The sequence below is a fragment of the Xanthomonas sp. LF02-5 genome, assembly GCF_034105325.1.
GTDB classification, from domain to species: domain Bacteria; phylum Pseudomonadota; class Gammaproteobacteria; order Xanthomonadales; family Xanthomonadaceae; genus Xanthomonas_A; species Xanthomonas_A sontii.
Window position 1 is genome coordinate 458,537 of record NZ_JAXGGF010000003.1, and the last position, 105,541, is coordinate 564,077.

Genomic DNA, 105,541 nt, shown 5'->3' on the forward strand with positions numbered 1-105,541 from the left:
GCCGAAACCGGCCGGATGCTGCTCGGCACCGGGCACCGGCTCGAACTCGGTGTACACCGAGCCCTTCTCGCCGTACTGGTCGACCAGATACAGCATGCAGTCGCCGATGCCCTTGACCACCGGTGCCGGCACCGCGCGGGTGTCGGCCTTGTCGGCGATCGCTTCGCCGCCGTTCTCCAGCACCTTGGCGAACACGTCGTCGGCCGGGTGCCGGAAGCGGATCGCGAAGCCGCAGGCGCAGGGACCATGTGCGGCCGCGAAATCGGCGGCGAAGGAATCCGGTTCCTCGTTGACCAGGAAGTTGACCCCGCCCTGGCGATACACGGTGATCGCGCGCTGGCGATGGCGCAGCACCGCGGTGAAGCCCATGCTGCGGAAGTACGCGTGCAACTGCTCGCCCTGCCCGGCCGGCGCGGCGAATTCCACGAACTCGAAACCGTCGATGCCCATCGGGTTCTCGAAGGTGGTGACCTGCATGCCGAGGTTGGTCGGCTGCGACGGATGCTGCGCTTGTGCATTCATGACGCGTCTCCTGGAGGGGGGAGTCGCGGCGGCCGGGCCGAAATTTCGGATGCGGACGGGCGCCAGACTCGCGAGAATGGACCGTAGTATCCTCCGTTATAGTTACAAGTGAAACCACCAGCAAGGTGCAATGCAGCATGACGATCGCCACGCCCGCTCCCACGCCCGACTCGCCCTCCCTGGATCTGGAACGGTTCCTGCCGTACCGGATCAGCGTGCTGTCCAACCGCATCAGCAGCAACATCGCCCGCGTCTACGGCGAGCGCTACGGCATGGCGGTGACCGAGTGGCGGGTGATGGCGGTGCTGGCGCTGTATCCGGGGCTGTCGGCCGGCGAGGTCTCCGAGCGCACCGCGATGGACAAGGTGGCGGTGAGCCGGGCGGTGGCGCGGCAGCTGGAGCGTGGCTTCATCCAGCGCGAGACCCACGGCGACGACCGCCGCCGCTCGGTGCTGCACCTGACCGCGGCCGGGGTGGAGGTGTACCAGGTGGTGGCGCCGATGGTGCTGGAATGCGAGCGGCGCCTGCTGGCGCCCTTCAGCGAGGACGAGCAGCGGCTGCTGAACCGGCTGATCGACCGCCTGGCGGCCGAGGGCCTGCCGAGCATGACCGGGCGCTGAGGCGCCGGGGCCCGTGACACCGGGGCCTCGAACACCGCAGGAGCGGCTTCAGCCGCGACCGCGCTTCCCTGGAATGCCCGGTCGCGGCTGATCCCACAAAAGGGGACAAGACCCGCTCCTACGAGAACTGCGCTTCGCGACCGCTCAGGCCTTGGGCGGCGCCCATTCCTTGAGGAAGTCCGAGAACTTCCTGCGATCGTAGTCCTTGCCCTTCTGCAGGTCGGCGAGCACCTGCGAGTGCAGCAGCTTGCCGTCGGCGTCGAGCACCAGCAGGTGCGGGAAGTCGACGATCTTCGGGTACTGCGCCATGAACGCCTCGTTCTTGTTGGCGTCGCTGACGTTGACCTTGACCCAGACGAAGTTGGCATCGCGGAAGCTGCGCAGTTCCGCATCGCCCTCGATGAAGGTGTCCAGGGTGTGGCACCAGTCGCACGCCTCGTTGCCCACGTCGAGCAGGATGCGCTTGCCGCCGCGCTTGGCCTCGACCATGGCGGTGTCCAGGTCGTCGGCCGGATTGCGCTGCGGATCGAACTGCGCGCCCAGGGCCTTGGCCGCGGCCACGTCGGCGGCGGCCGGGGTATTGCCCGAGGCCACCGGCTGGTTGGGGTCGGCCACCGGCGGCTTCTGCACCGAGGTGTCCAGCGGCTTGGCCGGCGCCTGCGCGTCGGGCGGCGCCGCGGTCTGCCCGCACGCGCTCAGCGCCAGCATCGCCGCCAGGGCAGCGCAGATCGTCTTGTTCATCGCCATTGCGTCGTCCTCAGGTTACTTCACACCGTGCATCAGCTTGCTGATCAGCGGCGCGATCAGGAACAGCACCACGCCGGCGCCCAGCAGCGCCCAGAAGCCGAAGGTATACCCGCCCAGCGCGGACGACACGGTCATGCCGCCTTCGCCGCTGACATGGCTGGCGAAGATGCCGGACAGGTTGTTGCCGATGCCGGTGGACAGGAACCAGCCGCCCATGCCGAAGCCGACCAGCCGCACCGGCGCCAGCTTGGTCACCATCGACAGCCCGATCGGCGACAGGCACAACTCGCCCACCGACTGGATGACGTAGACCATGAACAGGGTCCAGAACGGGATCTTGCCGGCGTCGTTGACCAGGCTCGACAGCGCGAACATCAGCAGCAGGAAGGCCAGGCCGTTGAACGCCAGGCCGAGCGCGAACTTGCGCGAGATCGACGGATTGAAGCGGCCGGCCTTGACCCAGATCCAGGCGATGACCGGCGCCAGGGTGATGATCGCCAGCGAGTTGACCGACTGGAACCACGCGGTCGGGAAGGTCCAGTCGCCGAACTGGCGGTTGACGATCTCGTCGGCGAGGAAGGTGAAGGAACTGCCGGCCTGCTCGAAGAACATCCAGAACAGCACGTTGAAGGCGAAGATGATCAGCATCGCGATGACCTTGTCGCGCGCCACCTTGCCGTTGCGGATGCCTTCCACCAGCAACATGATCGCCAGGGCCACGAACATGGTGCTGAGGATCCACTGCAGCACTTCGGCGCCGGCGGCCAGCGCCAGGTACACCGCCGGGACCGCCACCAGCATGCCCAGCAGCACGTAGACCACGCGCATGCCGCCGGCACCGCCCGGCAACGGCGCACCGATGCCCTTGAGCTGGCGGCGGCCGAACCAGAACCACACCAGGCTGATCAGCATGCCGATGCCCGAGGCGATGAACACCATCTTGTAGGACGGCATCGCTTCGGTGCCGAACACCTTCTCGGCCAGTTGCTGGGTCAGCCACGGCGCGATCATCGCGCCCAGGTTGATGCCCATGTAGAAGATGGTGAAGCCGCTGTCGCGGCGCGGATCGGCGGCGCTGTACAGCTTGCCGACCATGGTCGAAATGTTGGGTTTGAACAGGCCGTTGCCGACCACGACGGTGGCCAGGCCCAGTTCGAAGATCTGCGGGTTGGGCACGGAGATCAGGAACAGGCCGGTGGACATCACCGCCGCACCGACCAGGATGGAGCGCTGGTAGCCGAGCACCCGGTCGGCGATGTAGCCGCCGAAGATCGCCGCCGCGTACACCAGTGCCAGGTAGGCGCCGTAGGTGGCGCTGGCGGAGGCCTGGCCCGAACCCTGGCCGCCATGGAACTGCGCCACGATGTACAGCACCAGCGCCCAGCGAATGCCGTAGAACGCGAAGCGCTCCCAGAACTCGGTCATGAACAGCATCCACAGCGGACGCGGATGCCCCAGCAGGGTCTTGAATTCGGGCGGTTGCGCTGACGGCGGCTGCGGTGAGGCGGGGTGGTTCGACGCGACGACGTCAACGCTCATGCGGTGTTCCCTTGCGTATTCAGGATGGGCTGGGGCGGTGCGTCCGGCCAGGCCGGGCAACGGGCGAGGATCACCGAGCGACGGCGTGGCGTCAAATGCGCGGACGGGCCGGGACTCGGGACCCGGAGCCCGGGACCCGGAAAGGCGGGCCCTCGAAGGCCAGGGATTCCGGGCGAGAAGGCGATGTGCGCATGCGGTACGCCCGGGTCCACGCGGCACGCCCCACGGAAAGACCAACGCCTCCGACCACGACGCAGCGCAGCAAGGCCGAGCGGCGCCTGCCAGCGCGCTCCACTACGGCGCTTGCGACGCCCCATCCGGGTCCCGGGTCCCGAGTTCCGGGTCCCGGCTTTCCAGCCCCACCGACGTCCGCACCTCGAACAACTCCGGAAAGAAGGTCAGCGCCAGCGCCTGCTGCAGGAAGCCGACGCCGCTGGAGCCGCCGGTGCCGCGCTTGAAGCCGATCACCCGCATCACCGTGCGCATGTGGCGGAAGCGCCACAGCTGGAACTGGGTCTCCAGGTCCACCAGGTCCTCGCACAGCGCGTACTCGCGCCAGTAGCGGTCGGTGTTCTCGTAGATGCGCTCGAACACCGGGCGCAGCAGCGGGTCGCTGACGTGCGGCTGGCGCCAGTCGCGGGCGTGGTACGGAGCCGGCACCGCGTGGCCGAAGCGGGCCAGGTAGCGCAGGAACTCCTCGTACAGGCTGGGCGCCTCCAGCACCGCCTGCAGCGCCGCCTGGCCCTGCGGGTCGTGGTCGAACACCGGCAGCATCTGCGCGTTCTTGTTGCCGAGCATGAATTCGATGGTGCGGTACTGCAGCGACTGGAAGCCGGAGGACGGACCCAGCACGTCGCGGAAGCCCATGTACTCGGACGGGGTCAGGGTCTCCAGCACCGACCACTGCTCGGTCAGCAGGCGCAGCACCTGCTTGCTGCGCGCCAGCACCTTGCGGCACTGCCACACCTGGTCGCGCTGCAGGTGCGCGATCGCCGCGCCCAGCTCGTGCGCCAGCAGCTTCAGCCACAGTTCCGAGGTCTGGTGCTGGACGATGAACAGCAGTTCGTCGTGGTGCGGCGGGCTCGACAACGGCTGCTGCGCCGACAGCAGCCGGTCCAGGCGCAGGTAGCCGCCGTAGGTCAGGCGGCCTTCCAGGTCGGTGTGGATGCCGGCTTCGAGCGGGCGCTGGTTCTGTTCGACGGGCATGGGCGGCGTGGGCGTTCCGGGCCGGCAAGGGTACCGCAGCGACGAATGTCACACATTCGTCAGCACCGGCTGACAAACTCCGGCACAATCGTCGGCGGCGCCTGGGGGGTGCCGTCGGTTCATCTGCGTAAGAGCGGCTAACGAAACTACTGCGCAGCCACCAAGCGGGCGCGGACGGTGCTCGGAATCCTCATGTACCACTCGTACACTGCGGTTCCTCCGCGCCGTCCGCACCCACCTGGCGACTGCTCGCTACGTTTCGTTCGCCACTCTTCGTCCACGTCTTCAAGGATTGGGGAGATCTTGTTCATGCGAACCATGCTGCTTCGAGCTGCAGTGTTGTCGTGCGCGCTGGGTGGTGCCGGGTACGCCCAGGCCCAGGTGGTCATCAGCCAGGTCTATGGCGGTGGCGGCAACAGCGGCGCCACCTACAAAAGCGATTTCGTCGAATTGCACAACAACGGCAGCGAGGCGGTGAGCCTGGCCGGCTGGTCGGTGCAGTACGCCTCGGCCGCCGGCAGCAGCTGGCAGGTCACCACGCTCAGCGGCAGCATCGCGCCGGGCGGCTACTACCTGGTCAAGCAGGCCGACGGCAGCGGCGGCAGCACCGCGCTGCCCACGCCCGACGCCACCGGCACCATCGCCATGAGCGGCAGCGCCGGCAAGATCGCGCTGAGCAAGAGCAGCGCCGCGCTGAGCGGCGCCTGCCCGGCCGGCAACGCCGACTTCGTCGGCTACGGCAGCAGCGCCAGCTGCGCCGAGGGCAGCGCCCCGACCGCCGCGCCCAGCAACACCCTGGCGGTGCTGCGCGGCAACGGCGGCTGCAGCGACAGCGACAACAACAACGCCGACTTCGCCACCGGCGCGCCGACCCCGCGCAACAGCGCCGCGCCGGTCAGCCTGTGCGGCGGCGGCAACCAGCCGGTGGCCAGCGTGGCCAACGTCAGCCGCGCCGAAGGCGACAGCGGAAGCAGCGCATTCGTGTTCACGGTGACGCTGAGCCAGCCGGCCGGTAGCGCCGGTGTGACTTTCACCGTCGCCACCCGCGACGGCACCGCCACTGCCGGCAGCGACTACCAGGCACTGGCCGCGACCCAGGTGACCATCCCGGCCGGCGAAAGCAGCGCCGAGGTGCGCGTGCTGGTCAACGGCGACACCAGCAACGAACCCGACGAGACCTTCTACCTCGACATCACCGGCGTCAGCGGTGCGCTGCCGTCCACGCTGACCGCCAGTGGAGTGATCCTCAACGACGACTTCAACCTGGTGCCGATCCACAGCATCCAGGGCAGCGGCGCGCGCTCGCCGCTGGTCGGCCAGGTGGTCGCCACCAGCGGCATCGTCACCGCGCGGCGCAGCGCCGGCTTCTTCCTGCAGACGCCCGACGCCCAGGCCGACGCCGACCCGCTCACCTCCGAGGGCATCTATGTCTACACCGGCAGCGCGCCGCCGGCCGAGGCCGCGGTGGGCAATTCGGTGCGGGTGCAGGCCACGGTGGTCGAATACGTGCCCAGCACCGACCCCAGCCAGCCGCCGCTGACCGAACTGACCTCGCCGACGGTGCTGCTGCAGTCCACCGGCAATCCGCTGCCGGCCGCGGTCGAGCTGACCACCCGCTTCCCCGACCCGAACGGCGCCTACGACCAGCTCGAGCGCCTGGAAGGCATGCGCGTCACCGTGCCCAGCCTGACCGTCAACACGCCGACCCTGGGCAACGTCAACGAGACCAACGCCAGCGCCACCAGCAATGGCGTGTTTCATGCCGTGGTCACCGGCCTGCCGCGCGCCTGGCGCACCGCCGGCGTGCAGCAGCCCGACGCGCTGCCGGCCGGCTCGCCGGCCGATGTGCCGCGCTGGAACACCAGCCCGCAGGTGATCGCGGTCGGCAGCGCCGGCCTTGGCGGCCAGCGCATCGACGTGGCCGCCGGCTGCACCGTGCTCGGCGTCAGCGGCCCGCTGGACTACAGCTTCCGCCGCTACACCATCTACCCGGAAACCGCGCCCACCGTGCAGTGCGACGGCGCCGACCAGCCCAAGGCCGCCCCCGCGCCGCAGGCCGACGACGTCAACATCGCCACCTACAACATGGAGCGCTTCTTCGACGACCAGAACGATCCGGCGATCGGCGAACCGGTGCTGACCGCGGCCGCCTACCAGGCGCGCCTCAACAAGGCCTCGCTGGCGATCCGCAACTACCTCAACACCCCCGACATCCTCGGCACGGTGGAGATCGAGAACCTGAGCGTGCTGCAGACCCTGGCCGACCGCGTCAACCGCGACGCGGTCGCCGCCGGCCAGCCCGATCCGCAGTACGTGGCCTACCTGCAGGAAGGCAACGACGTGGGCGGCATCGACGTCGGCTTCCTGGTCAAGACCGCGCAGGTCGGCGCCGGCATCGCCCGCGTCGAGGTGGTCTCGGTGAGCCAGGAAGGCAAGGCCGCCACCTGGACCGAGCCGAGCGGCACCGTCAGCCTGCTCAACGACCGTCCGCCGCTGCTGCTGAAGGCGGTGGTGCATTTCGCCGACGGCCGCGCGCTGCCGCTGACCGTGGTCGAGGTGCACCAGCGTTCGCTCAACGGCGCCGAGACCGACGACGCCAGCGGCCAGCGCATCCGCGCCAAGCGCCAGGCGCAGGCGGTGTTCCTGGCCAACCTGCTGCAGGCGCGCCAGACCGCCGATCCGACCGAGCAGTTGCTGGTGATGGGCGACTTCAACGCCTTCGAGTTCAACGACGGCTACGTCGATGCGATGGGCACCATCACCGGCCTGCCGGCGCCCGACGCGCAGACCGTGGTCGGCGGCGACGGCGCCACCCTGGTCGATCCGGCGCTGTACAACCTGACCCTGCTGTCGACGCCGGACCAGAGCTACTCCTACGCCTACGACGGCAACGTGCAGTCGCTGGACCACATCCTGGCCAACCGTGCGCTGATGCGCTCGGCGCAGATCGCCGGTCTCAGCGAAGCCCATGCGCGGCTCAACGCCGACTTCCCGGCCGTGGCCCGCAACGACGCCAACTCGCCGGCGCGGCTGTCCGACCACGACCCGGCGGTGGTGCTGATCAAGCTCAAGCCGCTGGAGCGCGCCGACCTGAGCCTGCGCGTGAGCGCCGCCAACGCGTCGGTCTATGCAGGCGACACCATCCGCTACAGCGTCACCTTGGCCAACGCCGGTCCGGACGCGGCGCGTGCGGCGGCAGTCGCCTTCGCCCTGGACGCGGCGGTGGCCCCGAGCGTGACCGCCGCCCCGGGCTGGGACTGCGCCGCGCCGGAGGTGGCTGCGCAGACCGTGGTCACCTGCAGCACCGCGCAGTTCGCCGCCGGCACCACGCCGCGCTTCGAGGTGGCGGTGCCGGCCGGCACCGCCCTGGTCGGGCGCAGCCTGAGCCTGGCCGCGTCGGTGACCTCGCAGACCGAGGACCCCAACCCCGGCGACAACGGTGGCGGCGCCACCGTGGCGGTGCAGGCGCGTCCGGCCGGCGACCTGGCGGTGTCGATCGACGGCCCGGCCACCCTGCCGTTCTTCGCCTTCTTCGCCGACTACCGCATCGACGTGCGCAACCACGGCAATGCGCCGGTGCAGGGCGCCAGCCTGGAGATCGACGGCAGCACCCTGTCGGCGCTCACTGCGCTGGTGCCGCCGCGCGGCTGGCAGTGCGTGCGGCAGAACCACGGCCTGCGCAGCGCGCGCTTCCAGTGCCGCAGCGGCGCCGACCTGGCGCCGGGCGCCAGCGCCGCATTCCGCCTGAGCCTGGCGACACGGCCGCTGCCGGCCGACCGCCAGATCGTGATCGGCGCCAGCGCCGGCTCGACCTCGGCCGATGCCGACCCGAGCGACAACAGCGCGCGCTTGAGCACCCGCGTGGAGGGGCTGCGCCTGTTCGGCCGCTGATCGCGGCAAGCGGTGCAGACGAAAGGGCGTGGCCGCAAGGCCACGCCCTTTTTGCTTGGGGCAACGCCACCCGGCGCCGATCACGTGCTGCCGAAAGCGCTATCGCGCAGGAGCGGCGTCAGCCGCGATGGGGGATTCCCGGTAACGCCCGTCGCGGCTGAAGCCGCTGTTACAAGGCGACGTCCATGCGGCTTGAGGGTGCGTAGCGGGCGATGCGCGATGCCCTTCCGCTGCTGCTGCACGTGTACGCCTTCTGTCCTTGTCCGACACCCTCGCCTTCAGCGCGCGCACCGCACCGCTGGCATGTACCACCGCCACCGGTGGACACCCACGCACACATGAACGGCATGCATCGCAGTGCAACATCGGCGATACCCAACGCCATCAATCGGCAACGCGGCGCGACCACGCTTTTCTTGTGCGATACGGCATCGCCGCGTGCTGCGGTGCACGACGGCTTTTGTGCACGGCTTCCTTAACATGCCGACTCATATCATTTGAAACTTGTTGTCGAGAGCGCCATCGCCATGAGCATCGCCGCCCAGTTCGAAATTGAGTTCCTGCAGTACCTCGACGCGGGCGGCCAGCCGGTCCGCGACGCGCTTCCGGCCGACTCGGCCAACCCGCAGACGCTGCTGGCGCTGTTCAAGCAGATGCTCTACGTGCGCACCTTCGACAGCAAGGCGGTGGCCCTGCAGCGCACCGGCAAGCTGGGCACCTACGCCTCCTGCCTGGGCCACGAGGCCACCCACATCGGCATCGGCGCGTCGATGCGCCGCGGCGACGTGCTGGCGCCCAGCTACCGCGAGTACGGCGCCATGTTCATGCGCGGCGTGCGCCCGCGCGAGATCCTGCTGTACTGGGGCGGCGACGAGCGCGGCAGCGACTTCCAGCGCGATTCCGACGCCGCCCGCGACTTCCCGATCTGCGTGCCGATCTCCACCCAGTGCCTGCACGCCGCCGGCGCCGCGCTGGCGTTCAAGCTGCGCGGCGAACCTCAGGTGGCAGTGGCCACCTGCGGCGACGGCGGCTCGTCCAAGACCGACTTCTATGCCGCGCTCAACTCCGCCGGCGCCTACCAGCTGCCGCTGATCCTGTGCGTGATCAACAACGGCTGGGCGATCTCGGTGCCGCGCAACGCGCAGACCGGTGCGCAGACGCTGGCGCAGAAGGGCCTGGCCGGCGGCCTGCACTGCCTGCAGGTGGACGGCAACGACCTGATCGCCGTGCTCGAAGCGATGCGCCAGGCGCGCGAGCGCGCGCTGGCCGGCCAGGGCGGCACGGTGATCGAGTTCATGACCTACCGCCTGTCCGACCACACCACCGCCGACGACGCGCGCCGCTACCGCGACGATGCCGAGGTCAAGCAGGCCTGGGAACGCGAGCCGCTGCTGCGCCTGCGCACCTGGCTGAGCGCACAGGGCCTGTGGAGCGAGGAAGAGGAAGCCGCGTGGAAGCAGGAATGCGCGCGCCTGGCCGACATCGAACTCAACGCCTACCTGGAAACCCCGGTGCAGCCGGTGGAGGCCATGTTCGACTACCTGTACGCCGACCCGCCGCCGGACCTGCTCGCGCAGCGCGCCGAGGCCATCGCCCTGGAGCAGCGCCATGGATGAGTTGAGCCCCCGCCTCGCCGATCACACGGCCGCGCCTGCGGCCGGCACCGCCCACAGCGCCGCCACCGCGCGCGGAGACAGCCCGATGACCAGCACGCCCATTACCCTGATCGAAGCGGTGACCCAGGCGCTGGCCTGGGAACTGCAGCACGACCCGTCGGTGCTGGTGCTGGGCGAGGACGTGGGCGTCAACGGCGGCGTGTTCCGCGCCACCGCCGGCCTGCAGCAGCGCTTCGGCGCGCAGCGCGTGCTCGACACCCCGCTGGACGAGACCACCATCGCCGGGCTCAGCGTCGGCCTCGCCGCGCAGGGCATGAAGCCGGTGGCCGAGGCGCAGTTCGACGGCTTCGTCTATCCGATGGTCGATCACCTGATCTGCCACGCCGCGCGCCTGCGTACCCGTACGCGTGGCCGCCTGCACTGCCCGATGGTGCTGCGCGTGCCGTGGGGCGGCGGCATCCGCGCGCCGGAGCACCACAGCGAAGCCAACGAATCCATCTTCACCAACGTGCCGGGCCTGCGCGTGGTGCTGCCGTCCTCGCCGCAGCGCGCCTACGGCCTGCTGCTGGCGGCGATCCGCGAGCCGGATCCGGTGATCTACATGGAACCCAAGCGCATCTACCGGCAGTACAAGGAAGTGGTCGCCGACGATGGCGAGGCGCTGCCGCTGGACGTGTGCTTCGTGCTGCGCGACGGCACCGACGTGACCCTGGTCGCCTGGGGCGCGCAGGTCAAGGAAGCGCTGGAGGCCGCCGACCGGCTCGCCGCCGACGGCATCAGCGCCGAAGTGATCGACGTGGCCACGCTGCGCCCGCTGGACTTCGACACCATCGCCGAATCGGTGGCGCGCACCGGCCGCTGCGTGATCGTGCAGGAGGCCCCGCGCAGCGCCGGCTTCGGCGCCGAGATCGCCGCGCGCCTGGCCGAGCAGTCGATGTACGACCTGCTCGCGCCGGTGCAGCGCGTGACCGGCTACGACACCCACATCCCGCTGTTCCGGCTGGAAATGAAGTACCTGCCGAGCACCGACAAGATCGTCGCCGCGGCCAAGCGGGCGATGGCCGCGGGTTGATATGCAGGCACGTTTGATCAGCGATTACCGCGCCGCCTATCCGCATCCGATCCGCATCGCCGCCGGCGAGCGGGTCGCGCTGGGCGTGCGCGACGAGGAGTGGCCGGCGTTCGTCTGGATCACCGGCGCCGCCGGCAGCGCCGGCTGGGCGCCGCTGGCCTGGCTGCAGCCGACCGGCGACGGCCATGCCGTGGCGATGCGCGACTACGACGCGCGCGAACTCGATGCCGCGCAGGGCGACACCGTCGTCCTGCATCACGAATACGGCGACTGGTGGTGGGCCGAGCGCGCCGACGGCACGCAGGGCTGGCTGCCGGCACGCGACCTGGAACTGCTGGAAGAGACCACATGAGCCAAACCAAGAATTTCAATCTGCCCGACCTGGGCGAAGGCCTGCCCGACGCCACCATCGTCGAGTGGTTCGTCAAGGAAGGCGACACCATCCGGCTGGACGAGCCGCTGGTGTCGATGGAAACCGCCAAGGCGGTGGTCGAAGTGCCGTCGCCGGTCTCCGGCAAGGTGCTGAAGCTGGCCGGCGCGCCGGGCGACATCGTCGTCACCGGCAGCATGCTGGCGCAGTTCGCACCCGACCCGAACCTGCCGCAACGCGCCGAAGGCCAGGACACCGGCCATCACCACGGCGGCGCGGCACCAGCCGCGTCCGGCAAGGGTGCCGGCGCGGACACCGCTGCGGCCGATGACCGCGTGGTCGCCTCCGACGACGGCGGCGAACTGCACGACGCCGACAACGCGCAGTCCGCAGGCGAGCGCGACGATGCCGGCACCGTGGTCGGCGCGATGCAGAGCTCCAACACCGTGCACAGCGAGCAGGCCGTGTCGGTAGGCGGCGTACGCGCGATGCCGGCGGTACGCGCCCTGGCCAAGAAGCTGGGCGTGGACCTGGGCCGGGTGCGTGCCAGCGGCGCCGACGGCGCAGTCACCCTGGCCGACGTCAAGCAGGCCGCGGCCGATGGTTCGGCGAAAGCCGGCGCCGCTGCAGGAACGGCTTCGGCCGCGACTGCACGGAGCCCTGCCGTCGCGGCTGAAGCCGCTCCTGCGCCGGCCCGCACATCCCAAGCCGCACCCGCGCGCACGCCGCTCTCCGCCGCCGGCAAGCCGATGCGCACCCAGCCGCCGGGCGTGGCCGTGCAGGGCCAGCCCGAGCCGCTGAAGGGCGTGCGCCGCAACATGGCGCGGGTGATGGCCGAGGCGCAGCGCCAGGTGGTGCTGACCACGCTCAACGACGATGCCGACCTGCACGCATGGACGCCGGGCAACGACACCACCGGGCGCCTGGTGCGCGCGATCGTCGCCGCCTGCCAGGCGGTGCCGGCGCTCAACGCCTGGTTCGACGGCGAGGCGCTGACCCGCACCCTGCACGCGCACGTGGACATCGGCATCGCCGTGGACACCGACGACGGCCTGTTCGTGCCGGCCTTGCGCAACGCCGACATGCTCGATGCGCGCGGCGTGCGCGAAGGCATCAACCGCCTGCGCCAGCAGGTGGAGGCGCGCAGCATTCCGGCCTCGGAGCTGAGCGGCTACACCATCTCGCTGTCCAACTTCGGCATGTTCGCCGGCCGCTACGCCACCCCGATCGTGGTGCCGCCGTGCGTGGCCATCGTCGCCGCAGGCCGCGCCCGCCACCAGCTGGTGCCGGTGATGGGCGGCGTGGAGACGCACAAGATCCTGCCGCTGTCGCTGAGCTTCGACCACCGCGCCTGCACCGGCGGCGAAGCGGCGCGCTTCCTGCGCGCGATGATCGACGACCTGGCGCTGCCGGGCTGAGCGCCGGCCGTCTTGCAGATCAGCCGACCTGCCTGACGCCAGACGGTGCATCTGCTGCGCTGATGCAGTAGATGCACCGCCATGGTGGTATGCACCCCCATTGCGGGAGGGACTTCAGTCCCGACGCGACGAACTAAAGGCATTGGGATTGAGCCCGTTCTGCAGCGCAGGCCTCAACGGCGACATAGAGGGGCGCGTGTTCTCTACGGTCTTCTACACACTTCGGGATGCTCTCCCGAGCAATTCCAGCACAGCGCGTCGGGGCTGAAGCCCCTCCCACAGGGAAGTGACCAAGCGCTACCGGCGGTCCGGGATTGGTGCTGCCGATCACTCCGCATGCATTCGGTGCACATCAGCCGATCTGCATAGAACCAGACGGTGCATCTGCGCACCAGGTACAGCAGATGCGTCCCGTGTGGGAGGGACTTCAGTCCCGACGCGACGAACTAAAAGCACCGCGATTGAGGCCGTTCTGCATTGGATGCCTCGGAGGCCACGCAGAGGCGCGCGTGGTCTCTGCAGTCTTCTACACACTACGGGATGCTCTCCCGAGCAATTCCTGCACAGCGCGTCGGGGCTGAAGCCCCTCCCACAGTGCAGGGACCAAGTGCTACCGGCGGTCCAGCATTGGTGCTGCGATCGCTTCGCATGCATTCGGTGCACATCCGCCGACCTGCATGCATCGTGATGGCGAACCGCTTGGCTCGATTGCGCGTCACACGTCGCAGCTACGGCGATACCGCATCTGCTCGATGCAAAAATCCTGAACGCAACCTGTCTACCACGCGACGCGACGCCGCCGTTATGGTCGCTGCACAGGGGGAGGCAGTGCGCCGATCGGCCGCACTGCCCTGAACGTCATGCCACGCATCGCGCCACGGCCGCTCCGCTGCCGCGACGGCGCGCCCTTCCTTCTTGCGTTCGAGGATTCCGCTCATGACTCTGCCACGTCATCATCGTCCGTCGGTGCTGCTGCCCTCCCTGCTGATTGCGCTCGCCGCCACCTCCGCCAGCGCCGCGCAACGCGTGGATCTGCACGCCAAGAACCCGGACACGCTCGGTACCCAGTACCGCAGCGCCGCCGCGCGCGTGGGCGGCATCCCGGCCGCGGCCGCGGTGCGCCATGCCGAACTGATCGGGCTGGACGCCGAGTCCGCGCTGACCCTGCTCGGCAGCAGCGAAGATGCCGACGGCACCGTGCACCGCCGCTACCAGCAGACTTTCCGCGGCATTCCGGTATGGGGCGAGCAAGTGATCGTCAGCGAGCGCGCCGACGGCAGCGTGCGCAGCCTGTTCGGCCGCTCGGTGGCCGGGCTGGCCAGCGAACTGCCGGCCACCGCCGCCAACGCCGCCAGTGCCTCGCTGAGCGCCGATGCCGCGCTGCGTGTGGCCCAGCGCGTCGCGCTGGGCGCCGCGCAGGCCGAGCGCCGCATCGAACGCGCGCAGGCGCCGCAGATGATCTATCTCGACGACAGCGACCGCGCGCACCTGGCCTACGTGGTGTCGTTCTTCGCCGATGCGCCGAACGGCGGCGCGCCGAGCCGACCGTTCGTGATCGTGGATGCGCGCAGCGGCGCCATCCTCAAGCAGTGGGACGCGCTGACCACGCGCGACGCCACCGGCCCCGGCGGCAACGCCAAGACCGGCCAGTACGAGTACGGCAGCGACAGCATCCACGGCTTCCTGGAGGTGGACGACAACTGCCGCATGCAGAACAGCAACGTCAAGTCGGTGAACCTCAACGGCGGCAGTTCCGGCACCACCGCGTACCAGTTCACCTGCCCGCGCAACACCTACAAGGCCATCAACGGCGCCTACTCGCCGATCAACGACGCGCACTACTTCGGCGGCGTGATCGAGAAGATGTACCGCAGCTACGTCGGCGTGGCGCCGCTGACCTTCCAGCTGGTGATGCGCGTGCATTACGGCACGCGCTACGAGAACGCGTTCTGGAACGGTTCGACGATGAACTTCGGCGACGGCAATACGCGCTTCTATCCGCTGGTGAGCGCCGACGTCGCCGGCCACGAGGTCTCGCACGGCTTCACCGAGCAGCATTCCAACCTCACCTATTCCGGCCAGTCCGGCGGCATCAACGAGGCGTTCTCGGACATGGCCGGCGAGGCCACCGAGTACTACCTCAAGAGCACGAACGACTTCAAGGTCGGCACCGAGATCTTCAAGGCCAACGGTGCGCTGCGCTACATGGCCAACCCGACCCAGGACGGCAGCTCGATCGACAACGCCGCCAACTACCGCAGCGGCCTGGACGTGCATTACTCCTCGGGCGTCTACAACAAGGCCTTCTACACCCTGGCCACCACCTCCGGCTGGAACACGCGCAGCGCGTTCGAGGTGTTCGCCCGCGCCAACCAGCTGTACTGGACGCCCAGCACCAGCTTCAACAGCGGCGCCTGCGGCGTGCAGACCGCCGCGAGCGACCTGAGCCGCTCGGTGACCGCGGTGCGCAATGCCTTCGCCGCCGTTGGCGTGAGCTGCCCGCAGTAAGGCCTGCAAGGACGCGCACGGCCATCCGCGTGGATGGCCGTGCGTTGCGGCTTTGGATTGGGGAGTGGGAGTGGCAACAGCTGTTCGCGCCGATCGCCTCTCGTAGGAGCGGCTCTTGTCCCCTTCTCGGGATCAGCCGCGACGAGCAACGTGGCGTGCGTTCCGATGGCGCAATGCGTCGGGACTGAAGTCCCTCCCACAGTGCACCGGGGAGCTCGCCGCACGCCCTTGTCGGAGCGGCTTCAGCCGCGACGCGATCGTCCAAAGCGTCACGACGGAAAGCACTCCTGCGCCGGGTCGGCGATACTGTGCGGTCTCTCCCGCGCCCTGCCCGCCCCCGATGCCGTTCGCCTCCCTCGGCCTGTCGCCCGCGCTGTATCCCGCCTTCGCCGCCGCGCTCGCGCGCGCCGGCTGGCAGACGCCCACGCCGATCCAGCAGCAGGCGGTGCCGCTGATCGTCGCCGGCCACGACCTGCTGGCCATGGCGCAGACCGGTTCCGGCAAGACCGCGGCGTTCGCGTTGCCGTTGCTGCAGGCCTGCGCACAGGCGGACAGGCCGGCGCGCTCGACCCGCGTGCTGGTGCTGGTGCCGACCCGCGAACTGGCGGTGCAGGTCGCCGATACCTTCGTCGCGCTGGGCCTGGAATTGCCGCGGCGGCCGCGGGTGGTGGTGGCGGTCGGCGGCGTCTCGATCAATCCGCAGATGCTGGCGCTGCGCGGCGGCGCCGACGTGGTGGTGGCCACGCCCGGGCGCCTGCTCGACCTGCTGGCGCAGCGCGCGCTGCAGTTGGACGCGGTGGCGCACCTGGTGCTGGACGAGGCCGACCGCCTGCTCGACCTCGGCTTCGGCGCCGAACTGGAGCGGCTACTGCAACTGCTGCCGCCGACGCGGCAGACCCTGTTGTTCTCGGCCACCCTGCCAGCCCCGATCGCGGCGCTGGCCACGCGCCTGCTGCGCGCGCCGCGACGCATCGGCGACGCCGCCGACGCCGCACCGATCCCGGCGACGCTGCGCCAGCGCGCGATCGAGGTCGACGACGGGCGTCGCCTGGCGTTGCTGCAGCATTTGCTGGAACAGGAAGCATGGCCACGCGCACTGGTGTTCGTCGCCAGTCGGCGTAGCGCCGAGCAGGTCGCCACGGCGCTGGCCAAGGCCGGCATCGCCGCGCAGCCACTGCACGGCGACCTCGCACAAGGGCGGCGCCTGCGCACCCTGGAGGCGTTCCGCCAGCAGCAGGTGCGGGTGCTGGTGACCACCGACCTGGCCGCGCGCGGCATCGACATCGCCGCGCTGCCGGTGGTGGTGAACTACGACCTGCCGCGTTCCACCGCGGACTACACCCATCGCATCGGCCGCAGCGCGCGCGCCGGTGCCGAGGGCCAGGCGCTGAGCTTCGTCGACGCGGCCAGTGCGGCGCATCTGCGCCTGATCGAAAAGCGGCAAGGCGTGCGCGCGCCGCGCGAACGCATTCCCGGTTTCGAGCCGAAGCAAGCGCAACCCCCGGCCGCCGCGCCGGCCACAGAGGCGGCCGCCTCCGCCGGCGGCATCAAGGGCAAGCGACCGAGCAAGAAGGACCGGCTGCGCGCGGCGCGTGCGCACAACGGGGAGCCGCCCGCGAGCGGCTGAGCGGCACCGCGTGGGCTGTACCACGCTTTATTGCGGCATCCGTCGCCACACAGACGCGTGCCGAGATCAGGCACGCTTCCGGCCAGAACATCAGAACGACCGCGTCGCCATGCTACGCGGGCTTGTCGGACGGATCCGACCAAGGACGCCAGGAGCGTCCGCGCCAACGCGTGCCGCAGTCGGCCATCCGGCCAGAAACGCCTGGAAGGCCTGGCGCACCGCGGCAAGCGCTGCGGCAATGCGAAAGGGCGCGGGCACTGGCGTGGCGTCGCACGTCGCAGCCACGGCGGCGCCCCCGGCGCGACAGGCGCGCCGGATCGCGCTCAGTCCTCGAAGGGATCGTGCTCGCTTTCGTCCTGGCCACCCTTGGCCCGCGGCGGCCGCGTGCACGCGCGGCTGCGGATTTCCACGTAGAACTGCTCGCCGCCGGCGGCGACCAGCGCGTCGACCGCACGCAGCAGTTCGGCCGGCGGCAGCACCGCGGCGGTGGCTTCCTCGGTGCCGAACAGGGTGTCGAAATCCCAGTAGTCCGCACCGGCCGGCAAGGTCTTGCGGCGCTCGCGGCGGATGTACTTGCGGATGTCGTGCTTGGCGGCGTCGAGCAGGCGGTCGGGATGCTTGCCTTCGATGCGGAGCCGGTAGGTCTTCTTCACTGCGGGAAATCCTGGAAAGGGAATGCGGCGGTCATCGCAGGGCGACGGCGCGGCGGGCGCACCGACGGACGGCGCGTACGACGGCCGCCATGGTGCCAGAAGCGGCCGCACGCTGCGGATTGCGCGGATAATCGGGGCACGCCCCATGGCACGCAGGAGCCACCGATGACCGATCCGTCCGCTTTCGCGGGATACCGCGTGCTCGTCGCCGGCGCCAGCCGCGGGATCGGCCTGGCGATCGCCGATGCCTTCGCTCGCCATGGCGCCGCAGTGGCGATCTGCGCGCGCAGTCCCGCGCCGCTGGCCGACGCCACCGCGCAGTTGCAGCGCCACGGCCACCCGGTCGCGGCGCAGTGCTGCGATCTGGCCGACGCCGCGCAGATCCAGACCTGGGTGACCCAGGCCGCGGACGCACTGGGTGGCATCGACGTGATGATCAACAACGCCTCCGGCTACGGCCATGGCGACGACGATGCGAGCTGGCAGGCCGGCTTCGACATCGACCTGATGGCCGCGGTGCGCTGCAACCGCGCCGCGTTGCCGCATCTGCGCGGCAGTGGTCGCGGCTGCATCCTCAACATCAGCTCGATCAACGGCCTGCGGCCGACGCCGCGGGTGCCGGCGTACTCGGCGGCGAAGGCGGCGCTGAACTACTACACGACCACCCTGGCGACGCAGCTGGCGCGCGAGCGGATCCGGGTCAATGCGATCGCGCCCGGTTCCATTGAGTTCCCCGGCGGCCTGTGGGAGCAGCGTCGCCAGCAGCAGCCCGAGCTGTACCGGCAGATCCGCGCCAGCATTCCGTTCGGCGCCTTCGGCGCGATCGACGACGTCGCCAACGCGGCACTCTTCCTGGCCTCGCCGCAGGCACGCTGGATCACCGGCCAGGTGCTGGCGGTGGACGGCGGGCAGTCGCTGGGCGCCTGAGGAGGCTCGGTGTGCGGCCGCGTGCAGTGCGCGCGAGCGCGCTGCGGCGAGTGTGGGCTGCACGCGATGCCGTGGTGATGTGGCCTGGCGCCGGCGTCACACCGCGGACGACCCACAGAGAAGTCGCCCAAACGTGCGTTGGCGGGCAATGCTGCGGACTCGCGCACGACGCTCCAATCCCGAATCCCCACTCCCCAATCCCGGCCCCTAAACCAACTGCGCCGCGTCGATCACCCGCACGCCCGGGCGCGGCCGCAGCGCGGCATCGACCAGTGCCGCGGCGATATGTTCGGCCGGGTTGATCCGGTAGCGCCGCGGCAGCAGCGGTCCGAGTGCGCGCAGCACCAGGCTGGCGGCATGCTCGCCGCGGCGCCGTTGCGCACGCTCGCCGCCGATCAGGCCCGGCCGTACCAGGGTCAGCGACGGAAAGCCGAGCGCGCGCAGGTCGTGTTCCAACTCGCCCTTGACCCGGTTGTAGAAGGCCCATGACTGCGGATCCGCTCCCAGCGCCGAGTTGAGCGCGAACGCCGCTGCGCCATGCTCGTGCAGCAGCCGTGCGATCGCCAGCGGATAGTCGTGATCGACCCGGCGGAACGCCGCGCGCGAGCCGGCCTGGCGCATCGTGGTGCCGAGCGCGCAGATCGCCCCCTGCACTTGCCACCACGGCGCCTGCACCGGCAGCGCGTCGAAGTCGAGCACCGGGTTGAGCAGCTTGGGATGGACCAGCTCCAGCGCGCGCCGGGTCGGCGCGATCACCGCGCTGCAGGCCGGCTCGGCCAGCAACTGGGTCAGCGCGTGGCCGCCGACCAGGCCGGTGGCGCCGGCGAGCAGGATTTTCATGTGAACGGCCTTGGTGTTGGCTGGGAGGGGCGACTATCGCAGGGGTGGTGGCAAGGTGCTGTCTGGGATGTTTGCGGCGGGCGGTGGGCTATGAGGCGCTGCGCGCTCGTACCCTCACCCCAACCCCTCTCCCGGGGGGAGAGGGGCTATGGCCGCACGGCTGTTCCCTTCTCCCCTCGGGACCATGGCCCCCTTTTCGGGGGAAGGTGCCCCGCAGGGGCGGATGAGGGTTCGGGGCGCCAGCCAGCCTGGTCCTCGCATGCTCCTGCCTGCCCCACACACGGTCGCCGCGCCGCAGCAGGTACGCCACAATAGCCGCCCCATCGCGCCGGCCGGCGCGCTGCAACCTATGAGGAGCGGTTCGATGTTCGTGGTGTGCGGAGAGGCCTTGTACGACATCTTCATCGACGGCTACGCCGGCACCTCGGTCGGGATGACCGCGCGCCAGGGCGGTTCGCCATTCAACGTGGCGATCGGCCTGGCCCGTCTGGGTGCGCCGTCGGCGCTGTTCACCGGCCTGTCCACCGATCCGCTGGGCCGCCAGCTGCGTGCCACCCTCGAAGGCGAAGGCGTGGCCCTGGACTACTGCATCGACAAGCGCGAGGCCACCACCCTGGTGATGGTCGCGCTCGACGCCGGCGGCGTGCCCAACTACGCCTTCTACGGCACCGGCTGCGCCGATCGCGCGCTGACCGAGGCCGACCTGCCGGCGCTGGACGCGCGCGTCGGCGGCCTGCATTTCGGTTCCTACACCCTGGTCGCCGAGACCACCGCCAGCACCTTCCAGGCGCTGGCCGAGCGCGAGCGCGGGCAACGGCTGATCTCGCTGGACCCGAACGTGCGGCCGACGGTGGAGCCGGACATGGCGGTATGGCGCGCGCGGCTGGCGCGCTGGATCGCGCTGGCGCACGTGGTCAAGGTCAGCCAGGAGGACATCGAGCTGCTGTATCCGCAGCAGGATCCGTTCGCCATCGCCCGCAGCTGGCTACAGCAGGGGCCGTCGCTGGTGGTGATGACCCTGGGCGGCGACGGCGCGGTGGCCTGGCGCGGCGACAGCGAAGCGCGTGTGCCCGGCCGCGTGGTGCAGGTGGCCGACACCGTCGGCGCCGGCGACAGCTTCCAGGCCGCGCTGCTGCAGCAGTTGCCCGATCCGGCCGCGCTGGCGGCGCTGGGCAGCGAGCCCGCCGCGCTGGAGCGCCTGCTGCAGTTCTGCGTGGCCGCCGCGGCGATCAACTGCACCCGTGCCGGCGCCAACCCGCCCAGCCTGGACGACGTCCGCGCCGCGCTCTGACGTCGGCCGACGGCATGCACGCGGCGCCCGCGGCCGGCTTGCCTATGATGGGCCGGCCGCCCGCGGCGACACATCCACCGGGAGACCTGCCTTGACCGACCTGTCCGAGATCGCCGTGCGCCTGGGGATCGCCGCCCTCGCCGGCGCGGCGATCGGGTTGAACCGCGACCTGCACGGCAAGCCGATCGGCATCCGCACGCTGGGCCTGGTCGGCCTGGCCACCGCGATGGTGGTGCTGCTGGCCGACCCGCTCGGCAAGGGCGGCTTCACCGATGCCGGCAGCCGCGTCATCCAGGGCATCCTCACCGGCATCGGTTTCCTCGGCGCCGGCGTCATCTATCACACCCAGAAACATGTGCGGGTGCATGGCCTGACCAGCGCCGCCTGTGTCTGGCTCACCGCCTGCGTCGGCATCATGTGCGGCGCCGGCCAGTGGCAGATCGTGGCCGTGTCGCTGGCCATCGCCTTCGTCATCCTGCTGTTCGGCGGCCGCGTCGAACGCGCCCTGCACGCACTCCTGGGCGGCAGGCCGGCGCATGACGCCCCGCCGGATCAGTCGTCGGACAGCGGCCCGCACCAGCCCGGCAAGTAGCTCGCGTCCCGGCTCTTGGCGAGCGCGAGCGCGGTCTCCATGGCGCGGGCGAAATCCTCCTTGATGTCGCGGCGCCGCAGCCGGCGGCGGAACAGGTCGGCCCACAGGAATTCGCTGAAGGGCGTGGTGTCCTTGGCGTAGCCGCCGGCGCGGCGGACCTCGCCGGCGAGGCTGCGGTAGGGATCGTCCTTCAGGTCGGCGATGGAGGTGGGCATGTCCTTGAACGGGCGGCGCTCGCCCTTGGCGTCGTAGGGATAGGCCCAGCGGCGATGATCCAGCACGCTCCACAGCGCGGCCTTGTCGACCATGCTGAGGTCGGCGATCACCGTGACCAGGATGTCCTTCACCCCTTCGTCTAGCAGCGCCCGCGCCAGATGGTGGTGATCGACCACGTAGTAGCGGCCATCCGGTCCCAGCACCACCGGGATCATGTGCGTGCCGAGCAGCTCTGCCTGCTTGTGCTTGGACGCGTGCGCGCGCCAGCGCTTGCGCTTCTCCTTCACCTCGCGCATGCCCACGGTCATCTGCGTGGGACGCAGGGACAGGATCGGAACGGGATGCAGCAGCGGTTCGCGGGGATCGGCCATGCTCAGTCTCCGTGGAAGTGTGCGCGCCGGCACCAGGCGCGGCCGCCAGAGTGCCAGCGTCGTGCGCGTCTTGCACGGCGCCGCGGCACACGCTCCCCTCTCCCTCCGGGAGAGGGGCTGGGGGTGAGGGTGCGACGGCCAGGGAACCTCTTCCCCCGGACACCTCCCTAGCGAACCGCCCCCTCATCCGCCCCTCCGGGGCACCTTCCCCCGAAAAGGGGGCCATGGTCCCGAAGGGAGAAGGAAGCAAGGGGCCGGGGGTAAGGGTACGGCCGCCATGGAGTCCTCTTCACAGACACGGCGCCCGCCGGCTCAAGCGCGCGCCGCCAGCGCCGATATCCAGTTCCTGAGCGCCAGCATGGGCGGCGCATTGACCTGGGGAGGAGCCGGCTGGCATGTCGGATCAACGCGACGAGCCGCCGATCAGCGGACTGCGCAAGCTGCTGTCGCCACGTCGGCGCGATCCCGCGCCGACGACGGCCGCGGGGCTGCCGGCGCGCGCGCAGGGCCACAGCCATGCGCACAAGCACGGCCCTGCGGCGCGGCCCGCGGAGGCGGCCACCGATCCGGCTGCCGCCACCGCCGCGCTGATCCGCCTGTTCCAGCAGGCGCACGAGCCGCAAGGCCTGCTCGGCGCCTTCGCCGACGGCATGGCCTCGCTGCACGGCGAATTGGGCGACATGGGTCGGCGCCTGCAGTCGGCGGCGAGCAGCGGCGACTGGCCCAGCTACGGCCGCGCACTGCGCCAGCTGATCGACAAGTACATCCGCACCATCGACGTCGACGACCCGCTGGCCGGGCCCAGCGACAGCGAACGCCTGCGCGACCTGCTGCGACAGACCGTGGCCGGCGCGCTGGCGGCGCTGCTGCACACCCTGCCCGAGCTCGCCGGCGAGGCCGAGGCCAGCGGCGAGGCGCTGCGCCAGTGGCGTCCCGGGCAGCCGCTGGAACCGGTGGCGCAACAGGTGCGTGAGCTGTGCCACCAGATCGCGTTGCGCGCCAGCGACGGCCAGGAGCAACAGGCGCTGTTGCTGAGCCTGTTCGACCTGTTGCTGGAGAACGTCGGCGAACTGCTCGACGACACCAGCTGGCTGCAGGGCCAGATCGCGGTGGTGCGCGACCTGATCGCCGGGCCGCTGGACCGCTACTCGATCGAGGAGGCGCGCGGCAGCCTGCGCGAGGTGATCTACAAACAGGGCCTGCTCAAGCAGGGCATCGCCGAATCCAAGGAGGCGATGAAGGAGCTGATGCTGAGCTTCGTCGCGGACCTGGACGGCATGGCCGCCAGCACCGGCGAATTCCACGACCGCATCGCCGACTACTCGCAGACCATCCGCGACGCGCGCAGCATCGCCGACCTCAACCGCCTGCTGCAGGAAGTGCTGCAGGACACCAGCCACGTGCAGGAGCAGGCGCTGCGCGCGCGCGATCACCTGATCGCCGCACGCCAGGAGGTGGAGGCGGCCGAGCAGCGCATCCTGCGCCTGGAGCAGGAACTGCAGGACGTCAGCGGCCTGGTGCGGGTCGACCAGCTCACCGGCGCACTCAACCGCCGCGGCCTGGACGACCTGTTCGTGCGCGAACTGGTGCGCACCGAGCGCAGCGCGCAGCCACTGTGCGTGGCGATGCTGGACCTGGACGATTTCCGCAAGCTCAACGAGACCTACGGCCACCCCGGCGGCGACAGCGCGCTGCGCCACGTGGTGGAGGTGGCGCGCACCACGTTGCGCGCCAGCGATGCCATCGCCCGCTTCGGTGGCGAGGAGTTCGTGCTGCTGATGCCAGACTGCACGATCTTCGAGGCCAGTGCGGCGGTGACCCGCGTGCAGCGCGCGCTGGCCCAGCGCGCGGTGGTGCACGAAGACCAGCGCGTGTTCGTCAGCTTCAGCGCCGGCGTGGCGCTGCGCCAGCCCGGCGAAGCGCAGGACGCGCTGATCCGCCGCGCCGACCGTGCGCTGTACGAGGCCAAGAAGGCCGGCAAGAACCGGGTGGTGTCGGCAGACTAGCTGGCGCCGGCGTGGCCGGCGCGGGATTGGGGAGTCGGGATTGGGGATTGGCAAAAGCGGGAATGCGCGCCGCTGTTACGAATCTCGAATCTCCAATCCCGAATCCCTATTCCCGCACCTTCTTGATCCCCAGCACCACCGCCAGCACCAAGGCGCCGGCCACGATTCCCACCAAGGCGTTGCCCAGCGCAAGCACCAGGCTGCCCAGGCCGCCGGTCGGGGCGATCGCCTGGATGGCATGGTGCAGCGGGCCGATGCTGTGCACCAGGATGCCACCGCCGACCAGGAACATCGCCGCGGTGCCGGCGACCGACAGCGTGCGCATCAGCCACGGCGCCAGCCACAGGATGCCGCGGCCGATCGCCGCGGCGGCGGCGCCCTTGCGGCTCAGGTACAGCCCCAGGTCGTCGAGCTTGACGATGCCCGCGACCAGCCCGTAGACGCCGGCGGTCATCGCCAGCGCGATCGCCACCAGCACCGTGAGCTGCTGCAGGAGCGGCACGCCGGCGACCACGCCCAGCGACAGCACGATGATCTCCGCCGAGAGGATGAAGTCGGTGCGGATCGCGCCCTTGACCTTGTCCTTTTCCAGCGCGACCACGTCCACCTGCTGGTCGGCCAGCGCCTGCACGTGCTGCGCGTGACGTGCCGCGTCCTCTTCCTTCGAATGCAGGAAACGGTGCGCCAGCTTCTCCACGCCCTCGAAGCACAGGAACGCGCCGCCGATCATCATCAGCGGGGTGATCGCCCACGGCAGCCAGGCGCTGATCGCCAGCGCCGCCGGCACCAGGATCGCCTTGTTGAGCAGCGAGCCCTTGGCCACCGCCCACACCACCGGCAGTTCGCGGTCGGCGTTCACCCCGGTCACCTGCTGCGCGTTCAGCGCCAGGTCGTCGCCGAGCACGCCGGCGGTCTTCTTGGCCGCGACCTTGGTCAGGATCGACACGTCGTCGAGCAGGGTGGCGATGTCGTCGAGCAGGGTGAACAGGCTGGCGCCGGCCATGCGGGGATTCCATTCGGGATGAGCGGCGATTCTCGCCGATTCCGCCGACCAGGTGCGTGAGCAGGCCGGCCTCAACCGCGCGTAACGCCGGCCCGGCTATCGTGCGCCACACCGCCGCACGGCCTGCACAGGACACCCGCATGGACCAGTTCCTCACCGCCCCCCGCGCCATCGTCGACGACGTCCTCGCGGCCGCGGCCATGCTGCAACCGCTGCTGCTGTCGGAAACCGGCAGCGGCACCCGCATCGTGCTGCAGGCCGAGCGCGATCCGCGCCAGGTCGCGGTGCTGTCCGGCGGTGGCGCCGGGCACGAACCGGCGCATGCCGGCTTCGTCGGCCCGGGCATGCTCAGCGGCGCCATCGCCGGCGACCTGTTCGCCTCGCCCGGGGTGGAGGCGGTGCTGGCGGCGATCCGCGCCTGCGCCGACGCGCCCGGCGTACTGCTGGTGATCAAGAACTACACCGGCGACCGGCTCAACTTCGGCCTGGCCGCCGAGCGCGCCCGTGCCGAGGGCATCGACGTGGCCAGCGTACTGGTCGCCGACGACATCACCCTGCCCGACGCGGCGCAGCCGCGCGGCATCGCCGGCACGGTGCTGGTGCACAAGTACGTGGGCCACCTGGCACGCGAGGGCGTGCCGCTGGCCGAACTGGCGCAGCGCGGCCAGGCCTTCGCCGACCGCCTGCTGTCGCTGGGCATGGCGCTGTCCAGTTGCAGCGTACCCGGCCAGCAGGTCGGCCGCCGCGCGCCGGAACTGGGGCTGGGCATCCACAACGAGCCCGGTGCGCGGCCGGTGCAGCCCGGCACGGTGGAAGAGGCCTTGGCGCTGGTGCTGGACCCGCTGCTGGCGCAGGCCGATGCGCGCCTGGGCGCCGACGCGCCGCTGGTGCTGATGCTCAACGATCTCGGCGGCTGCTCGACGCAGGAACTGGGCGTGCTGACGCGGCTGGCGCTGCAGCGCATCGGTGTCGCGCGGGTCGCGCTGATGCCGGTGCCGGCAGCGCTGATGACCTCGATGGACATGCACGGCTTCTCGATCACCCTCGCCCCGGCCGATGCCGACGTGCTCGCCGCACTGCAGGCACCGGTGCAGACCCTGGGCTGGCCCGGCGTGCGTGTGCCGCATGCAGTGCAGACCTTTGCGCCGGCACTGAAGCGCGACGACAGCCACCGCGATGGCGCGCGCGATGCGCAGTGCGCAGCGGCCCTGGGCCGGGTGGCGCAAGCCCTAATCGCCGCGCAGGCCGAGCTGGACGCGCTGGATGCGCGCAGCGGCGATGGCGACGCCGGCAGCACCTTCGCCGCCGGCGCGCGCGCCCTGCGGCAGGCGCTGGACACCGATGCGCTGGCCACCGGCGACGCTGCCGCACTGGCGCGCGGCCTGGCGGCGACGATCGAACACAGCATGGGCGGCTCCAGCGGCGTGCTGCTGTCGATCCTGTTCACCACCGCTGCCGGTGCGCTGGCGGACGACCGCGACTGGGTGCAGGCGCTGCAGGCCGGCGTGGCGCGGATGCAGCACTACGGCGGCGCGCAACGCGGCGACCGCACCCTGCTCGATGCGCTGCTGCCGGCACTGGACGCCCTGGCACAGGACGCCGACGTGGAGGCCGCCGCACGCGCCGCCCGCGCAGGCGCCGATGCCACCGCCCAGCTCACCCGTGCCGGTGCCGGCCGCGCCGCGGCGGTGCCGGCGGACGCACTGCGCGGCGTGATCGACCCCGGCGCCGAAGCGGTGGCGCGGGCGTTCGCAGCGTGGCGGTGAAGCGGCCGGTCGGGTCGGCCGATGCGGTGCGAGGCAGGTATGGGTCAATCGGGGCTGCAGGCGTGTTCGGGAACGCCCGTCGCGGCTGAAGCCGCTCGTACAAGGCTTGCGGCGAACTGTCCGAGCGCACTGTGGGAGGGACTTCAGTCCCGACGCGCGCAAGCCGGAATCGCCAGCATCCTGGGAGCAACGCCCCGTCGCCCCCCCTACTCCGCCGACGCCGCGTCCAGCACCTGCGCCACCGCCTGCAACGAGCCATGCACCGAACCGGACTGCAGCGCCAGCGGCTGGGTCTTGCCGCGCACCACCAGCTCCATGCGCTGCGGCACGCCCTGCGCGTTGCCGACGATGCGGTAGGTGGTGTCGCCACGCGCGAAGCTGAGCAGATGGCGGTCGGCGTCGTAGTCCATCGCCTCGCCCTGCGCGTCCGGATACAGCAGGTCCACCCGCTGCTGCGCGCCGATCGCCGCATAGAACGGCTTGCTGCTGCCGCCGTCGCCAACATTGGCGAACACCACGATGCGCTTGCCAGCCGGCGCCAGGCGGAACTCGAGCAGGATCTTGCGCTGACCCACCGCCGTCTCGCCTTCCTCGTCCCACAGGTAGTGCATGTCGGCCACGCGCTTGCCGGCACGGTCGCGGTACACCGTCTCCTGCGCCAGGCCCGGCCCCTCGCTGCGCGCATCCTCCACCACCTCGCGCTCCAGCAGCGGCGCGCCGTCGCGTACCGAATACGTCGCGTACTGGTGCCAGCAACAGCCATCCTTGGTCATGGTGTGGATCTCGCGGGCCTTGGCATCCACCTGGAACAGGCCGCAGTTGCTCTGCGCCAGTTCGGTGAAGCCGGGGCTGGCCTCGAAGCCGTCGGCGGTGCCCAGGTACACCTGGTAGGACGGGCCGTGATAGCAGCTGTTCTGCCCGTCCATCACCGCCAGGTCTTTGATCCCGTCGAAATTGAAATCGTCGTAGATCAGCACGCTCTGCTCGCCGTACGGCAGTTCGTGCACGTTGGCCTTGACCTTGCCGCTCTTCGCATCGGTGTCCACCACCAGCTCCGGCGAGGCCACCTCGAGCAGCGGCGTGGCATTGCCGCGGGCGAACACGCGCACGATGCCGGGACGGAACACCTCGCCGCTGTCCTCGATCTCCAAGGTGGCGCGGTAGCGATCGGAGAAGTCCTGCAGGTCGTAACGGCGGTGCGTGCTGGCGGCGAAGGCCTTGGCGTCGAAGTCGTCGCCGGCATACCGCTGGGTCTGCGTCGCGGCGGTCGCGGTCGCGGTCGACGACAACAGCACAAGCAGCAAGGCCAGGCGTGTACGCGCCGACAGCACACGGGCATGGCCAACGGCATGCGAGACGATGAAGGACATGGTGGCGTTCCTGGCGACGGGCAACGGAGGCCAAGGGTAAGGCCGGCCGCGGTGCCCGAAAAGGGGAGGCAGGACGCCTGACCTCGGCGCGTCAGAACAGCGCGCGTGCCAGCGCCCGCAGCGCCGTGCGCGCCTCGGTGGCGATGCCGCCGCCGTCCTCGCCCAGCCAGGCCGCCACGAGCAGCACCACGACCGCCCCAGCCGCCAGGAGCGCGAGCCGACGCCACCTCATCGGTCGAGAGCCCTGCCGAACAGGCAAGGTGCCGGTGCAGCACGTCGCGTGGCTGGCGTCATCTGCCATCGGTCGACGCACCACGACCGTCCGTTGCATCCCTGCCCACTCACCGCCATCGCCACTCACCCTGCTGCACTGCGCGCCGTTCTCTGGCTCTCGTTGCGGGGCAGGATACGCCGTGGGTGCATCGTCCCAGCAACGGCCGCCGCCGGGCTGGCCGACAGCGCCGTCGCCGACCTTGCCGCCGGCACCACGCCCGAGCACCTGCGATCCACGACGCGCAGCGGGATTCACCACGCGACGACCCGGCCGTCGCCACACTCGATCGCGCCCATCCTTGCCCGGAGCCCACCTTGAGCGCGACGCCCGACGCTGCGGCCACACCGCACGTGGTCGGCGGCCTCAGCCGCCGTACCCAGATCCTGCGCCTGCTGCTGCGCTACCGCAGCTCCGGGGTGTTTTCCGGCATGGACATGGAGACAGCCCAGGGCGAGCACGAGCTGCCGCCGGAAGGTACGCCCGAACAGTTCGTCACCGACCTGGAGGCGCTCGGCCCGACCTTCGTCAAGCTCGGGCAGATGCTGTCCACGCGCCCGGACGTGGTGCCGCCGGAGTTCGCCACTGCCCTGGAGCGGATGCAGGAGAACACCACGCCGATTCCGAGCGAACGCATCCGCGAGATCGTCGAGGCCGAGCTGGGCGTCGGCATCAACAAGGCCTTCTCCGCCTTCGACGATACCCCGCTGGGCAGCGCCTCGCTGGCGCAGGTGCACCGCGCCGCGCTGCGCGACGGCACCCCGGTGGCGATCAAGGTGCAGAAGCCCGAGGTCGCCGCGCAGGTGCGCGCGGACCTGGAGGTGCTGCGCAGCTTCGCCAGCGCCGCCGACAAGCTGACCGGGCTGGGCCGGCGCATCCGCTTCGCCGACTGGCTGGCCGAGTTCGGCAAGGCGCTGCTGGCCGAACTGAACTACGAGGCCGAGGCCGAGAACCTGGCGCGCTTCGGCGAGCACCTGCGCCCGTTCCCGCAGCTGTGGGTGCCGCAGCCGGTGTGGGACCTGAGCAGCCGCCGCGTGCTGACCATGCAGCTGGCCGAAGGCGTGCGCGTGGACAAGATCTCCGGGCTGCGCCGCACCGAGCAGCCGATGGACGACCTGGCCGCGGCGCTGGTGCGCGGCTACCTGGACCAGATGTTCGTGCACGGCGAGATCCACGCCGATCCGCACCCGGGCAACCTGCGCGTGCTCGCCGACGGGCGCCTGGCGATCTTCGACCTGGGCATGGTCGCGCACGTGCCGCCGAAGCTGCGCGAGCGCCTGCTCAAGCTGCTGTTCGCCGCGGTCGACGGCCGCGGCGAGGAAGTGGCCGAGGAAACCATCGCGCTGAGCACGCGCCTGGAGGACTTCGACGAGGAGCGCTACCAGCGCGAGACCGGGCAGATGATCGCCCGCTACGCGGCGCACGATGCGATGTCCGAAGGCCGGGTGGTGCTGGACCTGGTCCGCATCGCCACCGCCTACGGCCTGCGCACGCCGCCGGAGCTGAGCCTGCTCGGCAAGACCCTGCTCAACCTGGAAGCGGTGTGCCGGGCGCTGTCGCCGCACCTGGACACGCGCGTGGTGGTCGAGGACCAGTTGCAGCACGTGATGCGCGCGCGCCTGAAGAAGTCGCTGTCGGCGGCCAACCTGGCCAGCGAGGCGATGGAGCTGCAGGCGCTGCTGCGCGAAGGCCCGCGCCGCATCTCCGACATCCTCACCCTGGCCGCGGAGAACCGCCTGCAGGTGCGCGTGGCCGGGCTGGAGGAATCGCGGCTGATGGAGAGCCTGCAGAAGATCGCCAACCGCGTCGCCGCCGGCATCGTCACCGCCGCGCTGATCCTGGCCTCCACGCAGATGATGCGCATCGACACCGGCAGCAAGCTGTTCGGCTACCCGGCCATCGCGATGGTGCTGTTCCTGCTCGGCGTGATCCTGGGCCTGGGCATCGTGGTCAGCGCCGTGCTGTTCGACCGACGCATCCGCGCGCGCGAGGAACGCGGGAGGCGCTAGAAGCAGGGAGTGGGGAATCGGGAATGGGGAATCGCAGGAGCGGCTTCAGCTGCGACCTGCGGCGCCGACAGCTGGCGGCCGAAGCCGCTTCGCGCTCCACCACTCCCCGATCCGGCTACTCCCGCGGATCGCGTAAAAGCTTCACTTCCTGCGGCGACTCCAGGGCGATGCCCTCCTCGGCCAGGCGCTGCAGCAGGGCGAAGAACAGTTCGCTGCGGGTGCCGTAGGTCAGCCGCGGCGAGGCCACGTAGGCGAAGCTGTTGAGGGTGACGTGGCCGTTGGCGATGGAGTCGATGAACACCGAAGGCGCCGGGTCGTCCAGCACGCCCGGGTGCGCCGCGTACAGCTCCAGCAGCAACGCGCGCAGCTTGACCACGTCGGTACTCAGCGACACCGCGAACTGGATCTGCACCCGGCCCAGCGGCCCGGCCAGGGTCATGTTGCGCAGGGTCTTGGTGATCAGTTCGGAGTTGGGCACGATCAGGGTGGAGCGGTCGCCGACCTGGATTTCGGTGGCGCGCACGCTGATCCGGCGCACGTCGCCCTCCTGGTCGCCGATCTTGATCCAGTCGCCGATCTTGACCGGGCGCTCGGCGAGCAGGATCAGGCCGGACACGAAGTTCTGGGTGATCGACTGCAGGCCGAAACCGATACCGACCGACAGCGCGCTGACCACCAGCGCGATCCGCTCCAGGCCGATGCCCAGCGCGGCAAGCGCCCACAACGCCGCCAGGATGATGCCGACGTAGCGCGCCACCGTGCTGATCGAGTTGCGCGAGCCGTCGTCCAGTTCGGTCTTGGGCAGGTAGGTCTGGGTCAGCCAGCGATGCAGGTACTGCATGACGCCCAGACCGAGCAGCAGCACCAGCACCGCGCGGGCGATCGCGCCCGGATACAGCACCACCTTGTCGCTGAGGCGGATGCCATCGGACAGCAGCGAGAACCAGTCCGAGACGATCGAGACGTTGGTGCCGAACGGCATCAACAGCGCGCCGACACCGATCAGCAACAGCACCACCCGTATCAGTGCCGAGGTCAGCACCCCGGCCTGCTCCAGGCTGCTCGAACGCACCCCGAACGCGCCATTGGCGGCGCGGCCGATGCGGCCTTCGCTGGCGAACAGCCACAACGCGAAGTCGTCGGCGAAGGTCATCAGCAGGCGGATCGCGCCGACGATCATGGTGATCCAGATGATCTGCCGGGTGATGAACAGGCCCAGGTGCAGATAGCCCAGCAGCGCCGCCAGCAGCGCCACCACCACCGCGACTTTGACCAGCACGCCGATCAACGCCAGCGCACCGCCGTGCTGCCCGGGCGGCGGCGGTTGCGCATTGGCCAGGGCCTGCGCCGCCGCTTCGGCGTACTGGCGCCGGCGCAGCCGCGACAGGCTGGTCAGGGTGGCCAGGATCAGCACGCCGTAGACCAGCGCGATCACCCCGTCGGCGGCGACGGTGGCCGAGTCGCTGGTGCGCGCGGCCTGGTTGATCACCAGCAGCATGCTGCTGAGCCAGGCCAGCGCCGCGGTGGCCCAGGTGTACTTGCGCAGGCGTCGCACGGTGGCGTCGTCGATCGGGAACAGCCGCCAGCTCGGCTGGTTCGGCAGCAGCACGCTGGCGCCGAGCGAGCCCATGAAGGCCGCGGCGAAGCTGACCACCACGAAGCCGTTGAGTACCGCGTCCAGGCGCTCCGGCACCGCATCGATGCTGCGCAGCGCCTCGGCCAGGGCCAGCGCGGCCAGGCCCGGGGTCAACGTGCCCAGCAGCAGGAACCAGATCGCCAGACCCGACCGGCGCAGGCGGCTGCCCGGCGCGCGCGACACCGCATAGCGCTTGCCCAGCCAGCGCAGCAGGTAGCGCAGCGGGAACAGCAGGATCAGCGCGATGGCGATGCCGACGCCAAGCGCACCGCTGCCATGCTCGGCGATCGCGTCCTGCAGCGACTGCATGCCGAGCGTGTACAGCGCCAGCAGCTTGGCCTGGTCGTCGGGGAAATCGGCGGCGATCTGCTTCCACAGCGCCGGCGACAGCGGCGACGGCGAGCGCAGCGACAGCTCCTGGCTGAAATGCTCGGCGCGCGCGCGTTCGATCTCGTCGGCCAGCTGCCGCGCCTCCACCACCATCAGCTTGCCGCGCTTGACCCCCGAGTCCAGGCTGTCGCGCTGCTTGGTCAGCGCCCTGCGCTGCGCGGCGATGTCGGGGGAGTCGCCGGTGGCGGCGGGGCCGAGCTGCTGCAGGCGTGCCTCCACCTGGGCCAGCTGCGGCGCCAGGGCGTCGACCGCGGTCTGCGCATCGTTGGAGGCGTCGGAGACCTGCGTGACCAGGTCCTGGAAGGCGGCCTGGTTGCCGGCATCCACTTCCTTGCCGCGCGCGTCCTTCAGCGACTTTGCGGCGTTGTCCAGCAGGGTCTGCGGGTCCGGCGGTGCGTCGGCGGCGTCCTGCGGCTGGGCCGACGCCACCGCCGCGCACAGCCACAACAGCAGCAGGGCGTAACGCAACAGGAAAGAGGACGACGCGGAACGGGGCAGCAGGCGCACGCAGGGACCGGCACGGGCAAGCGCGGACCACCGCGCGTGCGGCGCACTATACGGCGCGGCGCTTGAACCAGGCCAGCGGCGGGCGCGGGCACGCGTGCCGTGTGGGCGCGCCGGTGCCTGCGCCGGCTGCCTGTCGCGACCGAAGCGCGCCGCTCCTACGACGGCGGGCGGGTCGCCACGACCGATACCCGGTTCACCGCGCGTCCGTCACCAGCACGATCTTGCCGATATGCGCGCTGGATTCCATCAGCGCATGCGCCTGCGCCGCCTCCTGCAGCGGGAAGCAGCGGTCCACCTGCGGCTTGATGCGACCCTCTGCCAGCAACGGCCAAACCCGCTCCTCCAGTTCCCGCGCGATCGCCGCCTTTTCCATCACCGAGCGCGGACGCAGGGTCGAGCCGGTATGGGTCAGCCGCTTGGCCAGCAGCGGCATCAGGTCCAGTTCGCGCACCTTGCCCTGCTGGATGCCGATCTGCACGATGCGCCCGTCCAGCGCCGCGGCCTGGTAGTTGCGCGCCAGGTAGTCGCCGCCGATCAGGTCCACGATCACGTCCGCGCCGCGACCCTCGGTCAGGCGCTTGGTCTCGGCGACGAAGTCTTCCTCGCGATACAGGATCGCCGCCTCCGCGCCCAGCGCCAGGCTGGCCGCGCGCTTGTCGGCCGAGCCGACGGTACTGATCACCCGCGCGCCAAAGGCCCGTCCGAGCAGGGTGGCCACGCTGCCGATGCCGGAGGTACCGCCGTGCACCAGCAGGGTCTCGCCGGACTGCAGGCGGCCGCGCTGGAACACGTTGGTCCACACGGTGAAGAAGGTTTCCGGCACCGCCGCGGCCTCGGTCAGGCTCAGCGCCGCCGGCACCGGCAGGGCGTTGCGCTCGTGCACCACCGCGTATTCGGCATAGCCGCCGCCGGCGACCAGCGCGCAGACCTGGTCGCCCAACCGGTAGCGCTCCACGCCCTCGCCCAGGCCGACCACCTCGCCGGCGAACTCCAGCCCCGGCAGCGGCGAGGCGCCCGGCGGCGGCGGATAGCTGCCCTGGCGCTGCATCACGTCGGGCCGGTTGACGCCGGCCGCGGCCACCCGCACCAGCAGTTCGCCGCGCCCGGGGTGCGGCAGCGGCACGCGCACCGGCACCAGCACCTCGGGCGCACCGGGCTGGCGGATCTCGATCGCGGTCATGGTGTCGGGCAACGCGGCGGCGTGGGTCGGGGACATGGCGGGGTCCTGGCAAGGAGCGCGGCGCACGCAAGCGCAGGCGCGTGGGGGAACCGCGATGATCGACCTTCCGCGCTGAGGGGTCCGTGACGGCGGGCGATGTTCGCGATGAAGTGCACGAAAGACCTGCCTGGTCCTCTCAGGCCGTCTGCAGTCGGGACTGAAGTCCCTCCCGCAGTGCATCCGGCGGGCTCGCCGCACGCCCCTGTGGGAGCGACTTCAGTCGCGACGCGCGTGACGATGACCGCCAGTCACTTCCACCGCCAACGGTGTCGAGGCGTAACGCTCCGCTCACGCAAGCGCTCAAGGTAGGCGGCGCCTACTCGCCCACTGGCGCCGCCTGCGCCGGCCACTCGGTCATCGCCGGCACGGCAGCCTCGACCCGCTGCGGATCCAGCCGCGCCTGCAACGCCGGCAGGGCGATCGCCAGCGGGCAGCGCAGGCGGCCGCCGCAGCCGGGCAAGGGCCAGCGCCGCTCGCGCAGGCCGCGGCCATCGAAGCGGTTGCCGCGCAGCGCCGGCAGGGTCGGCACCACGCTGCGCAGCTGCAGGAAGTCCTGGCCGTCCTGCCGCACCAGGTCCAGCAGCAGCGCACCGCCGGGCGGATACGCGTCCGGCTGGCCGCGCACGATGGGATCGATGCCGAACAGGCCGGCCAGATGCGCCAGGTTGGTGTCGTGGCCCAGCAGCACCAGCGCGCGCGTGTCCACCGGCGCCAGCGGTGCCACAACCGGCGCCTGCCCGGCCGCCGCCTGCAACGTCGCCAACAGGTGCGCGAGCAGGTTGGAGCCGCCGGCACGCGCCGCCGGCAGCGCCCGCTTGCTGTAGGCGAAGGAGGCGTTGTGCAGGCCGATCAGCCGCTGCAGCGCCGCGGCATCGGCGCGCCCCCAGGCCACCTGCGGCAATGGCAGGCCCTGCGCGTATTCCAGCATCAGGTTCTCGGCCAGGCTGCCGGCGGTCTTCAAGACCTTGGCCGCCTGCGCCGGATCCTGCAGCCGCTGCGGATCGTCCAGGCGCGGCGAAGCCTGCGCAGCGCAGGCCGAACCCGCACAGCCGGACAGCACCCGCTGCAGCGCCCGCAGCCGGCTGCGCGTGGCCGCGTCCAGGTGCAACGGCGGCGCGGGTGCAGCGTCGTCCTTGTCCTCGTCCTTGCCGAAATGGAACAGCGGATTGTTCTGCGTCGTCGGCAATGCGAGGTAATGCGCCTGGCATCCCGGCAGCAGCCCCTCGGTGAAGGCCGCCGCGCTGTCGTGGTTGCGCGGCGTGCTGTCGGCGATCACCACCGCGCCGGACCCGGCGCAGTCCGGCGCCAGCGCCGCCGTGGACAGCCAGCGCTGCCGGTAGCGCGCACCCAGCGCCTGCATGCCGGCGGCGCCGTGCGCCGTGAGCTGGCCGGGCGCCACCGGCCATTGCGGCCAGGGTTGCGCGGCGTACTTGGCCAGGTCGTCTGGCGATTGCGTCGGTGCGCGCACGCCGTGGCGCATCACCACGATCGTCAGGCGTACCTCCGCCGCGTTCGATGCCGCGGCAGGCTTGGGCGATGCCGCCGCCGGCCAGGCGGCGCTGGCGACGCAAAGCACCGCGGCCAGGCGCCATCCGCTGCGCACGCGTGCGAATCGGGAAGCGAACATGGCCGGCCTCAGAACTTCAGCGACAGGTCAAGGAACACGCCGCGCCCGGCCAGGCCGAAGTACAGCGGCTGGTTGTCGGAGGAGCGGGTGCCGGCGTAGCCGATCAGCGCATGCCGGTTCAGCAGGTTGTTGACGTCCATGCTGATCGAGTAGCCCTTCAACCCGTAGGGCCCGTGCGTGCTGCGGTAGCCCAGCGCCGCATCCAGGCTGGCGTAGCCGCCCAGGCGCTGGTCGTTGCTAAACACGGTGGCGCCGTTGGCCGCGGTGCTGTTGTCCACGCCGTACTGCGCGCCCACCACCTTCTCCATCAGCGAACCGAAATAGCCGGTGCCGCTGTTGTACAGCAGGCCCAGGGCGGCGGTTACTCGCGGCGTGCCGGCGACCTGGGTGCTGCTGTGCTTGTAGGTGGCGTCGTTGTAGCTGGCGTTGGCGTACAGGCTCAGGATCGGCGTCAGCGCGTAGGTGGCCTCGGCCTCGGCGCCGCGGTACACCGCACCGCCGCCGTTGACGAAGGCGCTCTCGGTGCCGCTGTCGGTGTTGATCAGGGTCTGGCTGATGTAGTTGCTGAAGTCGATGTAGTAGACGTCGGCGCCGAAGGTCAGGCCGCGCGCGGCATAGCTGGTGCCGAGTTGGTAGTTGCTGGTCAGCTCCGGGCGCAGGCCACGGGCGCCGTTGAGTTCGATCACGTCGATCGGCGGCGCCAGGAAGCCGCGCGCGGCCTGCACATAGCCGCTCCAGTGCTCGTTGAAGCTCTGGTGCAGGCTCAGCGACGGCAGCGTGGCGTCGTAGCTGGCGTCGCTGTGTGCTGGCGCCGGCGGGGTGCTCTTGTTGAGTTCGGCATCGAGTTGGCGCTGCACCCGCGCGTAGCGCAGGCCCGGACTGAGGGTCAGGCTGTCGCTGAGCTTCCAGTCGTACTGCAGGTACGGCTGCAGGGTGTCGGTACGGTCGTGCAGGTTGTAGTTGTACAGCGGGCCGTACTTGGTGCCGCTGGCCGCGCCGGTCGTCATGTCCACCGGCAACTGCTGGCGCTCGTCGAGGTTGCGCTCCACCCACACGCCGGTCTGCAGCTGGCCCGGACCGAGGTCCCGCGCCAGACGCAGCACATCGCCGAAGGCGCGGAAGTCGTTGTCCGAGAGCTTGCCCGGCACGTCCTTGGCGGCCTTGGACAGCTTCTTGCCGGTCGCGCTGTAGAAGGTCACGCCGTTGTCGGCAGCGCTCTCGCTGGTGGGGATGCTGGTCTTGGAAGCGGTGTGGTCGAAGCTGTTGTAGTAGACCTTGTTGTCCAGGTCCCACTCGCCCAGGCGCGTGCTCAGGCCCAGGTAGGTGAAACTGGAGTAGTAGGCCGCGGCGTTGTAGCCGGTGTAGTTCTGCAGGGTCGGATCGTTGCCCAGGCCGTAGCGCCAGCCATGCTGCGCGATCTGCGCGCGGGTGGCGCCCTGCACGGTGTTCTGGTGCTCCTGGTTGTAACTGCTGACGAAGGTCAGCGTGGTCGCCTCGCCGAGGTCGCTGACGGTCTTGAGGAAGGCATGCTCGCGGCGGTCGTCGGTGCCCTTGAGGTAGGTGTCGCTGGCTTCCTTGGACAGGTCCGCGAACAGGCGCGTGTTGCCGATGTGCTCGTCGGCGCTGACGCCGCCGGCCCAGGTGTTCCAGCTGCCGCCGGTGCCGTACACGGTCACGCCGTCGACCTCGCTGGGATTGCGCGTGCGCAGCGCCAGGGTGCCGCCGAAGGTGGCGTTGCCGATGGTGGCGCCGCCGCCGGGGCCGCGGTCGATCTCGGCCTGGCCGAGCACGTGGTTGTTGAAGTAGGCCGAGGTGGTGTGGTGCAGATCGCTGGCATCGCCGAAGGGAATGCCGTCGAAGGTGATGTTGAACTGGCCGTCCTGGAAGCCGCGGATGCTGACGCCTTCGTTCTTGCCCAGGCCGGGGCCTTCCGGCGAAGTAGTGACCACGCTGGGCGCGTACTTGATGATGTCGTCGTAGTTGGAATTCAGGCGCAGGCCGTCGCGGATGAAGCGCTCGTCGATCACCGAGGTCGGCTGGCTCGCCTCCAGCGGCGCGGCGCTGGGCGCCAGCGTGTCGACGCTGTTGGCGGTGACGTTGATCGGCGCCAGTTCGCGCGGGCCGTCGTGTTCGCCGTCGACCTCGGCACGGGCCGGGGCGGCGCTGCGCGGCGCCCGTGGTGCGGCGGCAGGCGCGGCGGCGACGCTGCTGCGCACGATGGCGACCGAGCCGGGCGTCAGCATGCGGTAGTCCAGGCCGGTGCCGGCGAGCAAGGCATGCAACTGCTGCGGCGGCGCCAGGCCGGCCGGGGCGCCGCTGCTGCGCAGGCCTTCGGCCAGCGCCGGGTCGTACATCAGTTGCAGCCCGCTGCTGCGCGCGAACTGGTCCAGCGCCTGCGCCAGCGGCATGGGCGCGATGGCTTGGGCCGCGGTGGCGGGCGCCGACCAGGCCGGCAGCGAGGACGTGCAGCCCAACAGCAGGGCGATGGAGACGACGAGAGGCTTGCGCATGACGATCACACCGGAGGGGAGGAAGGGCGGGCCCGCGCGTGCTGCGCGACGGCCATGCTTCCTAGGAGTGCCCCGGTGCGCCGTGCGGCTACCGTCGATTGCATGAATTTTTTCTTACAGCGGTGCCGGTGCGTGGCGGATGGTCACCGCGTGCGCATCGCGCTGCACCTGCACGTCCGGCAGGCTGCCGAGATACGCGACGAAGGCCTCCGGATCGCGCAGATGGAACACGCCGCTGACCCGCCGCGCCGCCAGCGCCGGGTCGGCGATGCGCAGCGGCTGCGTGGTGTAGGCGTTGAACAGGCGCGCCACTTCGCCCAGGCTGCGATCGTGCACGCCGACCTGCGCCGGCAGCCAGGCAGTGGCGTCGGCGATGTCGGCGTGGTCGCGCCGCGCCAGCACGCGGCCCTGCGCATCCACCCGCGCCTGCTGGCCGCCGCCCAGGTCGGCCAGCGTCGCTCCTTCCGACGGCAGGTCGCCGCGGCGCCACCACGCCGGGGTATCGCGCGACACCTGCACCCGCCCCTGCAGCACGGTGACCCGGGCGCCGCCGGCCTGCGGGTCGACCCCGAACACGGTGCCGACGTCGCGCAGCACCAGCGCGCCGACGCTGACCCGCAGCGGCCGCGCCGGATCGTGGCCGAGATCGAACACCGCCTTGCCGCGCAGCAGGGCGATGTCGCGACGCTGCGTGCCGTAGCGCACCGCGATCGCGCCACCGCGCTCCAGTTGCACCACGCTGCCGTCGTCCAGCGCGACGCTGCGCGGCGCGTCCGATGGCGCTGCGTACACCGTCGCCGGCACCTGCTCCGGCGCGCTCAGGCGCAGCGCCACACCCGCGGCGGCCAGCGCGAGCACGGCGGCGGCCGCCAACGGCCAGCGCCTGCGCCGTGGCAGGACACGACGCGGGTGGGGCACCGACGTCGGCGTGTCCACATCCGGGCGCAACGGCACCACCACCGCCCCGCTGCGCAAGGCATGCGCGCGCAGCTGCGCACTGCTGGCCTGCTGCGCCTGCGCCGCGGACGGCAGGTCGGCGTGCATCCGCGCGATGTCGAAATAGGCGGCCACGTGCGCCGGCGAGTGCCGCAGCCAGGCCAGGAACTCGGCCTGCCGCGCTGGCGGCAGCGCGGTCTCGCGCTGCGCCAGGTACCAGTCCGCGGCCGCCTCGGCGACGCGCTGCGGATCCTCACGCATAGCGCGCCATGCCCTGCCGGCACACCGCCAGGCCCTTGATGATGTATTTCTTGACCATGTGGCTGGAGATCTGCAGTTGCTCGGCGATTTCCTGGTAGCCCAGTTCGTCGCGGTAGCGCAGCGTCATCGCCGCGCGACACTTCGGCGGCAGCCGTGCCATCAGCTCGGCCAGGCGCTGCCGGCGCTGCGCGCGGTGCACCTGCGCATCGGCTTCGCAGGGCACCGCCAGCCGCTCCAGCACATCGTCCAGGCAGGTGTCGCGCTGGCTGTTGCGCTGGTGCAGCAGCGCGTGCTCGCGCATCAGGTTGGCGGCGATGGTGAACAGGTAGGCTTCGGGATTGGCGATCTCCGGCGCATGCGCCTCGCTGCGCTGCAGCCGCAGCCACACTTCCTGCAACAGGTCGTCGGCATCCCAGGCCGCGGCGCGGCGCTTGCGGAAATAGCGGCTCAGCGACGGCCGCCATTGCAGGAACAGCCGCGACAACGCCGGCAGGGGTTCGGAACGCACCAGCCACTCGCAATGCCGGCGCCATCGGCGACCAGCGGATTTGGAAAGGCTGCGATGCTGGTCGCCGTCGATGACAGTCCGATGACGCACCGGTCGTGCGGGCGCAGATCAGCGGTTGCGCCCCGGCAGGCATTCAGTGCATGCCGTTGACTGCCGGGTTCGCTCGCTCGGCGCATGCAACGCGGTCACCGCGCCTGCGCCCTCGCTATGGACGCGGCGGCGGCGCATCCCAGCGTTTCCCGTGCGGGACAGGATGTCTCTCGGAGCGGCCTTCCGTTCCGTCGGCATCGCCCCATATCGTGAAGGTTGCCGCGTCCAATCTTGGGCGGCGTTCGCATGAAGGATCTCTCCATGACCGACCCCATCGTCCAGATCAAGCCGCTTGGCTTCCCTTGGGACACGATCGACCCGTTCCTGTTCTGCGTCTACCACGACGATGCCTACCCCGCCGGCAACGGTGCGATGGGGCCGGCGGCGTCCCTGCATGGCCGCGCCATCGGCCAGGACTTCAGCCGCAAGGACGGCTGGAGCATGTATCACGGCGAGGAGATTCCCGGCTTTCCCGGTCATCCGCACCGTGGCTTCGAGACCGTGACCATCGTGCGCAAGGGCCTGATCGACCATGCCGATTCGCTCGGTGCGGCGGCGCGCTTCGGCGCCGGCGACGTGCAGTGGGTGACGGCCGGCGCGGGCATCGTCCATTCGGAGATGTTCCCGCTGCTGGACACGGCCGCACCCAACCCGCTGGAGCTGTTCCAGATCTGGCTCAACCTGCCGGCGCGCAACAAGCTGGCTGCGCCGCACTTCACCATGTTCTGGTCGGAAGACCTGCCGCGCTTCACCGCCACCGACGATGCCGGCCGCACCACCGAGGTGGCCTGCGTGGCCGGCCGCATCGGCCCGGTCGACGCCGCGCCCGGCAGCGCCAGCGGCCCGCTCGCGCCGCCACCGGATTCGTGGGCCGCGCAGGACGATGCCGATGTGGCCATCTGGACGATCCGCATGGCACCCGGCGCACGCTGGACCCTGCCCGCCGCGCAAGGACGCGGCACGCGCCGCAGCCTGTACTTCTTCAAGGGCGCAGCGGTGACGGTGGGCGGGCGCCCGGTGACCCGCCACGCGGCGATCGAGCTGCGCGCCGATCAGGCGGTCGAGTTGGTCAATGGCGACGGCGAGGCGAGCGAGTTCCTGGTGCTGCAAGGCCGACCGATCGCCGAACCGGTGGCGCAACACGGTCCGTTCGTGATGAATACGCAGGCCGAGATCGCCCAGGCCATGGCCGACTATCGCCGCACCCAGTTCGGCGGCTGGCCATGGCGGGACGAGGCGCCGGTGCACGGCAGCGACCCGACCCGCTTCGCGCGACATCCCGATGGGCGCGAGGAACGGCCGGCGTCGCGCGCGGTCGGCGCCGACGGCTAGGGCGTGTCGCCGATGCGAGAGGACGCCGCGTTCCCAGCCTCGTACCCTCCAATTCTGCGAGTCGCTTGGCGCCGTCCCCTCACCCTACCCCCCGCTCCGCGCCCCGGCCCGCGCTTGCGGCGCGGGCGCTCCAGGTGCGCGCGCCAGTGGCGCGCAGGCCGCGCCCTGTCGCCCCAACGGGAGAGGGGCCAGGTGCTCAGTAGCGCGCCGAGGCCAGCGCCTGCGCGCGCTCCAGTTGCTCGGCGATGCGCTTGCGCGCCTGCTGCAGTTCCTGGCGGGTGGCGTCTTCCTTGGCCGCCGGCACCAGCTCGGCATCGATCACCGACAGCGCGTCGGAGTACTGCCTCACCATCGCCGCCGCGTAGGCGTTCATGTAGGCGGAGTCGTCCTTCTCGTCGCCCAGCGCCTGCAGCTGCGCGCGGCCCTTGGCCACCTGCGCGTCGATCTTCTCCGCATCGCCGGGGCCACCCTTGCCGGCCGTGGCCGGGTCGGCGTCGTGGTGCACGGCGATGGTCTCGCGGGCGAAGTCGGCCACGGTCTTGCTGACGTTGCGCGACAGCGCCTGCTTCGACAGCGCCACCACGTTACCCTCCAGCACCTGCAGCATCGCCTTGGCCGAGGCGTCGCCGCCGATCGGTGCGCGCCCGCTTTCGCCACCGACCGGCGCGGCGGTGGGCTCCGGCGAGGTGGCCGGTGCGGTGCGCGAGGCCTGGTCGCCGGGCTTGCCGCAGCCGCTCAGCGCCACGGCAGTGAGCGCCGCGAACAGGGACAGGCGGACGGGATGAAGAGGTGAGGTCATGAAACGCTCCTGGTTGGTCTGCGCTCCACCATGCCCAGCCAGCGCGCAAACCTGCGTGAATCGGCGGCGGCTGGCCAGGATGCAGGGCGCAATCGCACGTACCGGGAGCGACTTGCAGGTTGGCGGAGTGATGACGGAGTCGCACCGCGGCAGATGCTCACTGCGATCGCTGATCGCCGCCATCGCCCCCCGATGCCGGAGCCGGCCTGGTGCGACCGGCTCCGGACACGGCTCAGCCGCAGCAGTAGCAGACCAGCGGCTTTCCGGGCCCGCCCGGCCCCAACTCGCCGCCGAACGGTGCGCACTCCTGCTGGCAGGCCCAGGCGCTGCAGGCCGCCTCCTTCTCGATACCGTCGCCGGCGGTCGCCTGCACCGCGCCGAAGCCCATGCTGGCCAGGAACACGGCCGCAAGCATCCCGTTGCGTAACGCTGTCCAACGCTGTTTCATGGCTTACTCCTCGATGGTTGCCAAGGCCGGCGGCGCGTCCGTGCGGCGCACTGCGGCCATCAGGTCCTGCATCCGCTCCGTGGTATCGAAGACGCCGACGCGCGCATAGCGCACACGTCCTTCGTGGTCCAGCGCCAGCAGCGTCGGCACGTTGCGCGCGCGGAACAGCATCAGCGCGCGGCGGTCGGTCAACGTGGTCACCGGAAACGTAAAGCCGTGCTCGGCGGCGTAGCGCTGCGCCTGCGCGGGGCTGCACTGGCACACGCCCAGCACCTGCACGTCGGGCTGCTGCGCGGCCAGACGCTGCGCGGCCTGCACCATCTGCGGCGCCGAGCGCTTGCAGTACGGGCAGGTGGTGGTGAAGAAGAACAGGACCTGCCGCTCGGCCGCCGGCTCACCCAGCGTCAGCGGCGCACCGTCCAAGGCGGTAGCGGCGATGCGCGGCACGTACATACCCAAATACGGTTCGGTGGTGCGGGTGACGAACCAGCGCCGTTCCTCGCGCAGACCACGGTTCTGCCAGGCCAGCACCAGCACCAACGCGCATGCCGCCAGCACCGCCAACCAACTCCAGGGAAACCGCCGTGCCATGCCGTGTGTCCATGTCGTCGTGTTCCCTGCAGGCTGCGCAGCGGTGGCGCACAGGTCAACGCTTTGCGCGCACGCGCAGCGACTGCGTGATCAGGCTGGGGATCGAGTCACGTGCACCGTGGGCGCGCATTCCAGCGGTGTAGCGCATATGTGGGCATGCAGCGCAGACGCAGGCATTCGCTGACCTTGCCGCGTGCTCGGCGAGTGCAGCGCGAGAACAGCGGCACGGGGGATGCTTCGCGTGGTCGACGCACCGGTGGCGGCATGTCGGTCAGGACTTCTCCCCAGCGCTGCATGTCCGTAGACGGGCCAGGCGGCGAATGCCGAACATGAGCCGCGTGCCGTAGACACGTCGACTTGATTGCCTGATCAGGGGGATTCGCCCCGATTTACCAACAAGGTGTAGACAAAAGAAAGCGGCCAGCAGATGAAGCAGCCTACGAACCAACGCCAGCTACCAGCAAGGTGTGCTCGATAAATGCCAAGAAACCAGGTAGCGATCACTGGTGCAACACACATCAGCACGAAGAGCTTCTCGGGCCAGTACATTTCCTCACCCGTAAGGCAAAAATCCTTGGCGCGATCTTGCCACGAAATGGCGAGGAGATAGGCAAAAGGCAGGACCAGACCCAGCAAACCGAACTTCGGAATTGGGTTGAACTTGAACATGCGCCCTACCGTTTGAATTGAGCAGAGCCACGAAGCGGCTTTGACCTGGATGAATTATCGAGCTTCACGCTACCAAAGCCCATTTCGCCGATACCAGCGCACGCACGCGGCCTCCAAGAGAAACATGCCAACAAACCCAAGCAGAAAGAGCGCAGGATGCACGCATACTCCGGAGACGCAGAGCGGAATGACCCCTAACCAACAGCCTGCCTTGTAGGGCCAAGGCAGTAGCCTGTAGCGATGCGCCTTCTTCGGGCTGCGAGCGAAGTCTCGGCGGCGCTCCCACATCACATAGCCAGCAATCGCGGCATAGGCGACTGGAAACCACATTGGCGCAAGAACTGTCACTGATGCCTGACACCAGAATTGCGCCGAGCCGCGAAGCGGCTTCGGCTTGAATGAATTGTCAGGCAAAACCACGTCATTGCCTGCCCAAGCGCTCTTCTACATTAATGCAAGGAGGTGGTACCGCATGGACCGTGCCCCCCAGCACCGTCACCGAGCGTTGAGCATGCCACGGATCGCGATCGCGCGGACGATCCCCGCTCGGTTCTCGTACACGCCATCAGGGCATCCCCAGCGCCGGAATCGCCAAGCGCGCGATATTTACGCCGCCGCCGCGCTGATCTGCACCGCGGCATCGCATCGGTCTTCGACCCGCCACGCGGTTTGTCATGATGCTCAGGATGCGTCCGGCTCGCCAAACGCACGCCGGCAGGCCTTATGGTCGAACTGCAGGGCGGCACGCATGCGCTGCTCTGTGAGGGGGCGCACGACCCAAGTCACCTCCAGTTTGCCGCCACGCGACATCACTGTGGGAATCGCCAGGAACCAGCTCGCGCCGGGGCCGCGGCAGTACCAGAACGCATCGCCTTGATTGACGACTGGGCTATCGGGCAAGACCGACAACTGCTGCGTCGTGCGGATGAACTGTTGCGCCTTCTTCACCACCTGCAGATCCGCACCGCACAAGGCGACGTCGTCGCTGGTGAAGGACAGCTGACGAAACGACGCCATCAGCAGGGCGTCCATGCGGCGCTTGTTGTACCGATGGAGGCATACAGCCAGCAGCGCCGCGATCGCGGCGAACAGATAGAAGACCGCGTTCGCCATCACTCGCCCTCAGTCACGCGACTATCACGACCGCTGCGCAGCGAAACATGCATCCGCTGGTCGCGCCGGCCCTTGTCCGCACGCGAAACGGGACGCGAACGCACTCGCTGTGGGAAGAGACGCACCACGGCATATCGGCAGATGGTGGTCACGGCACCTACGCCAACGCCGCACTGATCTGCGCCGCGGCATCGCACACCGCGCGCATCGCCGCCTGCGCGTCGATCGGTTGCGGGCGACGTTCGATGAAGGGCACGGTCAGGGTGTAGCGGGCGACGCCGTGCTGCAGGATCGGCGCGGTGAGGTCGATCACGCCGACCACCGCCTCGCTGGGGTGGATGCTGTAGCCCAGCGCGTGCACTTCCTGCGCCGCGGCCAGGAACGCGGCGCGGTCGTAGGCCACCTCGCTGGCGTCCAGGCGCTGCAGCAACTGTGCCTGCGCGTCGGCCGGCTGGAACGCGAACAGCACCAGGCCGGAGGTGGAATGCGCGAACGGGCGGCGGTGGCCGGGGCGCACCACCAGACCGAGGTCGCTGGGCACGTCCATCTGCGCGATGACCACGATCTGGTCGTCCGACGGCGCCACCAGGTGGCAAGGCTGACGGATCGCGTCGGCCAGCGCGCGCATCACCGGCAGCGCCACTTCGGTGACGTTCTGCACCCGCGGCTGCTGCATGCCGAGCATGAACAGGCGGTTGGTCAGCGTGTAGCCGCCCTCGCCCGCGGTGCGGGTCAGGTAGCCGCGCTCTTCCAGCACCTGCAGCATGCGGAAGATCTCGCCGCGCGAACGGCCGATGCCCTGCGAGATCTCGCCCATGCTCATCGGCCGCCCGTCGCGCGCCAGCAGTTCCAGGATGTCCAGCCCCTTGTCCAGGGCGGGCGCGCGGTACTTGGGCAAGGGGGTGGTCATTCCGTCGAGGGCCCGGCAGCAGGTGAAGAGGACTAGGGTACAGGGAGGCCGCGCCGGCTCGCACCGCCTGGGACCCCGCAGCCCACGCGTCGATGCTGCATTGCAATCCACATATGAACTCAAATTTTATATTTGCATGGCACTCGCCGGCGCAGTACGCTCCGCCGACAATCCGAACGCGACGCGGCACACCTTGGGAGGGGTAGGCGGCAATGCACTACAGCAGCGAATCCGCCACACCGGCGTCCGCCAGTCTCACCCGGACCGCGCTTGCGCCGTTGGTCCTGATCGTCAGCCTGTTCTTCCTCTGGGGCATGGCGAACAACCTCAACGACATCCTGATCAAGCAGTTCAAGAAGGCCTTCGAGCTGAGCGACCTGCAGGCAGGACTGGTGCAGAGCGCGTTCTACCTGGGCTACTTCGTGTTCGCGATCCCGGCGGCGATGTTCATGCGGCGCTACAGCTACAAGGCCGCGGTGGTGCTGGGCCTGCTGCTGTACGCGGTCGGCGCGTTCCTGTTCTACCCCGCCGCGCAGGTGCACACCTACTGGCTGTTCCTGCTGGCGCTGTTCGTCATCGCCAGCGGTCTGGCCTTCCTGGAAACCACCGCCAACCCGCTGGTCACCGTGCTCGGCCCCGCCGAGGGCGCGGCGCGGCGGCTGAATCTGGCGCAGGCGTTCAATCCGCTGGGTTCGATCACCGGCATCCTGGTCGGCCAGCACTTCATCCTCTCCGGCGTGGAGCACACGCCACAGGAACTGGCGGCGATGGCGCCGGCCGCGCGCGAGGCCTTCTTCGCCACCGAGTCGCTGGCGGTGCAGACGCCGTACCTGATCATCGGTGCGGTGGTGCTGCTGTGGGCGCTGCTGATCGGTCTGACCCGCTTCCCCGCCACCCGCGCCGGTGGCGATGGCGCGCGCGCAGGCGGCTTCGGCCAGTTGCGGCGCAATGGCCGCTTCGTGTTCGCGGTGATCGCGCAGTTCTTCTACGTCGGCGCGCAGGTGGGCATCTGGAGCTACCTGATCCGCTACCTGCAGGACGGCGTGCCCGGCACCCCGGAGAAGACCGCCGCCGATTTCCTCACCCTGTCGCTGGTGCTGTTCATGGCCGGCCGCTTCATCGGCACCGCGCTGCTGCGCTTCCTGGCGCCGGCACGGCTGCTGGGCGTGTTCGCCCTGCTCAACCTGCTGCTGTGCGCGGTGGCGGTGGCGCTGCCGGGCTGGATCGGCCTGTATGCGCTGGTCGCCAGCAGCCTGTTCATGTCGGTGATGTTCCCGACCATCTTCGCCCTGGGCCTGGACGGACTGGACGACGACGCGCGCAAGCTGGGCGCCTCGCTGATCGTCATGGCGATCATCGGCGGCGCCGCGTTGACAGCGGTGATGGGCGCGGTGTCGGACCACGCTGGCATCCACTGGGCGCTGGCGGTGCCTGCGATCGGCTTCGCGGTGATCCTCGGTTTCGCGCTGCATGCGGCGCGAAACCGCGTGGCGCCCCTTCCCTCTGCCCGCGGAGCCTGAACCATGCCGCGCCATTGCTACCTGCTGGACCTGCACGACGACCCGGCGCTGATCGCCGAATACGAACGCTGGCACCGGCCCGACACCGTGTGGCCGGAGATCGTCGCCTCGCTGCGCGCCGCCGGCATCCGCGAGCTGGACATCCACCGCTGCGGCGACCGCCTGGTGATGCTGATGGAGGTGGACGAGGACTATTCGCCCGCCGCCAAGGCCGCCGCCGACGCCGCCGATCCGCGCGTGCAGGCGTGGGAGGAGTTGATGTGGCGCTTCCAGAAACCCCTACCCGGTTCGGCGCCCGGCGAGAAATGGCGCGAAGCGCTGCAGATCTTTTCCTTGCAGGCGGCGCTGGCCGCGCAGGAGCGCAACGGCACGGGCTGAGGTATTGCGTGGGCGTATGCGTGTGTTGGAAGGCGGGTGCCGAGCGCGCGCGAGACCGGTTGGTTTACCGCTTCGCTCGTCGCGGCTGAAGCCGCTTCTACGGTTGCAGAGAGTGCGGCAGGTGCGGTTGCAGAGGTCGCGGCAGGCGCGGCGGATGCTGTGTGTCGTGTGTGGGAGGGACTTCAGTCCCGAGCGCTGCCGAAACTGGTGCGTGCACAGGTTCGTGCGTCGCGACTGAAGTCGCTCCCACAGCGAGCGATCCAGCACCGCTGCCGCCGCCGTCGCAGGAGCGGCTTCAGCCGCGACAGATGCACTGGCAACCACCGCAACCGGCGCGCTTCCTTCGGCGGAAGCGCACCAAGGTCGCTGGCGTCAGCCGCCCTGCGCGGCCAGATCCGCGCTCCAGAACGGGCCGTCCGGATACAGGAACTGGGTGACCGAGGCGGCATGCATCTCGGCCGAGAAGCCCGGCGTGGTCGGCGCCAGATAGCGGCCGTGGACGATCCGCACCGGATCGACGAAGTGCTGGTGCAGGTGGTCGACGAACTCGATCGCGCGGTCTTCCATCTTGCCGGTGATGGCGACGAAATCGGCCATCGCCAGGTGTTGCACCAGTTCGCACAGGCCCACGCCGCCGGCATGCGGGAACACGCGCACGCCGAACTTGGCCGCCAGCAACAGGATCGCCAGGTTCTCGTTGACGCCGCCCACGCGCGCGGCGTCGATCTGGATCAGGTCCACCGCGCCGGCCTGCAGCAACTGCTTGAACACCACCCGGTTCTGGGTGTGCTCGCCGGTGGACACCGGCACCGGGGCGATGCCGCGGCGGATCGCGGCGTGGCCGAGCACGTCGTCGGGGCTGGTCGGCTCCTCGATCCAGGCGATGTCGAATTCGGCGAGCTGGCGCATCCAGGCGATCGCCGGGCCCACGTCCCAACGCTGGTTGGCGTCCACCGCCATGGCGATGTCCGGGCCGATCGCGGCGCGCGCCAGGCGGCAGCGGCGGATGTCGTCCTCCACGTTGGCGCCGACCTTGAGCTTGATGGTGCGGAAGCCATCGGCCACCGCTTCCTTGGCCAGGCGCACCAGCTTCTCGTCGGAATAGCCGAGCCAGCCGGGCGAGGTGGTGTAGGCCGGATAGCCCTGTTCGATCAGGGTCTGGATACGCTCGTCGCGCAGCGGTTCGGCATCGCGCAACATGGCCAGCGCCTCGTCCGGGGTCAGCGCGTCGCTGAGGTAGCGGAAGTCGATCGCGGCCACCAGTTGCTCCGGCGACAGCTCGGCGATGAAGCGCCACAGCGGCTTGCCGGCGCGGCGCGCGGCCATGTCCCAGGCGGCGTTGACCACGGCGCCGATGGCCATGTGCATCACGCCCTTCTCCGGCCCCAGCCAGCGCAGCTGCGAGTCGTCGGTGAGGCTGCGCGCGAACCCGCCCAGGTCGCCGATCACCGTCTCCACGTCGCGGCCGACCACGTGATGCGCCAGCGCCGCCACCGCCGCGCTCTGCACGTCGTTGCCGCGGCCGATGGTGAAGGCCAGGCCGTAGCCGGCGAGGCCGTCGTCGGCATCGGTACGCAGGCGCAGATAGGCGGCCGAATAATCCGGATCCGGATTCATCGCATCGGAACCGTCCAGTTCGCGCGAGGTGGGGAAACGGACGTCGAAGGTCTCGAGCGCGACGATTTTGCTCATGGGGATCCTGGTCGGTGAGGCGGTGGGAAAGTCAAAAAAAGCGGTGAAACAGCCCCTCTCCCCCCGGGAGAGGGGTTGGGGTGAGGGTGCGTCAGTGCATGGCTGTCGCCGCCCTCGTGAAACAAGAACGAAGTAGCAGCACGCGGATGTGGCGCTCGCGCGGAAGCGAAAGCCACGTGCAATGCGAGGTGGCTTCGCCCCGTACCCTCACCCCAACCCCTCTCCCGAGGGGAGAGGGGCTTTGCATCTCGCGGCGTTACTTATTGCGCGTCGCGCGGATGCGCGACCACGGCCTGGCGTTGCTCGCCCAGGCCTTCGATGCCCAGCCGCATCACGTCGCCCGGCTTCAGGTACACCTGCGGCTTCTGCCCCAGGCCCACGCCCGGCGGCGTGCCGGTGCTGATCACGTCGCCCGGCAACAGCGTCATGTAGCGGCTGATGTGGCTGACCAGCTCGGCCACGCCGAACACCATCGTGCGGGTGCTGCCGTTCTGGTAGCGATGACCGTTGACCTCCAGCCACATCGACAGGTTCTGCGGGTCCGGCACCTCGTCGGCGGTGACCAGCCACGGGCCGATCGGGCCGAAGCCGTCGCAGCTCTTGCCCTTCACCCACTGCCCGCCGTGCTCGAGCTGGAACGCGCGCTCGGACAGGTCGTTGATCACCGCATAGCCGGCGACGTGCGCCAGCGCCTCGTCCACCGACACGTCGCGCGCGGTATCGCCGATCACCACGCCCAGCTCCACTTCCCAGTCGGTCTTGAGCGAACCGCGCGGAATGGTCACGGTGTCGTTGGGGCCGCTGATCGCGCTGGTGGCCTTCATGAACAGCACCGGCATCTCCGGCACCGCCATGCCCGACTCGGCGGCATGGTCGGCGTAGTTCAGTCCGACGCAGATGAACTTGCCGACGCGGCCCACGGCGGCGCCGTAGCGCACCTCGCCGTCCACCTGCGGCAGCGTGGTCGGATCGAGCGCGCGCAACCTGGCCAGGCCGGCGGCGGTGAGATGCTCGCCGGCGACGTCGTCGATCACCGCCGAGAGATCGCGCAAGTGGCCGTCGGCATCGAGCAGGGCCGGGCGTTCGTGGCCGGGTTCGCCGTAACGCAGCAGTTTCATGGGAAGTCCTCTGTCAGGAAGGGGAAGGCGCGGTCAGTTCGACCAGCCGCCGTCGATGATGTGGGTCTGGCCGGTGGTGAACGAGGAGTCGTCCGAGGCCAGGTACACCACCAGCTGCGCGATCTCGCGCGGGTCGCCCAGGCGGCCCATCGGCTGGCGGTCGGTGAAGCTCTTCCACACCGCCTGCTCGTCGCCGCCCAGTGCCTTGACCCGCTCGCCCAGCGACGGCGTCTTGATCGTGCCCGGGCAGATCGCGTTGCAGCGGATGCCCTTGGCCACGTAGTCGGCGGCGATGGCCTTGCTAAGGCCGATCACCGCCGCCTTGGTCACGCCGTAGGCGAAGCGGTTGGGCACGCCCTTGATGCTGGACGCCACCGAGGACATGTTGACGATGCTGCCGCGGCCCTGCGCGAGCATGCCCGGCAGTACCGCCTGGCACAGGTAGTACATCGCATCGACGTTGATCGCGAACGAACGCTTCCACGCCGGCGCGTCGCAATCGAGGATGCTGCCCTGGTGCACGTAGCCGGCGCAGTTGAACAGCACGTCGAAGGTCGGCTGCGCCGCCACCAGCGCCTGGATCGCGGCGGGATCGGTGACGTCCAGCGTCTGCGTGACGATGCCGTCGGCCTCGGCGGCCAGCGCCTGCAGCGCGGCGGCATCGATATCGGTGGCCAGCACCTGCGCCCCTTCGCGCGCGCAGGCCAGCGCGCTCTCGCGGCCGATGCCGGCGCCGGCGGCGGTGATCAGGCAGCGCTTGCCTTGCAGACGGCCGCTCATGCGCGGCTCCCGAAAATGCACGCGAAGGTGGTCATGGGGCGGGACTCCAGGTGGGGGAGGAAGCAATCGGATCGGACAGGCGATAGACGCGCCGCGCAGTGCCGGCGAACACGGCCTCGGCGTCATCGACGGCGTGCTGCGCGACCCAGGCCTGCGCCAGCGCCATCCACGCGGCGTAGTCGGCGCGCTGGGTCAGCACCGGCCAGTCGCTGCCCCACAGCAGCCGCTGCGCGCCGAAGCAGGCGAACAAGTGCGCCACGTAGGGCGCCAGCAGCGGAGCGTCGAGGGCGGCATCGGCCGGCAGTTCGGTGAGCAAGCCGGACAGCTTGCACACCACGTTGGGGTGCTGCGCCAGTTGCGCCACGCCATCGGCCCAGGCCCGGAAGTCGGCACCGCCGATGGCGGGCTTGGCGGCGTGGTCCAGCACCACGCGCAATTGCGGGTGACGCTGCAACCGTGCCAGCAGCGCCGGCAGGTGCAGCGGACGCACCAGCGCATCGAAGGCCAGATCGTGCTGCAGCAGCGCGTCGAACGCCGCATCCAGCTGCGGCCGCGCCAGCCACTGCGGATCGGCCAGGTCCTGCACCATCGGCCGCAGCCCCTTGAGCAGGCCGGCGCCGTCGGCGCACAGCGCAGCGATGCGCGCGGCAACGTCGGCGGCCTCGAAATCCACCCAGCCGACCACGCCGACGATGCGCGGCTCGGTCCGCGCCAACTGCAGCAGATAGCAGGTTTCCGCCTCGCTCTGCGCCGCCTGCACTGCCACCAGCGCGGTCACGCCCTGCGCCTCCAGCGTCGCGGCCAGGTCCTCGGGCTGGTAATCGCGGTACAGCACGCCCAGCTCCGGGGTCAGCCAGGCATAGTCGCCACGCGCCAGGCGCCAGAAATGCACATGGGCGTCGATGATGGTCACGGCGTCGGCACCGGCGCGCGCAGCAGGTCGTCGTCGCGCAGTTGTTGCCACAGCGCCGCGGGAATCGCCGCACGCAGGCGCGTGGCGGCGCTGGCCACTTCCGCCGGCGTGCGCATGCCGGCGACCACCGCACTCACCGCCGGATGGGCGAGCGGGAACTGCAGCGCCGCCGCGCCCACGTCCACGCCGTGCGCGGCGCAGGCCGCGAACAGGCGCTGCGCGTGCTGCAGTGTGGCCGGATCCACCGGCGCGTAGTTGTAGGTCTCGCCCGGCCCGCGCGCATCGCTCAGCAGGCCGGAACTGTACGGCCCGGCCACCAGGATGCCGACCTGCCGCTGCAGCGCCTGCGCCATGATCCGCTGCGCGGCGTGCTGTTCGAGCAAGGTGTAGCGGCCGGCCAGCATCACGCAGTCGAGCGGGAACAGCGGCATCAGCTCCACCGCCACGTCTTCCTCGTTGACGCCGATGCCGATCGCCCGGCACGCGCCCTGCGCCTTCAGCGCTGCCATCGTCGGCAGCGCCTCGTCCAACGCCTGCCGCAGCATCGCCGGATGGCGCTCGCCGTGGGTCAGGCGGCCGATGTCGTGCAGCAGCAGCACATCGATGTGATCGGTGCCGAGCCGCTGCAAACTGGACTCGAAGGCACGCAGCACGCCGTCGCGGCTGTAGTCGAATTCGGCGCGGCGCCCGGCCACGGCGAAGCCATCGCGCCCCGGCGCGGCCTCGGCATCGTCGTAGACGCAGCGGCCGACCTTGGTCGAGAGCGTGTAGCTGGCGCGCGGCAGCCCGCGCAGGCCCTGCCCCAGGCGTTGCTCGCTCAGTCCGTAGCCGTAGTACGGCGCGGTGTCGAAATGGCGGATGCCGGCGGCATAGGCGTCGGCCACCGCGGCCAGCGCCACCGCATCGTCCACCTCGGCGTACAGATTGCCGATCGGCGCCGCGCCAAAGCCCAGGGTGGACAGCTGCACGCCACTGCGGCCCAGCGCGCGCGGCGCCAGGGCGGCGTCGGCGGCGACAGCGCTCAGCGCCATGCGCGCACATCCGGAACGATGGCCACAGCGGATCGCCCACGGACGCGCGAGGGACGGAAGTTGCTGGGGTCACGCATGGCACGCCTCTGCCCGGGGTCGGGCGCGATGAAGGAAGGCCGCAGCATGCACGCCCGGGATGGCGATGGCACGGCGACTGTTCGCATATGAATATAGCAATCACAAGTGAACAATCAACCTGCAGCGCAGCAAATCCGCTCGGCGCCAGCCGAGCCAGCCGGCACATGGCGTGGCCGACGTTCGCCCGATGGCACTCGGTGCGCCGCTGGATTCCCCACCGTCGGTGGCAGCGCATGCCACCGGGCACCCCGAGGACAGTGGGATGGCGCGAGGACGTGATCGACAGGTCCCTTCGCGCCGTGCGCGCCTGGCTGCCTCGCTCGGGTCGGTGGACTCAGCGCGCAGCGAAGGCCAGGCGGGTCGCCTTGCGGTCGAACTGCAGCGCCACGCGCATGCGCCCCTCGGTCATCGGCCGCACGATCCAATGCACCTGCGCCTCGCCGAAGCCCGACGTCACCACCGGAATGGCCAGGAACCAGCTCGGTCCCGGCCCGACGCAGTACCAGAACGCATCGGCGGTCTGCAGCGCGGCACCCGGTGCGATCGAATACACATGGCTGTAGCTGCCCTCGATGGTCTGCTTGGATCGCTTGACCACAGTCAGGTCGCTGCCACGCAACGGCCCGTGCTCGCCCGGAAATGCCTGCTCGCGGAACGAAGCCTCCAGCAGGTCCGTCACCTGGTTGCGCCCCATGCGATACAGCGCGCCGATCGACAGGGCGGCGCTGCCGAGGAAGACGACCGTGATCACGCCCGCGACCACATAGGGCAGCCACGTCATGCGTCGCCGCCCACGGCCGCGCAGGCGCCGCGCGCGCCTGTCTGCGCCAGACGCGACTGCGTGCAGGCACCGGTACCCAGCACCAGCGCCCGCAGCGCGTCCGGCCGCTGCAGCAACGGCAGCGGCGTGTGCGGCTGCAAGGCCGCCGGCAAGGTGTAGCCCCAGGCCACGCCGGCGAAGGCGATGCCGGCCTGGCGCGCGGCCTCGGCATCGCGGATCTCGTCGCCCACGCACAGCGCCCGCGCGGCGAAAACACTGCAGGCGCACAGGCTGGCGCGCAGCTTGCGGCGCTTGCCCAATACCGCCGCGCCGCAGCGCACGTCGCGAAACTGCGCGAGCAATGTGGGGCCGAGCACGCGCGCGACGTTGGCGTGGCTGTTGGACGTGACCAGGGCCAGCTGCACGCCGGCCTGCGCCAGTTGCGCGAGCAGGTCGGCGACGCCGTCGAACAGCGCGATGCGCTCGATCTGCGCACTCATCAGCGCGCGCATGCGTTGCGCCACCGCCGGCACCCGCCACCAGCGCAGGCCGCTGCGCGCCATCAGTTCGCGCGCGCTCAGGCTGCGGATCTCGTCCAGCCGCGCCACATCGAAGCGGCGGAAGCCGAATTCGTCGGCGACGCCGTTGATGGTCGCCAGGAACCAGGGAAACGAGTCGGCCAGGGTGCCGTCGAAATCGAAGATGACCAGGTCGTAGTGGCGCATGCGGCGCCAGCATGCCGGAGCGTCGGAGTCCGCGCCAGCGGCGGGCGTGCCAATCGCGATGGCAAGGCGCACGCATCGGCCCGTCTTTCATCCGTCCTTGGCATGCGCTTCACCCGCACGCGCCGCCATGGCGCGCACGCTGGACCACCATCGCACGGAGAGGCTCATGCATATGCAATCCCCCAATCCCGGCCAGGACCCGCAGCAGCCACCGAACGAGGTGCCGGGCCACGTCCCGAATCCGGGCGTGGATCCGACCCCGGACCGCCCGATCGATCCGATCCCCGACCAGCCGACCGATCCGACCATTCCGCCGATCCAGGACCCGGTTGGCGACGTCGACGCCCCGGTTCCGGGTCCGCGTCGGCCGACGCAGTACGTCTGAATCCTTCGCCGTTGCCGGGAGTGCGCGCAGGCTCGGCCGCAGCCGCGTTTGAACGACGGCGAGCGGCCTTTCGCGAGAGCGCCCGGCGCGGCGGAAGCCGCTCGCACAGGGAAGGGGCAGGGCACCTTGTGGGAAAGGCACCCTTGTGGGAGGGACTTCAGTCCCGACGACGGAAGGTGTCCGTCGGCTTTCGGTTTCGCGTGTCGCAGCGGCATCACCGCTGACGCCCACCAGGTTCGGTGCGGCGGCTGGCGACTGCCGCCTTCGGCAGTCGCAGCGACGAACAACGCCTCGGCCCACAGATGCAAAGGAGCGGACGCAGCCCCCGACTGCACTGCGCGACCGCCTCAACGAATCCGGAACCCCATCGTCGCCTCCACCGCCTGCTGCCAGCCGGCATACAGCGCTTCGCGGCGCTCGGCCGGCATGTCCGGCTCGAAGCGCCGGTCCACCGCCCATTGTTGCGCGATCTCGGCGCGGTTCTTCCAGAAGCCGGTGGCCAGGCCGGCCAGGTAGGCCGCGCCCAGCGCGGTGGTCTCGGCCACCTCCGGACGCAGCACCGGCACGTCCAGGATGTCGCTCTGGAACTGCGCCATGAAGTCGTTGGCGATGGCGCCGCCGTCGGCGCGCAGTTCCTTCAGTTCGATGCCCGAATCGACCTGCATCGCGGTCAGCACGTCGCGGGTCTGGTAGGCCATCGACTCGATCGCGGCGCGGATGAAGTGTTCCTTGGTGGTGCCGCGGGTCAGGCCGAACACCGCGCCTCGGATGTCGCTGCGCCAGTACGGCGCGCCCAGGCCGACGAAGGCCGGTACGAAGTACACGCCGTCGTTGTCGCCGGCGCGCTCGGCGTAGGCCTGCGAGTCGCTGGCCTTGCCGAGCATGCGCAGGCCGTCGCGCAGCCACTGCACCACCGAACCGGCGACGAAGATCGCGCCTTCCAGCGCGTACTCGACCTTGCCGTCCACGCCCCAGGCGATGGTGGTGAGCAGGCCGTTCTTCGACGCCACCGCCTTCTCACCGGTGTTCATCAGCATGAAACAGCCGGTGCCGTAGGTGTTCTTGGCCATGCCCGGCTCGAAGCAGGCCTGGCCGAACAGCGCCGCCTGCTGGTCGCCGGCGATGCCGGCGATGGGCACCGCATGGCCGTAGAAATACTGGCCCTGGGTGTTGCCGTAGATCTCGCTGGACGAGCGCACCTCCGGCAGCATCGAGGCGGGGATGTCGAGCAGTTGCAGCAGTTCCTCGTCCCAGCGCAGCTCGTGGATGTTGTACAGCAGCGTGCGCGAGGCGTTGGTGTAGTCGGTGACGTGGACCTTGCCGCCGGTGAGGTTCCAGATCAGCCAGCTGTCGATGGTGCCGAAGGCCAGCTCGCCGCGCTGCGCGCGTTCGCGCGCGCCGTCGACGTGATCGAGGATCCACTTGACCTTGGTGCCGGAGAAGTACGCATCGATCAGCAGGCCGGTCTTGGCCCGCACCATGTCCTCGTGGCCGTCGGCCTTGAGCTGGTCGCAGATGTCCTTGGTCTGCCGCGACTGCCAGACGATGGCGTTGTAGATCGGCTGGCCGGTGGCACGATCCCACACCACCGCGGTCTCGCGCTGGTTGGTGATGCCGATGCCGGCGATGGCGCTGGCGTCCACCTGATGGTTGTTGAGCAGTTCGGTGATCGTGGTGTAGACGCTGGTCATGATCTCGCGCGGGTTGTGCTCGACCCAGCCCGGCTGCGGGAAGATCTGCGAGAACTCGCGCTGGGCCATGCCGACGATGCGACCCTGGCGGTCGAACAGGATCGCGCGCGAACTGGTGGTGCCCTGGTCGATGGCCAGGATGAACTGCTTTTCCATCGGAGACTCCTGCGGGATGCACGCCGCGCGCACGGGCGCGACGCCAACGGGGAATTAGGGAGGCGCGCACGCCGCGCGCGGAAACGAACGCGCTGCCGGTGCGCTAGCCGCGGCGCGCAGTGGCCTGTTCTTCTTCCAGCGCTTTCACCCGCGCTGGCAGGAACGGATAGATCAGCCACTGGTAGGCGGCACCGCCGATCACGCCGCCGATCAGCGGGCCGACGATCGGGATCCACCAGTAGTTGTCGGCCGACGGCAGCGCCGAGGAGCCCCAGCCGGCGACGTAGGCGAACAGGCGCGGGCCGAAATCGCGGGCCGGATTGATCGCCCAGGCTTCCAGATAGCCCATCGAGGCGCCGATGGTGGCAACCAGCAGGCCGATGATCAGCGCACCGGAGTTGGCGGTGGGAGCGGCCTCGTTGTAGCGCTCGGTGATGGCGAAGATGCCGAAGATCAGGAACGCGGTCAGGATCACCTGGTCGCGCAGCGCGTGCATCGGCGTGATCGCCAGGCCGGGCGCGGTGAAGAACACCCCGGCCGCGCCGCCGCCGGCGCGGGTGAGATGCTGGGCCTGGTTGTAGTGGTCGATCACTGGCGCGAACAGCAGGTAGACGATCCACGCGCCGAGAAACGCACCGATCACCTGCGCCACCCAGTACGGCAGCACCTTGGGCCAGGGAAACCCGCGATACAGCGCCAGCGCCAGGGTCACCGCCGGATTGGCGTGAGTGCCGGACACCGAGCCGGTGACGTAGATGGCGATGGTCACCGCCAGGCCCCAGGCGATGCACACGCCCCAGTAGGCGTGCTGGTAGGGGCTGGGGTCGTAGAGCACGTACATGCACGCCACCGAACAGCCGAAGGCGATAATGATCAGCATCGCGATCGCCTCGGAAATCAGTTCACCCACCAGTTGCCGGCTCATGCCCATGCCTCCCGGCCTGCCGTCGTTGCCGCTGTCGATCCACCCATGCCTACCACCCTCCACGGTTGCGTCCAGGTTCCTGCGCCGCGGCGGGGGCCGGGCGCAGCGCGATTGTGCACGCGCCGCCGCGGCCCGAACCGGGCCGGCGGCAGCGTTTTGATCATGCCGGTGCCGCGGCCAGGGTGGCGGGCGCCTGTTGCAGGTAGGCGACCAGGCGCTGGCGTCCGGCGGGGTCCACGCGCAGGCCGAGCTTGCTGCGCCGCCACAGCAGGTCCTCGGCCTCCACCACCCATTCGTGCTCGCGCAGGTAGTCGACCTCGGCCTGGTACAGGTCGGCGCCGAAGTGCTGGCCCAGGTCGTGCAGCGAGGCGGCATCGCCCAGCAGTGTGTCCGCGCGGGTACCGTAGTTGCGCGCCAGCCGCTGCGCGGTGGCCTCGGCCAGCCACGGCCGCGCCGCGCGCAACTCGCGCGCCAGCGTGGCGATGTCGTTGCGCTCGCCGCCCGGCAGCGGCGCACCGTGCGCGGTCCAGGCCGGCGCCTTGCGCCCGGCATGCGCGGTCAGCCGGTCCACCGCCTCCTCGGCGAGCTTGCGGTAGGTGGTGAGCTTGCCGCCGAACACATTGAGCAGGGCCGCACCATCGCGCGTGTCCAGTTCCAGCAGGTAGTCGCGGGTGACCTCGGCAGCGTTGTCCTCCTCGTCGTCGAGCAGCGGGCGCACGCCGCTGTAGCTCCACACCACGTCGTCCGGGGCGATCTGCTTGCGGAAGTAGCGGTTGGCCGCCTCGCACAGATAACGCGTCTCCTCGCCGTCGATGCGCGGTGCGGCCGGGTCGGCGTGGTAGTCGACGTCGGTGGTGCCGATCAGGGTGTAGTCCTGCTCGTACGGAATGGCGAAGACGATGCGCCGGTCCGGCTGCTGGAAGATGTAGGCATGGTCGTGTTCGAACAGCCGCGGCACCACGATGTGGCTGCCCTTGACCAGGCGCAGCGCGTGGTCGTGGCCGACGTGCGCCACCTCGTCCAGGAACTGCACCGCCCACGGACCGGCGGCGTTGACCAGCGACCGCGCGCGCAGTTCCTCGCGGCGGCCGTCGGCGTGCTGCAGTTGCACCTGCCACACACCATCGACGCGGCGCGCGCCGACGCAGCGGGTGCGGGTGAGGATGCGCGCGCCGCGCTGCGCGGCGTCCATCGCATTGAGCACCACCAGCCGCGCGTCCTGCACCCAGGCGTCGGAATAGACGAAACCGGTGCGGAACTCCTCGCGCAACGGCGCGCCCACCGGGTGCGTGCGCAGCGCCAGGCGTCGCGAGCCCGGCAGGGTGCGACGGCCGCGGCCCAGGTGGTCGTACAGGAACAGGCCGGTGCGGATCATCCACGCCGGGCGCAGGTGCGGCTGGTGCGGCAGCAGGAAGCGCAGCGGCCAGATGATGTGCGGGGCCAGCCGCAGCAGCACCTCGCGCTCGGCCAGGGCCTTGCCGACCAGGGCGAACTCGTACTGCTCCAGGTAGCGCAGGCCACCGTGGATCAGCTTGGTGCTGGCGCTGGAGGTATGCGCGGCCAGGTCGTCGCGCTCGCACAGGCACACCGACAACCCGCGGCCCACCGCGTCGCGGGCGATGCCCACGCCGTTGATGCCGCCACCGACCACCAGCACATCGTAGGTCTCACGCATAGCCGACTCCCGGAAGTGTCGTGTCCGGCTCGGCTACAGCGGCCGAGCGCAGAACTGAGGACGAAAAGATCGTAAACGAACATTTCCGAACATATCACGCTGCACTGCAGCGTGGCGTCGACGGCATCCTGCAAACCGTCCGTAACCAGCCAGCGGCTTAGCTAAGAGACAGCCGAGCGGGCGCACAGGGTCGCTGCGGCGCGATGATCGGGCCACATCACGCAACATTAACGAAACAATCCGAACACACGCCCTGTGTGCCACCCCGGCGGCGGCAGGGCCGGCCTCGTTCAGTCCGCGACCGCGTCCAGCGCCGGCGCGCCCTGGTCGGCCGCATCGCCCTCGGCGACGAACACGCGGGTGCCGGCCGCCTCCAGCACCGCGGCCAGCTCGGCCGGCGGCGCGTGATCGGTGAACCAGGCGTGCACCCGCCCGATCGGCCCCAGCCGGACCATGGCGTTGCGGCCGAGCTTGCTGTGGTCGGCAGCCAGGAACACCTGCCGCGAGTGCTCGATGATCGCCTGCGCCACCCGCACTTCGTGGAAGTCGAAGTCCAGCAGGGTGCCGTCGGGATCGATGCCGGAAATGCCGATCACGCCGAAGTCCACCTTGAACTGGCGGATCAGCTCGATGGTCGCCTCGCCGGTGACGCCCTGGTCGCGGCCGCGCACGCGCCCGCCGGCCACCATCACCTCGAAGCTGGGGTTGGCGCTCATCATCACCGCGACGTTGAGGTTGTTGGTGATCACGCGCAGGCCGCTGTGGCCCATCAGCGCGCGCGCCACGTCCTCGTTGGTGGTGCCGATGTTGATGAACAGCGAGGCGTCGTCGGGAATGTGCTGCGCCAGCAACGTGGCGATGCGCCGCTTCTCCTGCGCCTGCAGCGACTTGCGCGCCGTGTAGGCCAGGTTTTCCACGCTGGACGGCAGGCTCACCCCACCGTGGTAGCGGCGCAGCACGCCGGCCTCGCACAGCAGGGTCAGGTCGCGACGGATGGTCTGCGGCGTCACCTCGAAGCGCGCCGCCAGCCCTTCCACCTCGGCATAGCCCTGCTGGCGCACCAGCGCCACCAGTTGCTCCTGGCGCGGATTCAGCGCGGACACCGCGCTCGGCTTGGGAATCGAATGGTCCATGCGCCGATGATGGCGCATGCGCCCGCGGATGCAACCGCGCCGCGTGCACACCCTCGGTGAACCGCAGCCATGGCCCGGGCCTGCGCGGTCTACGCGCCGATGCGGGCCAGCGCCTAGACTAGCGCCCCTCGCCGGGCCTCCCGCACTCCCACACCCGCCATGCTCAACAACGACATCCTGCGCTCCATCCGCTACATGCTCGACCTGAGCGACCAGAAGATCGTCGATCTGGCGCACCTCGCCGATCCCGCGTTCCCGATCGACAAGGCGCAGATCCCGGCGTGGCTGAAGAAGGAGGACGAAGACGGCTTCGTCGAATGCAGCGACGCGGTGCTGGCGCATGTGCTGGACGGGCTGGTGTTCCACTACCGCGGCCGCGACGAGAGCCTGCCGCCGCGCCCGGTGGAAGCGCGCATCACCAACAACGTGGTGCTGAAGAAGCTGCGCGTGGCGTTCCAGCTCAAGGACGTGGACATGCACCAGATTTTCGACGCCGCCGGTTTCGCGGTGTCCAAGCCGGAACTGTCGGCGCTGTTCCGGCAGCCGGAGCACAAGAATTTCCGCCTGTGCGGCGACCAGTTGCTGCGCAACTTCCTCAAGGGCCTGACCCTGCGCGTGCGCGGCGCCGGCTGAGCCGCGCACCCTGCTGCACCAGGGCGCGGCCGTCGCCGCGGGACCGGTCTTCCACACGCCGGCCATCGCGAATCGGTAGGATGCGCGCATTCCGCCACCGTGGCGGCGCGGCCGGCTTCCGGTCCTGCCGCCTCCCGTTTCGTTCCGAGGGTCCCCATGAAGCTAGAGGCGCTGTTCGACCAGTTGCACACCCTGCCGACCATTCCCCAGGTGGCGCAGGACCTGATCCTGCAGTTCGATGCGCCGGGCACCAGCCTGGACGCGGTGGCGCGCAACATCGAGCGGGACCCGGTGATCGCGGCCAAGGTGCTGCGGCTGGCCAATTCGGCGCGCTTTCGCGGCGCGCGCGACTCCACCACGGTGGAAGACGCGGCGCTGCGCCTGGGCTTCAACACCTTGCGCACCCTGGTGCTGGCCTCCTCGGTGACCGGCGCGTTCCATGCCCCGGCGCATTTCGACCTGCGCGCGTTCTGGCTGCACAGCTTCGAAGTGGCCGGCGTGTGCCGGCTGCTGGCGCGGCAGAAGGGCCTGGACGCGGAGACCGCCTTCACCTGCGGCATGATGCACAACATCGGCGAACTGCTGATCCAGACCGGCGCGCCCGACTACGCCGCGCAACTGCACCCCGACGCCTCGTCCAGCGGCCGCGCCGCCGACGAGACCGTGCAACTGGGCTTCGGCTACCCGGAAGTGGGCGCCGAGCTGGCGCGGCGCTGGCACCTGCCGCAGGTGATCCAGACCGCCATCGCCTTCCAGGCGCGGCCGCTGCAGGCCCCGGAAGGCGAGCCGATGCCGAAGGTCGTCGCCCAGGCGGCGCTGGTCGCCGACGCGCTGGAGCGTCACGGCGGCGCCAACGCGCAGGCGCGGCAGGCGGTGACCGGCCCGCTGCTGGACGATGTGGATCTGGACGCGCTGTTCGCCGCGCTGCCGGACGTGATCGAGGCCGATCGCGCGTTTACCGAGATGTTGAAGTAAGGGAGGACGTGCCGCCACGTCGGTCACACCGCGCGGCGGCATAGCGGGAACTGCGTCTTTCCGATTCTGCCGTACCCTCATCCGGCGCTACGCGCCACCTTCTCCCGGTGGGAGAAGGGATGGTTTCCGGCGTTTGCCACCGCGCGAGGGCGTCGGCGGCACCGTAGTGGCAGCGCGCGGCTTGCGCGCTTTCGGCGTCTTGGCGGTTGCCGTTTTTGTTGCGCCTTTCTTTTTTGTTGCCGGCGCTGGCGTCGTCGACTTCGCCTTGGTCCTGGCCGTCGCCTTGTCCTTGGTTCGCGCTGCCGCCTTCTCCGCCAACGACGTCGCGCCAGATGCGGAGGTGCGTGTGGTCTTCTTCGCCTTGGCGCCCTTCGTGTTTCCTTCAGCGCCCGCGTCACCGCGCTTCGGCTTCGCCCGCGACGCAGCTGCACCGCGGGCCGGCGCCGCGCCCAGCACGACCCAGGTCGGCGCATGGTCGCTGGCATGCGGCAGGTCGCGCACCCAGCGGTCCACGCCGGCGTCGCGCAGGCGCGCGGCCAGCGGTGGATTCAGCAGCAGGTGGTCGATGCGCAGCCCGGCATCGCGCTGCCAGTGCTGGCGGAAATAATCCCAGAACGTGTACACGCGGCGCTCGCCGTGCACCTGGCGCAGGCTGTCGGTCCAGCCCTGCGCCAGCAGTTCTGCATAGGCCTGGCGGCTTTCCGGTTGCAGCAGCGCATCGCGCCGCCATGAGGCCGGGTTGTAGATGTCCGCATCGGTGGGCACCACGTTGAAGTCGCCGATCAAGGCGACCGGATGCGGCAGCGTCACCAGCTGCTGCGCATGCCGCTGCAGCCGCGCGAACCAGTCCAGCTTGTAGTCGAACTTCGGACCCGGGCGCGGATTACCGTTGGGCAGGTACAGACAGCCGACCAGCACGCCGTGCGCCATCGCCTCGATGTAGCGGCTCTGGGTGTCGCGCGGATCGCCGGGCAGGCCGCGCCGGCTCTCGACCGGATCGCAACCCCTGGCCAGCAGCGCCACGCCGTTCCAGCTCGACTGCCCCATCCACACCGCGCCGTAGCCGGCGGCATGCAGCTCAGCCAGCGGAAAGCCGGCATCCACGCTCTTGAGCTCCTGCAGCCCGACGATGTCCGGCGCCTCGCGCTGCAACCATTGCAGCAGCTGCGGCAAGCGGCTGCGGATGCCGTTGACGTTGTAGGTGGCGATCTTGAGCGTCTTCATCCGGCACGCCTGCAGAACCTGCCATCACCTTGGCCCCGCTACCCTCGCCGCATCGTGAAAACGGAGCCGCCGCATGACCCCGCTCGACAAACCCTTGCGCCGCGCACTGGAGATCGACGGCGTGCACTACACCCTGACCGTGGACCCGGATGGCCTGAAGCTCACCGAGAAGGGCCGGCGCAAGGGCCTGGACTTACGCTGGAGCGCGCTAGTCAGCGGCGACGCGGCATTGGCGACCGCGCTGCAGGCCTCATTGGCCGATCGCCCGGGCAAACGCTGAGCGCGAGCGCGGCCGGCGACATGCCCGGGCCACGCAGGCAGGCACGGCCACCGATGGTGCTATCGTCGCGCCATCGGCAACCAGCAGGGAGCGGGCGGATGCGCAAGCGCAGCGATGAGGCGTTCGAAAACGGGCAGACGCGCCCCCGGCACGCCCGATGGGGCATGGGCGCGCTGCTGCTCGCCCTGCTGCCGCTGGCGGCTTACGCCGCGCCGGACGTGCCGGACAGCCTGCGCGTGTCCAGTACCAACACCTACGCCGCGGGCACGCCCGAATGGCGCCAGGTGCGCGATTGGCTGGCGCAGCATCGGCCATCGGACGCCGGCCCGGCGCGGGCCCAGAACCTGGAGCGACTCGGCCCGCTGATGCTGACCTACGCACGTGCGCTGCACGGCGTGCCGACCCAGGCGCCGGTAGCGCTGCCGCTGCCCGACCAAGGCGCGCCCGGCGACAGCATCGCCATCGCCAGCTGCATCGACGGCCTGCGCCAATCGTGGATCTACGGCGTTGAGGAAGCATCCATGCATGACTGGACGCTGACGTCGTTCGCCATCTCACAGCGTGCGGACTGCACACAGGCGACAGCGCGCGCTGAGCCGGCGACCCCAGCAGACTCTGCAGGCGCGGCATCGGCGCACCGCTAGTCACTTGCCGTGGCTCGGTGAGCGCGGTTGACTCGCAGGAGCGGCTCCAGCCGCGACGAACGAAGCAGGCCAGCCATCCGTCCCTGGAAGCAGTCGGGACTGAAGTCCCTCCCACAGTGCCCCCAGCCAGCACATCGCCGGTTCCTGTGGGAGCGGCTTCAGCCGCGACGCGCGGAGCAAACAGCACGCCGGACCGCCAGCAGGTCACCCGTGGATGCTGAAGTACACACGCCTCGGCTACCATCGCCGCGGGCGCGCCGCCGCGCGTGCCGACCGTGCCCTCACCTGCGATCCCGATGCCTTCCGCTTCGCCTCGACATGCTGCAGACGCCCCGACTGGCCGCGTGCGCGCCATCGTCCGACTCGCCGTCTGCATCGCGGCCAGCGTGCTGCTGATCCCCCCGCAGTGGCTGCTGATGCGCTTCACCCGCGGCCGCGCCGCGTTCGTGCTGCCGCGGCTGTGGTTCGGCTGCCTGCGGCGCGCGTTGGGCATTCGCGTCGAGGTGGTGGGCACGCCGCGCGACGCGGGCGGGACGCTGTTCGTCGGCAACCACATCTCCCACTTCGACATTGTGGTGCTGGGCAGCCTGCTGCGCGCGCGCTTCATCGCCAAGAACGATATGGAACGCTGGCCGGGCATGCGCCACATCGGCGCCCTGGCGCAGACCGTGTTCATCAGCCGGCGCCGCCAGGATGCGGCCGCGGTGGCCGCCGCCGTGGCGGCGCAACTGCGCCCGGATCACGACGTGGTGCTGTTCGCCGAGGGCACCACCTCCTCCGGCGAGCGCGTCGCGCCGTTCAAGTCCAGCCTGTTCTCGCTGTTCCTCAGCGCCGACCCGGGCGCGCGGCAGTGGACGCTGCAGCCGTTCACGCTGGAGGTGCGCAGCGTCGACGGGCACCCCATCGCGCAAGGCGGCGATCGCGATGCCTACGCTTTCTACGGCGAGATGCAGGCCGGTGCGCACGTCGCGCACTTCCTGCGCCTGTCCGGCGCGGTGGTCAGGGTGACCTTCCACGCACCGCTCGCGGTGGCGCCGGGCAGCGACCGCAAGGCGCTGGCTGCGCAGTTGCACGGCATCGTGGCGTCGGCGCTGCCCAGCGCGCCGACGGATGCCGCTGCGGCGGCCTAAACCGCCGCTGCCCAACACTGCGCACGCGCTCGGGCAGCGCCCGATGATGCGTCAGTGCGAGGTGTCCGACACCACCGGCTCCGGCAGGCGCACCACCGCGTACTGCTTGCGGAATTCCATGGCGCCCAGCGCTGGCCAGGTCTCGGCGTAACGGCGCAGGCAGGCCACGCCGTCGGGAAAGTCCTCGCCGTTGACCCGGCAATCGGCCGCGACCTCGCCGTCGGCGTCGCGCGAGGCGAACAGGCGGATCCCGAGCATGCGCTGATCCCGCTGCAGCAACGGCATCAAGGCGTCCAGGCTGTTGGTGAACAGGCAGCACGGGCAGAACGCGTGTTCGGTGTCCTCGCCCGCCGCGGCCCGCGCGGCGTCGCCATTCATGTGCGCCACCGGCCCCAGCACCACCGTGCGCCGCAGCGCCGACTCGGCCGTGGCCGAGGCGGGGAACTCCATCTGCAGCGTCATGCAGCGCGCATCGGCCGGCGCGGCCACCGCCTCCGACAGCGCCACCAGATCGGTGCGCGCCCAGGTCGTGAAGCCCGAGGCCAGGCTCGCGTCGGTGTCCTCGCCGATGGAATGCTGGAACTCGACGATCCCGTCGGGGAACAGGCTGCGGTGATGCACGCGAATGCAGCTGGCCGTGCGCACGCCCTTGCGCAGCTCGGCCAGATCCACCAATTCGGTGAGCAGTTGCAGGCCGTTGCCGAGCACGACCACCTCGTCGTGCAGGGTCGCCGCATGCCCCTCGCGCTGCAGCACCTGCAGCAAGAGCTGCTGCAGTGCATGGCGCGGCTGCGCCTCGGGCGCGGGCTCCGGCGCTGCAGCCTCGTGGGTGGTATCGGCCCCGCGTGGCGAGGTGCGGGACAACAGGCGTCGCAGTCGATCGATCATCCTTGCTCCAGGGCGTCCAACGCGCCATTGATCGCCGGAAGTATGCGCAGTCGCCCGCGGCCACGGCAACCGGCGACGCCACGCCGCCCCGGCGACCAGCGGGCCATGGGACGGCGCCAGGGGCCTCGGTGTCTCTCGCGTCGCACGCCAACCGCAGCACATCCACGGCCACCGCGCCGCGTCTCGCAGCGGCGGACGGCACCCGGTGCAGCGGCCATCGGCGCGCCGCACCGACACAGCGTCTGTCAGCGCCTGGCCGCCTCGCACAGCTTGCGGTTGAACCAGGTGGACTTGGCGATCGGCAGGTAGGCGTCCCAGTCGCTGGGCGGCAGCATGGTGCTCTGCTTTTCCAGTTCCGCCTGGAACGAGGCCTCGTCGCGGCTGCGGCCGGCCAGGGTGCCGTCCAGCGTCGCCAGGCATTCCTGCGGCCGGCCCAGGCGCAGCAACGCGATGGCGCGGTCGTTGGCGAAGCGGTCGCGATCGAGCCAGTTGAGGAAGCCGCCGCACTCGCCTGCGAACGCCTGCATGCCGGCCAGCGCCTTGTCGTAGCGCTTGCCGCGATAGTCCTGCAGATACGCCTCGCGCCGCCGGCTGCTGGCCGCGGCGGTACAGCCGGCCGGCAGCTGCAGGTAGTCGCCCTCGAAGCTGGCGCGCATGCCGCAATAGTCGCGGCAGCTTTCCTCGGTCAGCGCGGCCACGTTGAACCCGCCCGGCACCGGCTTGAAGGCGAGCTTGCACGGCACGTCGCCGGCATCGTTCACCTCCGCCTTGTCGCCCTGCAGCGTGCCCGACAGCGAGCAGGTGTGGCCGTTGGCGCCGACCGACAACAGGTCGAACTGGCGCGCACCGCCCTTGTCGGTGACCCGCATGCTGCCCCAGCCTTCCTTGGTGCTGTATTCGCCGGGTGCGGGGCCGGCCGCCGCCGCGGCGAACGCCACCAGCCCCACCAGCATCGCGCTCCATCCGTATCGCCGTGCCATCGCCTGTTCCTGCCTTCGATCAGAGCCGGCAAGTGTGCGGCAGCGCCGCGGCGGCGGACCAGTGCCGATGTCGCATCCCGACAGCAACGGCCTGTGCGACTCAGCGCAGCGGCACGCGCGAGCGGAACTCGGACAGAAACAGGCCGCGGAGCCAGCGATGCGCCGCATCGTGCTCCAGGCGCGGATGCCACAGCATTGATACGGTGATGGGCTCGGTGACCACCGGCAGCGCGAAAGTGCAAGCAGGCTCGCGCAGCATGTCGGGCTGCGCCGCCATGAACGAGGCCGGCACCAATGCGATCAAGTCCGAGCCGCCCGGCTGGGTGCGCACCGACATGGGCGGGCCGCAGGCGCGCCTGTCCATCGACGACAGCATCTTGCCCTGCTCGACACCATCGATGCCGCCCACGGCCGCGGCGGCCTGCACTACCTGGATTACCTGGGCCGCGTGGTGCCGTGGTAGAGGACGCCGCGTGATCGGCCGCAGGCCTGCATCGGCGAAGCTTTCGATCGATCGCGCCGCGCCTGCAAGGACGAACCGCGGCTCAGCCGGCGTCGGACAGCGCCAGGGCCAGCGCCGCATCCTCCGACAGCGGCCGTGACAGGAAATACCCCTGCACCAGATCGACCTGCAGCTCGCGCAGCGCGTCCAGTTCCTGCGCCGTCTCCACACCTTCGGCCACCACCCGCGTGCCGATCTCGTGGGCGAAGTTGGTCAGCCCCTTGGCCAGCGCGCGGCGGCTGCGGTCAGAATGGATGCACTGGGTGATGCTCATGTCGAGCTTGATGACGTCCGGCTGCAACTGCAGGATGTGACGCATGCTGGCGTAGCCGGCGCCGGCATCGTCCACCGCCACCTGCGCGCCGCGCTCGCGCAGCGGCGCCAGCGCCTGCGCCAGCGCTTGATAGTTGCGCACGATGGCATGCTCGGTGATCTCCAGGGTCAGGCGCGTCACCTCGGTGTCGTCGCCAAGCAGCCCCGCCAGGGACGCGGACATGATCAGTTCCGGCGACATGTTCACGCTGAGCCGGTACTGCGGCGGGAAGCGCCGCAGATACGCCAGCGCCTTGGCCAGCACGTGCAACTCCAGGCGGATGCCGACGCCGGCCAGCTCGGCCTGCTGGAACCACTGCGCAGGCCCACGCTGCGGCACGACGTCGAAACGCGACAGGCACTCGAACCCATGCAGGCGCAGCCCCTGCAGCGCGAACACCGGCTGGAACACGATGCGCGGCGCGCCCGCCGCCAGCGCGCCGTCGATCTCGTCGATCATCGCCTGCCGTTCCAGCTTGTGCGCTTCCACCTCGTGCAGGCGCAGCGCGAAGATCTCGGCGAACGCACGCAACATGCCGATGTCGCGCTCGCCCAGGTCGTGCCGCGGCAGGAAGCTGAAGCAGCACAACGTGCCGTAGATCCGCCCGCCCACCTGGATCGGCACGCTCATGTGCGAGCCGATCGGAATCTGCCACGTCGCCGGGATGCACTGCGCCGCCGGCACCAGGGAGGTATCCGGAATGAGTTGCGGCAACTCGCCCTGCACCACGCGCATGCAGTAGCCATCGGCGAACGGCAGGATCTGGCCTTCATGAATCGGCCCATCGGGCGGCCCGTCCACGTGATCCAGCACGCGGTCGGTTTCCCGGAAGCGCGACAGGAACGCCACGTCCATGCCCAGGTGCAGGCGCACCACGCGCAGGCAGCGACGCAGTTCGCGGTCGCTGATCTCGCCCGACAGCAGCTCGAACAATGGATGAGGTTCTGGCAGATCCTCGGTCGACGCCATCCCGCTTCTCCCCTGAGAGCGTTGCGACCCGCGCGCCGCGCGCCGCGCACGGCGCTGCGCCGTGGGCGAGGTGATCGAGCAGCGGGAACCCGGACCTTCCCCCGTTGTCCAGCGGGCGACACGTCCTTGTCGTTCGACTCTAAAGCGTGACGTACAGCCGCGAAAGCGCAGGCCCGTTCAGGAATCAAGCTGTCTACGGCAGCGACCGCTTCGGTGAGTCCGCCGCCGCGAATCCAGCCAACGGGCGGGCGACCACCGGCGCTGGAGTGATCAGGCATGGTGGCCGACGCCGTGTCGTCGATGGAATGGGCGGCCGGGCTCGCGCATGCCGACGCTGCGACCAGGCGGTGCACGTCACCCTGCCGGCGCGCGCGCCCAGCGCATCAGACGTAGACCATCAATCCCAGCAAATCCAGCGCGGCATGCGCCACGATCGCCGGCCACAGCCGCCCGGTGCGCGCCACCCACCAGCCCAGGATCAGCCCTATCACCACGATGGCGATGGTGCCGACCGGCCCCTGATAGAGGTGGTACGACGCGCGGATCGCCACGCTCACGTTCACCGCGAACGCCGGGCTGTGCCGCCGTTCCAGCGCGCGGATCACGTAGGCGCAGACGAACACTTCCTCGAAGATCGGATTGAGCAGCGAGACCAGCACCACCACGCCCGCCGACAGCGGCCCGGCCACCATCGCGTCCATCGACGGATTCACCTCGCCCGCCACGCTGTCGTTCAACAGATTCAACGGGTAGGTCGCCACCAGACAGGCGGCCAACAGCGCCAGGCCAACGCCGATGTCGCGCGCCTGCCACTTCAGCCCCAGCGCCTGCGGCGTCCAGCCGCGGAACCACAGCGTCGGCAGCAACAACGCGAGCACCAGCAGCTCGTAGAACACCATGCCCCACAGGTTGGCGTCGGAAAACGACGGCTCCACCACCGGCGCCAGCACCGCCAGCGCACTCCAATAGATCGGCAACCCGAATGCCACCGCCACCACCAGCAGCAACTCGCCCCAACCGCCTGACGGCTCCCCACGTTCCCGCATCCACACTCCCCTGTCGTTCGCTGCGCGCCGGAACGGCGTCGCCGCCGATTCCCACCAGGGCGCACCGTAGCAGGGTGGCATGACCAGGGACATCGGTGGCGGCGTCACACGACGGCGTGCAGTTCAACCTGGCGCGGCGTGATGCGCGCGGCGCGTAGACCAATCCAGTCAAGCTAGTACAGCGCGTCCCGGGTGCACTGCGGCAATTCCCGGTCGGCACTTCGACCGGTGCATAGCTTGCGGCACCTGACGTCTGATCAGAACTGCCCACGCTCGACGTCCCGACGCCAGCGCTCCGGCTTCGGCGACCAATCCCCTTCACCCAGCACGGCCTGGACAAGGTGTTCGAGCGGATAGCCCAGGTGCTGCGCAGCGGCCACGCCACCGTCGTCCATGCTTGCTTCAGCGACGAACGCACGAAACGCGGGTTCGTCCCCGGCGGCGAGTGCCGTGATCTTCTTGGCCAGATCGTAGGAAAGCTCATTGCCATCGTCGGTCGCCAGGAACGACTTTCCTGACCAGAACGTCTGGATGCTGTCCGCATTCCAGTACGCTGCATGGCGGGCCGGGATCTCATGCTGGAAATACTTCTGTGTGCTTGGCATGGCCAGATGCGGGAACATGGTGTGCTCGGTGTTGACCGCCAGGCCTTCGTTCAACCACGCTGGGATCGGCAAGTGCTGCAGCAAGCAATGCGTCAGCTCGTGTGCGATCACAGGCTCCATCGCGTCCATGATCGCCAGTGGCACCACGAAGTGCCCGTAGCCGGCCCTGATGAACATCCCCGAGGACATCGCATATTCCCCGCCCTCGGGGTAGTAATTGGAGACATAGCCGTAGTAGTCGTCGTCATCGGCGAACACGATCAGCACATGCTTGCCCATGCCCTGCTCGACCGCCAGCGCCCCCAGGTTGCCACGGATCCTGGCCAGCATGCGCTGGCAGGTCTGCAGCACCACCGTTGCCGGCCGCGCCTGCAGATTCGAGAGCAGCAGGAAGTCGGCGGACTCGGTCACCGCATAGTGCTCGCCCAACTGTTGGTTCAAGACCTCCAGCCATTGTCGCGCGGCAGAGGTCCAGTAGACATGCAAAGCGTCCGCCCCCGCGTCCGCTGGCTCAGCCTCTGCAATGGCCTCCCAATTAGGAATGGGCATGCTGGCATCGCTGTCCCAGTGCATGCCTACGCTCACGCGCTCCATCGGCACCGCTGGAAGGGCTTCCAGCGCGCGCTCCCGCCTGTTGGCCCGTCGCGCCAGCACAACCGTGAGCAAAAAACCCACAAACACGAATAGCAGGATGGCTCCTGAGATCCATCTCTCCTGGCCTTGAATCATCTTTCCGCCCCCTGCGGCTTTTTACTTTATCGACATCATTCCTGACCGCATGAAGTGCAGCCGGCCCTGTTATCGATTTTCCCTCTCAGCATTAACCATATATCCAGAGCTTAGAACTAGTTTTGCATATTTATTGATAGAAAGAAAAGATGACGATAAATTAGGGTAATAGCCATTCAGTTCTGACATCAATACATTTCGGATATTGGCAGGATAGTCGTAAGAATTTACTTGATCCATATCAAAAACTTTCCTTGCCGACATCAAACTCAAACCAAGATATTCAAGCAATACAGCTGAAATATTTTTTGTCTTTGGACCAGCATCCCGGTCAAAGCTATCACGAGGAACGGTGTAGGCTATTTCAACGTCCCTCTTGATGCTCTCACTTATCTTTTCGCGCGCCTGACCAACAGATCCAGATGCAATATCTTTCAGAAAAGATGGAGACGAATAATAAAGCCCAGATAAATAAAAAAGCCACAAAACATGCAGAGGGTTCTTATCTTCACCTTGAGTTATGAAACCGGAGGCTTCCACGGCCAAAGAAAAAACTTGCTCTTGAGTCCTATAGTCAAAACCAAAAGCTTCGGAAACTAGAACCCAAGTATCCGCGATAGTCAATTTTTCCCCAGCGGACTGAGACTGGCGTGGCAATCCCAACTCAAAATTCGGAGGCGACCACCCCGTTCTAGCAATGAAACCCTTTGCGAAACCTGTTCCGCCAACTTTCGGCAATGAATACTCTCGATTAAATAAGCGACGCAGATACCTTCGACCGTCGAAATCAGAACCATAAACAGCACGAACCGAACTTTGCAGCTGATCGATATTAGTTGAAACGACGTACACAACATCCTTTATGCCAAAAATATGCTTTATTTCTTCAAGCAATTTAATTGCATAGGATGGCCGACACCGATCGAGCTCATCGACAAAAACAAAAAGAGGGATATTTTTGCCATTCCCGCAAACCAACCCCAGGAGCCCAGTTAATGAGGACTTGAATGCGATCAACTCTTGCTTTCTTGAATCATGTTCTAAAAGTGCTTTCTCAAACAGACCATCCAGTACGTCATCCATTTTTATAGACGAGCCTTCACCATCATCTTCATTAGACTCGACAAAAACATCCATGAGCTCATCGACTGCAATAGATGTAGTTTTCTTAATAACCCCTTTAATTACCAGTCCAGCTGCAGGCATTAGCGCTCTACGCAGATTCTTGATCGACTTTTTTCTTAGTTGATTAGCTTTCTCAACGACCAGTTCTGCTTTAGGCAAGTAGACCTTGATCTCGGACAAAATAGCTGCCATCAAGCTAATAGCAGCCTCGTCACCAATATCATTCTCCCACGCATCGAAGTAAACAACAGGATGACCTGCCGCGCGCAATTCATCACACCAGTTGATCACAAAGAAAGACTTTCCCGCACCCCAATCCGCATCTAGCGCGACTGTCAAACCACGCTCGCTAGCGGCTAGAGATGCAGATTGAGCTTTAAGAGATTTTGTTAGATAGTCAGCCAGCGGCTTTCTATCCAGCAGATCGCCAGCCCAGGTTTGGGACTCACCCATAAGAAATCCTTTTCTTTTCGAATTTATTGGCTCACCCGCACTTCGAATACCCACAATTCAAACAAGTAGCACACCCATCCATAATGACGAGCGCCTTGGTATTGCACTTGTGGCACATCGTGGCCGACGGCGGGAAGCTCGCGCCGTCGCCGGTGACGGCGATGTCCTCTTCGTGGTCGGCGGTGGAGTCGGCGGAAACCGCCCCCTCGTCCGCCCTGCGGGCACCTTCTCCCGCAGGAGAAGGAACAGCCGGCTTCACTTCACTGTTTTTTTTTGAGCGCTCTTCGTACTGCTTGCGCTTCTCGGCGATCAGCGCGCGCTGGTGGTCGCTCATTTCCGGGTCGTGCAGCAGGCCGATCGACTTCATGTGCTCTTCGACGATGCTGCCCAGTTCGGCGACCAGCGACGGCATGTACACGCCGCCGGCCTTGAAGTAGCCGCCCTTGGGGTCGAACACGGCCTTCATCTCGTCGACCAGGAAGGTGACGTCGCCGCCCTTGCGGAACACGGCGGACATGATCCGGGTCAGCGCCACGATCCACTGGAAGTGTTCCATGGACTTGGAGTTGACGAAGATTTCGAACGGGCGGCGCAGTTCGTGTTCGGTGCCGGCGTTGAGCACGATGTCGTTGAGGGTCACGTACATGGCGTGTTCCACCAACGGCGATTTGATCTTGTAGGTGCTGCCGATCAGCACGTCCGGGCGCTCGATGCGCTCGTGCATGTGGATGATGTTGTCCGCCGGCGCTTCGGTCTCGGCGGTGGCGCGGTCGATCGACGAGGCGGGCACCGCGGCGGCGGCGTCGCGCGCCTTGTCCTCGGGGGTGACGACGGCGTAGCCCTTGATTTTCTGGTCGATCTTGATGGCCATGAGGCGTGCGTTCCTGGAAGGCAGAGCGGGACGGGCGTGGGCCCAGCCTCTCTCCCGCGCACGGGAGAGAGGGTGCGACGGGACGACTTACTTCTTGGCGCGGGTGGCCGCGGCCTTCTTGCCGGCAGCCTTGCGCACGGCGGTCTTCTTCACGGCGGCGCTCTTCTTGGCGACCTTGGCGGTGCTCTTCTTGACCGCCTTGGCGACCTTCTTCACCGCTTTCTTGGCGACGACCTTCTTCGCTGCAACCTTCTTCGCCGCTTTCTTCACTGCCTTCTTGGCAACGGCCTTCTTGGCGGCGACCTTCTTGACCGCCTTCTTCGGCGCGGCCTTCTTGGCGGTCACTTTCTTGGCGGTCACTTTCTTGGCGGTCACTTTCTTGGCGGGAGCCTTCTTCGCAACGGCCTTCTTGGCAGCGGCCTTCTTCGCCGGCGCCTTCTTCGCAGCCGCCTTCTTGGCGGTCTTCTTGCCGCCCTTGGTCAGCGCGGCCGCTTCGGCCTGGGCGCTGGCCTTGGCCGCTTCCAGCTTCTTGCGCGCGCTGGCGACGGTCTTCTTGACGGCCTTGCCGGCCTTTTCGGCGCGCTTGGCGACGGCCTTCTCGGCCTTCTTCACCGCCTTGCGGGTCTTGGCGACCTGGTCCTGCACGCGCTTCTGCACGGTCTCGGCGGTCTGCTTGACCGTGGCGACGGCCTCGCTGGCGGTGGCGGCGATGGTCTCGCCGACGTTGGTGGCGGTTTCTTTCACGTTCTCGGCGACCTGCGTCAGCGTCGCCGTGACGCCATTCCCATTGCTCATAAAACCCTCCTCAGGGTGTCAGTGTTTATGTCACGCGGGCGATGCTATACCGATTGCAGCGAAGCGGGGAGCCGGAAACGGCGACACGCAGCGAACGGTGGGGAAGCGTTCGGGGAGGGCGGCACGCCGCGCTCCGAGGCTCCCACCGCCGCCCTCCCCTCCGCCGGCGCGAACGGGGAGACGGAACGGCATCAGAACTTGCCGTAATACCCTTCTTTCAGCGCATCGAACAGGTTGGCGGCGGTGTGCATCTCGCCGTCGTATTCGATCTGCTCGTTGCCCTTGACCTCGACCACACTGCCGTCTTCCAGCTCGAAGCGGTAGGTGGTGTTCTCCAGGTCCGCTTCCTTGACCAGCACGCCCTGGAAGGCGGCCGGGTTGAAGCGGAACGTGGTGCAGCCCTTCAGCCCCTGCTGGTGGGCGTAGCGGTAGATGTCCTTGAACTGCTCGTAGGGGTAGTCGGTGGGGACGTTGGCGGTCTTGGAGATGGAGCTGTCCACCCACTTCTGCGCGGCGGCCTGCACGTCCACGTGTTCCTTGGGGTGGATGTCGTCGGCGGCGATGAAGTAGTCCGGCAGGCGCGCGGCGGCGTCCTCGGCGAACGGCATGGCCTTGGGGTTGACCAGGTGGCGGTAGGCCAGCAGCTCGAAGGAGAACACGTCCACCTTCTCCTTGCTCTTCTTGCCCTCGCGGATCACGTTGCGGCTGTAGTGGTGGGCGAAGCTCGGCTCGATGCCGTTGGAGGCGTTGTTGGCCAGGCTCAGCGAGATGGTGCCGGTGGGGGCGATGGAGCTGTGGTGGGTGAAGCGCGCGCCCACTTCGGCCAGTTCCTCGACCAGCGCCGGCGCCACCTCGGCGATGCGCTGCATGTAGCGGCTGTACTTGGCGTGCAGCAGCCGGCCCTCGATGCGCTCACCGACGCGCCAGCCGTCGCGGGCCATCTCCGGGCGCTGCCGCAGCATCGCCGCGGTGACCTCGAAGGTCTCCTGCATGATCGGCGCCGGGCCCTTCTCCTTGGCCAGCGACAGCGCGGTCTCCCAGCCGGCCACGGCCATCTCGCGGGCGATGGACTCGGTGAACTCGCACGACTCGGCGCTGCCGTACTTCATGCGCAGCATGGTCATGGTCGAGCCCAGGCCGAGGAAGCCCATGCCGTGGCGGCGCTTGCGCATGATCTCGTCGCGCTGCTGCTGCAGCGGCAGGCCGTTGACCTCGACCACGTTGTCGAGCATGCGGGTGAACACCCGCACCACTTCCTTGTATTCCTCCCAGTCGAAGCGGGCGCGCTCGGTGAACGGCTCGCGCACGAAGGTGGTGAGGTTGATCGAGCCGAGCAGGCAAGCGCCGTAGGGCGGCAATGGTTGCTCGCCGCAATTGTGGGCGTGCAGGCCGTTGCCGTCGAAGGTGTTGATGCCGGGGACCTGCACGTCGTAGACGTCTTCGACGCCATCGGCGGCCACCGACTGCACGGTCGCCACGAAGCGCTCGCGGTTCAACTGGCGACGGTAGCCGGACAGCAGCGCCTTGAGGCGGTTGGCCTTGGCGGTGTCGGCAAAGCCCACCCGTTGGGCGAAGGCATCGAGGTTGTCGCCGCTGACGACCAGTTCGTGCTGCGCCTTGGTGGCGTAGGCACGCGTGCCGCCGTTCCCGTCGGGGAGCAACGCGGTGCCGGCGGGGCGCCGGTCGCGGTAGATCTGCGAGGCGATGCCCAGCCGCAGCAGCATGCGCTGCGCTGCCTCCAGCCGCGCCAGGTCGGACTGTGCCAGGCGCACGCTGACGCCCTTCTCCTGGCTGCCCTGCATCGAGCCGTCGGTGTCGAACAGGCCACGCAGGAAGCCGCGATGGAAATCGCTGGAGGTCTTCTCGACGGCCGGAGTGATCGCCTTGTCGCCTGGACGCAGGCCCAGCTCCAGCGCCAGATCGCGCAAGGCGGCCGACTTCAGGCGGTACTCGCCACGGTCGCGCACCTCGCTCCAGCCGACGAAGTCGGCACGGTGCGGCAGGCTGCGCGCGCAGCGCAGGGCTTCGTCCATCAGCGCCACCGGTGCCAGCGGCGCCGCATTGACGGCGGCGGCCTGCGGCCAGACAGACAACACGGCGGCGTCCTGCTTGAGCGTGCCGTCGCCCACCAGCATGCCGAGGAGGAAACCCTCCTCATAGCTGCGCGCGCCGCCCCACTCCGCACCGGCACGGTGATTGTTGAGCAGCACCCGGTCGCCTGCGACCAGTTGGTCCGCCTGGCACCATTGGGTGTCCAGCGACCAGCGGGTCTGGCGCACCACGCGCCGCACGCGGTGGTCCGCGGTCAGGCGCAGCGCGTAACCTTCCTGCGTCTGCAGTCGTACCACCTGCTTGTGCGCGGTCTTGAAGAAACCCTCCGCCCCGGTGGCATGGTCGCCGCCATCGATCCGCGCCAGGAACGGCGTTCCCAGCAGATCGGCGACCTGACGCGGCCCCTCGGCGGTCTGCACCCAGGTGTCGGCGGTCACACACGGATTGGTCGCGCGGATGTTCTCGCACCACCAGTTGTTGTTCATTTCGTTGACGCGGTCGATCAGGATGAAGCCCGGCTCGGCGTAGTCGTAGGTGGAGACCATGATCATGTCCCACAGGTGGCGGGCGCGGATGTGCCCGTACACCTTGCACGCGACCAGGCCGTCGTCGCGCACGATGTAGTCCTTGTGGGTGGGCCAGTCGCGCCACACCACGGCGCTGGCGTCGGCCAGGTCGACGTCGGCCTCTTCCTTGCGGTTCACCGGGAATACCAGCGGCCAGTCGGCGTCCTGCTCCACCGCCTGCATGAAGCCGTCGGTGATCAGCAGCGACAGGTTGAACTGGCGTAAGCGCCCGTCCTCGCGCTTGGCGCGGATGAAATCCTTCACGTCCGGGTGGGACACGTCGAAGGTGCCCATCTGCGCGCCGCGGCGGCCGCCGGCCGAGGACACGGTGAAACACATCTTGTCGAAGATATCCATGAACGACATCGGCCCGGAGGTGTAGGCGCCGGCGCCGGCCACGAACGCGCCGCGCGGGCGCAGCGTGCTGAACTCGTAGCCGATGCCGCAGCCGGCCTTGAGGGTCAGCCCGGCCTCGTGGACCTTCTCCAGGATGCCGTCCATCGAGTCGGTGATGGTGCCCGACACGGTGCAGTTAATGGTGCTGGTGGCCGGCTTGTGTTCCTGCGCGCCGGCATTGGAGGTGATGCGCCCGGCCGGGATCGCGCCGCGGCGCAGCGCCCAGGCGAAGCGCTCGAACCAGTGGGCGCGCTGCTCCTCGCCGGTCTCGGCATCGGCCAGCGCCCGCGCCACGCGCAGGTAGGTGCCGTCGATGTCGGCATCCAGCGGATCGCCCTGCTTGGTCTTGAGCCGATACTTCTTGTCCCAGATGTCCTGCGACGCCGGCTGCATCGGGATGGGGTCGTGCTTGGATCCGGTCTGGACGACTTCCAGGCGCACCGTACTCATTCTGCTGTGTTCTCCTCGAACCTGTCCCGATGGGGCGGATGGGTGGTCATCCGCCGTGTGTCTTGATCTATATCGCACTTGCGCTGCACGGCAGCGACGGCCGCGGCAGCGCGCGCGGCGCCTGCCCTCGACCGACCGAAATTCCCCGAATCCGCGACGTCCCCTGTCACCGTCCCGTCATGCACCGCCGAGCGCGCCCCTGGATGTGAAGTCCTGGTGAAGAAAACCCTAGTTCTAGTGCCGTACCGAATCGATACCGCTACATGTAGTGGCTAATGCAAGCGTGAACGCTAACGCCGGGCAGGCCGACTGTCAACGTCGTCGCGCGCCGATCACGTGACATCGAGCGGGTGTGCACGCGGGGTGCAGTGGCGGCCTTGCGCAGGCGGCGTCGGAACGCTTTCACTGGCGGTTAAACGCCGCGCGTTCATCTTGATTTACGCGCACGCGCGCCCATCTGCCCCACGTCTCCCGCGTTCCCCGGAAACCGACCCCATGCGACCGCTGCCCACGCTGCTGACCCTGACCGCCGCCGCTGCCTTCGGCGGTTTCGCCGCCACCGCCATCAATGCGCAACTAGACAACCGCGCCGAGGCCGCGCCGGTCGCGGCGCCGCCGCTGTCCGGGGCCGCGCGCCTGCCGTCCGCGGTGGCCGGCGAGCCGCTGCCGTCGCTGGCGCCGATGCTGCAGAAGGTGATGCCGGCGGTGGTGAGCATCAACACCAAGCAAGTCGTGCGGGTGCGCAATCCGTTCTTCAACGACCCGATCCTGCGCCGCCTGTTCCCGGACATCCCGCAGGAGCGCATCAACGAGTCGCTGGGTTCGGGTGTGATCATCGACGCGAAGAACGGCTACGTGCTGACCAACCACCACGTGGTGGAGAACGCCGACGACGTGCAGGTGACCCTGGCCGACGGGCGCAGCTTCAAGGCCGAGTTCATGGGCTCGGACGCGGACACCGACATCGCGCTGATCCGGATCAAGGCCGACAACCTCACCGAGATCCGCCTGGGCGACAGCGACAAGCTGCGCGTGGGCGATTTCGTCGCGGCCATCGGCAACCCGTTCGGCTTCACCCAGACCGTCACCTCCGGCATCGTCTCGGCGATGGGCCGCAACGGCATCCGCGGCCTGGGCTACCAGAACTTCATCCAGACCGACGCCTCGATCAACCCCGGCAACTCCGGCGGCGCACTGGTGGACCTGCGCGGCGAACTGGTCGGCATCAACACCGCCAGCTTCAACCCGCAGGGCAGCATGGCCGGCAACATCGGCCTGGGCCTGGCGATCCCGTCGAACCTGGCGCGCGCGGTGGTCGACCAGTTGATCAAGAACAACGGGGTGATGATCCGCGGCACCTTCGGCATCGAGACGCAGAACCTGACCACGCAGATGGCGCAGGGCCTGGGCCTGTCGGCGCCGCGCGGGGCGCTGGTGACGCGGGTGCTGGCCGGCTCGGCGGCCGCGGCCGCCGGGCTGCAGCCGGGCGATGTGATCACCGGCGCCAACGGCGAGCGCCTGGACAGCGCCGAGGCGCTGCACAACTACGAGGGCCTGCAGCCGGTGGGCAGCACGGTGACCCTGGACGTGCGCCGCGACGGCAAGCCGCTGCAGCTCAAGGCCACGCTCAAGGAACAGCCGCGTGCGATCAGCGGCGAGTCGCTGGATCCGCGGCTGAGCGGCGCCACCTTCGCCGACCTGCCCGAATCGCTGCGCCAGTCCGGCATCTCCGGCGTGCTGATCGGCAACGTGGCGCGCGGTAGCCGCGCGGCGCGCAACGGCCTGGCCAGCGGCGACATCGTGGTGGCCGCCTCGGTCGGCGAATTCGCCGACCTGGCCAGCTACCGCGCCAACTTCGCGCGCAAGCCGGCGCAACTGGTGCTGCGCGTGGTGCGCGGCGGCGCGCAGGCCGACCTGGTCATGCAGTGAGCCGGCACGCTCAGTCCAGGCGCGCGGCGTAATCGTCGCGCACGTGCTGGTTCAAGTAGGTGGTGAGACCGCGCCCGGCGGCGGCCAGGCGCTGCATCTCCATGACCTGGAGCAGGCCGGGATGCTGACGGTCGTAGCGGTAGGTGGCGCCGTCGGCGAAGCGCAGCACGATCCAGTCCGGGCCGCTGTCGTAGGCGACCACCCCGGCATGGCCGCTCCGGTTGCCGTACGCGTGCATGACAGTCACTCCGGGACTTGGCCGCTCGGCGGCGAGCGCCGACACTATGGCGCACTGCCTGCGGCGACGAGCTAACACCCCGTACACCCCGCCGATGGTATTGGTGTCGCCCCGTTCTGCGCAGCGTCCGCATCGGCGGACGGCAGGCCCCCAAACCCCAGAGGAGACATGCCCATGAATGCCAGCCCGACCAATACCGAGAACCTCAAGGACAACCTGAGCGAAGCCGGCGCGCACCTGAAGTCCGCGGCAAGCTATGCCGGCGACGCGATCAAGGGCGCTGCCGGTGCCGCCGGCGAAGAACTGAAGCTGGGCAAGGCCAACGTCAAGGCCGAGCTGTCCGACAGCGCGCTGTCCGGGTTGGCGGCGGCCGAGTTCGGCGGTGCGGCGGCGAAGGAGCAGGTGGACGTGCTGCTGGACAAGGGCCGCGACCTGATCGACAGCGCCGCCGAACTGATCCGCGAGCGTCCGTTGGCCTCGTTCGGCGTGGCCTTCGCCACCGGCTGGATCATCGCCAAGCTGGCGCGCAGCGGCGGCGACAAGTAAGCCGCGCGTGAGCGAGGAGCAGGCCCGCACCGACGGCGCCGCGGCAGACGCCGCGGCCGCACCGTCGCTGGAGGAATCCTTCCGCGCGCTCGGCACGGCCGGGCGCGAAGGACTCAATGCCACCCTGGACACCGGTCGCGCGCTGCGCAAGCTGGTGGCCGCGGACTTCGCCCTGGCCCGTGCCGCCCTGGCGCGGGCCTTCGTGTGGATGACCGTGGCGGTGGCGTTCGGCGCCTCGGCCTGGATGCTGCTGATGGGCGCGATGATCGCCCTGCTGCAGCGCATGGGCTGGTCGTGGCTGGCGTCGATCTCGGCGACTGCGGCCTTCAGCCTGGTGGTCACCGCGCTCGGCGCCTGGCAGGCGCTGCGCTACTTCGACATGAGCAAGCTCGACGCCACCCGCCGCCAGTTGGCCAAGCTGGGCATCGGCGGCGACGACGAGGACGGCGACGAGGATGTCGCCAAGCGCGAGGCCACACCATGACCCTGCGGCAATTGCAGCACCGCATCGCCCGCGCCGAAGCGGTGCTGGAAGGACGCCAGGAGCAGGTGCGCACGCACTGGACGACCCTGCAGCAGGTCTGGCGCGAAGGCTGGACACCGTGGCGGATCGTGATCGTCGGCCTCGGCACCGGCTTCCTGGTCGGCCGCGCCGAACCGGCGGCGGTGGTCGGCAAGCTCGGCGGCGCGCGCTGGCTGCAGATGCTCAGCGCGCTCTCCAGCCTGATCAACGCCACCACCGCCAAGAGCGCGTCCGATGACGCCGAGCGCGCCTCCGACGATGCCGAGGAAGCGGCGGACACCGCACAGGATGCGGCCGTGGATGCCGCCACCCAGGCCCCGCCTCCCGTTGCACCCGTTCCCCCATCCGCTGTCCGCCCGCAGCCGCCGCGGCCGCCGATGGCCTCGCGCCCCGGGCAACCCGCCGCGGCCGAAGCGGCCACCGACCTGTCCGAGCGCCAGGGCAAGGACTGACGTTCCTGGGATCGGCGCGTGGCTGGCCTGGGCCGCCACGCCGCGCGCACGCGGCGGCCACGCCGCCTTGATATCGCGCCGGCCACGATCCGGCCTACACTTCGCTTCCTTTTCGACGCCGTTCGGCGCGTGCACTGCGGCGCGCGCCGCGGCCACTGCATCGCAGGTCCGATGAGCACAGTTCCCGATCCCGCGGTCGTCGCCGACGACGCCCCGCACGGCCCCCTGCCGCCGCCGCCCGCTCCACGCCCGCGCGGACCGGTCTCGCTGGTGGTGCTGGCCACCCTGGCGGTCTGCTACACGCTGTGGGCCGCACAGGACGTGATCCTGCCGATCCTGCTCGCCGCCTTCTTCGCCCTGGTCGGCAACCCGATCCTGCGCATGCTGCAACGGCTGTACCTGCCGCGCTTCCTGGCCGCGCTGCTGGTGCTGCTGTCGGGCATGGCGGTGGCGACGACGCTGACCGTGCAACTGGCCGGCCCCGCCGCCGAGTGGGCGCAGCAGGCGCCGGCACAGCTGCGCCATCTGGCCACCCAGGTGCGCGACCTGACCAAGCCGATGCAGCAGGCCAACCAGGCCGCGGAGAACTTCGCCCGCGCCGCCGGCGGCGAAAGCGGACGCCGCGTGCAGGTGATCCGCACGCAGATGGACGACCCGTACAAGGCGCTGGTGCGGACCCCGCGGGTGGCCGCCTCGGCGCTGGCGGTGGTGTTGCTGACGTTCTTCTTCATGGTGTTCGGCGAGAACCTGCAGCGCCATGCGATCGCGCTGCTGCCCAGCCGCCAGCAACAGAAATTCACTACCGAGATCCTGCGCTCGATCGAACGCGAGGTCTCGCGCTACGTCCTGACCATCACCGTGATCAATACGCTGGTCGGCCTGATCTTCGCCGGCATTCTGATCCTGCTGGGCATTCCGCCGCAGGAAGCGCTGCTGTGGGGCACGGTGGTGGCGCTGCTGAATTTCGCACCCTACGTGGGGCCGCTGATCGGCGCGGTGCTGATGCTGCTGATGGGCTTCGTCGCCTTCCGCGAACCGCTGAGCGCGGCGCTGCCGGCGATCCTGTACCTGGCGCTGCATACCCTGGAAGGCCAGGTGGTGACGCCGATCGTGCTCGGCCGACGCATGGCGATCTCGCCGCTGATGCTGATCCTGGCGCTGATGCTGTTCGGCTGGCTGTGGGGCATGATCGGCCTGCTGCTGGCGGTGCCGCTGCTGGTGTGCATCAAGATGGTGCTGGCGCGGGTCGAAGGCATGCAGCGTTGGGCGCGGTTGCTGGAGTGAGGCCGGGATTGGGGAGTCGGGATTGGGGATTGGCGGAAGCGCGAGTGCTGTCTACCGGGCCCGGCCCGCGGCGGCGACGACGCTTCGCGTAAAATGCGCCGGTGACTTCCATGCCCTCCTTCCCCGTCCGCGCGATCACGCTGGATCTGGACGACACCCTGTGGCCGTTCGCACCGATCGGCGCGCGCATCGAGCAGGTGCTGCACGACTGGCTGCTGCAGCACAGCCCGGCCACCGCCGCGCGCTTCCCGGTCGCGGCGATGCGGCAACTGCGCGAAGCGGTGTTCGCCGCGCATCCGCACCTGCACCACGACCTCAGCGAACTGCGCCGGCTGACCCTGCGCCGTGCGCTGCAGGACAGCGGTGCCGATGAAGCGTTGCTGGAACCTGCGTATGCGGTGTTCCATGCCGCGCGCAATCAGGTGGAGTGCTACCCGGACAGCGTCGCCGCGCTGGAGCGCATCGCCGCGCGCGTGCCGGTGGTGGCGCTGAGCAACGGCAACGCCGACCTGGCCACGATCGGCCTGGACCACCATTTCGCCTTCCAGCTCAGTGCCCGCGAACACGGCGCGGCCAAGCCGGACCCGGGCATCTTCCGCGCCGCCTGCGCGCGCCTGGGCCTGCCCTGCGCGCAGGTGCTGCACGTGGGCGACCATATCGAGATCGACGTGGTCGGTGCGATGCAGGCCGGCCTGCGCGGTTGCTGGATCAACCGCGAGGCGCAGGCCTGGCATCCGCCGACCCCACCCGATCTGCACTTCGACACCCTCACCGGCCTGGCCGACTGGCTGGACGCGACCCAGCCGGCCGACGCGGCGCGCGCCTGATCCGCGCCCTCTCGCCCACCGGTCTTCTCCCTATTCCAAGGATCCGCTGATGTCCCTGCCGACCGGCTTCACCGACGCCTCCACCCATGCGCTGCCGCTGTACGTGCTCGACCGCGAGCACCTGGCCGAATGGCGCGCGGCGCAATCGCCGGCGTGGGTGGCGTGGATGGACACCCAGCAGTTCATGGCCGCGCCGGGCAGCGTGCTGCTGCTGCCCGGTGCCGACGGCGTGGCCGCGGCGGTGCTGGGCGTCGGCGATCGCGGCGATGCGTATGCCTATGCGCATGCGCCGTTCGCGCTGCCGGCCGGCAGCACCTGGCGCGTGGACAGCGCGCTGGACGCCGACACGCTGGCGACCCTGCACCTGGGCTGGGGCCTGGGCAGCTACCGCTTCGCCCGCTACAAGCAACCGCCGCGGCTGCCGGCACAGTTGCTGGCCACGCCGCAGGCCGAAGTGTGCGACCTGATCGCCGCCAGCCTGCGCGTGCGCGACTGGGTCAACACGCCGACCGAGCACATGGGGCCGGAGCAACTGGAAGAGGCCGCACGCGCGATCGCGCAGGAACACGGCGCGCAGTTCGAGAGCATCATCGGCGACGCGCTGCTGGAGCAGAACTTCCCGGCGATCCACGCGGTCGGCCGCGCCTCGCACCGCGCGCCGCGCCTGCTGGTGCTGCGCTGGGGCGAGGAGGCGCACCCGCACGTGGCGCTGGTCGGCAAGGGCGTGTGCTTCGACACCGGCGGCCTGGACCTGAAGCCGGCCGACGGCATGCGCAACATGAAGAAGGACATGGGCGGCGCCGCACACGCGCTGGCGCTGGCCGGACTGGTGATGGCGCAGCGTCTGCCGCTGCGGCTGACCGTGCTGCTGCCGGCGGTGGAAAACGCCGTCGGCCCGAACGCGTTCCGCCCGGGCGAGGTGATCGCCACCCGTCAGGGCACCAGCGTGGAGATCGACAACACCGACGCCGAAGGCCGCCTGGTGCTGTGCGATGCGCTGGCCTACGCCAGCGAGCAGCGCCCCGACGCGATCCTGGATTTCGCCACGCTGACCGGCGCGGCGCGCATCGCCCTGGGCCCGGATCTGCCAGCACTGTTCTGCAACGACGACACGCTGGCGCAGGCCTGGATCGCCGCCGGCGAGCGCACCCGCGACCCGGTCTGGCGCATGCCGCTGTGGCGTCCTTATCTGCGCTATCTCACCAGCTCGGTCGCCGACCTGGCCAACGCCGGCTCGCGCATGGCCGGCGCGGTCACCGCCGCCCTTTACCTGGAGCGCTTCGTGCCGGCGCGGCAGGCGTGGGCGCACCTGGACGTGTACGCCTGGAACGACAGCGACCGCCCCGGCCGCCCGGCGGGTGGCGAAGCGCTGGCGCTGCGTTCGGCGTATGCCATGCTGAAGGCGCGTTACCCGGGGTAAATCCGGCAGGAGCGCGGCGCGCGCACCTGGATCTTGTCGAGCACGGCACCTCGCGCCATTCGTTTCGAATTCCGAGGCGCGGAACCGGTCATGCCGCCAGCGCGTCCATCAGAGATTTAGCTGTCGACACAATCATAAGATCTGCGTTCTCGACCACATCCTCTTTTGTTCCATGGCCGAGACTGAACAAATAGAGTTGCGCGCCTTCCCGACGCGCAAACTTCATTGCAGGAATGAAGTCACTGTCTGCCGTGACAAGTACGATGACTTCCACATGCTTTTTTAGAGTCAAGGCAGCGATATCCATGCCGATACGCATGTCCACGCCTTTTTGCTTGATGACCGGTTTCAGGTCCGAGCTTTTCAGCCTCAACGTGTCAGACCCGGCATCGTAGTTCCCCGCGCTCTTCAGCGACTTGAACTTTGCCATCCAACCATCGTGGCTGCATTCGCCCTGACGAAGCGCAAAATGGGGAAGCTTGGCAACATCCCTCACCAAGGCCACGTTGGATTGGAACACAGGCGTCTTGTCGTACTCGATGACCTCGCCAGTGACAGGCTGCTCAACCGATCTTCCAAGTGGCGCAGCGTCGTAGTAGTAGACGCGATGCAGAAGGCAATCCTGAAGGCATTCGTGCTTGCGAATTGCCTCTACAAGTTGCTGTATGCGGTTGGCGGAAACTTCACCGCTCGACTTCAATTTTCTTTTGACGAATCCCGCATCCAGCAGGACGGCAAAGCGCCGATGCATGCCCATCTCCCTAGGCAATAAGATGGCCGGATGCAGGTGGGGGTCAAGCCCCGCTTATATGTCACCTGCAAACGGCCGGTTTTCGGTTCAAATACTGATACCAATCGACGGTACCGTCAAGTGAAACCCTTACCAGTGACGCCGGCAGTTTCAAATCAGGCGACATCATTGGTGGTGCAACCAAACCTCGGACATCCAGAGACAAGTAGCCACGACGTCGGACATCGTCCTTGTCTTACCGCCGTTGACAACAGGAACACAGCTGTCAACCCGCCAACGCCTCCAGCGAATCGCGCTCGATACCGGCGTAGATGGCGAACTCGTCGTGCACCGTCGCGCCCAGCGCCTGCTCGAACGCGGCGCGGTTGGCGTGCGCGGCGTAGGCGCGCTGTTCGCCGCCGCCGAGGTTGGACTGGAAGATGCCGGCGGCGCTGACCGGCAGGAAGTCCTCATAGACGATCGGGTCGGCGCTGGCCAGGCCGTCGGCGATCAATGCTTCGGCCGGCTTGCCGGCCAGGGCCTCGGCGCCGGCGGCGCGACCGGCGTCGGTCAGTGCGTAGCGGAAGTAGCCCAGGCCCTCGCGGCGCAGGGTGGCGTAATCGTCCGGGAAATCGGCGAAGGCCGCCTGCAGGCGCGTGGCGTAGTCGGCACCGGCGCTGCCGTCGGCGGCGCGTGCGCGTTCCAGCAACGCGTCGTACAGCGCGCGGCCCTTCGGCGTCAGGGCCAGCCCGCGCTGCTCGATCTCGCCGAACCGCGCGGTGTGGGTGCCGGCCTCGGCGTCGTCCGCGCCGGCGGGGAAGCGCACGGTTTCCTCCAGTGCCTTGAAGCTGGTCTGGCGCAGCAGGATCGGGCAGGCGCGACGCGGCGGGCCTTCGATCACCGCCTTGGCGTCGATGCCCCGGCGCAGCATCTCCGCCTGCGCGGCGTCGATGTCCAGGGTGCGCGGGGTCAGGTGGTTGATGTGCGGGCCATGGAAGCTGACCACGTCGGCGATCAGCTTGTGGGCTTCGCTCAGCGCGCGGTAGGTCGGCAGGCTCACGGTGGCATCGCTGTGCCAGCGGAAGGTCTCCAGCGCCTCGGCGACGAAGCGCTGCGCGTCGGCGTCGCCCAGGCCGCCGTCGCGTTCGTACTGCGCGATCAACGCGAGCGCGCCGTCGGTGAAGATGCGCCGCTTGGCGAGGATCTGCGCCGCCTGCTCGCGCAGCGCCGGGTCCTCGATCAGCTCCAGCCGCAGCAGCGAGGTGAACACGCGGAACGGATTGCGCGCCAGCGCCGCCGCATCCAGCGGGCGGAACGCGGTGGAGTGCACCGGCACGCCGGCTACCGACAGGTCGTAGTAGCCGACCGGCGCCATGCCCATCACCGCGAACAGGCGGCGCAGCGTGGCCAGTTCCTCGGCGGTGCCGACGCGGATCGCGCCGTGCCGCTCCTGATCCAGGCGCGCGCGTTCGTCGTTGCGCTGCAGCTGCGCCTCCAGTGCCGGGTCCGCGGCCAGGGTCTGCGCATTGACCTGCGCCACCAGCTCCATCAGCGTGCCGTACAACGGCACCTCGGTGCGGTACATGTCGGACATGGCCTGCGCGAACAGGCTGCGGATAGCGTCGGGCGAAACGAAGGCGTTGGTCATCGGGCGGTCCGGAGCGGCGGTGGCGCCGGCAGCAGGACCGGCAGAACGCCTATTCTCGCGCCGCGGCGGCGGCGCGGCCAGTGTGGATGAATGGGCGGCGCGTACCGGTGCGGCACGCGAGTGGCCGGCACCGCTGTCTCCTTCTCCTGCCGGGAGAAGGTGCCCCGCAGGGGCGGATGAGGGTCCGGGCGCAGCCTCGTGCACCCAAACTGCCTGGGGCGCTGCGCGCCCCGACCCTCACCCCAACCCCTCTCCCGGGGGGAGAGGGGCTCGTGCGCGCTGAAGTGGATGCATAACGTCGCCTGCGTGCCGTGCAGGGCCACGGGAGGTTCGCGCAACGACATGGGCGAACGTGCAGGCGGCCGCTCTGTGTCGTTGTGCTCCCCCGCGCTTATTGCGTGCGCTTGGATCCGTCCTGGGGCTGCGCCGCGGCGCGGTCGCCCAGTTGCCGGCGCAATAGCGCGTCCAGCACGATCGGCCGGTCCCAGTGGTCGTAGCTGGCGACGATGGCATGGCGCAGCGCGCGGTAGGCCAGCGAGCCGGGCGGCGCGTCCAGGCCGCTCGCCACCGCCGCCCAGCCGGCCGGGACGCCGGCCGCGGTGCGGGCGCGCACCACCTCGCGGTAAGGCCGTCCCGCGGCCTTGGCCAGGAACGCGGCGACATAGACATCGCGCGGCGGCCAGCGCCGATCGCGCAGAAGCACCTCGGCATAGCCGCGCGGCATCTGTGCGTAGCGCGCGACCTCGTCGAGGAAACTGTCGGGATAGCGCGCGGCGTAGCGGTCGATGTCCAGCAACTGGCGATCGATCCAGGCATCATCGGTGCCGGGCACCTCGACCGGTGCCGCATCCCCGCCCTCTGAGGCAGGGGCGCGCGCGGGCGCCGCCGTCCCCTGCGCCATGGCCGGGCCGGCAGCCAACAGGGCGGCGCACAGGAACAGACCGGCAGGAGACGGAAGCGGAGGCATGCGTCGATTCTGCCGGAGGCAGTGGGCGCTGTCAGCGCGGCACGCTGGCAGGGATGTGCACCGCAGGCTCGGCGGTGTCGCGGCTGAAGTCCCTCCTACGCGACAAGGCCAGAGGCCGGTACACCACGCCGCCTGACGCGGCAGCGGCTCAGCCCCGCTGCAGGCTCGCCGCATGCCGGTTGAGATCGGCCACCGCCTGCGGCCAGTCCGCGGCCGCGGCCACTTCGCGCAGGCGCGGTTCGTCGGCCGACAGCCCGTGCTCGGCCTCGTGCGCCCAGGTGGTGGTGTACGGCGTATGGATGCCCCAGCCGCCGAGCGCGATCACCGGCTCCACGTCCGAGCGCAGCGAGTTGCCGATCATCACGAAGCGCTCGGCGCCGATACCGAACTCGGACAGCACCTTGGCGTAGGTCTTGGGATCCTTCTCCGACACCACCTCGATACGCGGGAACAGCTCGCCCAGGCCGGACTGCGCGATCTTGGCTTCCTGATGGAACAGGTCGCCCTTGGTGATCAGCACGATCTCGAACTCGGCCGCGATCGCCGCCACCGCCTCGCGCACGCCGGCGATCACCTCCACCGGATGCTGCAGGGTGGCGCGGCCGATCTCGACGATGCGCCCGATGTCGTGCGCGGAAATGCGCGCCTCGGTCAGCTCGATCGCCGCTTCGATCATCGAAAGGGTCATGCCCTTCACGCCATACCCGAAGACCTTGAGATTGCGGCGCTCCACCGCCAGCAGATGCTGCAGGGTGCCGGCGTCCTGCAGGTCCAGGTACTGGCCGAGGATGGCTTCGAACGCGGCCTCGGCGTCGCGGTAATAGTCCTCGCTCTTCCACAGGGTGTCGTCGCCGTCGAAGCCGACCAGGGCGATGGGAGAGGAACGCAAGGCGGTAGGTGTCGGCATCATCCGCCAAGCATAGCAGCGGGTCGCCGACCAATAGACGACAGGCACTGTCCTGCAGCACAACGCACGACGGCGGCCCAAGGCCGCCGTCGTGGTGAAGCGTCAGCGTGCACCACGAGGCTCGTGGTACACCAGGGTCGCTCGTGGTACACCAGGGTCGGCCCCGGCCAGGCGGCGCGCGTCCTCATCGCCGCGCGACCGCCTTGCCGGTACCGCTCCGGTTACTGGCCGCCGTTGCTGTCGCTGCCGGTCGCCGCGCCGCCCTGCTGCTTGGCGACGTAGGCCTTGTACTCGTCCGGGGTCAGCTTGCCGTCGTGGTTGGCGTCGGCTTGCGCGAAGATCTGGCTGAGGCCGGCGTTGACCTGCGCCTCCTGCTTGCTGATGGCGCCGTCCTTGTCGGCATCCACGTCGGCCCAGGTCTGGGCGCCGCCGGAGGCCGCGCCGGCCTGCCCGCTCTGGCCGGTGGCGCTGGTGGACGACTGCGTCTGCGCCTGCGCGGCGGCATCGGCCTGCGCGTCCTGGGCGAACGCCGGCAGGGCCAGCGCGGCGGCGAGAAGGGCGGCGGTACCGATCAGCGGGGTGCGGGTGCGAATGTTCATGGGTGGATTCTCCTTGGCTCTCTCGGTGTGGCATGTCCGGTCGATTCCGGAACACGGCGCTACCGTGCCGGTCTCAGACTGAATCCATTCCCTGTCGAAATTCGCCGAAAAACGCTTCGTTAACCACGGCGTCCGCGCAGCGCGTTACCGCGCTGGTTAGGGATCGGTGAGCACGCGGTAAGGCGACCATTCAAGACGTTTGGATTGCAGAAAGAAAACGTCTGTTTCAGCGTGTTTCGTGACCGCCGTCGCCGGCGTTTTCGCTTGAACGCGCCCTGAATACGACCCACGCCAGGGCCACGCCGGAGAGGGCGCCGGCCACTTCCAGCACCACCCGCGAACCCAGTTCGTCCGGATCGTGGATACTGGCCAGGGCGATGCGCGCGTACAGCGGCGACTCCAGGCGCACGATGCTGGTGTAGAACAGGTTCCAGCAGTCGATCCCGGCCGCCACCGCCACCGCGATCAGGCAGGCGCCGCCGAGTTGCTGGCCCTCGGACCAGCCCAGCCGCCGGCCCAGCCATTGCCACAGCGCATACACCAGGAAGCCGACCGCCAAGGCGATCAGCCCGGCTTCCAGCGAGCCCAGCAGGCCGAAATGCAGCGGCAGGTTCATCGAGTGTCCTCGGTCGGCAAGGCCGCAAGTCTAGAGCGTGTCGCGCATCGGCGTACGAGGCACCGCGCCGGCGCGCGGATCAACTGGCGTTTTCGGCGATCGCGCTCACCACCGGCGCGCCGTCCTCGTCCCAGCGCACCGTCATCAGCATCGGCTTGCAGCACACCTGGCAGTCCTCCACGTACTGCTGCACGTCCACCGACGGATCCAGGGCGACGTCGATCCATTCGCCGCAGTAAGGGCATTGCAGGTCGACGAACTGGTGCGTGCCGGTCATGGGTGGTCCGTGGCGAAGACGAGGAGGCGCTAGCGCACCGGCACGTCGAAGGCGACGCCGGGGCTGGGCTCGGGCTGGAAGGTGTAGTGCCACCATTCCATCGGATAGTTGACGAAGCCGCGCGCGGCCATCGCCTTCAGGAGCTGCTGACGATGCCCGCGCTGGGTGGCGTCGATGGCCGGCGTGTCGGTGTGTGCGCTGGGGTCGAAGAAGTCGAAGCCGGTGCCCATGTCCACTGCGCGGCAAGCGCCCTGGCGGCAGTCCAGCAGACCCAGATCGACGGTGGCGCCGCGACTGTGGCCGGAGTGTTCGGCGATGTAGTCGCCGAGCAGCACGCCCTTGTCGAGCTTGGGGTAGTAGCGCGCCTTGGCGACCTGATCCTGCGGATCGCGCGCCCAGGCGACGAAGGCGCGCACCGACCGCTGCGGCCGATAGCAGTCGAACACCTGCAGGCGGTAGCCCTTGGCCTGCAGGTCGCGTTGCACCTGCGCCAAGGCCTTCGCGGCCGGCGCCAGCAGATAGCACTTGGGTGCGTCGTATCCGGGCACCGGGCGACCGGTGAAGTTGTCGTGGCCGGCGTAGCGGATGTCCATCGCGATGTCCGGCGCCAGCGTGTGCACGTCGACCAGTCCCGCCTGTTCCGGCGTGGTCGCCGGCGAGGTGGTCGGTTCCACCGCGAACGTAGCAGGCACGACGGCGAACGCGAGCGTCAGGCCCACTGCGCGCAGTGCGCCAGCCCGGCGCCCGGGGCGCGACGGAGAAAGGTGGCGGCAGAAGCGGTCATGCGACATGTGTGCAGCATAGGCCATGGCCGCGGCCGCTGTCCTGCCGCGCGCCTGCAACGACGCGCGATGCGAACTGCGCAAGGCAGGGCGGCCAGCGGCGCGTGCCGATGACCGCCCTGCGCGGGGCGACTCAGCGCCCGGGGGCTTGCGACTGGGTCTGGGTGCGCTGCTGGTCCTGCACCTGCCGCTCCTGCGCCTGGCGCTGGGTCTCGGCCGCCAGTTGCTGCTGGCTCTGCTCCAGCGGCACGGTCGCCGCCTGCTGACGATCGACATACGCGCGATGCACGTCGTGCGCGTTCTCCGGATTGCGCTGCACCGCGATCATGCCGCGGCCATCGGTGCTGGCGACCAGGTCGTCGATGCGCGACATGCCGCTGACCTTGGCCTCGAACGCCAACTGCCCGGCCGCACGCTGCATGGACTCGCGGTCGCCGTAGCCACCGTTGCGCCCCTGCTTTTCCAGCTGCGCGACCGCCTGGTCGAACAGCGGACTGTCGCGCCGCAGTTGCTCCAAATCCTGCTGCCGCTGCACGCTGCGGTCGAGCGCGCCCAGCGTCTCCGGGCCGGCCTTGCCGTCCACGCCCTTCAGGTGCTGGTCCTGCTGGAACTTCTCCACCGCCGCTTCGGTCTTCGGGCCGTAGGTGCCGATCGCATCCTTGGCCTCCAGGTAGCCGAGCGTGGCCAGTTTCTCCTGCAGGCCCTTCACCGCCTCGCCCTGCGCATTGCGCGCCAGCACGCCGTTGTGCGCGGCCGGCTCGCGATGGCCGTCGTGCGGCTTCGGCGCGGTGTGCCCGTCGCGCTGCTCGCCGGGCTTGGCCACGGTCTTGCCGAGGTCGGCCAGCTTGAGCAGGTCGGCCTTCTCGTTCTCGGCGCGATTCTCCAGCGAGTCCAGGGTCTTCTGCTTGTGCACGCGCGGGAACAGCTCCTTGACGTGCTCGGCCTTGTAGTCCTGCACCGCGCTGACGATCTCCTTGTCGGAAATCTTGGACAGATCCGCCTGCTTGCCGAACTTCTCTTCCATGGCGCGCAGGAACACGCCGGACCCGCCCGGCTTCTTGTCGCTGCCCGGACCGTACTGGACCGCGGTGCTCCACATCGCGTCCTGCACCGCCGGGCCGCGGTCGGACAGGTCCATGCCCTTGTCCTTGAGCCGGTCGACCAGTTTGTCGAAGTGGGTGCGCTTGATGTAGTCGTGCTGTTCCTGGCCGAAGCCGGGGTCGGTCTTGGCCAGTTCCTTCCACTTGGCGCTGAACGCGTCCGAACCCGGCTTGAGGCCGGCGAAGTCGTCGCTGTACTTGCTGTCCTTGACGAACGCGGCGACGGTGCCGCCGTTGATGACCTTGCCCTCACGGGTCGTCGTCTGCGAGGTCATCTGGTACGAGCCGTAGGACACGCCGCCCGGGTCGTCGACGCCGGAGGACACGGTCGACGCGCCGCGGCCGCCGGTCTCGTAGTGTTTGGAGGTCTGGCCCAGTTCCCAATCCTTGTCGCTCATCGCGTTCTCCTTGGCAGGACGCGCGGCGTGGAAAGCGCCGCGCGTCGGGTTCGATACAGGGGTGAAATCAGTGCGCTTCGAGTTCGTCGGCGCGGTGCGCGGTCATTTCCAGCCGGCATTCGGCCGCATCCACGCGCTCGGCCTGGCCGCCATCCGGATCGGCGACGCACTTCTCGTCGCGCTCGGCGATCCACTTGCGCTGCCGCTCGCGCAGCGCGTGCTGCTCGGCCTCGCCGAGCTTGGCCATCGCCGCCTTGTAGGCGGTGTTGAGGCGCTGGTCCTGGTAGGCGTGTTCGTCGGAAATGCAGTCCAGCATCGCCGGGGTCGCGCCGCCGGCGGCGGTGATGCAGGTGTCGTAGGACGGTCGCAGCACGGGGGAATCTCCTGAAGCGGTGGAAGGGGTGGGTGCCGCAGCCGGTGCGGCCGGCGTGGCGGCGCCCGCATCGGCCTGGGTACCGGCATCGTGCGCGGCGGCAGGGGACGCGGCGGCCGCAGTGTCCGCCGCCGGAGCGGCCGGTGCCTGCGCCTGGCCGGGTGTGGAAGACGGCGCGCTGCACGCGGCGGCGGCCACGCACAACAGCAGCAGGGAAGAGTGTTGGAACGCCTTGGCGATGGCCATGGTCGGAATGCGTCCTTGTCGTTTGCGCGAGCGGGAAGGCGAGGTTCTAATCGATCGTCGTGCACACTGTCCATCGCACGCCGCGATGGCAGGCGATCGTGTTTGGCCGGCGTTGGGCAATGTCGCGCCGGCGCATGCGCGGCGGTCTTGCGCAGCGCTCGACATCGCCACGCACGACCACCGCCGCGCAACGCGCGACGGCGGCCGTTGCCGCGAGACCGATCAGCGCGGCGCCTGGGTCTTTTCGCGCTGCGGATCCGGCTGCTGCGCCTGCTCCTGCGTCTGCCGCTGGGTTTCGGCGGCCAGCTGCTGCTGGCTGCGCTCCAGCGGCACCGCCGCGGCCTGCTGCCTGTCCACGTAGGCACGATTGACGTCGTGCGGATTGTCGGGATTGCGCTGCACGGCGATCAGGCCGCGGCGGTCGCCGCTGAGCACCAGGTCGTCGATGCGGTTCATGCCGCTGACCTTGGCCTCGAACGCGACCTGGCCGGCGGCGCGCTGCATCTCTTCGGCGCTCTTGAAGCCGCCGTTGGGTCCCTGCTTCTGCAGGTGGTCCATGGCCTGCTTGTACAGCGGGTTGTCGGCCAGCGCCGCAGCCTCCGCCTTGGCCGGCGCGGGCTGCTTGGCGATCGCCTCCAGGGTGGCCTTGTCGGCGATGCCGGTCGCCGCCAGGCCCTTCTCGCGCTGCAGGTTGGCGACCACTTCCTTGGTGCGATCGCCGTAGTAGCCGGTACCGCTGAGCAGCTTGCCCTGGTCGTCCTTGACGCCCAGTTCGATCAGGCGCTGCTGCATCGCCTTGACGTCGGCGCCCTGCTCGCCCGGCTTCAGCGCCGTGCGCGGCTCCTGCGCGCCCTGCGTCTGCGCCTGGGTCTGCTGGCGGTCCTGCAGCAGGTCGCGGCCCTTGGCCAGCGGATCGGAGGCGAACAGCTTGGCGTTCTGATGCGTGGCCAGATAGTCGTCCAGCGGCATGGTGTTGACGCCCTTGCTGCCGGTGGACTGGCTGACCAGCAGTTCGCCGCTCTTGGGATCGCGCACGACCATCATGATGTGGTCGATGCCCTTCCAGTGCTCGTGCGCGGTCTTGCCCGAATCCACGCCGATGACCATGCCTTCCTTCAGCGCGCCGGGCTTGAACACGTCCTTGCCCTGCAGCAGCACGCCGGAGCTGTCGTAGGCCTTCTTGACGATCTCGCCGGAGCCGGTCATGCCCTGCACCAGCATGTCCTTCTGGGCGAACACATCGCGACCGGCCTTGCGGTTGATCTCGTTCATCGTCGCGTTCTGCAGCTCGGTGACCCAGCCGGAACAGTCGATGTAGCCCTGCGACAGATGCTTGCCGTCCACGCCGGGGTGGTAGTACTTGCTGCTCTTGACGTTGATCGCGTACTTCACGTCGTCGTGCTTGACGCCCAGGTCGTAGGCGGCGGTCAGCGCGATGCCGTCGTGGCCGCCTTGCTTGCCGCCGGCCGGTGCCGGCGTGCGCGCGGGCGCCTGGGCGGCCTGGCCCTCGGCGAGCGGCTTGATGCCCTTTTCCGGGATCGCGATGTGGTCGTACTTGGCGTCCCAGTACTTCACGAAGGCCTTGGCCATGTCCTGGTCGGACAGCTTCTTGAAGTCGGCCAGCGAGGTGCCGGTGTAGGCCTGGAACTGGCGCGCGCCCTGCGCATCCTTTTCGCCGGGGACGTTGTTGAGGATGTTGGCGCGGGTGCCCTTCAGCTCGAAGTGGCCGGTGGCGATCGCGGCCTGGATCGAGCGATAGCCGCCGGCGCCCTGCTGGTGCGCCATGTACATGTCCAGGCCGTCGGGCTGCGCCTTGCCGGACAGGTAGGCGCGGCCGTCGCGCTCGTGCTGGCGGGTCAGGCTGTTGCGGTTGTCCTGGTACATGCGCGCGGCGGCATCGGTGTTGGCCACCGCGTCGAGCTCGCGGCCGCGGATGCCGTAGGCGCTGGCGGCGCCGGGCGTGAACTGGAACAGGCCCTTGGCGCTGTTGGGACCGCGGCTGGCCTGCTCGTCGAAGCGGCCGCCGGTTTCGATGTAGGCGAAACGCATGAAATCGTCGACCGGAATCTGCCGCTGCCTGGCTTCCCGCTCGATGATGTCGAGATTCTCTGCCTTGGTGGTATCGCGTGCCATCTCGTGTAACTCCTTGAGGTTGAGGTACGGCCATCGCGGCCGCCTGGGTCAACCGAGCTCGTCCATGAGCTTGTTAGTGCGCGGTCAACAGAACGATTGCGTACTGCGGAACATCGGGTGCTGCGTCACCGGCGCGCCGCCGCGCGCCGTGGAGTCATGCGACGGGCGTCGGCTGATACTGGCCGCTGTCCGGGTCGTAGGCGTACTGCAGCACGTCGCTGCCATCGAGCAGGCGCGCGCGGCCGGGACCGGCGATCGCGGTGCCGTGCAGCGCCACCCGCAGCGCCGGCATGTGCTGGCCGGGCACCGCCTGGAATTCCAGAGCGCCGGTGCTGGACACGTGCGGCACCACGCCGTCCGGGTCGCTGGCCGCCTCGTTGTCCTCGCCGGCCGCCACCGTGCCGCAGTAGACCCAGCTGCGGTAATCGCCGAGGTCGTGCCGGTTCGGATCGAACACGAACATGGCGAAACCGGCTTCGGTGATGCCGTTTTCGAAGCGGGTGGTCGGCACGGCCAGCAGCAACCGGCCATCGCCCAGCGCATGCTGCTGCGGCGCGCGGGTGGTATCGAACGCATCGGCGCGCGCGTAGGCGCCGAAGCTGCCGACGTAACGCTGCGCATGCAGCACCATCCACGGCCGCTCGCCGCCCGGGGTGGTCAGCTGGAAGGTCGCGGCACCGAGCGAGACGCCCTCGCCGGGGTTCGGGAAGGTTTCCGCATCGTCGATGCCGTACCGGCCCGGCGTGGCGTAACTGAAACCGGTGTAGTACTGCTTGCCGTCCAGCTCGAAATGCCGGCCGCCCCAGAAATTCACCACGGCACCGTTGTCGATCTCGTAGGACACGGCGCCATCGCCGTCCCAGCCGTAGATCAGGTACAGCACGCTGCCCGCATCGGGTGGCACTTCGGGAGCGGCGCGCTTGTTGTCGTTCGACATGTCCAGAACATCCTGTATTCGGTGAAGAAGCCGGAAGAACCCACCTGCACATTCCGATGCGCCCCGCTACCGCGGCCGGCGTGACGCAGGCGGCGCACGACGCGGACGCGGCGCGCTGCACGGAGAGCACACTCCCCGCAGGCGCAGCTTCGGACGGAACAAGGTGACGTGCACGCCGGCCCCGAGCAGGGGCGGTGATGGCGGTCGCGCATGGCGAACCGCACGCCGGCAATCCACGCCGGCATTTCGGGCGAGTGCAGCATCCCATGCCGCTCGCGAATGACTCGCCTGATCATCAGGCCCCGTGGGGCGCATCTTAAACCAGGTCCTACGCCCGAAACCACCGCTGCCGCGCGCGCCGCGTCACATCCGCGCGCCGTCCGTTCAGCGGTCCAGCGGCGGGGTGTAGTGCTGCTTGGCGGGGTCGTAGGTGTAGGTGACGGCGTCGGCCGGGCCCAGCGTGCGCACCTTGCCCGGCCCTTCCACCGCCGTGCCCTGCAGGGCGATCCGCAGCGACGGCACATTGCCGCTGGCCGGCGGCACGAAGCTCAGCGTGCCGGTGCTGGTGGCGCACTTCATGGTGCCCTGGTCGTCGCACGCGGCGCTGTTGTCCTCGCCGGCGGCGACCGTGCCCAGGTACACCCAGCCCTTGTAGTCGCCCAGGTCGTTCTTGTTCGGGTCGAAGGTGAACACCGCGAAGCCGGCACTGGTGATGCCGTCGGCGAAACGGGTGGTCGGCAGCGCCAGCAGCAGGTGGCCATCCTTGGTCTCGGTGCTCTGCGGCTTGCGCTGTTCGTCCAGGGTGTCGGCCTTGCCGTCGGAGCCGAAATCGCCGGCCCAGCGCTGCGCGTGGAACAGGGTCCAGGCTGGCTTGCCGCCGGCGCTGTCGAGCACGTAGGTGGCCTGGCTGATGCTGACCGTGGCGGCCGGGTCGGGCAGGTCCTGGTCGCCGGCCTGGTCCCCGGGCTTGGCGTACTTGCCGCCGGTGGCATTGGCGAACCCGGTGTAGTACTGCTTGCCGCCGAGGTCGAAGCGGTAGCCGTACCAGAAGCTGGCCACCGCGCCGTTGTCGATGGCGTAGGACGCCGAGCCGTCGCCCTTGGCGCCGTAGATGTCGGCCAGCACCTGGCCTGGTGCCGGCACCTCGGCGGCGGCCGGCTGCGCCGCGGCGCTCGCGTCGGCGGGCGCGGCGGATGCGGGCGCGCTCGCCGTCGCCGGGGTCTGCGCCGCGGCCGGCGCATCGGCGGCCTTGTCCTTGCACCCGCCCAACAGCAGGAAGGTTGCCGCCCACAGGGCCGTGGTTCCTCGCCTCATCGCACTGCGTCCTTTGGAGTCCGTTGGCGCGCGATGCTACCAAGAACCGCGGCGACGCCAAGTGACAGGCGTGCACGCCGCCGGGACCGGCGCCCAGGCCGCAGCGCCCCGGCTCAGGGCGCGTCCGGCTCCATCGCCGGCACCGGCTGCGGCCGCGCCAGCAGCGGCTGGGTCAGCGCGTACAGGATGCGCAGGTCTTCGGCGTCGAAGGCGGTGGCGTCGTTGCCGCGGTAGTGGTGGTGGAAGGCGCGCAGGGTCGCCGCCCGGTCGTCGACCGGATAGCCGATCAGCGCCAGCGCCTGCCACGGATCGAAGCCGGGGGGCGCCGGCGGCGTGTCGGCGGCCGGCCAGCGGCCGAAGCCGGCGTCGGCCAGTCGCTTCCACGGGAACAGCGGGCCCGGGTCGACCTTGCGCGAGGGCGCGAAGTCCTCGTGGCCGACCACCTGGGTGCGCGGGATGCGCAGGCGCGTGCACAGGTCCTCGAGCAGGACCAGCAGGCTGTCGATCTGTTGCGGTGCGAACGGGGTCTTGCCGTCGTTGTCCAGTTCGATGCCGATCGAGGCGGAGTTGATGTCGGTGATGGTGCCCCAGCGCCCGGCGCCGCCGTGCCAGGCGCGGTCCTGGTCGGCGACCAGTTGGTAGCGCGTGCCGTCGCGGCCGATCAGGTAGTGCGCGCTGACCTTGCCCTTGCTGTTGTGCGAGCGCAGCGTATCCAGGCTCTGCTGCACCGAGTGCTGGTCGGTGTAGTGGATGACGATCAGGATCGGCCGGCGCGCGTCGTAGTTCGGCGACGGCACCCAGGTGGCCAGCGGATTGCGCTGCGGCGCGTGCGCGCAGGCCCCGAGCAACGCCAGCGTGCCCAGCAACAGCAGCCGGCGCACGGCGGATGGGGACGGCACGGGAACGCGGGTCATGGGCACATCCTGGTCGGGGACGCACAAGCGTACGCAATCGGTGCGGCGGTGGCGTGCAGGCGCACGTCGGCGCTCACCGCCGCGCACTCAGAAGCGGTAGTTGAAGTTGACGTACCACTGCCGGCCGATCGCGCTGTACACCCGCGGGAAGTACGGCCAGGTGGTGTAGGTGTCGTCGCGTGGGTGCAGCGCGTCGAACACGTTGAGCACGCTCAGGCCGATGGTCGCCTTGTCGGTGATCTGCTTGGCGAGGTCGAGGTTCCACACCAGGTAGGGCGCCACGCGGCCGCGCTCGGCGTAGTCGGGCCGCGAGCCGTAGCGGTAGCCGTACACGCTGGCCGACCAGTCGCCGCGGCTCCAGTTCGCACGCCAGTTGCTGCGCGTGCGGAACGCCAGGTAATCGACGTCGTTCATCACGTCCACCGGGCGGGCGCCGGCGAACTGCGCCACCTCCATCCGCAGCACCCGGGTCAGTCCGCCCTGCAGGCCGAGCGTGCCCCAGGCGCCGAGGTCGAGGTCGTAGCGCAGGCTGGCGTCGACGCCGTCGGTGCGCATCAGCGACTGGTTGATGGGGAAGGTCTTGAACGCGGTGATCTGGCCTTCGCTGGTCAGGTCGGTGCCGGGGCTGCGCGTCACCGCGTCCAGGTAGAAGCGGCAGGCCGCCGAGGCGGTGTCCACCGCGGCGCCGGCGCGGTCGCGGCCGAGCAGGCAGTTGGCGTTGTTCTCCAACAGGGTTTCGCTGGAGATGGCTTCGACCCGGCCCTTGAGTTCGATGCGGTAGTAATCCAGGCTCAGCGACAGCGCCGGCAGCACATCCCACACCGCGCCGAGCGTGGTCGACTTGCCGGTCTCCTCGCGCAGCAGCGGATTGGAGGCCTGGGTGGAGAAGGTCTGATACTCGTGCGCGCTCGCGCAGGCCGCCGACAACGGATCCAGACCGTCGCGGCGGCACAGGTATTCGTCGACCACGGTGGGATTGTTGGCGCTGGTGCCGGCGTAGATCCACAGCAGGTCAGGCGCGCGGAAGCTGGTGGCATGGCTGCCGCGCAGCAGCAGCGTGTCGAACGGGCGCCACTCCAGTCCGGCCTGCCAGGTCGCTGCGCCATCGACCGCGGTGATGTCGTCGTAGGCGTCGTAGCGCGCGGCCAGGGTGGCGCTGAGCCGGCTGGCGATCGGCACGCGCAGTTCCAGGCCGGCGGCGTAGCGCTTGCGCGGACCGCCGCCGGGTGTCTGGGTAAGGTTGTAGATGCGCTCGCTGCCGGTGTAGTCGACGGTGGTGCGCGGATCGGGCTGCAGGTCGTAGGTCTGCCGCGCGGCTTCCAGCACGGTGGCGATCTGCACCATGCCCGCCGGCAGCTCGAACAGGTCGCCGCTGACCACGAACTGGGCCTGGTCGGTGGCCGATTCGCCGCGGCTGACCACCTCGGTGGTGAGCTGCTGGTACAACGCCGGGCTGCCGGGCGCGAACAACCGGTCCGGGCGCACACGGCGGATTTCGGTGCCGTCCGGCCGATAGCCCAGCACCGGCCCGAAGTAGTAATCGCGCACCGCGTTGGTGAGGAAGCGCGGGCGCCGCGTGGTGATGTCGTAACGCGACAGCGACACGCTGGCATCCCAGTCGAAGCGCCCACCGAAGGCCTTGCCGCGCACGCCGGCGTTGAGGTTCCAGCTGCGCTCGTCGTAGTCGATGGTCTTGATCCCGCCGACCTCGTCCGGCAGGAAGATGCGCTGCGCGGTGACCAGCCCCAGGTCCGGATCGTAGGCGGTGAACGCGCCTTCGCCGATGTAGTAGTGGGTCTGGCTGGAGCTCTTGTCCTGCGCGCGGTTGGCCAGCAGTTGCGCATAGGCGACCACGTCGTGGCCGAGTTCGGCATCGCCGGCCAGGTAGGCGGAAGTCTTGCCGTAGCCGTTCTGCACCGAGCGCCCCGTGTAGTAGTCGAACGCACCGCAGCGGTTGGGCGCGGGCAGGCTGTCGCTGGTGCGGTAGGCCCGGAACGCCGGATTGGTGGCGGCGCAGGCCGCGGCCAGCGCCTGCGGCGAGGTCGACAGCGCGCCCGCCTGCGGCCACAGATAGGTGGTGCCGCGGCGCAGGTACACGCCGGAGATGGACACGTTGGGCGAGCTGGGATCGGCCTTGTTGGCCGGATGGTCGTCGTAGGAATCCATGAAACTGCGCTGGCGCGCCACGATGGGTTCGCGATCCAGCCGCTCGAAGGCGTAGGTGACGCTCCAGCCGTCGCCGCGGCGCCCGCCGGTCCACTGCAGTTGCCCGCTATCGCCGCCGCCGCGGGTGGTGGTGCCGGCACGCACGCGCAGACTGTCGCCCTGGAAATCGCGCTTGGTGATGATGTTGACCACGCCGGCGACCGCATCGGAGCCATAGATGGCCGAGGCGCCGCCGCTCATCACTTCGATGCGTTCCACCGCCGCCGCCGGAATGCTGCCCAGGCTGACCGCGGTGCCGTTGGCGCCGTAGGGCTGCGGATAATCGGCCATGCGTTTGCCGTTGAGCAGGATCAACTGGTAACCCGGCCCCAGCCCGCGCAGGTTGAGGTACTGGCCATTGGGCGAACTGCCGGTCTGGTCGCTCTCGTTGAAGGTGCTGCCGCTGAACTGGGTCAGCGTGCCCAGCGATTCCCACACCGTGGCGAAGCCCTGCTTGCGGATGTCCTCGGCGGTGATGACGGTGACCGGCGCCGGGCCTTCCACCTGCGCGCGGGCGATGCGCGAGCCGGTGACCAGCACCGCATCGAGATCGCGCGGCGTCGCCGCCTGTTCCTGCGCCGCGGCCGGCAAGGCCGCGACCAGCGTCGTCAGCGACGCCAGCGCCACGCGCACGGACCGCAAGGGAAAAGGACGACGAACGATTCGCATGGGCACGCGGCTCTCCTGCTGGCGCGGGTGGATGGCGCGAACGCCGCGGGCGCGGCCACGGCCGAGCGCCTGTCCCTGGCGTCCACGCACACGGCGATGACCCGTGCGCGGCACGCGGCCATCGTGTTGCGGGTTCCTGCATCTTGCCGAGCGGACGCGGCGCTGCCGTGCGGTGCCTGCACGTTCCCCAGCGCCATCGCCACGCGCCCCCCTATGCAGTCGGGTGTAACACGCGCTCGCAAAACCTGTCAACGCAGCGCCTTGACAGGAAAAAACCGGGAATCGAAGATCCTGGCGTCGGCGTGTAGCGCACGCCGACCTTCTTTCCAGACAGTGGGTTCCCATGATCACGATGCGCGGCCTGTGCCTGTTGCTCGCCGCGGCGGCGAGCGGCGCCATCGCCACGGCACGCGCCACCGAGCCCGTGCCGCTGCAGGCACAACCGGCGCAGTTGCAGGCCGAACACTGGATCGCACGGCTGCCGGCGGCCTCGCCGCCACTGCTGCAGGCGACGCAGCGCGCCGCGTTCAACGCCCGGCTGCTGCGCGACGATGCGTCGATGCACGACCTGGCCGCGCTGCCGACGCAACTGCCCGCCGCGCAGGTGCGCGCGCAGATCCTGGCGCTGTCGGCGCCACCGTCGCGCACGCTGTACGACAGCCAGGGCGGCGTACTGGACGCCGCGCGATTGCAGGCGCTGCAGCGCGCGCTGGCGCTGGACGCGCTGCCGGCGCAGGTGCAGCCGCGCTATGCATTGGTGGTGCAACGCGCCGACCTGCGGCGCTTCCCGACCGCCGAGCGCGTGTTCAGCGACCGCGACGATCGCGACATCGACCGCTTCCAGGAATCGGCGCTGTATCCAGGCAGCCCGGTGGCAATCCTGCATGCCAGCGCCGATGGGCAGTGGCTGTTCGTGCTGGCGAACAACTACGCTGCCTGGATCGCCCGCAACCGCGTGGCCGAGAGCGACCGCGCCAGCGTGCTGGCGTACGCGCAGCGCACGCCGCGGCTACTGGTCACCGGTGCGCGCGTGGCCACCGTGTTCACCCCGGACCTGCCGGCCGCCTCGCAGGTGGCCCTGGACATGGGCAGCGCGCTGCCGTTGCTGCGCGACTGGCCGCCGCAGAACGTGGTCAACGGGCAGTCGCCGCTGGCCGCCTACGTGGTGCAGCTGCCGCTGCGCGACCGCGACGGACGCCTGCAACTGGTGCCGGCGCTGATACCGCGCAGCGCCGACGTCGCCGAGGCGCCGCTGCCGGCCACGCCGCAGATGCTGCTGCAGCAGGCGTTCAAGTTCCTCGGCGAACGCTACGGCTGGGGCAACAGTTACGACGCGCGCGACTGCAGCGGCTTCGTCGTCGACCTGCATCGCAGCCTCGGCATCGAGTTGCCGCGCAACACCGGCGACCAGGCGCGCAGCCCCGCACTGATGTCGGTACCCTACACCGCCAGCGACCCGCTGCCGCAGCGGCGGCAGGCATTGGCGCAACTGCGCGTCGGCGACCTGGTCTATATCCCCGGCCACGTGATGCTGGTGATCGGCCACGAAGACGGCCAGACCTGGGTGATCCACGACGTGGCCGGCGCCAGCTACCGCAACGCCGCCGGCCAGCTGCAGCGCGTGCGCCTCAACGGCGTGTCGGTGACGCCACTGGAATCGCTGCTGCTAGGCGACGGCACGCCGTTCATCGACCGCATCACCCGCATCCAGCGCCTGCGCGCGCCGACCGCCGAATGAAGATCACCGAGATCCGCCTGGGCATGCTGCGCGTGCCGCTGAAGACCCCGTTCAAGACCGCGCTGCGCACCGTGCAGGCGATCGAGGACGTGGTGGTCATGGTCCACACCGACGATGGCCGGATCGGGCATGGCAGCGCCCCGGCCACGCCGCCGATCACCGGCGACACCCATGGAGCGATCATCGCGGCGATCGAGCGCTGCCTGGCACCGCGCCTGATCGGCGAGGACATCGCCGACCTGCAGCGCCTGCGCGGCCTGATCCAGGGCGCGCTGGAGCACAACAGCAGCGCCAAGGCGGCGCTGGAGATCGCCGTGCACGACCTGTGGGCGCAGCAGCACGGCGCACCGCTGTACCGCCTGCTCGGCGGCGGCACGCCGCACCTGACCACCGACCTGACCATCAGCGTGAATGCCGTGGACACGATGGTGGCCGACGCGCTGTCGGCGCTGGCGCGCGGCTTCGTGGCGCTGAAGATCAAGATCGGCACCGATCTCGCCGAGGACATCGCACGGGTCAAGGCGATCCATGCCGCGGTCGGCGATCGCGCGCAACTGCGGCTGGACGCCAACCAGGGCTGGACGCCGAAGCAGGCGGTGCAGGCGATGCACGCACTGGAACATGCCGGGGTCACGCTGGAACTGCTGGAGCAGCCGGTCAAGGCCGGCGACGTGGACGGCCTGCAGTACGTGACCGAGCGCGTGCAGACCCCGGTGATGGCCGACGAAAGCGTGTTCTCGCCGGCGCAGGCGATCGCGCTGCTGCAGCGGCGCGCGGCAGACATCGTCAACATCAAGCTGGTCAAGGCCGGCGGCCTGTCCAACGCATTGCGCATCGCCGATATCGCGGCGGTGTACGGGGTGCCGTGCATGATCGGCTGCATGCTCGAATCGAGCATCGGTGTGGCCGCGGCGGCGCACCTGGCGGTGGCGCGCGCGGACGTCATCACCAAGGTCGACCTGGACGGCCCGTCGCTGGGGGCGTTCGATCCGGTGGTGGGCGGGGTGCAATTCGACGAGGCGCAGATCCGCATCGGCGAGGCGCCGGGATTGGGGATTCGCGAGATCCAGGGGTTGGAACTGTTGCCGCGGTCGGTGTAATGGCGACGCGCATCGCTGGCTGTCGCAATTGTGGGAGGGACTTCATTCCCGACTGCTGTCGCAATCGGTCATTGGATGGCCACACT

At 69.4% G+C, this 105,541-nt stretch carries 91 protein-coding genes and 1 other RNA gene (1 of these 92 only partly in view); 33 read left to right on the forward strand and 59 right to left on the reverse strand.

Annotation, left to right across the window (positions count from 1 at the left end; translation table 11 throughout):
- Nucleotides 1–477 carry the beginning of a 4-hydroxyphenylpyruvate dioxygenase gene (gene hppD / locus SLW52_RS10980; protein ID WP_087963682.1) on the reverse strand. It extends 591 nt beyond the left edge of the window, so only the first 477 of its 1,068 coding nucleotides appear in the window; the start codon lies at nucleotides 475–477; its stop codon lies beyond the left edge, outside the window.
- Nucleotides 478–659: 182 nt separating this feature from the next.
- Here hppD and SLW52_RS10985 point away from each other — a divergent pair, with 182 nt between their 5' ends.
- Entirely contained in the window at nucleotides 660–1,142 is a 483-nt protein-coding gene (locus tag SLW52_RS10985) for a MarR family winged helix-turn-helix transcriptional regulator (RefSeq protein WP_010341302.1), read from the forward strand.
- A gap of 144 nt (nucleotides 1,143–1,286) precedes the next feature.
- Here the strand turns inward: SLW52_RS10985 and SLW52_RS10990 are convergent, their stop codons facing one another.
- The 3 genes from SLW52_RS10990 to SLW52_RS11000 form a co-directional block, all read right to left on the reverse strand.
- Nucleotides 1,287–1,889 (reverse strand): thioredoxin family protein, encoded by a 603-nt coding sequence (locus SLW52_RS10990; RefSeq protein ID WP_017911302.1) that lies wholly within the window; start codon nucleotides 1,887–1,889, stop codon nucleotides 1,287–1,289.
- Between the two features lie 15 nt (nucleotides 1,890–1,904).
- Complete coding sequence (locus SLW52_RS10995) at nucleotides 1,905–3,428, reverse strand: oligopeptide:H+ symporter (protein WP_267105168.1); 1,524 nt, start codon at nucleotides 3,426–3,428, stop codon at nucleotides 1,905–1,907.
- Between the two features lie 294 nt (nucleotides 3,429–3,722).
- Nucleotides 3,723–4,634, reverse strand: a complete 912-nt coding sequence (locus SLW52_RS11000; RefSeq protein ID WP_267121891.1) for a tryptophan 2,3-dioxygenase family protein — start codon at nucleotides 4,632–4,634, stop codon at nucleotides 3,723–3,725.
- A gap of 192 nt (nucleotides 4,635–4,826) precedes the next feature.
- Between SLW52_RS11000 and SLW52_RS11005 the strand changes: the two genes are divergently transcribed.
- From SLW52_RS11005 to SLW52_RS11040, 8 genes are all read left to right on the forward strand, one after another.
- A non-coding RNA gene (locus tag SLW52_RS11005) (sX9 sRNA) lies at nucleotides 4,827–4,902 on the forward strand.
- Between the two features lie 41 nt (nucleotides 4,903–4,943).
- Nucleotides 4,944–8,525 (forward strand): lamin tail domain-containing protein, encoded by a 3,582-nt coding sequence (locus tag SLW52_RS11010; protein WP_320740149.1) that lies wholly within the window; start codon nucleotides 4,944–4,946, stop codon nucleotides 8,523–8,525.
- Nucleotides 8,526–9,052: 527 nt separating this feature from the next.
- Nucleotides 9,053–10,141: a pyruvate dehydrogenase (acetyl-transferring) E1 component subunit alpha gene (gene pdhA / locus SLW52_RS11015; RefSeq protein WP_017916506.1), complete on the forward strand. Its 1,089-nt coding sequence runs from the start codon at nucleotides 9,053–9,055 to the stop codon at nucleotides 10,139–10,141.
- The gene (locus SLW52_RS11020; protein WP_267092895.1) at nucleotides 10,134–11,213 is read left to right on the forward strand and encodes an alpha-ketoacid dehydrogenase subunit beta; all 1,080 of its coding nucleotides are present in this window, start codon (nucleotides 10,134–10,136) and stop codon (nucleotides 11,211–11,213) included. Before pdhA ends, SLW52_RS11020 begins: the two co-directional genes overlap by 8 nt.
- A 1-nt stretch (nucleotide 11,214) precedes the next feature.
- Complete coding sequence (locus SLW52_RS11025) at nucleotides 11,215–11,565, forward strand: SH3 domain-containing protein (protein ID WP_152236758.1); 351 nt, start codon at nucleotides 11,215–11,217, stop codon at nucleotides 11,563–11,565.
- Nucleotides 11,562–13,001, forward strand: coding sequence for a dihydrolipoamide acetyltransferase family protein (locus SLW52_RS11030; protein ID WP_017910229.1), 1,440 nt, complete (start codon nucleotides 11,562–11,564; stop codon nucleotides 12,999–13,001). Before SLW52_RS11025 ends, SLW52_RS11030 begins: the two co-directional genes overlap by 4 nt.
- A 936-nt stretch (nucleotides 13,002–13,937) precedes the next feature.
- Nucleotides 13,938–15,509: a M4 family metallopeptidase gene (locus SLW52_RS11035; protein WP_320740146.1), complete on the forward strand. Its 1,572-nt coding sequence runs from the start codon at nucleotides 13,938–13,940 to the stop codon at nucleotides 15,507–15,509.
- A 340-nt stretch (nucleotides 15,510–15,849) separates the two neighbouring features.
- Complete coding sequence (locus tag SLW52_RS11040; RefSeq protein WP_320740144.1) at nucleotides 15,850–17,136, forward strand: DEAD/DEAH box helicase; 1,287 nt, start codon at nucleotides 15,850–15,852, stop codon at nucleotides 17,134–17,136.
- Between the two features lie 323 nt (nucleotides 17,137–17,459).
- Here SLW52_RS11040 and SLW52_RS11045 read toward each other — a convergent pair whose 3' ends face one another.
- A complete protein-coding gene (locus tag SLW52_RS11045; RefSeq protein WP_017909718.1) occupies nucleotides 17,460–17,789 on the reverse strand; it encodes a DUF6172 family protein in 330 nt (109 codons plus the stop codon).
- A 165-nt stretch (nucleotides 17,790–17,954) separates the two neighbouring features.
- Between SLW52_RS11045 and SLW52_RS11050 the strand changes: the two genes are divergently transcribed.
- Nucleotides 17,955–18,716: an SDR family NAD(P)-dependent oxidoreductase gene (locus tag SLW52_RS11050; protein WP_295910845.1), complete on the forward strand. Its 762-nt coding sequence runs from the start codon at nucleotides 17,955–17,957 to the stop codon at nucleotides 18,714–18,716.
- Nucleotides 18,717–18,923: 207 nt separating this feature from the next.
- On the opposite strand, the gene SLW52_RS11055 is transcribed toward SLW52_RS11050, so the two are convergent.
- The gene (locus SLW52_RS11055; protein ID WP_320740141.1) at nucleotides 18,924–19,556 is read right to left on the reverse strand and encodes an NAD-dependent dehydratase; all 633 of its coding nucleotides are present in this window, start codon (nucleotides 19,554–19,556) and stop codon (nucleotides 18,924–18,926) included.
- Nucleotides 19,557–19,920: 364 nt separating this feature from the next.
- Between SLW52_RS11055 and SLW52_RS11060 the strand changes: the two genes are divergently transcribed.
- Entirely contained in the window at nucleotides 19,921–20,847 is a 927-nt protein-coding gene (locus tag SLW52_RS11060) for a carbohydrate kinase (protein WP_320740139.1), read from the forward strand.
- A 91-nt stretch (nucleotides 20,848–20,938) separates the two neighbouring features.
- On the forward strand, nucleotides 20,939–21,439 hold the full coding sequence (locus SLW52_RS11065; RefSeq protein ID WP_267092901.1) for an MgtC/SapB family protein: 501 nt from the start codon (nucleotides 20,939–20,941) through the stop codon (nucleotides 21,437–21,439).
- Here SLW52_RS11065 and SLW52_RS11070 read toward each other — a convergent pair.
- Nucleotides 21,400–22,026: a ParB-like protein gene (locus SLW52_RS11070; RefSeq protein ID WP_295920154.1), complete on the reverse strand. Its 627-nt coding sequence runs from the start codon at nucleotides 22,024–22,026 to the stop codon at nucleotides 21,400–21,402. The two genes, SLW52_RS11065 and SLW52_RS11070, sit on opposite strands and share 40 nt — an antisense overlap.
- Nucleotides 22,027–22,421: 395 nt before the next feature.
- On the opposite strand from SLW52_RS11070, the gene SLW52_RS11075 reads away from it, so the two are divergent.
- On the forward strand, nucleotides 22,422–24,032 hold the full coding sequence (locus SLW52_RS11075; RefSeq protein ID WP_267100604.1) for a GGDEF domain-containing protein: 1,611 nt from the start codon (nucleotides 22,422–22,424) through the stop codon (nucleotides 24,030–24,032).
- 106 nt (nucleotides 24,033–24,138) lie between these two features.
- On the opposite strand, the gene SLW52_RS11080 is transcribed toward SLW52_RS11075, so the two are convergent.
- Nucleotides 24,139–25,035: a DUF808 domain-containing protein gene (locus tag SLW52_RS11080; RefSeq protein WP_295845039.1), complete on the reverse strand. Its 897-nt coding sequence runs from the start codon at nucleotides 25,033–25,035 to the stop codon at nucleotides 24,139–24,141.
- A 140-nt stretch (nucleotides 25,036–25,175) separates the two neighbouring features.
- On the opposite strand from SLW52_RS11080, the gene SLW52_RS11085 reads away from it, so the two are divergent.
- Nucleotides 25,176–26,801: a dihydroxyacetone kinase subunit DhaK gene (locus SLW52_RS11085; protein ID WP_320740134.1), complete on the forward strand. Its 1,626-nt coding sequence runs from the start codon at nucleotides 25,176–25,178 to the stop codon at nucleotides 26,799–26,801.
- A gap of 206 nt (nucleotides 26,802–27,007) precedes the next feature.
- On the opposite strand, the gene SLW52_RS11090 is transcribed toward SLW52_RS11085, so the two are convergent.
- Nucleotides 27,008–28,171 carry a hypothetical protein gene (locus tag SLW52_RS11090; RefSeq protein WP_320740132.1) on the reverse strand — a complete coding sequence of 388 codons (1,164 nt, stop codon included), beginning with the start codon at nucleotides 28,169–28,171 and terminating at the stop codon, nucleotides 27,008–27,010.
- 588 nt (nucleotides 28,172–28,759) lie between these two features.
- On the opposite strand from SLW52_RS11090, the gene SLW52_RS11095 reads away from it, so the two are divergent.
- Nucleotides 28,760–30,451, forward strand: a complete 1,692-nt coding sequence (locus SLW52_RS11095) for an AarF/UbiB family protein (protein ID WP_017915347.1) — start codon at nucleotides 28,760–28,762, stop codon at nucleotides 30,449–30,451.
- A 115-nt stretch (nucleotides 30,452–30,566) separates the two neighbouring features.
- Here the strand turns inward: SLW52_RS11095 and SLW52_RS11100 are convergent, their stop codons facing one another.
- From SLW52_RS11100 to SLW52_RS11125, 6 genes are all read right to left on the reverse strand, one after another.
- Nucleotides 30,567–32,945 carry a DUF3772 domain-containing protein gene (locus SLW52_RS11100; RefSeq protein WP_320740292.1) on the reverse strand — a complete coding sequence of 793 codons (2,379 nt, stop codon included), beginning with the start codon at nucleotides 32,943–32,945 and terminating at the stop codon, nucleotides 30,567–30,569.
- A gap of 232 nt (nucleotides 32,946–33,177) precedes the next feature.
- Nucleotides 33,178–34,200, reverse strand: coding sequence for an NAD(P)H-quinone oxidoreductase (locus SLW52_RS11105; RefSeq protein ID WP_267092907.1), 1,023 nt, complete (start codon nucleotides 34,198–34,200; stop codon nucleotides 33,178–33,180).
- A gap of 319 nt (nucleotides 34,201–34,519) precedes the next feature.
- The gene (locus tag SLW52_RS11110) at nucleotides 34,520–35,830 is read right to left on the reverse strand and encodes a histidine-type phosphatase (RefSeq protein ID WP_320740129.1); all 1,311 of its coding nucleotides are present in this window, start codon (nucleotides 35,828–35,830) and stop codon (nucleotides 34,520–34,522) included.
- Between the two features lie 8 nt (nucleotides 35,831–35,838).
- On the reverse strand, nucleotides 35,839–38,340 hold the full coding sequence (locus SLW52_RS11115) for a TonB-dependent receptor (RefSeq protein ID WP_320740127.1): 2,502 nt from the start codon (nucleotides 38,338–38,340) through the stop codon (nucleotides 35,839–35,841).
- 114 nt (nucleotides 38,341–38,454) lie between these two features.
- The gene (locus SLW52_RS11120) at nucleotides 38,455–39,537 is read right to left on the reverse strand and encodes a FecR domain-containing protein (RefSeq protein ID WP_320740125.1); all 1,083 of its coding nucleotides are present in this window, start codon (nucleotides 39,535–39,537) and stop codon (nucleotides 38,455–38,457) included.
- Nucleotides 39,530–40,045: a sigma-70 family RNA polymerase sigma factor gene (locus SLW52_RS11125; RefSeq protein ID WP_026143698.1), complete on the reverse strand. Its 516-nt coding sequence runs from the start codon at nucleotides 40,043–40,045 to the stop codon at nucleotides 39,530–39,532. Before SLW52_RS11125 ends, SLW52_RS11120 begins: the two co-directional genes overlap by 8 nt.
- Before the next feature lie 351 nt (nucleotides 40,046–40,396).
- On the opposite strand from SLW52_RS11125, the gene SLW52_RS11130 reads away from it, so the two are divergent.
- A complete protein-coding gene (locus tag SLW52_RS11130; protein WP_320695153.1) occupies nucleotides 40,397–41,467 on the forward strand; it encodes a pirin family protein in 1,071 nt (356 codons plus the stop codon).
- A gap of 196 nt (nucleotides 41,468–41,663) precedes the next feature.
- Here the strand turns inward: SLW52_RS11130 and SLW52_RS11135 are convergent, their stop codons facing one another.
- From SLW52_RS11135 to SLW52_RS11160, 6 genes are all read right to left on the reverse strand, one after another.
- Nucleotides 41,664–42,266, reverse strand: coding sequence for a DUF4142 domain-containing protein (locus tag SLW52_RS11135; protein ID WP_279361733.1), 603 nt, complete (start codon nucleotides 42,264–42,266; stop codon nucleotides 41,664–41,666).
- A 232-nt stretch (nucleotides 42,267–42,498) separates the two neighbouring features.
- Nucleotides 42,499–42,714 carry a hypothetical protein gene (locus tag SLW52_RS11140; protein WP_026143700.1) on the reverse strand — a complete coding sequence of 72 codons (216 nt, stop codon included), beginning with the start codon at nucleotides 42,712–42,714 and terminating at the stop codon, nucleotides 42,499–42,501.
- Nucleotides 42,715–42,717: 3 nt separating this feature from the next.
- On the reverse strand, nucleotides 42,718–43,278 hold the full coding sequence (locus tag SLW52_RS11145) for a TlpA disulfide reductase family protein (RefSeq protein ID WP_295960421.1): 561 nt from the start codon (nucleotides 43,276–43,278) through the stop codon (nucleotides 42,718–42,720).
- Nucleotides 43,279–43,674: 396 nt separating this feature from the next.
- The gene (locus tag SLW52_RS11150; protein WP_043094458.1) at nucleotides 43,675–43,974 is read right to left on the reverse strand and encodes a hypothetical protein; all 300 of its coding nucleotides are present in this window, start codon (nucleotides 43,972–43,974) and stop codon (nucleotides 43,675–43,677) included.
- A gap of 681 nt (nucleotides 43,975–44,655) precedes the next feature.
- On the reverse strand, nucleotides 44,656–45,087 hold the full coding sequence (locus SLW52_RS11155) for a hypothetical protein (RefSeq protein WP_295960409.1): 432 nt from the start codon (nucleotides 45,085–45,087) through the stop codon (nucleotides 44,656–44,658).
- 157 nt (nucleotides 45,088–45,244) lie between these two features.
- Nucleotides 45,245–45,997: an IclR family transcriptional regulator gene (locus SLW52_RS11160; protein ID WP_017910861.1), complete on the reverse strand. Its 753-nt coding sequence runs from the start codon at nucleotides 45,995–45,997 to the stop codon at nucleotides 45,245–45,247.
- A gap of 212 nt (nucleotides 45,998–46,209) precedes the next feature.
- Here SLW52_RS11160 and fucP point away from each other — a divergent pair, with 212 nt between their 5' ends.
- Both fucP and SLW52_RS11170 read left to right on the forward strand, forming a co-directional pair.
- The gene (gene fucP, locus SLW52_RS11165; protein ID WP_017911550.1) at nucleotides 46,210–47,517 is read left to right on the forward strand and encodes an L-fucose:H+ symporter permease; all 1,308 of its coding nucleotides are present in this window, start codon (nucleotides 46,210–46,212) and stop codon (nucleotides 47,515–47,517) included.
- Nucleotides 47,518–47,520: 3 nt separating this feature from the next.
- A complete protein-coding gene (locus SLW52_RS11170) occupies nucleotides 47,521–47,895 on the forward strand; it encodes an L-rhamnose mutarotase (protein ID WP_017910859.1) in 375 nt (124 codons plus the stop codon).
- 372 nt (nucleotides 47,896–48,267) lie between these two features.
- Here the strand turns inward: SLW52_RS11170 and SLW52_RS11175 are convergent, their stop codons facing one another.
- The 7 genes from SLW52_RS11175 to SLW52_RS11205 all read right to left on the reverse strand — a co-directional run bounded on the left by SLW52_RS11175 (nucleotide 48,268) and on the right by SLW52_RS11205 (nucleotide 54,992).
- On the reverse strand, nucleotides 48,268–49,587 hold the full coding sequence (locus tag SLW52_RS11175) for an L-fuconate dehydratase (protein WP_267121870.1): 1,320 nt from the start codon (nucleotides 49,585–49,587) through the stop codon (nucleotides 48,268–48,270).
- Between the two features lie 260 nt (nucleotides 49,588–49,847).
- Nucleotides 49,848–50,705 (reverse strand): fumarylacetoacetate hydrolase family protein, encoded by an 858-nt coding sequence (locus SLW52_RS11180; protein ID WP_295926255.1) that lies wholly within the window; start codon nucleotides 50,703–50,705, stop codon nucleotides 49,848–49,850.
- A 33-nt stretch (nucleotides 50,706–50,738) separates the two neighbouring features.
- Nucleotides 50,739–51,485 carry an SDR family oxidoreductase gene (locus SLW52_RS11185; protein WP_017911554.1) on the reverse strand — a complete coding sequence of 249 codons (747 nt, stop codon included), beginning with the start codon at nucleotides 51,483–51,485 and terminating at the stop codon, nucleotides 50,739–50,741.
- 31 nt (nucleotides 51,486–51,516) lie between these two features.
- On the reverse strand, nucleotides 51,517–52,398 hold the full coding sequence (locus SLW52_RS11190) for an amidohydrolase family protein (RefSeq protein ID WP_267121868.1): 882 nt from the start codon (nucleotides 52,396–52,398) through the stop codon (nucleotides 51,517–51,519).
- Nucleotides 52,395–53,429: an aldo/keto reductase gene (locus SLW52_RS11195; RefSeq protein ID WP_267121867.1), complete on the reverse strand. Its 1,035-nt coding sequence runs from the start codon at nucleotides 53,427–53,429 to the stop codon at nucleotides 52,395–52,397. Before SLW52_RS11195 ends, SLW52_RS11190 begins: the two co-directional genes overlap by 4 nt.
- A 412-nt stretch (nucleotides 53,430–53,841) precedes the next feature.
- The gene (locus SLW52_RS11200; RefSeq protein ID WP_017910853.1) at nucleotides 53,842–54,288 is read right to left on the reverse strand and encodes a hypothetical protein; all 447 of its coding nucleotides are present in this window, start codon (nucleotides 54,286–54,288) and stop codon (nucleotides 53,842–53,844) included.
- Entirely contained in the window at nucleotides 54,285–54,992 is a 708-nt protein-coding gene (locus tag SLW52_RS11205; RefSeq protein ID WP_267121866.1) for an HAD-IA family hydrolase, read from the reverse strand. Before SLW52_RS11205 ends, SLW52_RS11200 begins: the two co-directional genes overlap by 4 nt.
- A gap of 166 nt (nucleotides 54,993–55,158) precedes the next feature.
- Here SLW52_RS11205 and SLW52_RS11210 point away from each other — a divergent pair, with 166 nt between their 5' ends.
- Nucleotides 55,159–55,377: a hypothetical protein gene (locus tag SLW52_RS11210; RefSeq protein WP_267121865.1), complete on the forward strand. Its 219-nt coding sequence runs from the start codon at nucleotides 55,159–55,161 to the stop codon at nucleotides 55,375–55,377.
- Between the two features lie 347 nt (nucleotides 55,378–55,724).
- On the opposite strand, the gene glpK is transcribed toward SLW52_RS11210, so the two are convergent.
- The 4 genes from glpK to SLW52_RS11230 all read right to left on the reverse strand — a co-directional run bounded on the left by glpK (nucleotide 55,725) and on the right by SLW52_RS11230 (nucleotide 60,975).
- Nucleotides 55,725–57,224: a glycerol kinase GlpK gene (gene glpK, locus SLW52_RS11215; RefSeq protein ID WP_153753140.1), complete on the reverse strand. Its 1,500-nt coding sequence runs from the start codon at nucleotides 57,222–57,224 to the stop codon at nucleotides 55,725–55,727.
- A gap of 103 nt (nucleotides 57,225–57,327) precedes the next feature.
- Nucleotides 57,328–58,149, reverse strand: coding sequence for an MIP/aquaporin family protein (locus SLW52_RS11220; protein WP_267093439.1), 822 nt, complete (start codon nucleotides 58,147–58,149; stop codon nucleotides 57,328–57,330).
- A 160-nt stretch (nucleotides 58,150–58,309) separates the two neighbouring features.
- Entirely contained in the window at nucleotides 58,310–59,824 is a 1,515-nt protein-coding gene (glpD, locus tag SLW52_RS11225; RefSeq protein WP_152237018.1) for a glycerol-3-phosphate dehydrogenase, read from the reverse strand.
- A 290-nt stretch (nucleotides 59,825–60,114) separates the two neighbouring features.
- Nucleotides 60,115–60,975 carry a DeoR family transcriptional regulator gene (locus SLW52_RS11230; RefSeq protein WP_320740118.1) on the reverse strand — a complete coding sequence of 287 codons (861 nt, stop codon included), beginning with the start codon at nucleotides 60,973–60,975 and terminating at the stop codon, nucleotides 60,115–60,117.
- 141 nt (nucleotides 60,976–61,116) lie between these two features.
- Here SLW52_RS11230 and SLW52_RS11235 point away from each other — a divergent pair, with 141 nt between their 5' ends.
- Together SLW52_RS11235 and SLW52_RS11240 are read left to right on the forward strand one after the other, a co-directional pair.
- Nucleotides 61,117–61,590 carry a DUF1456 family protein gene (locus SLW52_RS11235; protein ID WP_320740117.1) on the forward strand — a complete coding sequence of 158 codons (474 nt, stop codon included), beginning with the start codon at nucleotides 61,117–61,119 and terminating at the stop codon, nucleotides 61,588–61,590.
- A 156-nt stretch (nucleotides 61,591–61,746) separates the two neighbouring features.
- The gene (locus SLW52_RS11240; protein ID WP_152246850.1) at nucleotides 61,747–62,565 is read left to right on the forward strand and encodes an HDOD domain-containing protein; all 819 of its coding nucleotides are present in this window, start codon (nucleotides 61,747–61,749) and stop codon (nucleotides 62,563–62,565) included.
- A gap of 87 nt (nucleotides 62,566–62,652) precedes the next feature.
- On the opposite strand, the gene SLW52_RS11245 is transcribed toward SLW52_RS11240, so the two are convergent.
- Nucleotides 62,653–63,789, reverse strand: coding sequence for an exodeoxyribonuclease III (locus SLW52_RS11245; RefSeq protein WP_320740115.1), 1,137 nt, complete (start codon nucleotides 63,787–63,789; stop codon nucleotides 62,653–62,655).
- A 73-nt stretch (nucleotides 63,790–63,862) separates the two neighbouring features.
- On the opposite strand from SLW52_RS11245, the gene SLW52_RS11250 reads away from it, so the two are divergent.
- From SLW52_RS11250 to SLW52_RS11260, 3 genes are all read left to right on the forward strand, one after another.
- Nucleotides 63,863–64,069 (forward strand): hypothetical protein, encoded by a 207-nt coding sequence (locus SLW52_RS11250; RefSeq protein WP_017907475.1) that lies wholly within the window; start codon nucleotides 63,863–63,865, stop codon nucleotides 64,067–64,069.
- Nucleotides 64,070–64,167: 98 nt separating this feature from the next.
- Entirely contained in the window at nucleotides 64,168–64,713 is a 546-nt protein-coding gene (locus tag SLW52_RS11255; RefSeq protein ID WP_267085008.1) for a hypothetical protein, read from the forward strand.
- Nucleotides 64,714–65,057: 344 nt separating this feature from the next.
- Entirely contained in the window at nucleotides 65,058–65,843 is a 786-nt protein-coding gene (locus SLW52_RS11260) for a lysophospholipid acyltransferase family protein (protein ID WP_295966335.1), read from the forward strand.
- Nucleotides 65,844–65,894: 51 nt separating this feature from the next.
- Here SLW52_RS11260 and SLW52_RS11265 read toward each other — a convergent pair whose 3' ends face one another.
- From SLW52_RS11265 to SLW52_RS11310, 10 genes are all read right to left on the reverse strand, one after another.
- A complete protein-coding gene (locus tag SLW52_RS11265; RefSeq protein WP_295926232.1) occupies nucleotides 65,895–66,731 on the reverse strand; it encodes a DUF6348 family protein in 837 nt (278 codons plus the stop codon).
- A gap of 245 nt (nucleotides 66,732–66,976) precedes the next feature.
- A complete protein-coding gene (locus SLW52_RS11270) occupies nucleotides 66,977–67,711 on the reverse strand; it encodes a hypothetical protein (RefSeq protein ID WP_267102778.1) in 735 nt (244 codons plus the stop codon).
- Nucleotides 67,712–67,811: 100 nt separating this feature from the next.
- On the reverse strand, nucleotides 67,812–68,294 hold the full coding sequence (locus SLW52_RS11275; protein ID WP_320740112.1) for a hypothetical protein: 483 nt from the start codon (nucleotides 68,292–68,294) through the stop codon (nucleotides 67,812–67,814).
- A complete protein-coding gene (locus SLW52_RS11280; protein WP_267100204.1) occupies nucleotides 68,257–69,495 on the reverse strand; it encodes an EAL domain-containing protein in 1,239 nt (412 codons plus the stop codon). Before SLW52_RS11280 ends, SLW52_RS11275 begins: the two co-directional genes overlap by 38 nt.
- 383 nt (nucleotides 69,496–69,878) lie before the next feature.
- Complete coding sequence (locus SLW52_RS11285) at nucleotides 69,879–70,541, reverse strand: CPBP family intramembrane glutamic endopeptidase (RefSeq protein WP_320740110.1); 663 nt, start codon at nucleotides 70,539–70,541, stop codon at nucleotides 69,879–69,881.
- A 257-nt stretch (nucleotides 70,542–70,798) separates the two neighbouring features.
- Nucleotides 70,799–71,875 (reverse strand): hypothetical protein, encoded by a 1,077-nt coding sequence (locus tag SLW52_RS11290; protein WP_320695143.1) that lies wholly within the window; start codon nucleotides 71,873–71,875, stop codon nucleotides 70,799–70,801.
- Nucleotides 71,876–71,944: 69 nt separating this feature from the next.
- Nucleotides 71,945–73,453 carry a KAP family NTPase gene (locus SLW52_RS11295; RefSeq protein WP_267116996.1) on the reverse strand — a complete coding sequence of 503 codons (1,509 nt, stop codon included), beginning with the start codon at nucleotides 73,451–73,453 and terminating at the stop codon, nucleotides 71,945–71,947.
- 31 nt (nucleotides 73,454–73,484) lie between these two features.
- On the reverse strand, nucleotides 73,485–74,324 hold the full coding sequence (locus tag SLW52_RS11300; protein ID WP_320740108.1) for an NrdJb: 840 nt from the start codon (nucleotides 74,322–74,324) through the stop codon (nucleotides 73,485–73,487).
- An 87-nt stretch (nucleotides 74,325–74,411) separates the two neighbouring features.
- Nucleotides 74,412–75,119 (reverse strand): hypothetical protein, encoded by a 708-nt coding sequence (locus SLW52_RS11305; protein ID WP_320740107.1) that lies wholly within the window; start codon nucleotides 75,117–75,119, stop codon nucleotides 74,412–74,414.
- Nucleotides 75,120–75,310: 191 nt separating this feature from the next.
- Nucleotides 75,311–78,583 (reverse strand): LAGLIDADG family homing endonuclease, encoded by a 3,273-nt coding sequence (locus tag SLW52_RS11310; protein WP_320740105.1) that lies wholly within the window; start codon nucleotides 78,581–78,583, stop codon nucleotides 75,311–75,313.
- A gap of 495 nt (nucleotides 78,584–79,078) precedes the next feature.
- On the opposite strand from SLW52_RS11310, the gene SLW52_RS11315 reads away from it, so the two are divergent.
- A complete protein-coding gene (locus SLW52_RS11315) occupies nucleotides 79,079–80,512 on the forward strand; it encodes a Do family serine endopeptidase (RefSeq protein ID WP_017913191.1) in 1,434 nt (477 codons plus the stop codon).
- Nucleotides 80,513–80,522: 10 nt separating this feature from the next.
- On the opposite strand, the gene SLW52_RS11320 is transcribed toward SLW52_RS11315, so the two are convergent.
- Nucleotides 80,523–80,750: a hypothetical protein gene (locus tag SLW52_RS11320; protein ID WP_043094420.1), complete on the reverse strand. Its 228-nt coding sequence runs from the start codon at nucleotides 80,748–80,750 to the stop codon at nucleotides 80,523–80,525.
- 174 nt (nucleotides 80,751–80,924) lie between these two features.
- Between SLW52_RS11320 and SLW52_RS11325 the strand changes: the two genes are divergently transcribed.
- The 6 genes from SLW52_RS11325 to SLW52_RS11350 all read left to right on the forward strand — a co-directional run bounded on the left by SLW52_RS11325 (nucleotide 80,925) and on the right by SLW52_RS11350 (nucleotide 85,802).
- Entirely contained in the window at nucleotides 80,925–81,296 is a 372-nt protein-coding gene (locus SLW52_RS11325; RefSeq protein WP_010340149.1) for a hypothetical protein, read from the forward strand.
- A gap of 7 nt (nucleotides 81,297–81,303) precedes the next feature.
- The gene (locus SLW52_RS11330; RefSeq protein WP_267105206.1) at nucleotides 81,304–81,780 is read left to right on the forward strand and encodes a phage holin family protein; all 477 of its coding nucleotides are present in this window, start codon (nucleotides 81,304–81,306) and stop codon (nucleotides 81,778–81,780) included.
- Nucleotides 81,777–82,271 carry a hypothetical protein gene (locus tag SLW52_RS11335; protein WP_152180541.1) on the forward strand — a complete coding sequence of 165 codons (495 nt, stop codon included), beginning with the start codon at nucleotides 81,777–81,779 and terminating at the stop codon, nucleotides 82,269–82,271. The genes SLW52_RS11330 and SLW52_RS11335 overlap by 4 nt, the downstream gene beginning before the upstream one ends.
- Before the next feature lie 171 nt (nucleotides 82,272–82,442).
- Nucleotides 82,443–83,555 (forward strand): AI-2E family transporter, encoded by a 1,113-nt coding sequence (locus SLW52_RS11340; RefSeq protein ID WP_017910745.1) that lies wholly within the window; start codon nucleotides 82,443–82,445, stop codon nucleotides 83,553–83,555.
- 110 nt (nucleotides 83,556–83,665) lie between these two features.
- Complete coding sequence (locus SLW52_RS11345; RefSeq protein ID WP_320740104.1) at nucleotides 83,666–84,382, forward strand: HAD family hydrolase; 717 nt, start codon at nucleotides 83,666–83,668, stop codon at nucleotides 84,380–84,382.
- 49 nt (nucleotides 84,383–84,431) lie between these two features.
- Nucleotides 84,432–85,802 carry a leucyl aminopeptidase family protein gene (locus SLW52_RS11350; RefSeq protein ID WP_320740103.1) on the forward strand — a complete coding sequence of 457 codons (1,371 nt, stop codon included), beginning with the start codon at nucleotides 84,432–84,434 and terminating at the stop codon, nucleotides 85,800–85,802.
- Between the two features lie 88 nt (nucleotides 85,803–85,890).
- Here SLW52_RS11350 and SLW52_RS11355 read toward each other — a convergent pair whose 3' ends face one another.
- The 15 genes from SLW52_RS11355 to SLW52_RS11425 form a co-directional block, all read right to left on the reverse strand.
- Entirely contained in the window at nucleotides 85,891–86,553 is a 663-nt protein-coding gene (locus SLW52_RS11355; RefSeq protein WP_320740102.1) for an NYN domain-containing protein, read from the reverse strand.
- Nucleotides 86,554–86,818: 265 nt separating this feature from the next.
- Complete coding sequence (locus SLW52_RS11360) at nucleotides 86,819–88,180, reverse strand: VOC family protein (protein WP_267093424.1); 1,362 nt, start codon at nucleotides 88,178–88,180, stop codon at nucleotides 86,819–86,821.
- A 391-nt stretch (nucleotides 88,181–88,571) separates the two neighbouring features.
- The gene (locus SLW52_RS11365; RefSeq protein WP_267093423.1) at nucleotides 88,572–89,147 is read right to left on the reverse strand and encodes a hypothetical protein; all 576 of its coding nucleotides are present in this window, start codon (nucleotides 89,145–89,147) and stop codon (nucleotides 88,572–88,574) included.
- A 148-nt stretch (nucleotides 89,148–89,295) separates the two neighbouring features.
- Entirely contained in the window at nucleotides 89,296–90,054 is a 759-nt protein-coding gene (locus SLW52_RS11370; protein WP_039729194.1) for an HAD family hydrolase, read from the reverse strand.
- A 221-nt stretch (nucleotides 90,055–90,275) separates the two neighbouring features.
- The gene (locus SLW52_RS11375; RefSeq protein ID WP_017910738.1) at nucleotides 90,276–90,653 is read right to left on the reverse strand and encodes a hypothetical protein; all 378 of its coding nucleotides are present in this window, start codon (nucleotides 90,651–90,653) and stop codon (nucleotides 90,276–90,278) included.
- A gap of 226 nt (nucleotides 90,654–90,879) precedes the next feature.
- Nucleotides 90,880–91,269: a hypothetical protein gene (locus tag SLW52_RS11380; protein ID WP_017910737.1), complete on the reverse strand. Its 390-nt coding sequence runs from the start codon at nucleotides 91,267–91,269 to the stop codon at nucleotides 90,880–90,882.
- A 79-nt stretch (nucleotides 91,270–91,348) separates the two neighbouring features.
- Nucleotides 91,349–91,546, reverse strand: a complete 198-nt coding sequence (locus tag SLW52_RS11385; protein ID WP_010340161.1) for a CPXCG motif-containing cysteine-rich protein — start codon at nucleotides 91,544–91,546, stop codon at nucleotides 91,349–91,351.
- 29 nt (nucleotides 91,547–91,575) lie between these two features.
- The gene (locus SLW52_RS11390) at nucleotides 91,576–92,265 is read right to left on the reverse strand and encodes a M15 family metallopeptidase (RefSeq protein ID WP_043094414.1); all 690 of its coding nucleotides are present in this window, start codon (nucleotides 92,263–92,265) and stop codon (nucleotides 91,576–91,578) included.
- A 196-nt stretch (nucleotides 92,266–92,461) separates the two neighbouring features.
- A complete protein-coding gene (locus tag SLW52_RS11395) occupies nucleotides 92,462–93,826 on the reverse strand; it encodes an XVIPCD domain-containing protein (RefSeq protein WP_320740101.1) in 1,365 nt (454 codons plus the stop codon).
- Between the two features lie 67 nt (nucleotides 93,827–93,893).
- On the reverse strand, nucleotides 93,894–94,445 hold the full coding sequence (locus SLW52_RS11400) for a lysozyme inhibitor LprI family protein (protein ID WP_267100217.1): 552 nt from the start codon (nucleotides 94,443–94,445) through the stop codon (nucleotides 93,894–93,896).
- A gap of 222 nt (nucleotides 94,446–94,667) precedes the next feature.
- Nucleotides 94,668–96,578, reverse strand: coding sequence for a peptidoglycan-binding protein (locus tag SLW52_RS11405; RefSeq protein ID WP_320740100.1), 1,911 nt, complete (start codon nucleotides 96,576–96,578; stop codon nucleotides 94,668–94,670).
- 154 nt (nucleotides 96,579–96,732) lie between these two features.
- Nucleotides 96,733–97,515: a hypothetical protein gene (locus SLW52_RS11410; RefSeq protein ID WP_017910732.1), complete on the reverse strand. Its 783-nt coding sequence runs from the start codon at nucleotides 97,513–97,515 to the stop codon at nucleotides 96,733–96,735.
- A 384-nt stretch (nucleotides 97,516–97,899) separates the two neighbouring features.
- Nucleotides 97,900–98,829, reverse strand: a complete 930-nt coding sequence (locus SLW52_RS11415; protein WP_267121843.1) for a hypothetical protein — start codon at nucleotides 98,827–98,829, stop codon at nucleotides 97,900–97,902.
- 113 nt (nucleotides 98,830–98,942) lie between these two features.
- Nucleotides 98,943–99,743: an N-acetylmuramoyl-L-alanine amidase gene (locus tag SLW52_RS11420; RefSeq protein ID WP_150410112.1), complete on the reverse strand. Its 801-nt coding sequence runs from the start codon at nucleotides 99,741–99,743 to the stop codon at nucleotides 98,943–98,945.
- Nucleotides 99,744–99,830: 87 nt separating this feature from the next.
- The gene (locus SLW52_RS11425; RefSeq protein WP_320740098.1) at nucleotides 99,831–102,617 is read right to left on the reverse strand and encodes a TonB-dependent receptor; all 2,787 of its coding nucleotides are present in this window, start codon (nucleotides 102,615–102,617) and stop codon (nucleotides 99,831–99,833) included.
- Nucleotides 102,618–102,960: 343 nt separating this feature from the next.
- Between SLW52_RS11425 and SLW52_RS11430 the strand changes: the two genes are divergently transcribed.
- Nucleotides 102,961–104,355: an SH3 domain-containing protein gene (locus tag SLW52_RS11430; RefSeq protein ID WP_320740097.1), complete on the forward strand. Its 1,395-nt coding sequence runs from the start codon at nucleotides 102,961–102,963 to the stop codon at nucleotides 104,353–104,355.
- Nucleotides 104,352–105,455 (forward strand): dipeptide epimerase, encoded by a 1,104-nt coding sequence (locus SLW52_RS11435; protein ID WP_295918068.1) that lies wholly within the window; start codon nucleotides 104,352–104,354, stop codon nucleotides 105,453–105,455. Before SLW52_RS11430 ends, SLW52_RS11435 begins: the two co-directional genes overlap by 4 nt.
- Nucleotides 105,456–105,541: the final 86 nt, after the last annotated feature.

Coding starts and splice junctions, on each gene's coding strand:
- SLW52_RS10985 (WP_010341302.1), top strand. CDS start 660: ATGACGATCGCCACGCCCGCTCCCACGCCCGACTCGCCCTCCCTGGAT.
- SLW52_RS10990 (WP_017911302.1), bottom strand. CDS start 1,889: ATGGCGATGAACAAGACGATCTGCGCTGCCCTGGCGGCGATGCTGGCG.
- SLW52_RS10995 (WP_267105168.1), bottom strand. CDS start 3,428: ATGAGCGTTGACGTCGTCGCGTCGAACCACCCCGCCTCACCGCAGCCG.
- SLW52_RS11000 (WP_267121891.1), bottom strand. CDS start 4,634: ATGCCCGTCGAACAGAACCAGCGCCCGCTCGAAGCCGGCATCCACACC.
- SLW52_RS11010 (WP_320740149.1), top strand. CDS start 4,944: ATGCGAACCATGCTGCTTCGAGCTGCAGTGTTGTCGTGCGCGCTGGGT.
- pdhA (WP_017916506.1), top strand. CDS start 9,053: ATGAGCATCGCCGCCCAGTTCGAAATTGAGTTCCTGCAGTACCTCGAC.
- SLW52_RS11020 (WP_267092895.1), top strand. CDS start 10,134: ATGGATGAGTTGAGCCCCCGCCTCGCCGATCACACGGCCGCGCCTGCG.
- SLW52_RS11025 (WP_152236758.1), top strand. CDS start 11,215: ATGCAGGCACGTTTGATCAGCGATTACCGCGCCGCCTATCCGCATCCG.
- SLW52_RS11030 (WP_017910229.1), top strand. CDS start 11,562: ATGAGCCAAACCAAGAATTTCAATCTGCCCGACCTGGGCGAAGGCCTG.
- SLW52_RS11035 (WP_320740146.1), top strand. CDS start 13,938: ATGACTCTGCCACGTCATCATCGTCCGTCGGTGCTGCTGCCCTCCCTG.
- SLW52_RS11040 (WP_320740144.1), top strand. CDS start 15,850: ATGCCGTTCGCCTCCCTCGGCCTGTCGCCCGCGCTGTATCCCGCCTTC.
- SLW52_RS11050 (WP_295910845.1), top strand. CDS start 17,955: ATGACCGATCCGTCCGCTTTCGCGGGATACCGCGTGCTCGTCGCCGGC.
- SLW52_RS11055 (WP_320740141.1), bottom strand. CDS start 19,556: ATGAAAATCCTGCTCGCCGGCGCCACCGGCCTGGTCGGCGGCCACGCG.
- SLW52_RS11060 (WP_320740139.1), top strand. CDS start 19,921: ATGTTCGTGGTGTGCGGAGAGGCCTTGTACGACATCTTCATCGACGGC.
- SLW52_RS11070 (WP_295920154.1), bottom strand. CDS start 22,026: ATGGCCGATCCCCGCGAACCGCTGCTGCATCCCGTTCCGATCCTGTCC.
- SLW52_RS11075 (WP_267100604.1), top strand. CDS start 22,422: ATGTCGGATCAACGCGACGAGCCGCCGATCAGCGGACTGCGCAAGCTG.
- SLW52_RS11080 (WP_295845039.1), bottom strand. CDS start 25,035: ATGGCCGGCGCCAGCCTGTTCACCCTGCTCGACGACATCGCCACCCTG.
- SLW52_RS11085 (WP_320740134.1), top strand. CDS start 25,176: ATGGACCAGTTCCTCACCGCCCCCCGCGCCATCGTCGACGACGTCCTC.
- SLW52_RS11090 (WP_320740132.1), bottom strand. CDS start 28,171: ATGTCCTTCATCGTCTCGCATGCCGTTGGCCATGCCCGTGTGCTGTCG.
- SLW52_RS11105 (WP_267092907.1), bottom strand. CDS start 34,200: ATGTCCCCGACCCACGCCGCCGCGTTGCCCGACACCATGACCGCGATC.
- SLW52_RS11110 (WP_320740129.1), bottom strand. CDS start 35,830: ATGTTCGCTTCCCGATTCGCACGCGTGCGCAGCGGATGGCGCCTGGCC.
- SLW52_RS11115 (WP_320740127.1), bottom strand. CDS start 38,340: ATGCGCAAGCCTCTCGTCGTCTCCATCGCCCTGCTGTTGGGCTGCACG.
- SLW52_RS11120 (WP_320740125.1), bottom strand. CDS start 39,537: ATGCGTGAGGATCCGCAGCGCGTCGCCGAGGCGGCCGCGGACTGGTAC.
- SLW52_RS11130 (WP_320695153.1), top strand. CDS start 40,397: ATGACCGACCCCATCGTCCAGATCAAGCCGCTTGGCTTCCCTTGGGAC.
- SLW52_RS11135 (WP_279361733.1), bottom strand. CDS start 42,266: ATGACCTCACCTCTTCATCCCGTCCGCCTGTCCCTGTTCGCGGCGCTC.
- SLW52_RS11140 (WP_026143700.1), bottom strand. CDS start 42,714: ATGAAACAGCGTTGGACAGCGTTACGCAACGGGATGCTTGCGGCCGTG.
- SLW52_RS11150 (WP_043094458.1), bottom strand. CDS start 43,974: ATGTTCAAGTTCAACCCAATTCCGAAGTTCGGTTTGCTGGGTCTGGTC.
- SLW52_RS11155 (WP_295960409.1), bottom strand. CDS start 45,087: ATGGCGAACGCGGTCTTCTATCTGTTCGCCGCGATCGCGGCGCTGCTG.
- SLW52_RS11160 (WP_017910861.1), bottom strand. CDS start 45,997: ATGACCACCCCCTTGCCCAAGTACCGCGCGCCCGCCCTGGACAAGGGG.
- fucP (WP_017911550.1), top strand. CDS start 46,210: ATGCACTACAGCAGCGAATCCGCCACACCGGCGTCCGCCAGTCTCACC.
- SLW52_RS11170 (WP_017910859.1), top strand. CDS start 47,521: ATGCCGCGCCATTGCTACCTGCTGGACCTGCACGACGACCCGGCGCTG.
- SLW52_RS11175 (WP_267121870.1), bottom strand. CDS start 49,587: ATGAGCAAAATCGTCGCGCTCGAGACCTTCGACGTCCGTTTCCCCACC.
- SLW52_RS11180 (WP_295926255.1), bottom strand. CDS start 50,705: ATGAAACTGCTGCGTTACGGCGAACCCGGCCACGAACGCCCGGCCCTG.
- SLW52_RS11185 (WP_017911554.1), bottom strand. CDS start 51,485: ATGAGCGGCCGTCTGCAAGGCAAGCGCTGCCTGATCACCGCCGCCGGC.
- SLW52_RS11195 (WP_267121867.1), bottom strand. CDS start 53,429: ATGGCGCTGAGCGCTGTCGCCGCCGACGCCGCCCTGGCGCCGCGCGCG.
- SLW52_RS11200 (WP_017910853.1), bottom strand. CDS start 54,288: ATGACGTGGCTGCCCTATGTGGTCGCGGGCGTGATCACGGTCGTCTTC.
- SLW52_RS11205 (WP_267121866.1), bottom strand. CDS start 54,992: ATGCGCCACTACGACCTGGTCATCTTCGATTTCGACGGCACCCTGGCC.
- SLW52_RS11210 (WP_267121865.1), top strand. CDS start 55,159: ATGCATATGCAATCCCCCAATCCCGGCCAGGACCCGCAGCAGCCACCG.
- glpK (WP_153753140.1), bottom strand. CDS start 57,224: ATGGAAAAGCAGTTCATCCTGGCCATCGACCAGGGCACCACCAGTTCG.
- SLW52_RS11220 (WP_267093439.1), bottom strand. CDS start 58,149: ATGAGCCGGCAACTGGTGGGTGAACTGATTTCCGAGGCGATCGCGATG.
- glpD (WP_152237018.1), bottom strand. CDS start 59,824: ATGCGTGAGACCTACGATGTGCTGGTGGTCGGTGGCGGCATCAACGGC.
- SLW52_RS11230 (WP_320740118.1), bottom strand. CDS start 60,975: ATGCGCCATCATCGGCGCATGGACCATTCGATTCCCAAGCCGAGCGCG.
- SLW52_RS11235 (WP_320740117.1), top strand. CDS start 61,117: ATGCTCAACAACGACATCCTGCGCTCCATCCGCTACATGCTCGACCTG.
- SLW52_RS11240 (WP_152246850.1), top strand. CDS start 61,747: ATGAAGCTAGAGGCGCTGTTCGACCAGTTGCACACCCTGCCGACCATT.
- SLW52_RS11245 (WP_320740115.1), bottom strand. CDS start 63,789: ATGAAGACGCTCAAGATCGCCACCTACAACGTCAACGGCATCCGCAGC.
- SLW52_RS11250 (WP_017907475.1), top strand. CDS start 63,863: ATGACCCCGCTCGACAAACCCTTGCGCCGCGCACTGGAGATCGACGGC.
- SLW52_RS11255 (WP_267085008.1), top strand. CDS start 64,168: ATGCGCAAGCGCAGCGATGAGGCGTTCGAAAACGGGCAGACGCGCCCC.
- SLW52_RS11265 (WP_295926232.1), bottom strand. CDS start 66,731: ATGATCGATCGACTGCGACGCCTGTTGTCCCGCACCTCGCCACGCGGG.
- SLW52_RS11270 (WP_267102778.1), bottom strand. CDS start 67,711: ATGGCACGGCGATACGGATGGAGCGCGATGCTGGTGGGGCTGGTGGCG.
- SLW52_RS11275 (WP_320740112.1), bottom strand. CDS start 68,294: ATGCGGCGCTGGCCCTGGCGCTGTCCGACGCCGGCTGAGCCGCGGTTC.
- SLW52_RS11280 (WP_267100204.1), bottom strand. CDS start 69,495: ATGGCGTCGACCGAGGATCTGCCAGAACCTCATCCATTGTTCGAGCTG.
- SLW52_RS11285 (WP_320740110.1), bottom strand. CDS start 70,541: ATGCGGGAACGTGGGGAGCCGTCAGGCGGTTGGGGCGAGTTGCTGCTG.
- SLW52_RS11290 (WP_320695143.1), bottom strand. CDS start 71,875: ATGATTCAAGGCCAGGAGAGATGGATCTCAGGAGCCATCCTGCTATTC.
- SLW52_RS11295 (WP_267116996.1), bottom strand. CDS start 73,453: ATGGGTGAGTCCCAAACCTGGGCTGGCGATCTGCTGGATAGAAAGCCG.
- SLW52_RS11300 (WP_320740108.1), bottom strand. CDS start 74,324: ATGGCCATCAAGATCGACCAGAAAATCAAGGGCTACGCCGTCGTCACC.
- SLW52_RS11305 (WP_320740107.1), bottom strand. CDS start 75,119: ATGAGCAATGGGAATGGCGTCACGGCGACGCTGACGCAGGTCGCCGAG.
- SLW52_RS11310 (WP_320740105.1), bottom strand. CDS start 78,583: ATGAGTACGGTGCGCCTGGAAGTCGTCCAGACCGGATCCAAGCACGAC.
- SLW52_RS11315 (WP_017913191.1), top strand. CDS start 79,079: ATGCGACCGCTGCCCACGCTGCTGACCCTGACCGCCGCCGCTGCCTTC.
- SLW52_RS11320 (WP_043094420.1), bottom strand. CDS start 80,750: ATGCACGCGTACGGCAACCGGAGCGGCCATGCCGGGGTGGTCGCCTAC.
- SLW52_RS11325 (WP_010340149.1), top strand. CDS start 80,925: ATGAATGCCAGCCCGACCAATACCGAGAACCTCAAGGACAACCTGAGC.
- SLW52_RS11335 (WP_152180541.1), top strand. CDS start 81,777: ATGACCCTGCGGCAATTGCAGCACCGCATCGCCCGCGCCGAAGCGGTG.
- SLW52_RS11340 (WP_017910745.1), top strand. CDS start 82,443: ATGAGCACAGTTCCCGATCCCGCGGTCGTCGCCGACGACGCCCCGCAC.
- SLW52_RS11345 (WP_320740104.1), top strand. CDS start 83,666: ATGCCCTCCTTCCCCGTCCGCGCGATCACGCTGGATCTGGACGACACC.
- SLW52_RS11350 (WP_320740103.1), top strand. CDS start 84,432: ATGTCCCTGCCGACCGGCTTCACCGACGCCTCCACCCATGCGCTGCCG.
- SLW52_RS11355 (WP_320740102.1), bottom strand. CDS start 86,553: ATGCATCGGCGCTTTGCCGTCCTGCTGGATGCGGGATTCGTCAAAAGA.
- SLW52_RS11360 (WP_267093424.1), bottom strand. CDS start 88,180: ATGACCAACGCCTTCGTTTCGCCCGACGCTATCCGCAGCCTGTTCGCG.
- SLW52_RS11365 (WP_267093423.1), bottom strand. CDS start 89,147: ATGCCTCCGCTTCCGTCTCCTGCCGGTCTGTTCCTGTGCGCCGCCCTG.
- SLW52_RS11370 (WP_039729194.1), bottom strand. CDS start 90,054: ATGCCGACACCTACCGCCTTGCGTTCCTCTCCCATCGCCCTGGTCGGC.
- SLW52_RS11375 (WP_017910738.1), bottom strand. CDS start 90,653: ATGAACATTCGCACCCGCACCCCGCTGATCGGTACCGCCGCCCTTCTC.
- SLW52_RS11380 (WP_017910737.1), bottom strand. CDS start 91,269: ATGAACCTGCCGCTGCATTTCGGCCTGCTGGGCTCGCTGGAAGCCGGG.
- SLW52_RS11385 (WP_010340161.1), bottom strand. CDS start 91,546: ATGACCGGCACGCACCAGTTCGTCGACCTGCAATGCCCTTACTGCGGC.
- SLW52_RS11395 (WP_320740101.1), bottom strand. CDS start 93,826: ATGAGCGACAAGGATTGGGAACTGGGCCAGACCTCCAAACACTACGAG.
- SLW52_RS11400 (WP_267100217.1), bottom strand. CDS start 94,445: ATGGCCATCGCCAAGGCGTTCCAACACTCTTCCCTGCTGCTGTTGTGC.
- SLW52_RS11405 (WP_320740100.1), bottom strand. CDS start 96,578: ATGGCACGCGATACCACCAAGGCAGAGAATCTCGACATCATCGAGCGG.
- SLW52_RS11410 (WP_017910732.1), bottom strand. CDS start 97,515: ATGTCGAACGACAACAAGCGCGCCGCTCCCGAAGTGCCACCCGATGCG.
- SLW52_RS11415 (WP_267121843.1), bottom strand. CDS start 98,829: ATGAGGCGAGGAACCACGGCCCTGTGGGCGGCAACCTTCCTGCTGTTG.
- SLW52_RS11420 (WP_150410112.1), bottom strand. CDS start 99,743: ATGACCCGCGTTCCCGTGCCGTCCCCATCCGCCGTGCGCCGGCTGCTG.
- SLW52_RS11425 (WP_320740098.1), bottom strand. CDS start 102,617: ATGCGAATCGTTCGTCGTCCTTTTCCCTTGCGGTCCGTGCGCGTGGCG.
- SLW52_RS11430 (WP_320740097.1), top strand. CDS start 102,961: ATGATCACGATGCGCGGCCTGTGCCTGTTGCTCGCCGCGGCGGCGAGC.
- SLW52_RS11435 (WP_295918068.1), top strand. CDS start 104,352: ATGAAGATCACCGAGATCCGCCTGGGCATGCTGCGCGTGCCGCTGAAG.